Source organism: Caldimonas sp. KR1-144 (genome assembly GCF_049446155.1).
Taxonomy (GTDB): Bacteria; Pseudomonadota; Gammaproteobacteria; order Burkholderiales; family Burkholderiaceae_C; genus Rivibacter.
The window spans coordinates 5,244-114,262 of record NZ_JBMSEE010000008.1 but is presented as its reverse complement, the minus strand read 5'-3'; the positions used below and the strand labels follow the sequence as shown (position 1 = coordinate 114,262).

At 70.5% G+C, this 109,019-nt stretch carries 107 protein-coding genes and 1 riboswitch (1 of these 108 only partly in view); of the genes, 47 read left to right on the top strand and 60 right to left on the bottom strand.

From position 1 onward, the window contains the following. The 4 genes from ACO2TI_RS18200 to ACO2TI_RS18185 all read left to right on the top strand — a co-directional run. Positions 1 to 1,862 carry the 3' portion of an NADP-dependent malic enzyme gene (locus ACO2TI_RS18200; RefSeq protein WP_423286572.1) on the top strand. 436 nt of this gene lie to the left of the window's left edge, so the window shows 1,862 of its 2,298 coding nt (coding positions 437–2,298); its start codon lies beyond the left edge, outside the window; its stop codon occupies positions 1,860 to 1,862. A gap of 313 nt (positions 1,863 to 2,175) precedes the next feature. Further along, positions 2,176 to 2,514 (top strand): ribonuclease domain-containing protein, encoded by a 339-nt coding sequence (locus ACO2TI_RS18195; protein WP_423286738.1) that lies wholly within the window; start codon positions 2,176 to 2,178, stop codon positions 2,512 to 2,514. A gap of 38 nt (positions 2,515 to 2,552) precedes the next feature. After that, positions 2,553 to 2,948, top strand: coding sequence for a barstar family protein (locus ACO2TI_RS18190; protein WP_423286570.1), 396 nt, complete (start codon positions 2,553 to 2,555; stop codon positions 2,946 to 2,948). Between the two features lie 35 nt (positions 2,949 to 2,983). Further along, complete coding sequence (locus ACO2TI_RS18185) at positions 2,984 to 3,124, top strand: hypothetical protein (RefSeq protein ID WP_423286569.1); 141 nt, start codon at positions 2,984 to 2,986, stop codon at positions 3,122 to 3,124. 48 nt (positions 3,125 to 3,172) lie between these two features. Here the strand turns inward: ACO2TI_RS18185 and rsmA are convergent, their stop codons facing one another. The 3 genes from rsmA to ACO2TI_RS18170 are packed head-to-tail and all read right to left on the bottom strand — an operon-like array spanning position 3,173 to position 7,741. After that, a complete protein-coding gene (gene rsmA / locus ACO2TI_RS18180; protein WP_423286568.1) occupies positions 3,173 to 3,931 on the bottom strand; it encodes a 16S rRNA (adenine(1518)-N(6)/adenine(1519)-N(6))-dimethyltransferase RsmA in 759 nt (252 codons plus the stop codon). 13 nt (positions 3,932 to 3,944) lie between these two features. After that, positions 3,945 to 5,285: a peptidylprolyl isomerase gene (locus ACO2TI_RS18175; RefSeq protein WP_423286567.1), complete on the bottom strand. Its 1,341-nt coding sequence runs from the start codon at positions 5,283 to 5,285 to the stop codon at positions 3,945 to 3,947. Then, a complete protein-coding gene (locus ACO2TI_RS18170; protein ID WP_423286566.1) occupies positions 5,282 to 7,741 on the bottom strand; it encodes an LPS-assembly protein LptD in 2,460 nt (819 codons plus the stop codon). Before ACO2TI_RS18170 ends, ACO2TI_RS18175 begins: the two co-directional genes overlap by 4 nt. Positions 7,742 to 7,853: 112 nt before the next feature. Here ACO2TI_RS18170 and ACO2TI_RS18165 point away from each other — a divergent pair, with 112 nt between their 5' ends. Next, positions 7,854 to 8,894, top strand: coding sequence for an aminoglycoside phosphotransferase family protein (locus ACO2TI_RS18165; protein ID WP_423286565.1), 1,041 nt, complete (start codon positions 7,854 to 7,856; stop codon positions 8,892 to 8,894). Here the strand turns inward: ACO2TI_RS18165 and ACO2TI_RS18160 are convergent. Further along, positions 8,862 to 9,848, bottom strand: a complete 987-nt coding sequence (locus ACO2TI_RS18160; RefSeq protein ID WP_423286564.1) for a LysR family transcriptional regulator — start codon at positions 9,846 to 9,848, stop codon at positions 8,862 to 8,864. The genes ACO2TI_RS18165 and ACO2TI_RS18160 overlap by 33 nt on opposite strands. Positions 9,849 to 9,896: 48 nt before the next feature. On the opposite strand from ACO2TI_RS18160, the gene ACO2TI_RS18155 reads away from it, so the two are divergent. The 3 genes from ACO2TI_RS18155 (at position 9,897) to ACO2TI_RS18145 (ending at position 12,556) form a co-directional block, all read left to right on the top strand. Continuing rightward, positions 9,897 to 10,631 (top strand): 16S rRNA (uracil(1498)-N(3))-methyltransferase, encoded by a 735-nt coding sequence (locus ACO2TI_RS18155; protein ID WP_423286563.1) that lies wholly within the window; start codon positions 9,897 to 9,899, stop codon positions 10,629 to 10,631. A gap of 83 nt (positions 10,632 to 10,714) precedes the next feature. After that, complete coding sequence (locus ACO2TI_RS18150) at positions 10,715 to 11,143, top strand: YidB family protein (RefSeq protein WP_423286561.1); 429 nt, start codon at positions 10,715 to 10,717, stop codon at positions 11,141 to 11,143. Positions 11,144 to 11,173: 30 nt separating this feature from the next. Further along, positions 11,174 to 12,556 carry a sensor histidine kinase gene (locus ACO2TI_RS18145; protein WP_423286559.1) on the top strand — a complete coding sequence of 461 codons (1,383 nt, stop codon included), beginning with the start codon at positions 11,174 to 11,176 and terminating at the stop codon, positions 12,554 to 12,556. A gap of 90 nt (positions 12,557 to 12,646) precedes the next feature. On the opposite strand, the gene ACO2TI_RS18140 is transcribed toward ACO2TI_RS18145, so the two are convergent. From ACO2TI_RS18140 to ACO2TI_RS18065, 16 genes are all read right to left on the bottom strand, one after another. Then, positions 12,647 to 13,066 (bottom strand): F0F1 ATP synthase subunit epsilon, encoded by a 420-nt coding sequence (locus tag ACO2TI_RS18140; RefSeq protein WP_423286557.1) that lies wholly within the window; start codon positions 13,064 to 13,066, stop codon positions 12,647 to 12,649. Between the two features lie 123 nt (positions 13,067 to 13,189). Further along, positions 13,190 to 14,602: a F0F1 ATP synthase subunit beta gene (gene atpD / locus ACO2TI_RS18135; RefSeq protein WP_423286556.1), complete on the bottom strand. Its 1,413-nt coding sequence runs from the start codon at positions 14,600 to 14,602 to the stop codon at positions 13,190 to 13,192. A 34-nt stretch (positions 14,603 to 14,636) separates the two neighbouring features. Then, positions 14,637 to 15,515, bottom strand: coding sequence for a F0F1 ATP synthase subunit gamma (atpG, locus tag ACO2TI_RS18130; protein WP_423286555.1), 879 nt, complete (start codon positions 15,513 to 15,515; stop codon positions 14,637 to 14,639). A 66-nt stretch (positions 15,516 to 15,581) separates the two neighbouring features. Further along, entirely contained in the window at positions 15,582 to 17,135 is a 1,554-nt protein-coding gene (atpA, locus tag ACO2TI_RS18125; protein ID WP_423286553.1) for a F0F1 ATP synthase subunit alpha, read from the bottom strand. A gap of 76 nt (positions 17,136 to 17,211) precedes the next feature. Further along, positions 17,212 to 17,745, bottom strand: a complete 534-nt coding sequence (locus ACO2TI_RS18120; RefSeq protein ID WP_423286551.1) for a F0F1 ATP synthase subunit delta — start codon at positions 17,743 to 17,745, stop codon at positions 17,212 to 17,214. A 1-nt stretch (position 17,746) separates the two neighbouring features. Then, on the bottom strand, positions 17,747 to 18,217 hold the full coding sequence (locus tag ACO2TI_RS18115) for a F0F1 ATP synthase subunit B (protein WP_423286549.1): 471 nt from the start codon (positions 18,215 to 18,217) through the stop codon (positions 17,747 to 17,749). A gap of 38 nt (positions 18,218 to 18,255) precedes the next feature. Further along, complete coding sequence (gene atpE / locus ACO2TI_RS18110) at positions 18,256 to 18,504, bottom strand: F0F1 ATP synthase subunit C (RefSeq protein WP_035603606.1); 249 nt, start codon at positions 18,502 to 18,504, stop codon at positions 18,256 to 18,258. A 65-nt stretch (positions 18,505 to 18,569) separates the two neighbouring features. Then, complete coding sequence (atpB, locus tag ACO2TI_RS18105; protein WP_423286547.1) at positions 18,570 to 19,451, bottom strand: F0F1 ATP synthase subunit A; 882 nt, start codon at positions 19,449 to 19,451, stop codon at positions 18,570 to 18,572. Between the two features lie 18 nt (positions 19,452 to 19,469). Further along, positions 19,470 to 19,952, bottom strand: coding sequence for an ATP synthase subunit I (locus ACO2TI_RS18100; protein ID WP_423286546.1), 483 nt, complete (start codon positions 19,950 to 19,952; stop codon positions 19,470 to 19,472). Positions 19,953 to 20,098: 146 nt separating this feature from the next. Continuing rightward, a complete protein-coding gene (locus ACO2TI_RS18095) occupies positions 20,099 to 20,938 on the bottom strand; it encodes an HpcH/HpaI aldolase family protein (protein WP_423286545.1) in 840 nt (279 codons plus the stop codon). 40 nt (positions 20,939 to 20,978) lie between these two features. After that, positions 20,979 to 21,488 (bottom strand): GNAT family N-acetyltransferase, encoded by a 510-nt coding sequence (locus ACO2TI_RS18090; protein ID WP_423286544.1) that lies wholly within the window; start codon positions 21,486 to 21,488, stop codon positions 20,979 to 20,981. 40 nt (positions 21,489 to 21,528) lie between these two features. Further along, positions 21,529 to 22,278 (bottom strand): alanyl-tRNA editing protein, encoded by a 750-nt coding sequence (locus ACO2TI_RS18085; protein ID WP_423286542.1) that lies wholly within the window; start codon positions 22,276 to 22,278, stop codon positions 21,529 to 21,531. After that, positions 22,275 to 22,874 carry a VOC family protein gene (locus ACO2TI_RS18080; protein WP_423286541.1) on the bottom strand — a complete coding sequence of 200 codons (600 nt, stop codon included), beginning with the start codon at positions 22,872 to 22,874 and terminating at the stop codon, positions 22,275 to 22,277. Before ACO2TI_RS18080 ends, ACO2TI_RS18085 begins: the two co-directional genes overlap by 4 nt. A gap of 21 nt (positions 22,875 to 22,895) precedes the next feature. Further along, positions 22,896 to 23,741 carry a PhzF family phenazine biosynthesis protein gene (locus tag ACO2TI_RS18075; protein ID WP_423286539.1) on the bottom strand — a complete coding sequence of 282 codons (846 nt, stop codon included), beginning with the start codon at positions 23,739 to 23,741 and terminating at the stop codon, positions 22,896 to 22,898. Positions 23,742 to 23,757: 16 nt separating this feature from the next. Further along, complete coding sequence (locus ACO2TI_RS18070) at positions 23,758 to 24,945, bottom strand: PLP-dependent aminotransferase family protein (RefSeq protein WP_423286537.1); 1,188 nt, start codon at positions 24,943 to 24,945, stop codon at positions 23,758 to 23,760. A 125-nt stretch (positions 24,946 to 25,070) separates the two neighbouring features. Further along, positions 25,071 to 26,042, bottom strand: a complete 972-nt coding sequence (locus tag ACO2TI_RS18065; RefSeq protein WP_423286536.1) for a DMT family transporter — start codon at positions 26,040 to 26,042, stop codon at positions 25,071 to 25,073. Positions 26,043 to 26,142: 100 nt separating this feature from the next. Between ACO2TI_RS18065 and ACO2TI_RS18060 the strand changes: the two genes are divergently transcribed. Then, positions 26,143 to 27,582 (top strand): PLP-dependent aminotransferase family protein, encoded by a 1,440-nt coding sequence (locus ACO2TI_RS18060; RefSeq protein ID WP_423286534.1) that lies wholly within the window; start codon positions 26,143 to 26,145, stop codon positions 27,580 to 27,582. A 121-nt stretch (positions 27,583 to 27,703) separates the two neighbouring features. Beyond that, a complete protein-coding gene (locus ACO2TI_RS18055) occupies positions 27,704 to 28,459 on the top strand; it encodes a hypothetical protein (protein WP_423286533.1) in 756 nt (251 codons plus the stop codon). Between the two features lies 1 nt (position 28,460). Here the strand turns inward: ACO2TI_RS18055 and ACO2TI_RS18050 are convergent, their stop codons facing one another. From ACO2TI_RS18050 to ACO2TI_RS18010, 9 genes are all read right to left on the bottom strand, one after another. Next, positions 28,461 to 30,338, bottom strand: coding sequence for an ATP-binding cassette domain-containing protein (locus tag ACO2TI_RS18050; RefSeq protein ID WP_423286532.1), 1,878 nt, complete (start codon positions 30,336 to 30,338; stop codon positions 28,461 to 28,463). A 31-nt stretch (positions 30,339 to 30,369) separates the two neighbouring features. Then, positions 30,370 to 30,642 (bottom strand): DUF4242 domain-containing protein, encoded by a 273-nt coding sequence (locus ACO2TI_RS18045; RefSeq protein ID WP_423286531.1) that lies wholly within the window; start codon positions 30,640 to 30,642, stop codon positions 30,370 to 30,372. Positions 30,643 to 30,696: 54 nt separating this feature from the next. Continuing rightward, the gene (gshB, locus tag ACO2TI_RS18040) at positions 30,697 to 31,668 is read right to left on the bottom strand and encodes a glutathione synthase (protein ID WP_423286530.1); all 972 of its coding nucleotides are present in this window, start codon (positions 31,666 to 31,668) and stop codon (positions 30,697 to 30,699) included. After that, the gene (locus ACO2TI_RS18035; protein WP_423286529.1) at positions 31,665 to 32,849 is read right to left on the bottom strand and encodes a benzoate/H(+) symporter BenE family transporter; all 1,185 of its coding nucleotides are present in this window, start codon (positions 32,847 to 32,849) and stop codon (positions 31,665 to 31,667) included. Before ACO2TI_RS18035 ends, gshB begins: the two co-directional genes overlap by 4 nt. 61 nt (positions 32,850 to 32,910) lie before the next feature. Continuing rightward, positions 32,911 to 34,797, bottom strand: coding sequence for a potassium transporter Kup (locus tag ACO2TI_RS18030; RefSeq protein WP_423286527.1), 1,887 nt, complete (start codon positions 34,795 to 34,797; stop codon positions 32,911 to 32,913). A 155-nt stretch (positions 34,798 to 34,952) separates the two neighbouring features. Beyond that, on the bottom strand, positions 34,953 to 36,248 hold the full coding sequence (gene gshA, locus ACO2TI_RS18025) for a glutamate--cysteine ligase (protein ID WP_423286525.1): 1,296 nt from the start codon (positions 36,246 to 36,248) through the stop codon (positions 34,953 to 34,955). A gap of 153 nt (positions 36,249 to 36,401) precedes the next feature. Continuing rightward, positions 36,402 to 37,928 carry an ammonium transporter gene (locus ACO2TI_RS18020; protein WP_423286737.1) on the bottom strand — a complete coding sequence of 509 codons (1,527 nt, stop codon included), beginning with the start codon at positions 37,926 to 37,928 and terminating at the stop codon, positions 36,402 to 36,404. Between the two features lie 35 nt (positions 37,929 to 37,963). Next, the gene (locus ACO2TI_RS18015) at positions 37,964 to 38,302 is read right to left on the bottom strand and encodes a P-II family nitrogen regulator (RefSeq protein WP_423286523.1); all 339 of its coding nucleotides are present in this window, start codon (positions 38,300 to 38,302) and stop codon (positions 37,964 to 37,966) included. 29 nt (positions 38,303 to 38,331) lie between these two features. Next, complete coding sequence (locus ACO2TI_RS18010; RefSeq protein ID WP_423286521.1) at positions 38,332 to 39,087, bottom strand: TorF family putative porin; 756 nt, start codon at positions 39,085 to 39,087, stop codon at positions 38,332 to 38,334. Between the two features lie 226 nt (positions 39,088 to 39,313). Between ACO2TI_RS18010 and ACO2TI_RS18005 the strand changes: the two genes are divergently transcribed. Beyond that, positions 39,314 to 40,834, top strand: a complete 1,521-nt coding sequence (locus ACO2TI_RS18005; protein WP_423286519.1) for a YifB family Mg chelatase-like AAA ATPase — start codon at positions 39,314 to 39,316, stop codon at positions 40,832 to 40,834. Between the two features lie 7 nt (positions 40,835 to 40,841). Here ACO2TI_RS18005 and ACO2TI_RS18000 read toward each other — a convergent pair whose 3' ends face one another. Both ACO2TI_RS18000 and metH read right to left on the bottom strand, forming a co-directional pair. Next, the gene (locus ACO2TI_RS18000) at positions 40,842 to 41,453 is read right to left on the bottom strand and encodes a glycine zipper 2TM domain-containing protein (protein ID WP_423286517.1); all 612 of its coding nucleotides are present in this window, start codon (positions 41,451 to 41,453) and stop codon (positions 40,842 to 40,844) included. Between the two features lie 154 nt (positions 41,454 to 41,607). Beyond that, complete coding sequence (gene metH / locus ACO2TI_RS17995; protein ID WP_423286516.1) at positions 41,608 to 44,340, bottom strand: methionine synthase; 2,733 nt, start codon at positions 44,338 to 44,340, stop codon at positions 41,608 to 41,610. Between the two features lie 82 nt (positions 44,341 to 44,422). Further along, positions 44,423 to 44,512, bottom strand: a riboswitch (S-adenosyl-L-homocysteine riboswitch). A gap of 100 nt (positions 44,513 to 44,612) precedes the next feature. Here metH and ACO2TI_RS17990 point away from each other — a divergent pair. Beyond that, positions 44,613 to 45,155, top strand: a complete 543-nt coding sequence (locus tag ACO2TI_RS17990; protein WP_423286514.1) for a hypothetical protein — start codon at positions 44,613 to 44,615, stop codon at positions 45,153 to 45,155. Between the two features lies 1 nt (position 45,156). Here the strand turns inward: ACO2TI_RS17990 and ACO2TI_RS17985 are convergent, their stop codons facing one another. From ACO2TI_RS17985 to ACO2TI_RS17975, 3 genes are all read right to left on the bottom strand, one after another. Continuing rightward, positions 45,157 to 46,230, bottom strand: a complete 1,074-nt coding sequence (locus ACO2TI_RS17985; protein WP_423286512.1) for a homocysteine S-methyltransferase family protein — start codon at positions 46,228 to 46,230, stop codon at positions 45,157 to 45,159. Positions 46,231 to 46,289: 59 nt separating this feature from the next. Beyond that, entirely contained in the window at positions 46,290 to 46,571 is a 282-nt protein-coding gene (locus tag ACO2TI_RS17980; RefSeq protein ID WP_423286510.1) for a BTH_I0359 family protein, read from the bottom strand. Positions 46,572 to 46,657: 86 nt separating this feature from the next. Then, a complete protein-coding gene (locus ACO2TI_RS17975) occupies positions 46,658 to 47,776 on the bottom strand; it encodes a DUF3108 domain-containing protein (RefSeq protein ID WP_423286508.1) in 1,119 nt (372 codons plus the stop codon). Between the two features lie 124 nt (positions 47,777 to 47,900). Between ACO2TI_RS17975 and ACO2TI_RS17970 the strand changes: the two genes are divergently transcribed. From ACO2TI_RS17970 to ACO2TI_RS17910, 13 genes are all read left to right on the top strand, one after another. Further along, positions 47,901 to 48,887 (top strand): fumarylacetoacetate hydrolase family protein, encoded by a 987-nt coding sequence (locus tag ACO2TI_RS17970; RefSeq protein ID WP_423286506.1) that lies wholly within the window; start codon positions 47,901 to 47,903, stop codon positions 48,885 to 48,887. 46 nt (positions 48,888 to 48,933) lie between these two features. Beyond that, complete coding sequence (locus ACO2TI_RS17965) at positions 48,934 to 49,620, top strand: PhaM family polyhydroxyalkanoate granule multifunctional regulatory protein (protein ID WP_423286504.1); 687 nt, start codon at positions 48,934 to 48,936, stop codon at positions 49,618 to 49,620. Further along, a complete protein-coding gene (locus ACO2TI_RS17960; RefSeq protein ID WP_423286502.1) occupies positions 49,617 to 50,882 on the top strand; it encodes an FIST signal transduction protein in 1,266 nt (421 codons plus the stop codon). The genes ACO2TI_RS17965 and ACO2TI_RS17960 overlap by 4 nt, the downstream gene beginning before the upstream one ends. Before the next feature lie 103 nt (positions 50,883 to 50,985). Continuing rightward, the gene (locus tag ACO2TI_RS17955; protein WP_423286501.1) at positions 50,986 to 51,540 is read left to right on the top strand and encodes a hypothetical protein; all 555 of its coding nucleotides are present in this window, start codon (positions 50,986 to 50,988) and stop codon (positions 51,538 to 51,540) included. 141 nt (positions 51,541 to 51,681) lie between these two features. After that, on the top strand, positions 51,682 to 53,190 hold the full coding sequence (locus ACO2TI_RS17950) for an FAD-linked oxidase C-terminal domain-containing protein (RefSeq protein WP_423286499.1): 1,509 nt from the start codon (positions 51,682 to 51,684) through the stop codon (positions 53,188 to 53,190). A gap of 130 nt (positions 53,191 to 53,320) precedes the next feature. Beyond that, positions 53,321 to 54,469 carry a glycolate oxidase subunit GlcE gene (glcE, locus tag ACO2TI_RS17945; RefSeq protein ID WP_423286497.1) on the top strand — a complete coding sequence of 383 codons (1,149 nt, stop codon included), beginning with the start codon at positions 53,321 to 53,323 and terminating at the stop codon, positions 54,467 to 54,469. A 9-nt stretch (positions 54,470 to 54,478) separates the two neighbouring features. Further along, complete coding sequence (locus tag ACO2TI_RS17940) at positions 54,479 to 54,859, top strand: CidA/LrgA family protein (RefSeq protein WP_423286496.1); 381 nt, start codon at positions 54,479 to 54,481, stop codon at positions 54,857 to 54,859. After that, positions 54,852 to 55,580, top strand: a complete 729-nt coding sequence (locus tag ACO2TI_RS17935) for an LrgB family protein (RefSeq protein ID WP_423286495.1) — start codon at positions 54,852 to 54,854, stop codon at positions 55,578 to 55,580. Before ACO2TI_RS17940 ends, ACO2TI_RS17935 begins: the two co-directional genes overlap by 8 nt. 19 nt (positions 55,581 to 55,599) lie before the next feature. Further along, the gene (glcF, locus tag ACO2TI_RS17930; RefSeq protein WP_423286494.1) at positions 55,600 to 56,835 is read left to right on the top strand and encodes a glycolate oxidase subunit GlcF; all 1,236 of its coding nucleotides are present in this window, start codon (positions 55,600 to 55,602) and stop codon (positions 56,833 to 56,835) included. 46 nt (positions 56,836 to 56,881) lie between these two features. Continuing rightward, positions 56,882 to 57,049: a toxin-antitoxin system TumE family protein gene (locus ACO2TI_RS17925; RefSeq protein ID WP_423286493.1), complete on the top strand. Its 168-nt coding sequence runs from the start codon at positions 56,882 to 56,884 to the stop codon at positions 57,047 to 57,049. 22 nt (positions 57,050 to 57,071) lie between these two features. Next, the gene (locus ACO2TI_RS17920) at positions 57,072 to 57,377 is read left to right on the top strand and encodes a DNA-binding protein (RefSeq protein ID WP_423286492.1); all 306 of its coding nucleotides are present in this window, start codon (positions 57,072 to 57,074) and stop codon (positions 57,375 to 57,377) included. 22 nt (positions 57,378 to 57,399) lie between these two features. Then, on the top strand, positions 57,400 to 58,116 hold the full coding sequence (gene pyrF / locus ACO2TI_RS17915) for an orotidine-5'-phosphate decarboxylase (protein WP_423286490.1): 717 nt from the start codon (positions 57,400 to 57,402) through the stop codon (positions 58,114 to 58,116). 263 nt (positions 58,117 to 58,379) lie between these two features. Then, positions 58,380 to 58,832: a DUF2059 domain-containing protein gene (locus ACO2TI_RS17910; RefSeq protein WP_423286489.1), complete on the top strand. Its 453-nt coding sequence runs from the start codon at positions 58,380 to 58,382 to the stop codon at positions 58,830 to 58,832. Positions 58,833 to 58,875: 43 nt separating this feature from the next. On the opposite strand, the gene ACO2TI_RS17905 is transcribed toward ACO2TI_RS17910, so the two are convergent. Beyond that, positions 58,876 to 59,091, bottom strand: coding sequence for a hypothetical protein (locus ACO2TI_RS17905; RefSeq protein WP_423286488.1), 216 nt, complete (start codon positions 59,089 to 59,091; stop codon positions 58,876 to 58,878). On the opposite strand from ACO2TI_RS17905, the gene ACO2TI_RS17900 reads away from it, so the two are divergent. From ACO2TI_RS17900 to ACO2TI_RS17870, 7 genes are all read left to right on the top strand, one after another. Beyond that, positions 59,090 to 59,365, top strand: a complete 276-nt coding sequence (locus ACO2TI_RS17900) for a hypothetical protein (protein WP_423286487.1) — start codon at positions 59,090 to 59,092, stop codon at positions 59,363 to 59,365. The genes ACO2TI_RS17905 and ACO2TI_RS17900 overlap by 2 nt on opposite strands. Before the next feature lie 26 nt (positions 59,366 to 59,391). Further along, positions 59,392 to 59,781, top strand: a complete 390-nt coding sequence (locus ACO2TI_RS17895) for a hypothetical protein (RefSeq protein WP_423286485.1) — start codon at positions 59,392 to 59,394, stop codon at positions 59,779 to 59,781. 105 nt (positions 59,782 to 59,886) lie between these two features. Then, positions 59,887 to 60,279 (top strand): VOC family protein, encoded by a 393-nt coding sequence (locus ACO2TI_RS17890; protein ID WP_423286484.1) that lies wholly within the window; start codon positions 59,887 to 59,889, stop codon positions 60,277 to 60,279. Positions 60,280 to 60,355: 76 nt separating this feature from the next. Continuing rightward, on the top strand, positions 60,356 to 60,718 hold the full coding sequence (locus tag ACO2TI_RS17885) for a GFA family protein (RefSeq protein WP_423286483.1): 363 nt from the start codon (positions 60,356 to 60,358) through the stop codon (positions 60,716 to 60,718). A gap of 43 nt (positions 60,719 to 60,761) precedes the next feature. Continuing rightward, positions 60,762 to 61,328 carry a GNAT family N-acetyltransferase gene (locus ACO2TI_RS17880; RefSeq protein WP_423286481.1) on the top strand — a complete coding sequence of 189 codons (567 nt, stop codon included), beginning with the start codon at positions 60,762 to 60,764 and terminating at the stop codon, positions 61,326 to 61,328. Between the two features lie 87 nt (positions 61,329 to 61,415). Continuing rightward, positions 61,416 to 61,598, top strand: a complete 183-nt coding sequence (locus ACO2TI_RS17875; protein ID WP_423286480.1) for a hypothetical protein — start codon at positions 61,416 to 61,418, stop codon at positions 61,596 to 61,598. 174 nt (positions 61,599 to 61,772) lie between these two features. Further along, positions 61,773 to 62,723 carry a GNAT family N-acetyltransferase gene (locus ACO2TI_RS17870; protein ID WP_423286479.1) on the top strand — a complete coding sequence of 317 codons (951 nt, stop codon included), beginning with the start codon at positions 61,773 to 61,775 and terminating at the stop codon, positions 62,721 to 62,723. Positions 62,724 to 62,729: 6 nt separating this feature from the next. Here ACO2TI_RS17870 and ACO2TI_RS17865 read toward each other — a convergent pair whose 3' ends face one another. The 3 genes from ACO2TI_RS17865 to ACO2TI_RS17855 form a co-directional block, all read right to left on the bottom strand. Next, the gene (locus tag ACO2TI_RS17865; protein WP_423286478.1) at positions 62,730 to 63,188 is read right to left on the bottom strand and encodes a YciI family protein; all 459 of its coding nucleotides are present in this window, start codon (positions 63,186 to 63,188) and stop codon (positions 62,730 to 62,732) included. A 55-nt stretch (positions 63,189 to 63,243) separates the two neighbouring features. Then, the gene (locus tag ACO2TI_RS17860; protein ID WP_423286476.1) at positions 63,244 to 64,200 is read right to left on the bottom strand and encodes a DMT family transporter; all 957 of its coding nucleotides are present in this window, start codon (positions 64,198 to 64,200) and stop codon (positions 63,244 to 63,246) included. Between the two features lie 123 nt (positions 64,201 to 64,323). Continuing rightward, positions 64,324 to 65,175 carry an AraC family ligand binding domain-containing protein gene (locus ACO2TI_RS17855; RefSeq protein ID WP_423286475.1) on the bottom strand — a complete coding sequence of 284 codons (852 nt, stop codon included), beginning with the start codon at positions 65,173 to 65,175 and terminating at the stop codon, positions 64,324 to 64,326. 100 nt (positions 65,176 to 65,275) lie between these two features. On the opposite strand from ACO2TI_RS17855, the gene ACO2TI_RS17850 reads away from it, so the two are divergent. Next, positions 65,276 to 66,874, top strand: coding sequence for a hypothetical protein (locus ACO2TI_RS17850; protein WP_423286474.1), 1,599 nt, complete (start codon positions 65,276 to 65,278; stop codon positions 66,872 to 66,874). A gap of 187 nt (positions 66,875 to 67,061) precedes the next feature. On the opposite strand, the gene ACO2TI_RS17845 is transcribed toward ACO2TI_RS17850, so the two are convergent. The 12 genes from ACO2TI_RS17845 to glpD all read right to left on the bottom strand — a co-directional run bounded on the left by ACO2TI_RS17845 (position 67,062) and on the right by glpD (position 79,958). After that, on the bottom strand, positions 67,062 to 67,619 hold the full coding sequence (locus ACO2TI_RS17845) for a M23 family metallopeptidase (protein ID WP_423286473.1): 558 nt from the start codon (positions 67,617 to 67,619) through the stop codon (positions 67,062 to 67,064). Positions 67,620 to 67,638: 19 nt separating this feature from the next. After that, entirely contained in the window at positions 67,639 to 68,019 is a 381-nt protein-coding gene (locus ACO2TI_RS17840; protein WP_423286471.1) for a YciI family protein, read from the bottom strand. Positions 68,020 to 68,035: 16 nt separating this feature from the next. Beyond that, complete coding sequence (locus ACO2TI_RS17835; RefSeq protein ID WP_423286469.1) at positions 68,036 to 70,669, bottom strand: LuxR C-terminal-related transcriptional regulator; 2,634 nt, start codon at positions 70,667 to 70,669, stop codon at positions 68,036 to 68,038. Between the two features lie 15 nt (positions 70,670 to 70,684). Beyond that, entirely contained in the window at positions 70,685 to 71,074 is a 390-nt protein-coding gene (locus ACO2TI_RS17830) for a DUF1810 domain-containing protein (protein ID WP_423286467.1), read from the bottom strand. A 31-nt stretch (positions 71,075 to 71,105) separates the two neighbouring features. Continuing rightward, positions 71,106 to 71,492, bottom strand: a complete 387-nt coding sequence (locus ACO2TI_RS17825; protein ID WP_423286466.1) for a GFA family protein — start codon at positions 71,490 to 71,492, stop codon at positions 71,106 to 71,108. Positions 71,493 to 71,623: 131 nt separating this feature from the next. After that, entirely contained in the window at positions 71,624 to 73,357 is a 1,734-nt protein-coding gene (locus ACO2TI_RS17820; RefSeq protein ID WP_423286465.1) for an ABC transporter substrate-binding protein, read from the bottom strand. 82 nt (positions 73,358 to 73,439) lie between these two features. Continuing rightward, positions 73,440 to 73,748, bottom strand: coding sequence for a DUF2160 domain-containing protein (locus tag ACO2TI_RS17815; RefSeq protein ID WP_423286463.1), 309 nt, complete (start codon positions 73,746 to 73,748; stop codon positions 73,440 to 73,442). 121 nt (positions 73,749 to 73,869) lie between these two features. After that, a complete protein-coding gene (locus tag ACO2TI_RS17810) occupies positions 73,870 to 74,670 on the bottom strand; it encodes a carbohydrate ABC transporter permease (protein WP_423286462.1) in 801 nt (266 codons plus the stop codon). A gap of 97 nt (positions 74,671 to 74,767) precedes the next feature. After that, positions 74,768 to 75,658: a carbohydrate ABC transporter permease gene (locus ACO2TI_RS17805; RefSeq protein ID WP_423286460.1), complete on the bottom strand. Its 891-nt coding sequence runs from the start codon at positions 75,656 to 75,658 to the stop codon at positions 74,768 to 74,770. A 490-nt stretch (positions 75,659 to 76,148) separates the two neighbouring features. Then, positions 76,149 to 77,219: an ABC transporter ATP-binding protein gene (locus tag ACO2TI_RS17800; RefSeq protein ID WP_423286459.1), complete on the bottom strand. Its 1,071-nt coding sequence runs from the start codon at positions 77,217 to 77,219 to the stop codon at positions 76,149 to 76,151. Between the two features lies 1 nt (position 77,220). Beyond that, positions 77,221 to 78,300: an ABC transporter ATP-binding protein gene (locus ACO2TI_RS17795; protein WP_423286457.1), complete on the bottom strand. Its 1,080-nt coding sequence runs from the start codon at positions 78,298 to 78,300 to the stop codon at positions 77,221 to 77,223. Continuing rightward, on the bottom strand, positions 78,300 to 79,958 hold the full coding sequence (glpD, locus tag ACO2TI_RS17790) for a glycerol-3-phosphate dehydrogenase (RefSeq protein WP_423286736.1): 1,659 nt from the start codon (positions 79,956 to 79,958) through the stop codon (positions 78,300 to 78,302). Before glpD ends, ACO2TI_RS17795 begins: the two co-directional genes overlap by 1 nt. A gap of 71 nt (positions 79,959 to 80,029) precedes the next feature. On the opposite strand from glpD, the gene ACO2TI_RS17785 reads away from it, so the two are divergent. The 5 genes from ACO2TI_RS17785 (at position 80,030) to ACO2TI_RS17765 (ending at position 84,794) form a co-directional block, all read left to right on the top strand. Next, entirely contained in the window at positions 80,030 to 80,800 is a 771-nt protein-coding gene (locus tag ACO2TI_RS17785; protein WP_423286456.1) for a DeoR/GlpR family DNA-binding transcription regulator, read from the top strand. Continuing rightward, positions 80,800 to 82,293 carry a glycerol kinase GlpK gene (gene glpK / locus ACO2TI_RS17780; protein WP_423286455.1) on the top strand — a complete coding sequence of 498 codons (1,494 nt, stop codon included), beginning with the start codon at positions 80,800 to 80,802 and terminating at the stop codon, positions 82,291 to 82,293. The genes ACO2TI_RS17785 and glpK overlap by 1 nt, the downstream gene beginning before the upstream one ends. Positions 82,294 to 82,455: 162 nt before the next feature. Continuing rightward, a complete protein-coding gene (locus ACO2TI_RS17775) occupies positions 82,456 to 83,145 on the top strand; it encodes a helix-turn-helix transcriptional regulator (protein WP_423286454.1) in 690 nt (229 codons plus the stop codon). A 93-nt stretch (positions 83,146 to 83,238) separates the two neighbouring features. Then, positions 83,239 to 84,132, top strand: coding sequence for an EamA family transporter (locus ACO2TI_RS17770; protein WP_423286453.1), 894 nt, complete (start codon positions 83,239 to 83,241; stop codon positions 84,130 to 84,132). Then, positions 84,129 to 84,794: a glutathione S-transferase family protein gene (locus ACO2TI_RS17765; protein WP_423286452.1), complete on the top strand. Its 666-nt coding sequence runs from the start codon at positions 84,129 to 84,131 to the stop codon at positions 84,792 to 84,794. Before ACO2TI_RS17770 ends, ACO2TI_RS17765 begins: the two co-directional genes overlap by 4 nt. Before the next feature lie 8 nt (positions 84,795 to 84,802). Here ACO2TI_RS17765 and ACO2TI_RS17760 read toward each other — a convergent pair whose 3' ends face one another. Together ACO2TI_RS17760 and ACO2TI_RS17755 are read right to left on the bottom strand one after the other, a co-directional pair. Further along, positions 84,803 to 85,996 carry an aromatic amino acid transaminase gene (locus ACO2TI_RS17760; RefSeq protein WP_423286451.1) on the bottom strand — a complete coding sequence of 398 codons (1,194 nt, stop codon included), beginning with the start codon at positions 85,994 to 85,996 and terminating at the stop codon, positions 84,803 to 84,805. 10 nt (positions 85,997 to 86,006) lie between these two features. Next, on the bottom strand, positions 86,007 to 86,492 hold the full coding sequence (locus tag ACO2TI_RS17755; RefSeq protein ID WP_423286450.1) for a glutathione peroxidase: 486 nt from the start codon (positions 86,490 to 86,492) through the stop codon (positions 86,007 to 86,009). 140 nt (positions 86,493 to 86,632) lie between these two features. Between ACO2TI_RS17755 and ACO2TI_RS17750 the strand changes: the two genes are divergently transcribed. Next, entirely contained in the window at positions 86,633 to 87,427 is a 795-nt protein-coding gene (locus ACO2TI_RS17750; protein WP_423286449.1) for a response regulator, read from the top strand. Positions 87,428 to 87,430: 3 nt separating this feature from the next. Here ACO2TI_RS17750 and ACO2TI_RS17745 read toward each other — a convergent pair whose 3' ends face one another. From ACO2TI_RS17745 to ACO2TI_RS17735, 3 genes are read right to left on the bottom strand one after another with little or no spacing between them, the layout of a single operon-like run. Continuing rightward, positions 87,431 to 88,450, bottom strand: coding sequence for an ABC transporter substrate-binding protein (locus ACO2TI_RS17745; RefSeq protein WP_423286447.1), 1,020 nt, complete (start codon positions 88,448 to 88,450; stop codon positions 87,431 to 87,433). After that, positions 88,447 to 89,244: an ABC transporter permease gene (locus ACO2TI_RS17740; RefSeq protein WP_423286446.1), complete on the bottom strand. Its 798-nt coding sequence runs from the start codon at positions 89,242 to 89,244 to the stop codon at positions 88,447 to 88,449. The genes ACO2TI_RS17745 and ACO2TI_RS17740 overlap by 4 nt, the downstream gene beginning before the upstream one ends. Then, positions 89,234 to 90,028, bottom strand: coding sequence for an ABC transporter ATP-binding protein (locus ACO2TI_RS17735; protein ID WP_423286444.1), 795 nt, complete (start codon positions 90,026 to 90,028; stop codon positions 89,234 to 89,236). The genes ACO2TI_RS17740 and ACO2TI_RS17735 overlap by 11 nt, the downstream gene beginning before the upstream one ends. Positions 90,029 to 90,133: 105 nt before the next feature. Between ACO2TI_RS17735 and ACO2TI_RS17730 the strand changes: the two genes are divergently transcribed. Continuing rightward, the gene (locus ACO2TI_RS17730; RefSeq protein ID WP_423286443.1) at positions 90,134 to 91,969 is read left to right on the top strand and encodes an OPT/YSL family transporter; all 1,836 of its coding nucleotides are present in this window, start codon (positions 90,134 to 90,136) and stop codon (positions 91,967 to 91,969) included. 45 nt (positions 91,970 to 92,014) lie between these two features. Here the strand turns inward: ACO2TI_RS17730 and ACO2TI_RS17725 are convergent, their stop codons facing one another. After that, positions 92,015 to 92,863 carry an HDOD domain-containing protein gene (locus ACO2TI_RS17725; protein ID WP_423286442.1) on the bottom strand — a complete coding sequence of 283 codons (849 nt, stop codon included), beginning with the start codon at positions 92,861 to 92,863 and terminating at the stop codon, positions 92,015 to 92,017. 129 nt (positions 92,864 to 92,992) lie between these two features. On the opposite strand from ACO2TI_RS17725, the gene ACO2TI_RS17720 reads away from it, so the two are divergent. Continuing rightward, a complete protein-coding gene (locus ACO2TI_RS17720) occupies positions 92,993 to 94,108 on the top strand; it encodes an alkene reductase (RefSeq protein WP_423286440.1) in 1,116 nt (371 codons plus the stop codon). Positions 94,109 to 94,176: 68 nt separating this feature from the next. On the opposite strand, the gene ACO2TI_RS17715 is transcribed toward ACO2TI_RS17720, so the two are convergent. After that, positions 94,177 to 95,238 carry an ornithine cyclodeaminase gene (locus ACO2TI_RS17715; RefSeq protein ID WP_423286438.1) on the bottom strand — a complete coding sequence of 354 codons (1,062 nt, stop codon included), beginning with the start codon at positions 95,236 to 95,238 and terminating at the stop codon, positions 94,177 to 94,179. 161 nt (positions 95,239 to 95,399) lie between these two features. On the opposite strand from ACO2TI_RS17715, the gene ACO2TI_RS17710 reads away from it, so the two are divergent. The 4 genes from ACO2TI_RS17710 (at position 95,400) to ACO2TI_RS17695 (ending at position 100,777) form a co-directional block, all read left to right on the top strand. Further along, the gene (locus ACO2TI_RS17710; RefSeq protein WP_423286437.1) at positions 95,400 to 95,822 is read left to right on the top strand and encodes an Lrp/AsnC family transcriptional regulator; all 423 of its coding nucleotides are present in this window, start codon (positions 95,400 to 95,402) and stop codon (positions 95,820 to 95,822) included. 140 nt (positions 95,823 to 95,962) lie between these two features. Then, positions 95,963 to 97,837, top strand: coding sequence for a WD40 repeat domain-containing protein (locus ACO2TI_RS17705; protein ID WP_423286435.1), 1,875 nt, complete (start codon positions 95,963 to 95,965; stop codon positions 97,835 to 97,837). 8 nt (positions 97,838 to 97,845) lie between these two features. After that, entirely contained in the window at positions 97,846 to 99,738 is a 1,893-nt protein-coding gene (locus tag ACO2TI_RS17700; protein WP_423286433.1) for a WD40/YVTN/BNR-like repeat-containing protein, read from the top strand. A gap of 91 nt (positions 99,739 to 99,829) precedes the next feature. Further along, a complete protein-coding gene (locus tag ACO2TI_RS17695) occupies positions 99,830 to 100,777 on the top strand; it encodes a hypothetical protein (RefSeq protein ID WP_423286431.1) in 948 nt (315 codons plus the stop codon). Between the two features lie 4 nt (positions 100,778 to 100,781). Here ACO2TI_RS17695 and ACO2TI_RS17690 read toward each other — a convergent pair whose 3' ends face one another. Next, positions 100,782 to 101,771 carry a tripartite tricarboxylate transporter substrate binding protein gene (locus tag ACO2TI_RS17690; RefSeq protein WP_423286429.1) on the bottom strand — a complete coding sequence of 330 codons (990 nt, stop codon included), beginning with the start codon at positions 101,769 to 101,771 and terminating at the stop codon, positions 100,782 to 100,784. Between the two features lie 180 nt (positions 101,772 to 101,951). Between ACO2TI_RS17690 and ACO2TI_RS17685 the strand changes: the two genes are divergently transcribed. Both ACO2TI_RS17685 and ACO2TI_RS17680 read left to right on the top strand, forming a co-directional pair. Beyond that, positions 101,952 to 102,926, top strand: a complete 975-nt coding sequence (locus ACO2TI_RS17685) for a tripartite tricarboxylate transporter substrate binding protein (protein WP_423286735.1) — start codon at positions 101,952 to 101,954, stop codon at positions 102,924 to 102,926. A gap of 40 nt (positions 102,927 to 102,966) precedes the next feature. Further along, the gene (locus ACO2TI_RS17680; RefSeq protein WP_423286427.1) at positions 102,967 to 105,486 is read left to right on the top strand and encodes a PAS domain S-box protein; all 2,520 of its coding nucleotides are present in this window, start codon (positions 102,967 to 102,969) and stop codon (positions 105,484 to 105,486) included. A gap of 15 nt (positions 105,487 to 105,501) precedes the next feature. Here the strand turns inward: ACO2TI_RS17680 and ACO2TI_RS17675 are convergent, their stop codons facing one another. Next, complete coding sequence (locus ACO2TI_RS17675) at positions 105,502 to 107,550, bottom strand: diguanylate cyclase (protein ID WP_423286425.1); 2,049 nt, start codon at positions 107,548 to 107,550, stop codon at positions 105,502 to 105,504. Between the two features lie 55 nt (positions 107,551 to 107,605). Continuing rightward, positions 107,606 to 109,019: diguanylate cyclase (locus ACO2TI_RS17670; protein ID WP_423286423.1), on the bottom strand; the 1,414-nt coding region annotated here is incomplete at its 5' end.

Below are 109,019 nucleotides of genomic sequence, written 5' to 3'. Positions count from 1 at the left end.
AGGCCCCGGACTGCTTCTACGTCGAGCGCAAGCTGCGCGAGCGCATGAAGATCCCGGTCTTCCACGACGACCAGCACGGCACCGCCATCGTCGTCGGCGCGGCCCTGATCAACGGCCTCAAGGTCGTGGGCAAGGACATCGCCCGGGTCAAGCTGGTGACCTCGGGCGCCGGCGCCGCGGCGCTGGCCTGCCTGAACCTGCTGGTCAAGCTCGGCCTGCCGCGCGAGAACATCTGGGTCACCGACCTCGCCGGCGTGGTCTACCAGGGCCGCACCGAGCTGATGGATCCCGACAAGGCCGAGTTCGCACAGACCACGACGCAACGCACGCTGGCCGAGGTGATCGACGGCGCCGACGTGTTCCTCGGCCTGTCGGCCGGCGGCGTGCTCAAGAAGGACATGGTCGCCAAGATGGCCAAGAGTCCGCTGATCTTCGCGCTGGCGAACCCGAACCCGGAGATCTCCCCCGAGGACGTCAAGGCCGTGCGCGACGACGCGATCATGGCGACCGGCCGCACCGACTATCCGAACCAGGTCAACAACGTCCTGTGCTTCCCGTACATCTTCCGCGGCGCGCTCGATAGCGGCGCGACGACGATCACCGACGAGATGGAGGTCGCCGCGGTCCATGCGATCGCAGAGCTGGCCCAGGCAGAGCAAAGCGAGGTGGTCGCCGCCGCCTATGCCGGCGCCAACCTGAGCTTCGGGCCCGAGTACCTGATCCCCAAGCCCTTCGATCCGCGGCTGATGATCAAGATCGCGCCGGCCGTGGCGCAGGCCGCGGTCGACTCCGGCGTCGCGACGCGTCCTGTCAAGGACATGGACGCCTATCGCGAGAAGCTGCAGAGCTTCGTCTATGCCTCCGGCACGACGATGAAGCCGATCTTCACGCTGGCCAAGCGTGCCAGCGCCAAGCGCATCGCGTTCGCCGAGGGCGAGGAAGAGCGCATCCTGCGCGCCGCGCAGATCCTCGTGGACGAGTGCATCGCCCGCCCGACGCTGATCGGCCGGCCGGCGGTGATCGAGCAGCGCGTCGAGCGCTTCGGCCTGCGCCTGCAGCAAGGCCGCGACTACGACGTCGTCAACACCGACCACGACGAACGCTACCGCGACTACTGGCAGACCTACCACCGCATGATGGCGCGCAAGGGCGTCACGCAGCAGTTCGCCAAGATCGAGATGCGCCGCCGCCTCACGCTGATCGGCACGATGCTCCTTCACAAGGGCGAGGTCGACGGCATGATCTGCGGCACCTGGGGCCAGACCACGATGCACCTGTCGTTCATCGACCAGGTCATCGGCCGCCGCCCGGGCGTCAACACCTTCGCGTGCATGAACGGCCTGATCCTGCCGAACCGGCAAGTCTTCATCGTCGACACGCACGTCAATTACGACCCCAGCGCCGCGCAGCTCGCGGAGATCACGGTGATGGCGGCCGAGGAGATGCGCCGCTTCGGCGTCGTGCCCAAGGCGGCACTGCTGAGCCACTCGAACTTCGGCACCAGCCAGCAGCCGTCGGCCCTGAAGATGCGCGAGGCGCTGGAGCTGATCCGCCAGCGCGCACCCTGGCTGGAGGTCGACGGCGAGATGCACGGCGACGCCGCGCTCGACGCCCCCGGCCGCGCCGAGCTGATGCCGTTTTCCACCCTGACCGGCGAGGCCAACCTGCTGGTCATGCCCAACATCGACGCGGCCAACATCTCCTACAACCTGCTCAAGACGACCGCCGGCGGTGGCATCGCAATCGGGCCGGTGCTGCTGGGCGCGGCCAAGCCGGTGCACATCCTGACGCCGTCGGCGACCGTGCGACGCATCGTCAACATGACCGCGCTGACCGTCGCCGACGCCAACGCGGCGCGCTGAAGGCGCTAGGTTTCACAGAAGTGGGCAAAAGCTCACTTCTGTGAACAAATGGTCAGGAGGCCCGTTTGTCAGACATCCTTCAGACCCGAGACACCCCCGTCTCTTGACGCATTCATCAAAAGTTTGCACTCGCAAACTTGGTGAGCATAGCCCTCCGCTGCTGCCGCATTTTTGTGCAGCGGCTTGAGGTTTTCGCCCCGATTCGGTACCATGCCGGCTTCCTTGTAGGGAGAAACCCGTGCCGCCCATCGGTCGGCTCCTGCGATCGTTTCGGCTCGGAGGCTCAGCACGCGCCCTGCTCTTGGCAGCGGCCTTGTGCGGTGCCGGTGGCAGCCAGGCTTTGGTCCCGTCGCCGGTCGAGGCGCCCCAGGTGGCCCTCAGCCAGCTGCCTCCCGAAGCCCAGCGAACGCAGCGACTGATCAGGGCGGGTGGGCCGTTTCCCTACGCGAAGGACGGCACGGTGTTCGGCAACCGGGAGCGATTGCTTCCCCGGGCGCCGCGCGGCTACTACCGCGAATACACGGTGCCGACACCAGGGTCCCGCGATCGGGGGGCCAGGCGCATCGTCTGTGGCGGGAAACCTCCCACCGCACCGGTTGCGTGCTACTACACCGACGATCACTACGCGAGCTTCCGCCTCATCGCGCAGTGAGCCCTGATCATCAACAAGACGCGAGGGGGATCGTCACCATGCTGCTGCAGACCGTCCGTCCCAACATCGTGCAGGCCATCCGCGCATTCCGCGTGGAAGACCTGCAGCTGGCCGCGCAAGATCTTGGCCAACACTTTCTCTACGCCAACCTGGGCGCGGCCCAGTCGAAGCAGGAGGTCCTCGAGGGCATCGCCGAGGCTTTCCTGTTTCCGGCGCACTTCGGCAAGAACCTCGATGCGCTCTACGACTGCATGACCGACCTGGTCAACAAGTCGGGCTCGCAGCCGGGCTTCGTGGTCGTGCTCGAGCAGCTGCCTGACAACGCGCGCTTCGACCGCGAGGCCCGCGAGCAGTTGCTCGATGTCTTTCGCGACGCGGCCGACTTCTGGGCCGAGCGAAAGATTCCATTCAGGTGCTTCTATTCTTTTCAGTAGCCCGCTCCCCGGACATCGGGCAGGGAGAGCGGGCGATGGAAGCCCAAGCAGAAGCCGCCGCGCCGGCCAAGCCGGCCGCCAAATCGGCGGTCAAGAGCACCGCGCCGACCTTCAGCGCCAACATGCCGCTGATGAGCAGCGCCTTCGACACCGCCGGCTGGCTGGCCGCGGCCTGAGCGCAAGGCGACGACACACAACGGGCCCCGCGGGGCCCGTTGCCGTTTTCAGCGCTGCGCGGTCGCCAATGCCACGAACTCGGCCACCGGCACTTCCTCGGCACGCCGCTGCAGGTTGAACGCAGTGTCGATGCCTTGCTGCTCCAGCCAGCGCCCGAGCGTGTGGCGCAGCAGCTTGCGGCGCTGCGAGAACGCCACCGTCACCAGCTCCGACAAGCGCGCGGCATCGATCGCCGCCGGCTGCGCCAGCGGCGTCATGCGCACCACGGCCGATTCGACCCGCGGCGGAGGATCGAAAGCCTCGGGCGGCACGTCGAGCACCGACTCGATGTCGTAGCGCCACTGCAGCATCACCGACAAGCGCCCGTAGTCCTTGCTGCCGGGCGCGGCCGCCATGCGATCGACCACCTCCTTTTGCAGCATGAAGTGCTGGTCGATCACGTGGTCCACCGCGCCGAGCAGGTGGAACAGGATCGGCGTCGAGATGTTGTAGGGCAGGTTGCCGACGATGCGCAGCCGCTGGCCACGCGCGCGCGCCAATGCGGCGAAGTCGACCTCGAGCACGTCGGACTCGATCACTTCGAGCTCGGGGCGCTTGCGCAGCCGCGCCGCGAGATCGCGGTCGAGTTCCACCACCGTGAGCCGCTCGCAGCGCGCGACCAGCGGATCGGTCATCGCTCCGAGCCCGGGGCCGATCTCCACCAGCGCCTCGCCCGAGCGCGGATCGATCGCGTCCACGATCGCGTGCAGCACCGCCTCGTCGGCCAGGAAGTGCTGGCCGAAGCGCTTGCGCGGGATGTGCTTCACCGACGGGCGAGCCTCACTGCGGCGGCTCGCGCATCTCGATGTAGGCGCGCGCGCGCACCTCGCGCGCCCAGTCGTTGTAGGCCGACTCGAAGCGCTGCTCGCGCAGCACGTTGCGCGCGATGTCGCGCAACTGCTTGCGGTCGACCGGCACGCTGCGGCGCTCGAGCACCTCGATCAGATGCACGCCGAAGCGCGAGACCACCGGATCCGAGACCTGGTTGATCGCGAGCTTGTTCATCGCGTCCTCGAACTCCGGCACGAACTGGCCGGGCGACACCCAGCCGAGCTCGCCGCCGTTGGGGGCGGATCCGTCTTCGGAGATCTCGCGTGCGGCTTGCGCGAACGTCGGCCGGCCGGTGGCGATCTGCCGCTTCACGTCGGCCAGGCGCGCGATCGCCTGCTCCTGCGACAAGCCGGCGCTCGGGCGCAGCAGGATGTGGCGCGGGCGGCTTTGCTGGATCATCATGCCGCCGTCTTTGCGGTCGATCAGCTTGAGGACGTGGAAGCCCGCGCCCGAGCGCACCAGCTGCGACGCGAGTTCGCCGGCGCGCAGGTCGCGCACCGCCTCGACGAAGAGATCCGGCAGGCGGTCGGCCGAGCGCATGCCCAAGGCGCCACCTTGCTCCTTGCTGCCGTTGGAGACGTCGGCCACGATGCGCTCGAACGCCTCGCCGGACTTGGCGCGCGCAAGCGCCGCCTCGGCCTGCGCGCGACGCGCCGCGACCTCGGCCTCGGGCGCGCCCTCCGGCACCGCGACGAGCACCTGCGCGATGTTGTATTCGCTCGGCGCGACGCCCGCGCGGCGCGACTCGATGAAGGCATCGATCTCGGCGTCGGTGATCTTGATGCTCGAGTTCACCTCGCGCTCGCGCACGCGCTCGAGCAGGATCTGGTCGCGCAGGTTGGCGCGGAAGCGGTCGAAGTCGGTACCGTCGCGCGCCAGGCGTTCGCGCAGCTGGGCAACGGTGACGCGGTTCGCCGCGGCCACATTGTTGATCGCGCGGTCGAGCTCTGGATCGTCGACCTTGAGGCCGCTTTCGCGCGCATAGGCCAGTTGCGCGCGCTCGTCGATCAGCGTGTCGAGCAGCTGGCGGCGCAGTTCCGCCGGCGCCGGCACCGGCTGGCCGCCGCGCACCGATTCACGCTGCACCGCGGCGAGGCGCTGCTGCACCTCGGCGTTGGTCACCAGCTCCTGGCCGACCACCGCGACGATGTAGTCGGCCGCCCGAGGCGAGGTGCGTGCGTTGCCGGACGCGGTTTGCGCCAGGGCCGGCAACAGAGCGCACGCCAGCGGCAGCGTCACGGCGACGCGGCGCCACAGCACTCGATGGAACGGGTTCGACGGGAAGGTCATGGAAGGGTCAGCGAACTGGCCGCGGGCGCGGCGTCGTCGCGAAGCAGGCGGTAACCGGGAATATTGTCCCTCAGGGTCGACAGAGGGTTGGACCCTAGGCGCGACAGTCCGACCAGCTCGAGCTGGAACATCAGCCGCGTGGTCGCTTCGCTGCGACCCGTGGACAGCCGTTCGGCAACGATGCGCCCGATCCAGCAGCCGGCGTCGTACTCGAAGCCGACCAGCGCGTCGGTGATGCGCGAATCGCGCTTGCTGAAGTTGACGCGCCCGACCGTGTACCAGGCGCCGGCGCAGTTCGCGCTCGGCGTGATGCGCGCCGGCACGCTGCCGTCGCGCGCCGCCTGATCGCGCGCCAGCAGCTCGCTCGCGTACTGCCGGCCCTCGGCATTGAGCGGCCACTGCCAGCCGACCTCGATCTGCTCGGTCGAGTCGCGCGTGAAGCGGTAGCTGGCATTGATGGTGCGCAGCGGCCCGGGCGAGTAGCGCGCGCCGAGCACCGAGCGCACGGAGCGGTTGATCTCCGAGTTGTACTGCAAGGTGCCGTCGAGCCACCAGTTGGGCACCACATTGGTCGCGCCCAGCAGCAGCAGGTCGGACCAGCGCTGGGTGATCGGCTCGTCGTCGGGCGTGACGCGCTGGTCGCGCAGCAGCAGGCGCTGTGCGATGCCCAGGCGCAGCGCCTCCGCCCCGGTCTCGCGGTCGAGGTAGCGCGTCGTGACGCCGGCGGTGATCTGGTGCACGTCGGCGACGCGGTCGACGCCGGAAAACGGGTTCTCCGCAAACACCGAGGTGAAGTTGTAGTCGTTGGCCGCGGCATCGAAGTTCGGCAGGATGCTCTGGCTGCGATACGGCGTGTTGACGTACAGCAGGCGAGGCTCGAGCGTCTGCGTGATCTGCCGCCCGAACGCGCTGGTCTCGCGCTCGAACACCCAGCGGCTGTCGAGCGACACGGTCGGGATGAAGCGCGACGCGCGCGTGCGGCCGTCGGCCATCGGCTGGTCGACGTCGTAGGCGGCGGCGTTGAACGACGCGCGCGGCGTCACGACCCACGATGGCGTGCCCAGCGGATAGAGCGGATAGGCCAGTGAGCCCAGCGCGTGGACGCGCGAACCCTGCTGCAGGCTCGTGTCCTCGTTGCGGAAGCGGTTCGCCTCGGTTTCCCAGCGCCACTCCAAGCCGCCGGCCGAACCGATCTGGCGCAGGCCGACCTGCGGCTCGCGCTCATAGGGCGCGACGATGCGCGCGGAAAGGTCGGTCTCCTGCAGCACTTGCCAGCGCTGCACGCGCGCATAGGCCTGCGTCTCGCCCCAGTCGGTGCGGAAACGCCGCACGGCGCTGGCGTCGGTGGGCAATAGGCGCGGCGTCAGGCTGGGCAGGCCTTCGGAGAAGTCCTTCCAGTAATCCTTGTCCGAGGCGCGCTGCTGCATCCAGGCATAGCCGATCTCGCCGGCCGGGCCGGCCTGCCATTCGCCACGCTGGTCGAGGTTGAGCGACCAGCGGTCGCGATTCGCCTCGCGATCGTTCGGCAGCCCGAAGACCTGGACCGTGCCGCGCGCCCCGGGCTCGAGGAAGCGGAACTCGCCGGCCGCGCCGAAACCTCGGCGGGTCATCACGGTCGGCGTGATCGTCGCGTCGCGGTTGGGCGCGATGTTCCAGTAGTAGGGCACCGCCAGCTCGAAGCCGCTCTTGTTGTCGACGCCGACGTTCGGCGGCAGCCAGCCCGACTTGCGCTCGTCGGTCAACGGAAAGCTCAGCACCGGCGCGGCGAGGATCGGCACGCCCATGAAGCGCAGCACGCCGCCTTCGGCGCGGCCCTCGTTGGCGTCGATGTCGAGCGTGACCTTGTCGGTCGACAGGATCCACGCCGGGTCCTCGGCCGGGCAGCTGGTGTAGGTGGCGCGGATTGCCTCGCCGCGGTTCTCGCCGAGGAAGTTGAAGCGCTCGGCGTGGCCGCCGGCCTGCATGCGCGAGAAGAAGTAGGTCGGCTCGACGAAGTAGCCTTCGAAGCGCGTCAGGTTGAGCGCGAGCTCGGGGCCGCGAAAGACATTGCCCTGGCTCTCGATCACGACCGAGCCGCTGGCGCGCACGAGGTCCTCGGGCTGCCGGTAGGCGACGCGGTCGGCCTTGAGCTTGAGCAGGCCACGACGCATCTCGACATGGCCCTCGGCGACCGATTCGAGATCGGGCGTGCCGTACAACCGGTCGGCCTCGATGACGACCGGCAAGCCGGCGTCGCGCGCGCCGCTGCGCAGCGTCGGCGCGACGCTGGCACCCGATGGGCGCTCGGCAGGCGTGCTGGCGGCAGCGGGTTCGCTGGCAGGGGCGGTGGGCGCCGACTGCGCACCGGCATCGACGCACGCGATCAGCGCGGCGAACGCGACGGGCCGCCATCGCCGCGGCGCCGATGCGTGTCGCCGATCACGGTGCGGCGCGAGGACTGCGTGGGGACGTAGCAAGCGAGGGCGAGCCGGCGGCAGTCCGCGCCGCGCGCGGCCACCGCGCCGACGGGCAGGTGGTTCGTAGAATCCGATCGATTATTCCATGCGCCCTCGGCGCCCGAAGCTTGCGATGAGCCCCGTTCCCTGGTCCGATCCTGCGCGCGAGCAGGCCTTTGCGCAGTGGCTCGCCGACCAGGCCGCGCGGCACGGGCTGCGGCCCGCGTCGCTGCGCATCGCGAGCGCCGACGCGAGCTTTCGCCGCTACCTGCGCGTGGATGCCGCAGACGGCGGCACGCGCATCGTGATGGACGCGCCGCCGCCGCAGGAAGACTGCCGGCCCTTCGTGCACGTCGCCGGCCTGATGGCCGATGCCGGCCTGCATGTCCCGACCGTGATCGAAAGCGACCTCGCGCAGGGCTTCGTGCTGCTCGAGGACCTGGGCTCGCGGCTCTACCTCGACGCATTGCGCGAGGCCGACGACGCGCAGGCCGACGCGCTGATGCGCGAGGCGATCACCGCGCTCGTGCAGTTGCAGTCGCGCGGCGACGCGAGCAGCCTGGCGCCCTACGACGAGGCCCTGCTGACGCGCGAGCTCGAGCTGTTTCCGACCTGGTGCGTCGAGCGCGAGCACGGCATCGTGTGGAGCGACGCCGAGCGCGCGCAGTGGCAGGCGCTCAGCCGGCGCCTGATCGACAGCGCGCTCGCGCAACCCACGGTGCTGGTGCACCGCGACTGGATGCCGCGCAACCTGATGATCGCGGCGCCCAACCCCGGCGTGCTCGACTTCCAGGACGCGGTGCGCGGCCCGATCACCTACGACGTCGCCTCGCTACTGCGCGACGCGTTCTGGTCCTGGGACGAGGCGCGCGAGATCGACTGGGCGGTGCGCTACTGGCAGCAGGCGCGTTCGGACGGCCTGCCGGTCGATGCCGACTTCGGCGAGTTCTGGCGCCAGCTCGAATGGATGGGCCTGCAGCGCCACCTCAAGGTGCTGGGCATCTTCTGCCGCCTCAAGCACCGCGACGGCAAGCCGAGGTACGCGACCGACGTGCCGCGCTTCTTCGCCTATGCAATCAAGGTCGCGACGCGCTATGCGCCGCTGGCCCCACTGGTGCGGCTGATCGAGCCGATGAGCGGCTCACTCACGAGCAGCGCGTTCACGCTGCGCTGACACCGGCAAGGCCGTCTCGCAGCCGGCCGCAGCGAGCCAGGGGTCGCGATCCTCGCCGCCGAAGGTCTCGATCAGGAAGTCGACGAAGGCGCGCGTGCGCGCCGGGATGTGCTTGCGCGTGGGCAGGCCGGCGTAGATCGTCATCGTGAACATGCGCCACTCGCTGAGCACCCGCTCGAGCGCGTTCTCGAGCAGAGCATCCTCGATCACGAACGACGGCAGGCCCGCGATGCCCAGGCCTGCCAGCGCGGCGGCGTAGTGCGTGTCGACATGCAGCGTGCTGAGCGCCGGCTGCGACGGCGTCAGGCCGATGCGCTCGACCTGGCCGTTGACCTCGCGCTGGAAGAACACCTCGGACGCGCGGCCGCCGGAGCGGGGCACGAGCGAGTCGTGGCCGGCCAGCTCGCGCGGATGCTGCGGGCGCCCGCGCCGGTCCAGGTACTCGGGCGCGGCGCAGACCACGAACTCCGTGCGCGCCAGCCGGCGCACGATCACGTCGGCATCGCGCGGCGCTTCGCCCAGCATCAGGATGCTGACGTCGTAGGCCTCGTCGACCGCCTGCACCGCGCCGGGCACCGTGAGGTCGATGGTCACCTTGGGGTAGCGCGCGCGAAAGCGCGGCAGGTGCTTGGCCAGCTGGTGCACCGCGAACGCCGGCGGCGACAGCACGCGCACCTGGCCGCTCGGCTCGCGCGCGGCCTGCGTGGCGAGTGCCTCGGCCTCCTCGACCTCGGTGAGGATCTGGCGCGCGCGCTCCAGGTAGGCCTCGCCAATCTCGGTGAGCGCGAGCCGGCGCGTCGTGCGGTTGATGAGCCGCGCGCCGAGGTGGTCCTCCAGCTCGGCCACCAGGCGCGTCACGACGGCCGGTGACAGCTGCAGCGCCTGCGCGGCACCGACGAAGCTGCCCGATTCGATCACCGACGCGAACACGCGCATCGCACGCAATTGGTCCATGGACCGGATGATGCCAAGTACCGCGCTGAGGCACACTGCGGGCCGCCCATGCCCCGCCTACACGTCGACCTTGCGCTCGCTCCCGGCCTGGAAACGCCGCTGCCCGCCGGCGCCGCGCGCCACGTGCAGGTGCTGCGCCTGCAGCCCGGCCAGGCCGTGACGCTGTTCGACGGCCGCGGCTGCGACTGGCCGGCCGAGATCCTGCGCATGGGCCGCAGCGAGGTGCTGGTGCGCGTCGGCGAGCCGCAGTCCGTGGAGCGCGAACTGCCCGTCGCGGTGACGCTTGCGCTCGGCATGCCGGCCAACGACCGCATGGACTGGCTGGTCGAGAAGGCGACCGAACTCGGCGCTGCGGCGATCGAGCCGCTGGTGTGCGAGCGCTCGGTGCTGCGGCTGGCGGGCGAGCGCGCCGACAAGCGTGTGGCGCACTGGCGCGGGATCGCCGCAGCGGCGGCCGAGCAGTGCGGCCGCGCGCGGCTGCCGCGGATCGCCGCGCCGCGCGGCTTCGGCGAGTGGCTGCGCGAACGAGCGGCGGCCGATGGTGAAGCGCGGCTGGTGCTCAGTCTCGCCGACGGCACCACGGCGCTGGCCCAGGTGTTGCGGACCGATCCGCGCGCGCTGTGCCTGCTCAGCGGCCCCGAAGGTGGCTTGTCGCCGGCCGAGGATGCGGCCGCGCGCGCCGCCGGCTGGCAGCCCGTGACGCTGGGCGCGCGGGTGCTGCGTGCCGAGACCGCGCCGCTGGCCGCACTGGCCGCGGCTGGCGTGCTGGCGGCGGGCGGCTGAACCGAAGTGCTGTCATCGGCGCCGGGCTCGGCGCGGCGCAGAATCGCGCTCGCGAAGCGGTTTCGCGCCGACAGGAGGTTGCCATGGGTTTGCTGGACTCGATCCTCGGTTCACTCGCCGGCCAGGCGTCGCCGCAGGAGGGCTCGCGCGGCGGCGAGCTGTTGATGCAGGCGCTGGCGGCGTTGCTGGCGGGGCAAGGCGGGGGTGCTCCCGGCGGCCTGGGCGGCCTCGTGCAGCAGTTCGAGCGCGGAGGTCTCGGCGACCTTGTCGCGTCTTGGGTCGGGACCGGGCAGAACCTGCCGGTGTCGGGGCGCCAGCTCGAAGAAATCTTCGGCAGCGGCGTCATCGGGCGGTTCGCGCAGCAGCTCGGCTTGCCGCAAGGCCAGGCCGCCGACGAGCTTTCGCAGCTGCTGCCGCAGGTGGTTGACCGCATGACGCCCGAGGGCCGGTTGCCCGAAAGCGGCGGCGGCTTCGACGACATCGGCGCGATCCTCGGCAGCTTCCAGCGCTAGCGCGGCGGCTCGCGCAGCGCCACCGAGCCGATGACCAACGCCGCCTACGCCCAGGCCGGCGCCGTCATCTGCGGCCTGCTGGGCCTGATGTTCCTATGGATGCGGGCCTGCCATCGCGACCCCGGCTCCGGTTGGTTCGCGGCCGGCTTCACGCTCGTCTGCACGATCTTCTTCTTCGACCTGCGACTGCAACCGGGCGGCACCAGCGCGCACCGTGGCGCCTCGCTGGCTGGCGCGCTGGCGGTGATGCTGCTCGGCTTCGGGCTGATCGACTTTCTCGCACCGACGCTGCGCAGGCCGATGCGCTGGCGCGTCGCGCTCGCCGCACCGCTGCTGCTGGCGATCGGCTGGCTGCCGGTCGGCCCGCTGCCGCGCGTGCTGGCGCATGCGCTGGTGGCGATGTCGCTGATCGTGATGGCGATGGCCGCCGCGTGCGCGACGCGGCGCGAGCCGGGTGCGGGCTTTCGACTCATCACGGTCGCGCTGCTGCTGCACCCCGCCTGCCTGTTCGCCTTCGTGGTGGCCGGGGTCGACCCGTACCAGCTGCGCTATCTGCTGATCGTGCCGGTGGGCGTGCTCGGCGCGACGCTGTTCGCGGTCAACCTGACCCGCTCGCGTGCCCGGCTGGAAACCGAACTCGCCGCGCGCGTGGCCGCGCAGCGCGAACTGGCCGAGCTCAATGCCTCGCTCGAGCAGCAGGTCGAGCAGCGCACGGCCGCGCTGCACGAGATCATCGAAGGTCTCGAGAGCTTCAACCGCAGCGTCTCGCACGACCTGCGCGGACCGCTGGGCGGCATCGCGCTGGCCACGCGCATGGCGGTCGAAGCCGCCGATCGCGGCGACCTGGCCGCGGTGCGGCGACTGCTCGAGCCCGTCGCCGAGCAAGCCGAGGCGCTGACGCGCCTGGTGTCCGACCTGCTGGCGCTCGCAAGGGTGGACGACGTTCGGCTCTCGCTGGCGCGCGTCGACCTGCATGCCAGCGTCGAGGAGGCGCTCGCGCAGCTGCGGCTGGGCGGCGCCGAAGCGCACTGGGTGCGCGTCGGCGCGCTGCCGACGGTCGATGCCGATCCCGGGCTCGTGCGTCAGCTGTTCGTGAACCTGCTGGGCAACGCGCTCAAGTTCTCGCGCGGCAGTCAGCCGCGCCCCGAGGTCGAGGTCGGGCTGGGCGCGCATGAGGGGCAGACCGTTGTCTACGTGCGCGACAACGGCGTGGGCTTCGACGAGAGCCACGCCGAACGGCTGTTCAAGCCCTTCCAACGCCTGCACGGCCGCGCCTTCGAGGGTCACGGCATCGGCCTGTCGATCGTGCGTCGCATCGTCGAGCGCCACGGCGGGAAGCTGTGGGTGCGCGCAGCACCTGGCCGGGGGGCGACCTTCTTCTTCAGCCTCGGTCCCGGCTCGCACGCGAGGTAAGGCGCGCCGAAGCGGCGGCGGCGCTTCCCGCTCTCCGGCGCCGAAATGAAAACGCCCGCGCGAGGCGGGCGTCTTGCGGGGCGAGGCAGCTTACTTGCTGCGGCGAAACTTGCGCAGCGCGGCGATCTGCGCCGCCATCGCGGCGAACTCGCCTTGGGCCTTGGCGAAGTCGATGTCGCTCTTGGCGTTCTTCATCGCCTCCTCGGCGATCTTCTTCGCCTCGGCGGCCTTGGCTTCGTCGAGGTCCTTGCCGCGGATCGCGGTGTCGGCCAGCACGGTCACGCGGTCGGGCTGCACCTCGAGGATGCCGCCGGCCACGAACACGAACTCCTCTTCGCCGTTGTCGGCGCGCTCGATGCGCACCGCGCCCGGCTTGATGCGCGTGATCAGCGGCGTGTGCTTGGGCAGGATGCCCAGCTCGCCGCCTTCGCCGGGCAGCGCGACGAACTTCGCCTCGCCGGAGAAGATCTGCTCTTCGGCGGAAACGACGTCGACGTGAATGGTTGCCATATCAGTTCTCCGATCCGCCGCTCGAACGGCTCAACCCAGCGGACGCCGCGGATCCGGCTTCACCGGTCCGCTGACGGCGCCCCCCTTGGGGGGAGGCGCCGCAGGCGCTTCGGGGGGTGGCCATCACTGCAGCTTCTTCGCCTTCTCGAAGGCCTCGTCAATGGTGCCGACCATGTAGAAGGCCTGCTCCGGCAGCGAGTCGCACTCGCCGTTGACGATCATCTTGAAGCCGCGGATGGTTTCCTTCAGCGGCACGTACTTGCCCGGCGAGCCGGTGAAGACTTCGGCGACGTGGAAGGGCTGCGACAGGAAGCGCTGGATCTTGCGGGCGCGCGCGACGGTGAGCTTGTCTTCCGGCGCCAGTTCGTCCATGCCCAGGATCGCGATGATGTCGCGCAGTTCCTTGTAGCGCTGCAGGATGCCTTGCACTGCACGGGTCGTGTTGTAGTGCTCCTCGCCGATGACGTTGGGGTCGATCTGGCGCGAGGTCGAGTCGAGCGGATCGACCGCCGGGTAGATGCCCAGCGAGGCGATGTCACGCGACAGCACGACGGTGGCGTCGAGGTGGGCGAAGGTCGTGGCAGGCGACGGGTCGGTCAGGTCGTCCGCCGGCACGTAGACGGCCTGGATCGAGGTGATCGAGCCGACCTTGGTCGACGTGATGCGCTCCTGCAGGCGGCCCATTTCCTCGGCCAGCGTCGGCTGATAGCCCACGGCCGACGGCATGCGGCCCAGCAGCGCGGACACCTCGGTGCCGGCGAGCGTGTAGCGGTAGATGTTGTCGACGAAGAACAGCACGTCGCGGCCCTCGTCGCGGAACGACTCGGCGATCGTGAGGCCGGTCAGCGCGACGCGCAGACGGTTGCCCGGCGGCTCGTTCATCTGGCCGTAGACCATCGACACCTTGGACTCGCCCAGGTTCTCGAGGTTGACGACGCCCGAGTCGGCCATCTCGTGATAGAAGTCGTTGCCCTCGCGGGTACGCTCACCGACGCCGGCGAACACCGACAGGCCCGAGTGCGCCTTGGCGATGTTGTTGATGAGCTCCATCATGTTGACGGTCTTGCCGACGCCGGCGCCGCCGAACAGGCCCACCTTGCCGCCCTTGGCGAACGGGCAGATCAGGTCGATGACCTTGATGCCGGTTTCGAGCAGGTCCTGCGACGGGCTCAGCTCGTCGTAGGCCGGCGCCTTGCGGTGGATCGAGGCGGTCAGCGACTGGTCGACCGGACCGCGCTCGTCGATCGGATTGCCCAGCACGTCCATGATGCGGCCGAGCGTGGCGGGGCCGACCGGCACCGTGATCGGCGCACCGGTGTTCTTGACCTCGATGCCACGGCGCAGGCCTTCCGACGAGCCGAGCGCGATGGTGCGCACGACGCCGTCGCCGAGCTGCTGCTGGACTTCCAGCGTCAGGGCCGAGCCCTCCATCTTGAGGGCGTCGTAGACGTGCGGCATCTGGTCGCGCGGGAACTCCACGTCCACCACGGCGCCGATGCACTGAACGATCTTGCCCACGGCTTGAGTGTTCGACATCTTTCGTTCCTTCAGTATCTGTAATCGTTGCGCGTCAGCCGCCGATCGCGGCAGCGCCGCTGACGATCTCGGCCAGTTCCTTCGTGATGCCGGCCTGGCGGGTCTTGTTGTAGACCAGCTTGAGCTCGTTGATCACGTTGCCTGCGTTGTCGGTCGCGGCCTTCATCGCGACCATGCGCGCCGACTGCTCGGACGCCATGTTCTCGGCCACGGCCTGGTAGACCAGTGCCTCGACGTAGCGCACCAGCAGCTCGTCGATGACGGTCTTGGGGTCCGGCTCGTAGAGGTAGTCCCAGGCGTGCGCGCCGGCCTCGACTTGCATGCGTTCGGCGGACAGCGGCAGCAGCTGCTCGACCACCGGCTCCTGCTTCATCGTGTTGATGAAACGGGTGTAGCAGAGGTAGACGGCGCTGAGCTTGCCCTCCGAGTACGCGTCGAGCAGCACCTTGACCGGGCCGATCAGCTTCTCGAGATGCGGCGCGTCGCCCAGCTGCGTGACCTGCGAGACCACCTTGGCGCCCACGCGGTTCAGGAAGCCCAGGCCCTTGCTGCCGATCGCCACCGCCTGCGACTTCACGCCCTCGCCCTCGAGCTCCTTGAGCTTCTGGGTGACGGCGCGCAGCACGTTGGTGTTCAGGCCGCCGCACAGGCCCTTGTCCGTCGTGACGACCACGAAGCCGGCCACCTTGGCCGCTTCGGGGTCGGCCTTGATGAACGCGTGGGTGTACTCGGGATTCGCCTGCGCGAGGTGGCTGGTGATGGTGCGCACCTTCTCGGCGTAGGGCCGGGCCGAGCGCATGCGGTCCTGCGCCTTGCGCATCTTCGAAGCCGCGACCATTTCCATGGCCTTGGTGATCTTCTTGGTGTTCTCGACGCTCTTGATCTTGCCGCGGATTTCCTTGCCGGCTGCCATGCAGAGCTCCTTTCAGATGAGAGTCGCTACGGGGCCTCGCGCGTCCTGCGAAAGGCCCCAGGCAGATCAGGCGAAGGTCTTCTTGAACGCGGCGATCGCGCCCGACAGCTCTTCCTCGGCGGCCTTGTCCATCGCCTTGTCCTGCTCGAGCTTGGCGAGCAGCGCGGCGTGGCTGGTCTTGAGGAACTGATGCAGGCCCGATTCGAACGCGAGCACCTTCTTGACGTCGACGTCGTCGAGGAAGCCCTTGTTCACGGCGAACAGCGACGCGGCCATCAGGCTGATGGGCAGCGGCGAGTACTGCGGCTGCTTGAGCAGTTCGGTCACGCGCGCGCCGCGGTCCAGCTGCTTGCGGGTCGCGTCGTCGAGGTCGGAGGCGAACTGCGCGAACGCGGCCAGCTCGCGGTACTGCGCGAGGTCGGTGCGGATGCCGCCCGACAGGCTCTTGATCAGCTTGGTCTGCGCGGCACCGCCCACGCGCGACACCGAGATGCCGGCGTTGATCGCGGGACGCACGCCGGCGTTGAACAGGTTGGTCTCGAGGAAGATCTGGCCGTCGGTGATCGAGATCACGTTGGTCGGCACGAACGCGGACACGTCGCCGGCCTGCGTCTCGATGATCGGCAGCGCGGTCAGCGAGCCGGTCTTGCCCTTCACTTCACCCTTGGTGAACGCCTCGACGTACTCGGCGTTCACGCGCGCGGCGCGCTCGAGCAGGCGGCTGTGCAGGTAGAACACGTCGCCGGGATAGGCTTCGCGGCCCGGCGGGCGGCGCAGCAGCAGCGAGATCTGGCGGTAGGCGACGGCCTGCTTGGACAGGTCGTCATAGATGATCAGCGCGTCCTGGCCGCGGTCGCGGAAGTACTCGCCCATCGTGCAGCCGGAGTAGGCCGACACGTACTGCATCGCGGCCGACTCGGAAGCCGAGGCGGCGACGACGATGGTGTAGTCCATCGCGCCGTTGGCCTCGAGCGCACGCACCACGTTCTTGATCGACGACGCCTTCTGGCCGATGGCGACGTAGACGCAGAACATGTTCTGGCCCTTCTGGCTGATGATCGTGTCGACCGCCACCGCCGTCTTGCCGGTCTGGCGGTCGCCGATGATCAGCTCGCGCTGGCCGCGGCCCACGGGCACCATCGAGTCGATCGACTTCAGGCCGGTCTGCACCGGCTGGTCCACCGACTTGCGCGCGATCACGCCCGGCGCGACCTTCTCGATCACGTCGGTCATCTTGGCGTTGATCGGGCCCTTGCCGTCGATCGGCTGGCCCAGCGCGTTGACGACACGGCCGACCAGCTCGGGGCCGACCGGCACTTCCAGGATGCGGCCGGTGCACTTGACCGTGTCGCCTTCGGAGATGTGCTCGTATTCGCCCAGGATCACCGCGCCGACGGAGTCGCGCTCGAGGTTGAGCGCGAGGCCGAAGGTCGGCTGGCCGCTCTTGTCCGCGGGGAACTCGAGCATCTCGCCGGCCATCACGTCCGACAGGCCGTGGACGCGGCAGATGCCGTCGGTCACCGAGATCACGGTGCCTTGGTTGCGGATGTCCGCGCCGGCGCCGAGGCCCTCGATGCGGCTCTTGATCAGTTCGGAAATTTCAGCGGGATTCAGTTGCATCGCTTGCTCCCAGTCGCTCGGACCGTGCCGCGCACAGCGCAGCGGGATGATTCTTGGCTCGTCGTCGGCTTGGTCGTCAGGCCGTCAGCGCGACCTTCATGCGTTCGAGGCGGGCCTTGACCGAGGTGTCGAGCACCTCGTCGCCGACCACGACGCGCACGCCGCCGATCAGCGAAGGCTCGGTCTCGACCGTGATCGCGAGCTTGCGGCCGAAGCGCTTCTCGAGCGTGGCGCTCAGCTCGGCGAGCTGGGCGGCCTCGATCGGGAAGGCGCTGTAGACCGTGGCGTCGGCAACGCCCGAGCCGGCATTGACCAGCGCGTGCGCCTGCGCGGCGATCTCGGGCAGCGCCTCGAGGCGGCCGTTCTCGATCACGGCGTCGAGCAGATTGCGCACGCCGGCGGCCGGGCTCACCTTGGCCACCGAGACCAGCAGCTCGGCCACCTGGGCCGCCTGGGCCTTCGGGTGGTTGGCGAACTGCAGCAGCTGCGCGTCGGCGGCAACGGCGGCCAGCGCCTGCACCTGGGCGACCCAGGCAGCGGCTTCAGCCTTCGGGGCCGCCTCGACCAGCGCCTCGGCGTAGGGACGTGCGATCGTTGCCAGCTCGGCCATGTCAGAGCTCCGTCTTCAGGCGCGTCAGCAGCTCGGCGTGGACGCCGGCATTGACTTCCTTGCGCAGGATCTGCTCGGCGCCCTTCACGGCCAGCGCGGCGACTTGCTCGCGCAGCGCCTCGCGGGCCTGCACCGTCTGCTGCTCGGCTTCGGCCTTCGCGGCGGCGACGATCTTGGCCGCCTCGTCCTCGGCGCGCTTCTTGGCCTCGTCGATGATGGCCTGGGCGCGCTTCTCGGCGTCGGCGATGCGCTTGGCGTTCTCGTCGCGCGTGGCGGCGAGCTGCTCGTCGACACGCTTGTTCGCGTTCGCGAGTTCAGCCTTGGCGCGATCGGCGGCGGCCAGGCCGTCGGCGATCTTCTGAGCCCGCTCGTCCAGCGCCTTGGTGATCGGCGGCCAGATGAAGCGCATGGTGAACCACACGAGGACCGCGAAGACGATCGCCTGCAGGAACAGGGTTGAGTTGATGTTCACTTAGACGATCCTTTCGGTCGTGAAAGGGTCGAGGCGAATCAGGCCAGGACGAACGGGTTCGCGAAGGCGAACAGCAGCGCGATGGCCACGCCGATCAGGAACGCGGCGTCGATCAGACCGGCCAGGATGAACATCTTGGTCTGCAGCTCGTTCATCAGCTCCGGCTGGCGAGCCGACGACTCCAGGAACTTGCCGCCCATCAGCGCGATGCCGATCGACGCGCCGATGGCGCCCAGACCGACGATCAGACCGCAAGCCAGCGCGACGAGGCCGAGGATGTTTTCCATGTTTGCTCCTAGCAGGAAGAAAGGTTGGTTTGGGGAAAAGAAAACGAGGGAACGGGGTGCCGGGATCAGTGCGCGTCGTGCGCCTGGCCGGTGTAGATCAGCGTCAGCATCATGAAGATGAACGCCTGCAGCGTGATGATCAGGATGTGGAACAGCGTCCACACCGTGCCGGCCACCACGTGACCGAAGCCGAGCCAGAAGCCGCCCGACAGCGGATTGAAGTTCCAGGCCCAGATGCCGCCCATCAGGGCGATGAGCATGAACACGAGCTCGCCGGCGAACATGTTGCCGAACAGTCGCATGCCGTGAGAGACCGTCTTCGCGAGGAATTCGATCATCTGCATCAGGAAGTTGAACGGCCACAGCAGCGGGTGCGCGCCGAACGGAGCACTGATCAGTTCGTGGCCCCAGCCGCCCAGGCCCTTGATCTTGATGTTGTAGAACAGGCACAGCACCAGCACCGAGCACGACAGGCCCAGCGTGGTCGACAGGTCGGCCGTCGGCACGACGCGCATGTAGTCCTTGAAGCCCAGCGCGGGGCCGGCCGCATGCCAGATGCCCGGCAGCAGGTCCACCGGCAGCATGTCCATGAAGTTCATCAGGAAGATCCAGACGAACACGGTCAGCGCCAGCGGCGAAACGAGCTTGCGGCTCTTGGCGTTGTGGATCACGCCCTTGGCCTGGTTCTCGACCATCTCGGCGAGGATCTCCACCGCGGCCTGGAAACGGCCCGGCACGCCGGAGGTGGCGCGGCGCGCGGCGCGCCACATCAGGAAGCAGCCCAGGGCGCCGAGGATGATCGAATAGAACAGCGAGTCCAGGTTGAACACGCCGAAGTCGACGATCGAATGCTGCGTGACGCTCTGGAAGGAGAAGTCCTTCTGGAGGTGATGCAGGTGGTGCTGGATGTACTCGCTGGCGGTCGGGGCGTGTGCGTCGGCGGCCATGTTCGGGTCTCGTTCGTCTCAACCGTTGTTTTTCACGCGGCCCTGCCAGCGCAGAGCCCACCAATTCACTTGCAGGCACGCGATCAGCGTGGCCAGCATCGCCGGCCAGTGCAGCCCCCGCGCACCCAGCGCCAACCCCAGCAACAGGGTCAGCGCCAAGAAGATCTTCACAGCCTCCCAGACCCAGAAGCCGGCGAGGATCGCGCCGGCCGAGGCCCCGGACAGCCGGGCCATGCCGCGAGCCATCAAGGCTCCCGGCAGCACCACGACGGCCGCGCCCGCAAGCGCCGACCAGGCTGCCTCGCCACGCCCCACCAGCAGCCACGCGAGCGCAGCGCCGATCAGGCCGACCACGGCTTGCGCCGCGACCACCCGCCAGGGCGAGACCTGCGGGTTCGCCGCCCGCCAAGCCTGCGCCTCGTGGGCAGTCAGGGGCTTGAAAGGCAGCTCGCTGTCCGCAGCTTCATCATCCTCGCGTGGCGCTCTCGGTTGGGCGGGCATCGCGAATCAGGTCCGGCGGCGGCAAAGCCTCGGGATTGTACGTGATTACCCGCAGCGCCCAGCCAGGGCCGCCGCGGGTGCTGTTGCGCGCCTCAGCCAGTTGACTCGCGTCGGCATTGACGCCGGACGCGTTCGCTATGTAGACGTCAATAGGCGTGCGTGCCGGCCGCGAGCGAATGCACCAGAGCGGGGTCGGTGCCCTGCAAGGCCGCGAGCGCCTTCTGTGCAGCGTTGACGAGCAGGCCCAGATCGGAGCCGAGGCCGACGAAGTCAAAGCCCGCCGCGCGTGCCTGCGCGGCCAGCTCGGCCGTCGCGGCCAGCGTGCCGATCGGCTTGCCGATCGCCCGCGCGCGGGCCGCCGCATCGCCCAGCGCCGCGCGCACGTCGGCATGCGAGCTCTCGCCCAGATGGCCCATGCTGGCCGCCAGGTCGGCCGGGCCGATGAACAGCGCGTCGATGCCGTCGACGTCGGCGATCTCCTCGAGCCGGGTCAGCGCCAGCGCCGATTCGAGCTGGACGATCAGCGCGATGCCCGCATCGGCTTCCTTGATCCGCTCGTGCTGGGTGCCGAAGCGCGTCGCGCGGCTCATGCCGGAGACGCCGCGCACGCCGGCTGGCGGATAGCGTGTCGCAGCCACCGCGCGCCGCGCCTCGGCGGCGTCCTGCACGAAGGGAACCATCACCGTGGTCGCCCCGGCGTCGAGCACGCGCTTGAAGTCGACCGGCTCGTTCCACGGCACGCGCACGATCGGCACCGTCTTGGTCGAGGCCATTGCCTGCAGCACCGCGACGACGCCCGGCAGCTCGAGCGGCGAGTGCTCCATGTCGATCACTGCCCAGTCGAAGCCGGCACAGCCGATGGCCTCGGCGACCATCGGGCTGGCCGACATGATCCAGGTGCCCAGCGGAACGCGCTGGTGCGGCACGCGATGGACCTCGCTGACGCGGTGGGTCAGCGGGTGCAGCAGCTGGCGGAATGCGTTCATCGTCGCGGCTCCTCGATACAGGCGCGACGCGATCGGCCTTTCAGTACTTGGTCGTCGGGCCGTCCAGCGACACGCGCAGGTAGTGTGCGCCCGGAATCGGGTTGAAGTAATAGGGCTCGGTCTCCTCGAAGCCGAGCGAGGCGTAGAGCTCGCGCGCCGCTTCCATGTCGTCGAGCGTGTCGAGCAGCATGTGCGAGTAGCCGGCCTGGCGCGCCAGGTCGATCAGCGTCTCGGCCAGCTGGCGCCCGAGGCCGAAGCGGCGAAACGCCCGGCGCACGTAAAGGCGCTTCATCTCGCAGGCATTGGGCAGGTCGGCATCGGGCAGTGGGCGCATCGCGCCGCAGCCGGCCAGCGCGCCGTCGCACCAGGCCAGCAGCAGCGCGCCGCGCGGTGCGGCATAGGCACCGGGCAGCTCGGCCAGTTCGGTCTCGAAACCCTGGAAGCACAGGTCGACGCCCAGCGCGTCGGCGTACTCGCGAAACAGCTCGCGCGCCGCATCGAGGTCGGCAGGATCTTCGGGAGCGCGAAGGAGGATCTCGGGGGTGTCCATGCAGGGGCACGACGCTGCGTGCAGGCGGCCGCAGCCGCCTTTATACCGGCGATGCGAACCCGAGCACGACGCGCCGCGTCATCGCCGACTTCTTCTCGATCTTGGTCACCACGACGTCGCCGACCTCGCTGGTGTTGCCGACATGCGTGCCGCCGCAGGGCTGGAGGTCGACGCCTTCGACCTCCAGCAGCCGCACGCGGCCGCTGCCGCGCGGCGGCTGCACGCTCATGCTGCGCACCAGCTGCGGGTTGGCATCCAGTTCGGCGTCGCTGATCCAGCGATGTCGCACCGCGTGCGCCTCGGCGACCAGGCGCGCGATGCCGGCGCTCAGCGCCTCCTTGTCGAGCGGCTCGGCGGTGTGGAAGTCCAGCCGCGCGTAGCCGGCGGTGATCGAGCAGCCGTCGACGGGATGCGGCACCAGCGCGCACAGCAGGTGCGTCGCGGTGTGGAAGCGCATGTGCGCGCGACGGCGCTCGGCATCGATCTCGGCGCTCAACGCGAGCGGCAGCGCCGCGGCCAGTTCGGCAAGCAGCGCCTCCTGGCCGGCAGCCGGCACATGCAGCAGCCGCGGCGGGTTCGCTTCGTCGCCGCGCGACTTGCGCGTGTCGGCGATCGCGATCGCGCGGCCGTCGGCCAGCAGCAGGCGGCCGCCATCGCCGGCCTGGCCGCCGCCTTGCGGATAGAACACCGTGCGGTCGAGCACCAGCCCCTCGGGCAGGATCTCGACCAGGCGGGCCTCGCAGCGCAGCAGCGTCGCATCCTCGCGAAACAGTTCTTCGGTAGCGCTCATGATAGGCAGCGTAGCGTGACGAGGCCGGCAGGGCACTGCAACGACGCGACCAGCCCCTCGGCGCCGGCCTCGAAGCCGACGAGCGCGACGCCGGCGGCCGGCAGCGCATCCCAGGGATGGACCGCGCCCCATTCGATCAGCGTCGGCAGCGGCAGGTCGCGCGCGCCGTCGTGGCGCACCGCGATGCGCCAGCGCAGCAGGCCGTTCGGCGTCTCGCGCGACGCCGCGAGGATGCGCCCGCCATCGTGGCCGGCGCGCGCCCGTTCGGCCAGCGCCGCCTCGAGGTCCGGCGTGCGCGCGACCCAGTGCACGAGCTGCGGCCCGTACTCGCGCAGGCGCGACTGCAGGCACTCGTCGTCGAGATCGAACCAGCGCGCCCGCCCCGGCGGCGGCGCCTCGGGGTCGATCGCGATGATCTCCAGGTAGGCGCGCGGCCAGGTCTCGCCGTCGAGCCGCAGCAGGCGGTTGTGCGTGCTCATCAGGGCGTGTCGGCCGCCGGCGGCAGGCGTCACGCCCAGCACCGCCTCGCACCACGCCACGCCGTCGGCCAGCGTGGGCGCGGCGACGACGAGGTGGTCGAGCTCGAGCATCGGCATCACGGCGGCGTCACAGCAGCATCACAGCGTCAGCGTGCCCTCGATGCAGCGCACGCAATCGCCGCCGATCCAGAGGTCCTCGCCGTCGCGGTCCACGTGCACGCGCCCCGCGCGGCCCATCGCCGTGCCCTGGCTCGCGACATAGCTCGACGGCGCGCGCCCGCTGCCGACCAGCCACTGCGCCAGGCCGGCGTTGAGGCTGCCGGTCACCGGATCCTCCGGGATGCCGAGCGACGGCACGAAGGCGCGCACCTCGAAGGCGCAGCGCTCGCCGTTCACGCCCTCGGCCGGCCACGGCGCGACGACGCCGACCTCGAGCGGCTTCATCGCCTCGAAGTCGGGCGCCAGCGCGAGCACCTCGTCGCGCGAGCCGAGCATCACCGCGAGCCAGCCCGGGCCGTTGTCGACCCAGGCCGCCGCGCGGATCGCCTGCGGCTCGATGCACAGCGCGCGCGCCACCTTGGCCAGCGTTTCGGCATCGATGTCACCGCTGCGCTTGAGCGGCGGCGCGGCGAACGCGAGCCGCGCGCCGTCGCGTCGCACGCGCACCAGGCCGACGCCGCACTCCTGAACGACCACCTCGCCCTTCGGCTGGCCGCCCGCGGCCAGCCATGCGTGGCAGCTGCCCAGCGTCGGGTGGCCGGCGAACGGAAGTTCGCGCTCGGGCGTGAAGATACGCAGCCGGTAGTCGGCCTTCGGGTCGGTCGGCGGCAGCAGGAAGGTCGTCTCGCTGAGGTTGGTCCAGCGCGCGTAGGCGGCCATCTGCGCGTCGCTCAGGCCCTGGGCGTCGTGCACGACGGCGACCGGATTGCCGGTCAGCGCGGTCGCGGTGAAGACGTCGACGACAGTGGTGCGGTGTTGGCTCATGGCTTTGGGGTCTCGATCAGGCGGCGCGCTTGACCACATCGCCCAGCGTCTGCGCCAGCGCGGCGATGCCGGCCTCGATCTGCTGCGGCGACACGGTCACGAACGACAGGCGCAGCGTGTTCGCGCGCGCAGCGCCCGGGAAGAACGGCGCGCCGGGCACGAAGGCCACGCCGCGCTCGACGGCCTTGGGCAGCAGCGCCATCGCGTCGATGTCGGCCGGCAGCTCGAGCCAGAAGAACATGCCGCCGCGCGGCTGCGTCCACTGCGCCAGGCCGCCGAGGTGCTTGCCGAGCGCGGCCTGCATCGCGTCGCGCTGGAGCTTGTAGCGCGCGCGGATGGTCGGGATGTGGCGCTCGAGGAAGCCGTTCTCGATCACCGCATGCACCACGCGCTGGTTGAACGACGGCGTGTGCAGGTCGGCCGCCTGCTTGGCCTGCAGCAGCTTGGCATACAGCGCCTGCGGCGCGAGCACGAAGCCCAGACGCAGACCGGGCGCCAACACCTTGGAGAAGCTGCCGAGGTAGACCGCGGCATCGGCCGCGGCGCGCGCGGCCAGCGGTGCCGGCGGCGGCGCGTCGTACCAGAGCTCCCCGTAGGGGTTGTCTTCGACCAGCGGCACGCCGGCTTCGGCCGCGGCGGCGACGATGGCATCGCGCCGCGCATCGCCGACGCAGCGGCCGCTCGGGTTCTGGAAGTTGGGCAGCAGGTAGGCGAAGCGCGCACCGCGCGCGGCCGCGAAGGCCTCCGGACGCGCGCCCTCGTCGTCGCCGGCCAGCGCCTCGACCGCCGGCTCGTAGGGCGCGAAGGCCTGCAGCGCACCGAGGTAGGTGGGCGATTCGACCGCGACGCGCGAGCCGGCGTCGATCATCACCTTGCCGACCAGATCGAGCCCTTGCTGCGAGCCGGTGGTGATCAGCACGCGCTGCGCGTCGGCGTGCGCGATGCCTTGCGCCTGGAGCTGTTGCGCCACCCACTCGCGCAGCGGGCCGAAGCCTTCGCTGGCGGCGTACTGCAGCGCCTCGCGCGGCGTGTCGCGCAGCACGCGCGCGCTGGCGTCGCGCAGCACCTCGATCGGAAAGGTGTCGGGCGAGGGCAGGCCGCCGGCCAGCGAGATCACGCCGGGCTGTTCGGTCAGCTTGAGGATCTCGCGGATCACCGAGGGGTTCATCCGCTGCGCACGCTGCGCGAGGGTCCAGTTCGTCATGGCATTCACTTCACGTCAGAGGTCTTTTGAACCGCCGTCCTTGCCTGCGCGTGTGCGCAGGGCCGAAAGCCGGCGGCGGCAGTTTCGCAGGATCCCGCGGGCGCGGGCACGGGCACGGGCCGACGTCAGCGCCGCGCGGCGCCGACCGGCATGCGCCGGCCGATCCACACGACGAGGCCGACCGCCAGCGCGAAGCCCAGCGTCGCACCGTCGATCGACTCGCCCAGCAGCGGCACCGCGACCAGCATCGAGATGAAGGGCTGCAGCGCCTGCACCTGGCTCACGCGCAGCGTGCCGCCGAGCGCCAGCGCGCGGTACCAGGCGAAGAAGCCCAGCCACATCGAGACGACGGCCACGTAGGCGAAGCCGGCCCAGGCCAACGCGCGCACCTCGGCCCAGGCGATCGGCGAGTGCCACGCCGCCCAGGCCGCCAGCGGCAGCGTGACGGGCAGCGCCATCACCAGCACCCAGCCGATCACGCGCTCGGGCGACATCTGCTGCGACAGCCGCGCGCCCTGCACATAGCCGATCGCCGCGCTGGCCATCGCGAACAGCAGCCAGCCGTCCGCCGCGCGCCAGTGGCCGCCGCCGCGCACGACCGCGTAGGCCACGACCAGCGCCGCCGCCAGCGCACCGCAAGCCCAGAAGCCGCGCGACGCACGCTGGCGCAGCAGCAGCGCGCCGACCACCGCGGTCGCCAGCGGCAGCACGCCGGTGACCACCGAGGCATGCACCGCTTCGACCTCGCGCAGCGCCAGCGCGAGGCCGAGCGGGAAGCCGAACACCACGCCCGCCAGCGTCACCATCAGCGCACCGCGCGCCTCGCGCGGCGGGCGCGGCGCCCGCGTGAGCAGGAGCGTCAGCGCGGCCAGCAGGCCGGCCACCGCGGCGCGGCCGGCGGTCACGAACAGCGGCGACAGCTGCGGCGCGGCGGCGTCGCCGACCGCCAGCCGGGTCGCGACCGGCGTCACCGCAAACAGCGCGACGCCGAGCAGGCCGAGCGCCAGGCCGCGGCGCACCCGCGCGCGCTCCTTTGCGGCCGCATCGGCCCGGCCAATCGGGGAATCGGCAGCAGCGGGGAAGGGAAGCGTCGACATGCGGCCCAGTCTAGGAGCGATGACCGATACAGATGCAGTACAGTTCACCGGCTCAGCCAACATGCTGTACCGGTCGCCCCGCCGGTACAGCCCGACCGCCATGCAGCCCACCCCCGCTCCGCTGACCCGCGACGCCGGACGCACGCTGACCGAGCAGCTGGCGCTGCGCTATGCCGATCGCATCCGCCAGCGGCTGCTCGCGCCGGGCGCGCGCCTGCCGTCGGTGCGCGAGTGCGCCCGCCACCACGGCGTGAGCCCGCACACGGTGGTGGCCGCCTACGACCAGCTGCTGGCGCAGGGCCTGATCGAGGCGCGCCAGCAGCGCGGCTACTTCGTGCGCACACCGGCCGCGGCGGCCGCGCCGCGGCCGGGCGCGGTGGCCGATGTCTCGCCGGCCGAGCGCCTGGCGGCGCCGCTGAACGCCGCGGCGCTGATCCGCGGCATGTTCCATCGCGAGAGCGCGCGCCCGGCGCCCGGACTCGGCGCCTTGCCACCCGACTGGCTCGACCTGCCGGCGCTCGCCGCCGCGCTGCGCCGCGTGAGCCTGGGCGACCGGCTCGCGCCGCTGGCGCTGCAGTACGGCGAGCCGGCCGGCGACATGCGCCTGCGCGCGGCGCTGTCGGTTCGGCTGGCCGAGGTCGGCATCGCCGCGCCGCCGGCGCAGATCGTCACGACGGTCGGCGCGACGCACGCGGTCGACGTGGTCTCGCGCACCCTGCTCGCGCCGGGCGACGCGGTGCTGGTCGACGAGCCCGGCTGGGCGGTCGAGTTCGCGCGGCTCGAGCGCATGGGCATGCGCATCCTGCCGGTGCCGCGCGGCATCGACGGCCCCGATCTCGAGGCGATGCGCGCGCTGGTGGCGGCGCACCGTCCGCGCCTTTACATCACAGTCTCGGTGCTGCACAACCCGACCGGTCTGAGCCTCGCGGCCGCGCATGCGCACCAGGTGTTGCGCCTGGCCGAGCAGGCCGACTTCCACATCGTCGAGGACGACACCTACACCTGGCTCGCCAGCGCGCATTCGCCGCGCCTGTCGGCGCTCGACGGACTGGGGCGCACGATCTACGTCTCGGGCTTCTCGAAGATCCTCGCGCCCAACTGGCGCATCGGCTTCATCGCCGCATCGCCGGCGCTGGTCGACCGCTTCATCGACACCAAGCTGTTGTCGACGCTGACGACGCCGGCCCTGCTGGAGCAGGCGATCGGCGTGACGCTCGAGCAAGGCTTGCTGCGCCGCCACGTCGAGCGCGTGCGCACGCGGCTCGACGCGGCACGCGCACGCAGCGTCGCGCTCGCCGAAGCCGCCGGTTGCGCGCCCGTCACGCCGCCGCGCGGCCTGTTCGCGTGGGTCGACACCGGGGTCGACACCGACCGGCTCGCGCAGTCGCTGCTCGACGCCGGCTGGCTGATCGCGCCGGGCTCGCTGTTCCACGCCAGCCACCGGCCGAGCACGCTGATGCGCATCAACGTCGCGACGTCGCAGGACGCGGCGTTCTGGAAGGCGCTGGACGCGGCGCGCAGGGGGCTGCGGCGACGGTAAGCCGCGCGGCTGGCGCAATCGCACGCCAGCGGCGACACTGAATGCGCCAGCCCCCGTGCGTCGGGGGCCCGGCCGAGCCCCCGCGCCGCCTAGAGTCCCGAGAGCAGTCATCAGGGAGAGCATGGACGAGCCGACCCAGCCGATGGGTGCGCCCGAGTTGTGGCGCGTCAGTACCTATTTGCGGGCGCAGCGCGAAACCGACGCGCAGCGCGGCGCGGGCGCGCCGGTGCGCGACTCGCGCTTCGCCTCGCTGACGCCCTCGCTGCTGGCCGACCTCGATCGTTTCGTCGACGAGCCCGGCGGCCCCGAGCTGCTGGAGGTGATGGCCGCGTGCCTGCGCCACTCCCAGAACCTGGCGCTGCACGTCAAGCGCGGCGAGCACGTGCTGCCGCTGACGGTGTTTCCGCGCGAGCGCGTGTTCCACTGCCCGATCCCGCTGTCGGATCTGCTCGAGTCGCGCTTCGACGAGCTGCACCTGCTGCAGTGCGAGGCCGCGGTGATGCGTCCGCCCGGTGACGAGAACCAGGCCTTGGCCGCGCCGGCAGCGAACTGCCATCCGGTCGGGCCGCTTTTGTGGCAGCTGGCCTTGCGCGGCCCGCGCATGGTGCCGCTGCCCGAGATCGCCGGTCCTGCGGTCTACCGCGTGACGCCGGACCTGGCGCTGCCGGCCACGCTGCGCGGCGCGCTCGGTCCGGCGGTGCAACGGCTGCGCGAGGAGCCGGTGTCGCTGCGCGCGCTGTCGAACTGGCCCGGCATGGACCGCGAGCGCGCGACGCGGCTGCTCAACGCGCTGTACCTGCAGTCGGGCCTGATCGTGAGCCGCGCCCATCCGGCCGCGGGCCACGACTCGTGGTTCGGCATGCTGACCGATTGGTAGCTCAGGTGAGCACCGACAGCGCTTCCCAGCGCTCGAGCAGCTCCATCAGCTCGCGCTCGATCGCCTCGTAGCGCGCCTGCACCTCGGCCACGCGCTGCGGCGTGTCGGTGTACAGCGCGCTGCCCGAAAGCATCTCGCCGAGATCGCGCTGCTCGGCTTCGAGCGCCTCGATGCGCGCGGGCAGCGCCTCGAGTTCGCGCTGTTCCTTGAAGCTGAGCTTGCCGCGCCTGGCCGGCGCCGCGGGTGCCGGCGCAGGCGCACGCTTGGCCGGCGGCGCCTGGGCCGCGTCGCGCTGCGCCTGAAGCGCACGGGCGCGCTCGGACTGCACGAGCCAGTCCTCGACCGTGCCTTCGTATTCGCGCCAGCGGCCCTCGCCCTCGCTGACGATGGTGCTGGTGACCACGTTGTCGACGAAGCGGCGGTCGTGGCTGACGAGGAAGACGGTGCCGGCGTAGGTCTGCAGCAGCTCCTCGAGCAGCTCGAGCGTCTCGATGTCGAGGTCGTTGGTCGGCTCGTCGAGCACCAGCACGTTGGCCGGCTTGGCGAACAGGCGCGCGAGCAGCAGGCGGTTGCGCTCGCCGCCGGAGAGGCTTCGCACCGGCGAGTTCGCGCGCGCCGGCGCGAACAGGAAGTCGCCGAGGTAGCTCATCACATGCTTGCGTTGGCCAGCGATCTCGACCCATTCGCTGCCCGGGCTGATGGTGTCGGCCAGCGTGGCGTCGAGGTTGAGCGCCTCGCGCATCTGGTCGAAGTAGGCGACTTGCAGGTTGGTGCCGGTGCGCACGGTGCCCGCGTCGGGCGCGAGCGTGCCGAGAATGAGTTTCAGCAGCGTGGTCTTGCCGGCGCCGTTGGGCCCGAGGATGCCGACCTTGTCGCCGCGCAGGATCGTCGCGCTGAAGTCGCGCACGATCGGGCGCCCGCCATAGGCCTTGGACACGTTCTCCAGCTCGGCGACGATCTTGCCGCTGCGCGCGCCGGCGTCGACCTCGAGCCGGGCGCGGCCGAGCGTCTCGCGCCGCGCCGCGCGCGCCTCGCGCAAGGCCTCGAGCCGCTTGACGCGCGCGACGCTGCGCGTGCGCCGCGCCTCCACGCCCTGGCGCACCCAGACCTCTTCCTGCGCCAGCAGCTTGTCGGCGCGCGCGAAGGCCAGCGCCTCGTCGGCCAGCTCGCGCTGCTTGGTAGCCTCGTAGGCACTGAAGCTGCCGGGGTAGCTGCGCAGCACGCCGCGGTCGAGCTCGATGATGCGCGTGGCCACCGCGTCGAGGAAGGCGCGGTCGTGGGTGATCAGCAGCACGCTGCCGCGAAAGGCCTTGAGCAGTTCCTCGAGCCAGCGGATCGCGTCGAGGTCGAGGTGGTTGGTCGGCTCGTCGAGCAGCAGCACGTCGGGCGCGGCGACCAGGGCCTGGGCGAGCGCGACGCGCTTCTTCATGCCGCCGGACAGCGGGCCGACCTTGGCGTCGGCGGCCAGGCCCAGCCGCGCCAGGGTCTCGGTGACGCGCTGCTCCCAGGTCCAGCCGTCGAGCGCCTCGATGCGCGTTTGCAGCGCGTCGAGGTCGTCGCCGGGCGCATGGGCCTCGTAGCGCGCGCGCAGCGCCTTGGCCTCGGCGAGGCCGACGCTGACGGCGTCGAACACCGTCGCTTCGGCGTCGAGCTGCGGCTCTTGCGCCACCAGCGCGAGCCTCAGGCCCTGTTGCAGCTGCAGCGTGCCATCGTCGGGCTTCTCGAGCCCGGCAATGATCTTCAGCAGCGACGACTTGCCGGTGCCGTTGCGGCCGATCAGGCCGACGCGCTCGCCGGCTTCGAGGGAGAAGGATGCGCCGTCGAGCAGCGCGACGTGGCCGAACGCGAGATGCGCGTCGGAAAGGGTCAGCAGGGCCATGGGCGCGATTGTCCCGCGCCCTGGCGTGCCGCTACTCGGCCGTGGTCGGATCGATCGTCGCGCGCACGCGCGAGATGCGGCTGGCCGGAAAGCCGCTGAGCTCGGCATGGCGCTGCACGGTGGCCTCGTCCGGCGCGATGTACAGGCAGTACAGGCGATCGGCGGTCACGTAGCTGTGCAGCCACTGGATCTCCGAACCCATTTCGCGCAGCACCTCGGCCGACTTGCGCGAAGCCTCGCGCAGCTCGACAGCGTTCAGGGCACCGGCGCCCGGCATGTCGCGCTCGATCAGGTACTTGGGCATGGCAAGCCTCCTGCGCATCAGCAAGAAGCCGGCACAGTACGCCGATCGCGCAGATCAGGCCAGCGCCTGCTCCAGCGCGTCGATGAAGCGGTGCGCGACGTCCCAGCCGGTCTGCTGCGTGATCTCCTGGAAGCAGGTCGGGCTGGTGACGTTGATCTCGGTCAGGCAGTCGCCAATGACATCGAGCCCCACCAGCAGCAGGCCGCGCGCGGCGAGCACGGGGCCGAGCGCCTCGGCGATCTCGCGGTCGCGCCTGGTGAGCGGCTGCGCGACGCCGCGGCCGCCCGCCGCGAGGTTGCCGCGCACCTCGCCGCCTTGCGGAATGCGCGCCAGCGAATACGGCACCGGCTCGCCGCCGATCACGAGGATGCGCTTGTCGCCCTTGTCGATCTCAGGCAGGAAGCGCTGCACCATCAGGGTACTGCTGCCGAAGCGGTTGAGCGTCTCGATGATGGAGCCGAGGTTGAGGCCGTCTTCGCGCACGCGGAAGATGCCCATGCCGCCCATGCCGTCGAGCGGCTTGAGGATCACGTCGCGATGCTCGGCATGGAAGGCGCGCACGTCGGCGGCGTCGCGCGTGACGAGCGTCGGCGAGATGAACTCGGGAAACTCCAGGATCGCGAGCTTCTCGGGATGGTCGCGCAGCGCTCGCGCGCGGTTGAACACGCGCGCGCCCTCGCGCTCGGCCTGCTCGAGCAGGTGGGTCGCGTAGAAGTACTCGCTGTCGAAGGGCGGGTCCTTGCGCATCAGCACCGCGTCGACGTCTGCCAGCGCCACCGCCTGCGGCTCGCCGGCGCGGTACCAGTCGTGCACGTCATGGCCGGGGCGGCCGGTGTGGCCGGTCAGCACGATCTCGCGCGCGGTCGCGCTGACGCGCCCGCCGCGCAGCCAGCGCAGGTCGCGCTGCTCGCAGGCGAGCAGCGCGTGGCCGCGCGCGGCGGCCTCGCGCATCATCGCGAAGGTCGAGTCCTTGTAGGTCTTGAAGCCGTCCAGCGGATCGGCGACGAACAGCAGTTTCTTGCTCATGCGCGTGCACCCCATCGAGGCCGCCACTGTTGCACAACCAGCGCGATCGCGCCGGCGACCACACCCCAGAACGCCGCGCCGATGCCGGCGATCGTCACGCCCGACAGCGTGACGAGAAAGGTGATCAGTGCGCTCTCGCGGTGTGCGTCGTCCTTGAGCGCCATCGCGAGCGCGGCGCCGATCGTGCCCAGCAGCGCCAGCCCGGCGATCGCCACCACCAGCTCGCGCGGAAAGGCGCTCAGCACGCCGGTGACCGCGGCACCGAACAGGCCGATCACGCAGTAGATCGCGCCGCACACCGCGGCAGCGGTGTAGCGCCGCGCCGGGTCGGCGTGCGCCTCGCGGCCCATGCAGATCGCCGCGGTGATCGCCGACAGGTTGAGCGCAAACGCGCCGAACGGTGCGAGCACCAGCGTCGCGAGCCCGGTGATCGTGATGAGGCGCGAGACGGGCATCTCGTAGCCCGAGCCGCGGATTGCCGCGACGCCGGGCAGGTTCTGCGAGGCCATCGTCACGACGAACAGCGGCAGCGAAAGGCTCACGACCGCGGCGAACGAGAAGCGCGGCATCGTGAACACCGGCTCGGCGAGCTTCCACTCGATCACCTCGGTGCGCAGCTGGCCCTGCGAGGCGACGAAGGCGATCGCCAGCAGCAGCACCACCGGCACCGCATAGCGCGGCCAGAGGCGCCGGCCGACGAGGTAGGCCGCGAGCATGCCGGTGACCAGCGGCAGCGCGCTCTTGGCAGCGCCGAACGCGTCGATGCCGAAGCGCGCGAGCACGCCGGCCAGCAGCGCCGAGGCGATCGCCATGGGGATGCGGTTCATCACGCGCTCGAACCAGCCGGTGGCGCCGGCCAGCGTGATCAGCGCGCCGCAGACGAGGAAGGCCCCCACGGCATCGGCCATCGTGTAGCCGGCGCCCGCGGTCGCCAGCACCGCGGCGCCCGGCGTCGACCAGGCCACCATCACCGGTTTGCGCCACCACAGCGCTGGCAGCAATGTGCACAAGCCCATGCCCAGGCCCAGCGCCCACATCCACGAGCTGATCTGCGCGGGCGTCGCGCCGAAGGCCTGCGCGGCCTGGAACACGATGGCCACCGAACTGGTGAAACCCACCAGCACGGCGACGAAGCCGGCGGTGGCGGCGGGCAGGGAGAGGTCGGCGAGGAAGCGGCGCATGGGCCGCGAGTATCGGCGCGCGGCCTCGGCGCAGCGATCGCGGGGGATTGCCCCGCCGGTCTCAGATTTCGACCTTGGAGCCGAGCTCCACCACCCGGTTGGTCGGCAGGCTCAGGAAGTCCGCCGCCGCGGTTGCGTTGCGGTGCATGCTCGCGAACAGCTTCTCGCGCCACGGCGCCATGCCCGACCCGAAGGTCGGGATCACGATGTCGCGCGAGAGGAAGTAGCTGGTCTCCATGTCGTCGAGGTTGATGCCGCTGGTGGTGAGCAGCTGCAGCGCCTCGGGCACGTCGGGTTCGTTCTTGAAGCCGAAGTGCAGCGTGACCTGCCAGCAGTCGTTGCCCAGCGACTCGACCTCGACGCGCTTGCCGAAGCCGATCCAGGGCACCTCGTGGTGCTTGACCGTGATGAACAGGTTCTGCTCGTGCAGCACCTTGTTGTGCTTGAGGTTGTGCAGCAGCGCATTGGGCGTCGAACCCTTCTCGGCCGACAGGAACACCGCCGTGCCCGGCACGCGCGTGGGCGGGCTGATGAACACCGAGTCGAGGAAAGTCTGCAGGTCGATCGACTCGTCGCGCAGGCGCACGCTCATCAGCCTGCGGCCTTGCTTCCAGGTCATCATCAGCGTGAACATCGCCGCGCCGATGAGCAGCGGGAACCAGCCGCCGTCGAAGATCTTGACCGCGTTGGCGGCAAAGAACAGGGCATCGACGAGGAAGAAGAAGCCGGTCGCCGCCACGCACAGCAGCCACGGGAATTTCCACGCGTAGCGGATCACGAAGAAGGTCATCGTCGTCGTGATCAGCATGTCGACCGTGACCGCGATGCCGTAGGCCGACGCCAGCTTGGTGCTCGAGCCGAAGAACACCACCGCGAGCACGATGCACACGTACAGGCCCCAGTTCACGAACGGCACGTAGATCTGGCCGGTGTCCTTGACCGAGGTGTGCGTGATGCGCAGGCGCGGCAGGTAGCCGAGCTGGATGGCCTGCTTTGTGACCGAGAACGCCGCCGAGATCAGCGCCTGCGAGGCGATCACCGTCGCCGCAGTGGCCAGGCCGATCAGCGGAAACAGCGCCCACGGCGGGGCCATCTCGTAGAACGGGTTCTTCAGGTTCTCGGGATGCTCGAGCAGCATCGCGCCCTGGCCGAAGTAGTTCAGCAGCAGCGCCGGCATCGCCAGCCCGAACCAGGCCAGGCGGATCGGACGCTTGCCGAAGTGGCCCAGGTCGGCATAGAGCGCCTCGGCGCCGGTGACGCACAGCACCACCGCACCGAGCGCCACGAAGGCCACGCCTGGGTGGCCCCAGATGAACGCCAGCGCGTGGTGCGGGCTCAGCGCCTCGAGCACCGCCGGGTTATGGACGATGTGCGGCAACCCCAGCAGGGCCAGCACGACGAACCAGACCGCGGTGATCGGGCCGAACAGACGGCCGATGCCGCCGGTGCCGAAGCGCTGCGCCGCGAACAGCAGCGTCAGCACGACCAGGGTGACCGGCACGACGTAGCGATGCAGGCCGGGCGCCGCGACCTCCAGGCCTTCGACCGCCGAGAGCACCGAGATCGCCGGCGTGATGACGCCGTCGCCGAAAAAGATGGCGGTGCCGAAGATGCCGACCATCAGCAGCCAGCGCCGCAGCCGCGGCTTGTGGCGCACCGCGCTCGAGGCCAGCGCCAGCATCGCGATCAGGCCGCCCTCGCCGTTGTTGTCGGCGCGCAGGATCAGCACCACGTACTTGATCGAGACGATGACCGTGAGCGTCCAGGTCACCAGCGACAGGATGCCGAAGATGTTGTCCGGCGTGATCGCCAGCTGGCCGTGGGTGAAGACTTCCTTCAGCGCGTACAGCGGGCTGGTGCCGATGTCGCCATAGACGACGCCGATGGCGCCGAGGGTCAGCGCGGCCAGCTTGGCGCCGCTCGGCGGTTGGGCTTGGGAAACGGTCACGACCGGGGGAGGGGCTTTCGCAAAGGGCGCCATTGTGCGCCCGCCTTTCGGCCGCCGGTCAGCCCCCGCCTGGCGCCGATGTTGCGGCGCAGCAACTCACCATCCTCCCGTCGCAAGCCCTCGGGGGCAGCGAGCGAAGCGAGCGTGGGGCCCGTCTACTCGTAGATCTCGGCGTCCGGGTCGTGCGCCTCGAGCTCGTAGCTCGCCGCCAGCATCGCCAGCCGGCCGATCACGCCGTACATGTAGAAGCGGTTCGGCGCGCTGACGCCGGGCTTCTCGCCCGGCTTGGGCAGGTGATACGCCTCGGCGAAGGCCAGCGGCACGAAGCTCGCGCCCGGCGCATTGAGGTTCTCGTCGATGCCGCGCTCGGCATGCACGCGGTAGAAGCCGCCGACCACGTAGCGGTCGAGCATGTAGACCACTGGCTCGGCCACGGCGTCGTTGACGCGCTCGTAGGTCGGCACGCCTTCCTGGATGATGACCTCGGTGACCTCCTGGCCGTCCTTGATCACGCTCATCTTGTTGCGCGTGCGGCGGTTGAGTTCGTCGAGGTCTTTCGCATCGCGCACGGTCATGATGCCCATGCCATACGTGCCGTTGTCGGCCTTCACGACGACGAAAGGCTTCTCCTGGATGCCGTATTCCTTGTACTTGCGGCGGATCTTGCCGAGCAGCGCATCGGCATTGCTCTGCACGCACTCGATGCCCGAACCCTCGCTGAAGTTGACCTTGCCGCAGCTGGCGAACATCGGGTTGATCAGCCAGGGGTCCATGCCCAGCAGCTTGGCGAACTTCTTGGCGACTTCCTCGTAGGCCTCGAAGTGCTGGCTCTTGCGCCGCACCGCCCATCCCGCATGCAACGGCGGCAGCAGGTACTGCTCGTGCAGGTTCTCCAGCACCTTGGGAATGCCGGCCGAGAGGTCGTTGTTGAGCAGGATCGTGCAGGGATCGAAATCCTTAAGCCCCAGGCGGCGCTTGTCGCGCACCAGCGGCTCGACGGTGACCGTGCTGCCGTCGGCCAGCGTCAGCGGCGTCGGCTCGGTGATGCTCTCGTCGAGCGTGCCCAGGCGCACATTGAGGCCGGCCAGCGAGAAGATCTGCATCAGCTGCTTCACGTTCGCCAGGTAGAACGTGTTGCGCGTGTGCTTCTCGGGAATGAGCAGCAGGTTCTTGGCCTCGGGACAGATCTTCTCGATCGCCGCCATCGCCGCCTGCACCGCCAGCGGCAGCATCTCGGGCGTGAGGTTGTTCCAGCCGCCGGGGAACAGGTTCGTGTCGACCGGCGCGAGCTTGAAGCCGGCGTTGCGCACGTCGACCGAGGTGTAGAACGGCGGCGTGTGCTCCATCCATTCGAGCCGGAACCAGCGTTCGATCGCCGGCATGGACTCCAGGATGCGCTGCTCGAGCTCGTTGATCGGACCGTTCAGCGCGGTGATGAGATGCGGAACCATGGAGACACTCCGGCACAGCTTGGGACAAGGATTCTAGGCAGCCGACGTTCCCAGGTGAGGGCGTGGGGCCGCTTTCCAAGCGCGCATGAAAAAAGGCCGCCCCGGAGGGCGGCCTCGTTGCGCCGAGAAGCGGCGGCTTACTTGCGAGCTTGCTTACTTGCTGTACGCGGTCTCGCCGTGCGAGCTGATGTCCAGGCCCTCGCGCTCTTCTTCCTCGGTGACGCGCAGGCCGATCACCAGGTCGGTGATCTTGTACGACACCGCCGCGACCACGCCCGACCACACGATGGTCAGCAGCACGGCCTTGAGCTGGATCCAGAACTGGCCGGCGATCGAGTAGTCGGCAGCGCTGATCACGGTGGCCGTGACCCAGTCGCTGACGAAGCCCGGGCCGCCGAGCGAGGGCGAGTTGAACACGCCGGTCAGCAGCGCGCCGACGATGCCGCCGACGCCGTGCACGCCGAACACGTCGAGCGAGTCGTCCGCGCCGAGCAGCTTCTTCAGGCCGCTCACGCCCCACAGGCAGGCGAAGCCGGCGATGAGGCCGATGACCAGGCCGCCGACGATGCCGACGTTGCCCGCGGCCGGCGTGATCGCGACGAGGCCGGCGACGGCGCCCGAAGCAGCACCCAGCATCGAGGCCTTGCCCTTGATCAGCGCCTCACCCACGCACCAGGCCAGCACCGCGGCCGCCGTGGCGCCGAAGGTGTTGACGAAGGCCAGCGCGGCGCTGTTGCCGGCTTCGAGCGCCGAGCCGGCATTGAAGCCGAACCAGCCCACCCACAGCAGCGAGGCACCGACCATCGTCAGCGTCAGCGAGTGCGGCGTGAAGGCTTCCTTGCCGTAGCCCACGCGCTTGCCGACCATGTAGGCACCAACCAGGCCCGCGACCGCGGCGTTGATGTGCACCACGGTGCCGCCCGCGAAGTCGAGCGCGCCCCATTGCCAGATCAGGCCGGCCTTGCCCGTGAGGGACTCGACCTGGTCAGCCGCGGTGTAGGCGTCCGGACCCATCCAGAACCAGACCATGTGCGCGATCGGCAGGTAGCTGAAGGTGAACCACAGCACCATGAACAGCAGCACGGCCGAGAACTTGATGCGCTCGGCGAACGCGCCGACGATCAGGCCGCAGGTGATGGCCGCGAACGTGGCCTGGAAGGCGACGAACACGATCTCCGGGATCACCACGCCCTTGCTGAAGGTCGCGGCCATCGAGAACGCGCCGGTCGAGGCGTCGAAGGTGCCCTTGAGGAACAGCCGGTCGAGGCCGCCGATGTAGGCGTTGCCCTCGGTGAACGCGAGGCTGTAGCCGTACACGAACCACAGCACCGTGATCAGCGAGAACACGACGAAGACCTGCATCAGCACCGACAGCATGTTCTTGCTGCGCACCAGGCCACCGTAGAACAGCGCCAGGCCGGGGATCGACATCATGATCACCAGCAGGGTCGACACGAGCATCCACGCGACGTCGCCCTTGTTGGCGGTCGGCGCGGGCGCCGCGGCGGCGGCTTCGGAAGCTGCGGCCGCAGGAGCCGATGCGGCTTCAGCGACAGCCGCGACCGAAGCCGCGGCGGCGGGCGCCGAGGCGGCGTCCTGGGCGAACGCGGCCCCGGCGAAGCCGAGCGCCGCCACGCCGAACGCCACCGAGGCGGCGAGGGAGGCAATGAGTTTTCTCATCATGGTTGTCTCTTGGCTTTGATGGTGGTGCCGCTTCAGAGCGCGTCCTTGCCGGTCTCGCCGGTGCGGATGCGGATCACCTGCTCGAGGCCGGTGACGAAGATCTTGCCGTCGCCGATCTTGCCGGTGCGTGCCGAGCCTTCGATGGCCTCGATCACGCGCTCGACGATCGCGTCGTCGACGGCCGCTTCGATCTTGACCTTGGGCAGGAAGTCGACCACGTACTCCGCGCCGCGGTACAGCTCGGTGTGGCCCTTCTGACGACCGAAGCCCTTGACTTCGGTCACCGTGATGCCCTGGACGCCGATGGCGCTCAGAGCTTCACGCACTTCGTCGAGCTTGAACGGCTTGACGATGGCGGTCACCATCTTCATGGAGGTTCTCCTGAGGGAAAAGCGGGGGGTTAGAAGCTCTTGCCGATCGACACCACGACCGTGCCGTCGCTGATGTTGCGGGCGTTGAGGCTGGCGATGCCGCCGGTGAGGTCGCGGTTGGTGCCGATGTAGCTGGCGCCCAGCGCCCAGCCGCTGAGGTCGTAGGTCACGCCGACCTTCCAGTCGACGATCGAGTCGTGCGGACCGCTGCCGTCGATCTCGACCACGCGGGCGTTCTTCTTCAGGCCTTGGTAGCCGACGTGGCCGACGAAGTTGAAGCCCTCGGCCAGCGGCCAGGTGAAGCCGGCGTCGAGGTAGTAGCTGTTCTTGGAATCGTCGATGCCGAAGAAGTCGCTGACGGCATGCGAGTACTTCAGCGAGAACGGGCCGTAGCTGCCGCCGACGTAGATCTCGGTGTTGTCGATCTTGAACGTGCCGCCCGCGCCGCTGCCCGGGTAGTAGTAGTACAGCACGCCGACGTCGTAGGCGAAGTCCCCGACGGCACCCTTGTAGCCGCCGTAGAAGTCCATCTCGAGGTTGGCGCCGTTGAAGAAGCCGGCGTCGATGTTCGAGTTCCAGTTGCCGGCGTAGAAGCCCGAGCTGTGCGCGACGTCGAAGCCGCCCTGGAAGGCCGGCTTCTTGTTGGTCTGCGAGACGCCGCGGAAGCGGTAGTCCGAGAACAGGCCGGCGTTGCCGGTGATGGTCCAGTCGGCCGCATGCGCGAGGGTGGGCAGTGAAGCGGCCAGGGCCGCGGCCAGCGCCACTTTCTTCAGCGGGAACGTCATCGGTCGATCTCCAGAAGTGGTGTGTAGGTTGGACGGACAGGAGGGCGAGGGCGCTTTGCATGATCCGTGCCACTGCGCCACAACGGGGAGCCGCGTCCCTTCGCGGGGCATTCGGAGCCGTTTGGCGCCCCATTTGCGTGTGCGCGCGCCCGCTCTTGCACCAAGTCGGCGCACCCACCCCGAAGCGGGATGCGGCGCGCGCCGCCGGCGGCCAGGATCACGCCCCATGTCGCTCGCCATCGTTCACAGTCGCGCCCTCGACGGGCTTGCCGCGGCGCCCGTCACCGTCGAGGTGCACCTGGCCAACGGGCTGCCCAGCTTCACGCTGGTCGGCCTGGCCGACACCGAGGTCAAGGAAGCCCGCGAACGCGTACGCGCGGCGCTCGCCACCAGCGGCCTCGAGTTCCCGCACAACAAGCGCATCACGGTCAATCTCGCGCCGGCCGACCTGCCCAAGGAAGGCGGGCGCTTCGACCTGCCGATCGCGCTCGGCATCCTGGCGGCCAGCGGCCAGGTCGAAGCGTCTCGGCTCGACGCCTTCGAATTCGCCGGCGAGCTGTCGCTGGCCGGCGACCTGCGCCCGGTGCGTGGCGCGCTGGCGATGGCGCTCGCGCTGCGGCACGGCCGCCCCAGCCAACGGGAGCTCGTGCTGCCGGCGACCAATGCCGGCGAGGCCGCGCTGGTGCCGGGCCTCGCGCCGCGCAGCGCGGCGCACCTGCTCGACGTGGTGCGCGCGCTGCTGCCGGGCGACGCCGCCCAGCCGCTGCCGGTCGCCCGGCCGCCGGAACACGCGGCGCCCGACGCGCCGGCCGACCTGATCGAGGTGCGCGGCCAGGCGGTGGCCAAGCGCGCGCTCGAGATGGCCGCGGCCGGTGGCCACAGCCTGTTGTTCATCGGGCCGCCGGGCAGCGGCAAGTCGATGCTCGCGCAGCGCCTGGCCGGCCTGCTGCCACCGCTCGACGAGCCCGCCGCGCTCGAGTCGGCCGCGGTACTCGGCATCGCCGGGGCGTTCGATGCGCGGCGCTGGCGCCAGCGCGTCGTGCGCTCACCGCATCACAGCGCCTCGGCCGTCGCGCTGGTGGGTGGCGGCTCGCCACCGCGACCGGGCGAGATCTCGCTCGCCCACCACGGCGTGCTGTTCCTCGACGAGCTGCCCGAGTTCGCGCGCGCGGCGCTGGAGGCCTTGCGCGAACCGCTCGAGACCGGTCGCATCACGATCTCGCGCGCCGCCCGGCGGGCCGAGTACCCGGCGCGCTTCCAGCTCGTCGCGGCGATGAATCCCTGCCCCTGCGGCCATGCCGGCAGCGCGCTGCGCGCATGCCGCTGCTCGCCGGACCAGATCGCGCGCTACCAGTCGCGGCTGTCGGGCCCGCTGCTCGACCGGCTGGACCTGCAGGTCGAGGTGCCCGCGCTGGCGCCGGCCTCGCTTGCGCAGGCGCCCGACGGCGAGCCCAGCGCGGCGGTTGCCGCGCGCGTGGCGCAGGCGCGCGAGCGGCAGCTGACGCGGCAAGGGCGGCTCAACGGCGCGCTGAGCGCGGCATCGCTCGACGATCACGCCCGCGCGGATGCCGCGGCGATCCGCTTCCTGCAGTCGTCGGCGCAGCGCCTGGGATGGTCGGCGCGCAGCTATCACCGCGTGCTGCGCGTGGCCCGCACGGCGGCCGACCTGGCCGGCCGCACGGAGGTGTCGGCGAGCGACGTCGCCGAGGCGGTTCAGCTGCGCCGCGGCTTGGCGCAGTCGGCATGAACGCGGATCAGACCGCGCTCAGCGAGTTGCCTTCCACCCGCACGCGCGAGCCGACCGACACCGGTTCCTTGCGCGTGAGCGTGCGGAGCGTGCCGTCGTCCATGCGCACCTTCACGGTGTAGACCGTCTCGGCGCGCACGTTCTTCTCGATCTCGTGGCCCGCGACGGCGCCACCCACCGCGCCCAGCACCGTCAGCGCATCCTTGCCGCGGCCGCCGCCCATCTGGTGGCCGACCACGCCGCCGACCACCGCGCCGCCGACCGCGCCGACGCCGGTGCCCTCGCCCTTTTGCTTGACGGCCTGCACCGACTCCACCGTGCCGCACACCGCGCACACCGGCGCCTGCGCCACCGACTTGGCCGCCGGCGCCGGACGCGGCGAGGCATTGCTGCTGCGCGGCTTCTCGTCCTGGCCCTGGATCAGCTTCTCGTTCGACGCCAGCGAGGCCTTGGCCTCGACCGGCTCGCCTTGCGGCGCGTTCGCGCGCTGCAGCGCCACGGCACCGGCCACGCCGGCGATCGCCAGCACGGCGGCGCCGGCGATCCAGGCCAGCATGCTCGTGCCACGCGTCGGCACGACGGCGCCAGGGGCGGAAGACGGGTTCGGCAGCGTGTTCATGAGCGGCTCCTTGTTGTCGGGTTCATGTTCAGTCGAGATTGCACCTGACATCACGCACGAGCCCGAGGCGCGGCTCACCGCAGCGGTAACCAGCGGTCAATGCGGCCGGCGGCCCGTTACCAGCCGACACCAAGCGGTGATGTCGTGACCGCGCTCAGAGCACGGGCGAGAGCGCGCGGCGCGCGTCATCGAGCGCCAGCGCCTGGCGCCGGGCCCAGTCTTCGAGCTGGTCCTCGCCGACCTTGCCGACGTTGAAGTAGGCCGCCTCGGGATGGCCGATGTAGAAGCCGCTGACGGCCGCGGCAGGCGTCATCGCGAGGTGCTCCGTCAAGGCCATGCCGATCTCGTCGGCGGCGAGCGTGTCGAACAGCGCGCGCTTGACCGTGTGGTCGGGACAGGCCGGATAGCCCGGTGCCGGCCGGATGCCCTGGTACTTCTCGGCGATCAGGTCCTCGTTGCTCAGCGCTTCGTCCGGCGCATAGCCCCAGAACTCGGTACGCACGCGCTGGTGCAGGCGCTCGGCAAAGGCCTCGGCGAGGCGATCGGCGATGGCCTTGATCATGATCGCGCCGTAGTCGTCGAGATCGGCCTCGAACTGCTTGGCCTTCGCTTCGGCACCGTGGATGCTGACCGCGAACATGCCGGCGTGGTCGGCCACGCCGCGCGGCCCGACGAAGTCCGACAGGCAGCGGTTCGGTCGCTTCACGCCATCGACCACCGGACGCTCGCTCTGCATGCGCAGGCCGTGCCAGGTCATCAGCGGCTCGGTGCGCGATTCGTCGGCGTAGAACGCAATGTCATCGTCGTCGACCTGGTTCGCCGCGTACAGGCCGATCACGCCGTGCGCCTGCAGCCAGCGGCCCTCGATCGCGCGCTGCAGCATGCGCTTGCCGTCGCTGAACACGCGTTGCGCCTCGGCACCCACGATCTCGTCCTTGAGGATCTGCGGGAACGCACCGGCAAGGTCCCAGGTCTGGAAGAACGGGCCCCAGTCGATGCAGGCCGCGAGCTCGGCAAGGTCGTAGTTGCGGAACACGCGTCGGCCGAGGAACTTGGGCGCGACCGGGCGGTACGCGGACCAGTCGATCGGCGTCTTGTTCGCCCGCGCGGCCGCCAGCGTGACCAGCGGCGTGGCCTTCTTGTTCGCATGCTGCTCGCGCACGCGCACGTAGTCGGCGGTGAGCTCGTCGATGAACTTGGCCGCGCGGTCGTCCGACAGCAGCTCCGAGCACACGCCCACGCTGCGCGAGGCATCGGGCACGTAGACCACCGGGCCTTCGTAGTGCGGCGCGATCTTCACCGCGGTGTGCACGCGGCTGGTGGTGGCGCCGCCGATGAGCAGCGGGATCTTCTTGATGCGGAAGTAGTCGTCGCGCTGCATCTCGGCCGCGACGTGCTGCATCTCCTCGAGGCTGGGCGTGATCAGGCCCGACAGGCCGACGATGTCCGCGCCTTCCACCTTCGCCTTGGCGAGGATGTCCTGGCACGGGACCATCACGCCCATGTTCACGACCTCGTAGTTGTTGCACTGGAGCACGACGGTGACGATGTTCTTGCCGATGTCGTGCACGTCGCCCTTGACGGTCGCGATGACGATCTTGCCCTTGCTGCGCACGTCGTCGCCGGCGGCGGCCATCTGACGCTTCTCTTCCTCGATGTAGGGCACGAGGTGAGCCACGGCCTGCTTCATCACGCGCGCCGACTTCACCACCTGCGGCAGGAACATCTTGCCGGCGCCGAACAGGTCGCCGACGATGTTCATGCCGCTCATCAGCGGCCCTTCGATCACGTGCAGCGGGCGTCCGCCGCCGGCCTTGATGGCCTGCCAGCACTCCTCGGTGTCCTCGACGATGAAGTCGGTGATGCCGTGCACCAGGGCGTGCGAGAGGCGCTCCTGCACCGTGCCGGCGCGCCACGCAAGGCGCGCGCTGTCGTCCTTGGCCGCGCCCTTCACGGCCTCGGCGACTTCGAGCAGGCGCTCGGTGGCGTCGGGCCGCCGGTTGAGCACGACGTCTTCCACGCGCTCGCGCAGCTCGGCGTCGAGATCGTCGTAGACGCCGATCATCCCGGCATTGACGATGCCCATGTCCATGCCGGCCTGGATCGCGTGGTACAGGAACACGGTGTGGATCGCCTCGCGCACCGGCTCGTTGCCGCGGAAGCTGAAGCTCACGTTCGAGACGCCGCCCGAGACCTTGGCGCCCGGCAGGTTCTTCTTGATCCAGCGGGTCGCCTCGATGAAGTCGACCGCGTAGTTCGCGTGCTCCTCGATGCCGGTGGCGATCGCGAAGATGTTGGGGTCGAAGATGATGTCCTCGGGCGGAAAGCCGACCTCGTCGACGAGGATGCGGTAGGCGCGCTCGCAGATCTCGGTCTTGCGCGCGAAGGTGTCGGCCTGGCCCTGCTCGTCGAAGGCCATCACCACGGTGGCCGCGCCGTAGCGGCGGATCAGCTTGGCCTGGCGCTTGAATTCCTCGACGCCCTCCTTCATGGAGATCGAGTTGACGATGCCCTTGCCCTGGATGCACTTCAGGCCCGCCTCGATCACCGACCACTTCGACGAGTCGATCATGATCGGCACGCGCGCGATCTCGGGCTCGGAGGCGATCAGGTTCAGGAAGCGCACCATCGCCGCCTGTGAATCCAGCATCGCCTCGTCCATGTTGACGTCGATGACCTGCGCGCCGTTTTCCACTTGCTGGCGCGCGACCGCCAGCGCATCCTCGTAGCGACCTTCGAGGATCATGCGCGCGAAGGCCTTGGAGCCGGTGACGTTGGTGCGCTCGCCGATGTTGACGAACAGCGTGCCCTCGCCGATGGCCACGGGCTCGAGCCCGGAAAGGCGCATCGGTGGCACTTGGGTGAGAACGGAATCGGCAGCGCTCATATCGGCATTCGGCCATTCGGCCGTTCGGCAATGGGCCCGACATCGGCGGCTGCGGCCCACCCGCAGCCCGTCGCGACGACGGCAGGGGTGAGCGCCGTTGCGTCGGCCGCGGGCGGGCCGCGGCCGTCTCGAGCCTGGCGGGCACGCGCCCGTCGCAACGCTCCTCGAGGGATACGGGATTGTACGGGGGCACGGTTTACAAAGAATTGCCTCCCACGCCTTGCGTGGCGGGCCTCGCGCGGTTGCAATGCCCGCCGCAACCTGCTCGTCCCATGAACAAGAACCGACTCGCCCTTGTCACCGTCTCGGCCCTGTGGCTCGCGGCCTGCGCCACCGCCCCGTCGCCGAAGCCCGGCACGCCGGGCGCGCCGGCGCCCACGCCATCGACCTCGCCGTTCGGCGGCCTGTTCGGCTACGGCCTGTCGCCAGCGCTCGAGGCCCAGCGCAAGCGCCTGAAGGACGCGCTGGGCGGCACGCCGGTGGTGATCGAGGCGATGAGCGACAAGACGCTGCGCGTCGAGGTGCCGATGAAGTTCTCGTTCGATGCCGGCCGCGCGAGCGTCAAGCCCGCGCTCGCCGCCGCGCTCGACCAGCTGGCGATCGGCTTCAAACCCTATGCCGCCAGCACCGAGCTGCGCATCGGCGCACCGGCGGACGAGACCGGCCCCGCGGCGCTGGGCGACCAGCGCGCGGCCGCGGTGAAGCAGCACCTGCTGGTCAAGGGCATCGTCGGCTCGCGCATCGTCAGCGCGGCGCGCGGCACGGCGTTCGGCGTCGAGATCGTGATCTCGGACCGCCCCGCCGGCTCGAACTGACTCAGGCCGCCTGCGCCAATCCGCTCAGCCAGCGCTCCTCGCGCACCCGCGGCCGGTAGGCGCTCACGCGCTTGGCGATCTCGGCGATGTGCTCCGGCGTCGTGCCGCAGCAGCCGCCGGCGATGTTGAGCATGCCGCTCTTCGCGAACTCCTCGACCAGCGCGCCGGTCACCGGCGGCGTCTCGTCGAAGCCGGTGTCGCTCATCGGGTTGGGCAGGCCGGCGTTCGGGTAGCAGGAGATCCAGGTGTCGCCCGCGGCCTTGTGCAGCTCCTCGAGATAGGGCCGCATCAGCGCGGCGCCCAGCGCGCAGTTCAGGCCCACCGCGATCGGCTGCGCGTGGCGCACGGAGTGCCAGAACGCGGTCACCGTCTGGCCGCTGAGGATGCGTCCCGACGCGTCGGTCACGGTACCCGAGATGATGATCGGGAGGCGCTCGCCGGTCTCTTCGAACAGCTCGTCGATCGCGACGATCGCCGCCTTGGCGTTGAGCGTGTCGAAGATCGTCTCGACCAGGAACAGGTCGCAGCCGCCGTCGAGCAGGCCGCGGCCCTGCTCCTTGTAGGCCTCGCGCAAGGTGTCGAAGTCGACATTGCGCGCGCCGGGGTCGTTGACGTCCGGGCTGATGCTCGCGGTGCGCGGCGTCGGTCCGAACGCGCCGGCGACGAAGCGCGGCTTGTCGGGCGTGGAGAATTTGTCGCAGGCCGCGCGCGCGATCTTGGCGGCCTCGACGTTCATCTCGTAGGCCAGCGATTCGAGGCCGTAGTCCTCCTGCGCGACCGAGGTCGCGCCGAAGGTGTTGGTCTCGATGATGTCGGCGCCGGCCGCCAGGTAGTGCTCGTGGATCTCGCGGATCACGTCCGGGCGCGTGAACTGCAGGAGCTCGTTGTTGCCCTTGAGGTCCTTGGGGTGGTCCTTGAAGCGCTCGCCGCGGTAGTCGGCCTCGCCGAGCTTGTAGCGCTGGATCATCGTGCCCATCGCGCCGTCGAGCACGAGGATGCGCTGCGCAAGCAGCTCGGGCAGGCGCGCAGCGCGCGTGAACGGGGCCGATTTGGCGGCAATGGGGCGGGCAGTCATGCCCGGATTGTAGAAAGCGGCCCTTGGGCCGCTTTCGGTTCGGGACATTCAGCCAAGCGTCAGTGCAGCACCACCGGCTGGGTCGCCAGCGTCGTGAAGCGCGCCAGGAAGGCGTCGATGTCGTCTTCGCTCGGCTCGGTCTCGATGAGCTTCTCGACACCGAGCTTGAACTGCTCGGCCATCGCTCCTTCGAGGAACAGCTCCTTGCGAGCGTGCTTGTCGACGATTTCGTAGCCGCCGCGCGTGAGCGCGGGCACGCCCTCGGCCGGCGCGATCTCGCCTTCGGCGGCGATCTCGATCTGCACGACCGCGAAATGGTCCGAGTTGTAGAGCATCAGCATTCGGTGGAACTCCTGTTGCTGGGAGTTGAGGGCCCCGCAGCAAGTTTCAAGCCCATGGTCGAACGGTGCCGCGGTCCGGGGGGTCGTCAGGAGGCCCCGGCGTCGCGCAGCAGCTCCAGGGCGTCGCCAGAGCCGTCGGTCAGGCGCGCGCGCACCGGCAGGAAGCCGCTGCCCGGGTCGAGCCAGAACTCGGCGCGCGTGCCGTGCGGCGAGGTGGGCTCGCGCAGGAACTTGAGCGAATCGACGATCCGCCCGTCGGCCGTGCGCACCGCTTCGCGCCCGAGGTAGCGGATGGTCCACACGTCGCCGTCGCCGCGCGCGCCGACCACGTAGGCCTGCACTTGCTCGCCGGTGGCCGGCGCGCGCGTCCAGGCGCCGGCCACCGCGGCGAGCTGCACCATGACGCTCAGGCGGTCCTGCGTGCCGGCCAGGATGGGCAACTCCCACGACGGCCCGGAGAAGCTGATCTGGCCGCGCCCGCGCTGGAAGTTGGCGGCCTGTTCCGACTTGCTGATGCGCTTGTCGGTGAAGCGCAGCGGCGCCAGCCCGGCGCGGTCGAAACCGCCGCGGCTGACCTGCGTGATCAGCGTGCCGAGCAGCGGCAGCTTGCCTTCGAGGCGCAGCGTGTAGCTGCCTCCGTCGGGCTTCCAGTCCAGCGTGCCAGTGCCGGTGAAACCGGAGCGCGTGAGCCGATAGGTCAGCTTCGCGGCCGGCGGAATGCGCGTGCGGTAGACCGGCGGCGGCGACGCCAGCGCTTCGGCCAGCGCAGCCGAAGCCTGCGGGCTCATCGCGCCGCCGGCCACCGGGAGCAGGCGCGCCGGCGGCGCGTCGTCGGCTGCGGCAGTCTCGACGGGCAAGTCGGCGGCGAGCGTCGGACGTGCGGCATCGTCGGATACGGGCTCGATGGGGGCGACCGGGGGATCGTCCCGCACCGGCGCCGGTGCCTCGCGCGGCATGGGCGGCGCGGGCGACTGCGCCGGCGCGCGGCGCGGCACCGGCTTCGGCTGCACGGCCGGCATCGCGGCGGGAGCGGCGGCCGCGGGCGGTGCGGGTTCGACGGGCACCGCCGCCAGCACCACCGGCGCTGCGACCGTCGGCTGAGGTGCAGCGCGCTCGCCGCCCAAGCCCAGCAGCCCCAGGTGGGCCAGCGCCACGCCCAGGGCCAGCAGGGCAAGAGTCCAGCGCAAGCGGCGGCGTGTCGTCATCGGGGCAGGTCCATCGATCGGGGCAGGGCGCGAGCGGCATCGTCGCATGCCGCCCGGCGTCCCTGCTTCAACGCAGGGCTTGCCGATCGGGCCGACCGCCGCGCACGCTGCCTACACTCCCGGCATGAAACTCGCCACCTACAAGGACGGCTCGCGCGACGGCCAGCTCGTCGTCGTCTCGCGCGACCTCACGACCGCCCATTACGCCAACGGCATCGCCAGCCGATTGCAGCAGGTGCTCGACGACTGGGGCTTTCTGAGCCCGCAGCTGGAGGACCTGTACCGCACGCTCAACCAGGGCAAGGCGCGCCATGCCTTCCCGTTCGATCCCGCGCTGTGCATGGCGCCGCTGCCGCGCGCCTACCAGTGGGCCGACGGCTCGGCCTACATCAATCACGTGGAGCTGGTGCGCAAGGCGCGCAACGCCGAGGTGCCCGAGAGCTTCTACAGCGACCCGCTGATGTACCAGGGCGCGAGCGACGATTTCCTCGGCGCCTGCGACGACGCGCGCTTCGCGAGCGAGGAGTGGGGCATCGACTTCGAGGCCGAGGTCGCGGTGATCACCGGCGATGTGCCGATCGGCGCCACGCCCGACGAGGCGCTCGAGAGCGTGCGCCTGCTGATGCTCGCCAACGACTGGTCGCTGCGCAACCTGATCCCGGCCGAGCTGGCCAAGGGCTTCGGCTTCTTCCAGAGCAAGCCGGCGACCGCGTTCAGCCCCGTCGCCGCCACGCCCGACGAGCTCGGCGAGGCCTGGAGCGGCGGGCGCGTGCACCTGACGCTGCAAAGCGTCTGGAACGCCCGCAAGGTCGGCCACTGCGACGCCGGCCCCGAGATGACGTTCCACTTCGGCCAGCTCATTGCGCACATCGCGAAAACGCGCAACGTGCGCGCCGGCTCGATCGTCGGTTCGGGCACCGTCAGCAACAAGGACTGGTCCAAGGGCTACAGCTGCATCGCCGAAAAGCGCGCGATCGAGACCATCGAATCGGGCGAGCCCAAGACCCCGTTCATGGCCTTCGGCGACACGATCCGCATCGAGATGAACGGCCGGGATGGCCAGAGCGTGTTCGGCGCGATCGAGCAGAGCGTGGCCTCGCTCGTCGAATGAACCGCCGGAGCACAATCGACTCACACCCACTGCCGCGGAGACAACGATGGCCGCTACCGTGCCCGATTTCGCCAAGCTCGTGCCCGGCTTCGACTTCCTTCAAGGACTGGTCAAGAACGCCGGCTCGGTGCTGCCCAACATCGGCCAGTGGGTCGCACCGACCCTCAATCCCGAGGAGCTCGAGAAGCGCATCGACGAGTTGCGCACGGTGCAGTTTTGGCTCGAGCAGAACGCGCGCATGCTCGGCGCCACCATCCAGGCGCTCGAGGTGCAGCGCATGACGCTGTCGACGCTGCAGTCGATGAACGTGCCGGTCGCCGAGCTGCGCGATGCGGTCAAGGTCAAGCTGCCCGAGGAGCCGGCCGCGGACAAGCCCGCCAACGGCGCGGCCAAACGAAGCGCGCCCAAGAAGAAGGCGAGCAAGGCCGACACCGCGTCTTCCGGCGTCGTCGACCCGATGCAGTGGTGGGGCGCGCTGACCCAGCAGTTCACGACGCTGGCGACGCAGGCGATGAAGGATGCCGCGGGCGACTCGGCCAAGAACCTCGCCGCCGGCCTCGTCAAACAAGGCGTCAGCGCCGCCGAGAAGACGCTCAAGGCCGGCGTGAATGCCGGCATCAACGCCGGCATGGCGCCGGCGCGCAAGGCCGCCGAGGTGGCCGGCACGGTGGCGCGCAAGGCCGCGCAGACCAAGGCCAAGGCCGCGCCGCGCCGAAGAGCGGGGCCGAGATGAGCCGGTTCGCCGCGGCGCATGCCACGCACCCCGACTGGCGCTCGGCGCTGTCGCTGGTGCTGGCGCAGCTCGACGCCACGGCGCCCGCGCAACCGACGATCGGCTGGTGCTACCTGGCCGACCACCATGCGCCGCATGCCGAGCACCTGCTCGACGCGCTGCGCCAGCGCTGGCCGGGCTGCGCGTGGGTCGGCGCGGTCGGCGTCGGCGTGTGCGCGAGCGGCGTCGAGTACATCGACGAGCCGGCCATCGTGGTGATGGTCGGCGACCTGCCGCGCGAGCAGTTTCGCGTCTGGTCGGGCCTGCGCCCGCTGGCCGACGACGAGGGCTTCGTCGCGCACACCGCGCAGGTCCATGCCGATCCCGCCACGCCCGAGCTGGCTGGCCTGCTCGGCGAGCTGAGCGAGCGCGTCGCCAGCGGCTACCTGTTCGGCGGCCTGGCCTCGTCGCGCACGCGCACGCTGACGCTGGCCTGCGACGAGCACGAGCACGGCCCGGGCGAGGGCATCTGGGAAGGCGGCCTGTCGGGCGTGGCCTTTGCGCGTGGCGCGGCGCTGATCTCGCGCGTCAGCCAGGGCTGCCAGCCGATCGGCCCGTCGCGCCACATCACGGAGTCCGAGCGCAACGTCGCGTTCGCGCTCGACGGCCAGCCGGCGCTCGACTGCCTGCTCGCCGACCTGGGCACCGACGAAACGCATCCGCGCGAGGCGCTGTCGATGATGCGCCAGACCCTGGTCGGCCTGAGCGAGCCGGGCGACACCGCGCTCGAGCGTCCGGGCCAGTTCGGCCGCGACGTGCGCGTGCGCCATCTGGTCGGCATCGACCCCGGCCGGCGCGGCGTCGCGATCGCGGACATTGCCGAGCCCGGCTGGCAGCTCGCGTTCTGCCGCCGCGACGCTGACGCCGCGCGGCGCGACCTGATGCGCATCGCCGCCGAGATCCGCAGCGAGCTCGAGCCCGAGGAGCTGCCCTATGCCGTCGCCGCCGCGTCCAGCCCTGCGCGCGCCGCGGCCGCGCGCACGCCGGCCGAGCACGAGGTCGCGCCCACCTGGCCCGGCGCGCGCCGCATCGTCGGCGCGCTGTACGCGAGCTGCACCGGGCGCGGCGGTCCGCACTTCGGCGCGCCGTCGGCCGAGCTGCAGATCCTGCGCCACGCGCTGGGCGACGTCCCGCTGGCCGGCTTCTTCGCGGCCGGCGAGATCGGCCACCGCCATCTCTATGGCTACACCGGCGTGCTGACGGTGTTCACTGAGGCGGCCTGAAATGGACCACCCCCGAAGCGCCTTCGGCGCCTCCCCCTCAAGGGGGCGGCGCGAGTGGACCGGCAAAGCCGGATCCACCGCGCCCGCTGGGTTGTACAGCGACATGAGAGGAGCCCGCCTGCTGCGCGCGCTTGTCGCCAGCGCCGCGGCGCTGGCCGGCGGGCTCGCGCAGGCCCAGGAGCCCGCGCGCGCGATCGTTCAGCAGCGCCTGCCCGACGGCAGCATCCTGCTGACCGACCGGCCGCAGGCCAACGCGACGACGACGCGCCGCTGGGACGTGCCGGCCGCCCCGCCGGCCGACGCCGCCTCGGCCGCCGAGCGGCGCGCCAAGGCCGAGGCCGATGCCGCCACGGTCAACGAGCGCTTCGCGCGCCAGCTCGAGCAGCAGCGCGAGCGCGACGCCGCGCTCGAGATCGAGCGCCAGCGCGCCGCCGCCGCGGCGGCCGAACGCGAAGCCGCGCAGGCGCGGCTGCGTGAAGCCCCCGCGCCGGACGTCGTGGTCGGCTGGCCGGTGCTGCCGCCGCAGCACGTGCGCCCGCCCAAGCCGCCCAAGCCTTTCCCGGTGCCGCAAGGCTTCAAGCCCTACGAGCCGCCCAAGCCGCAGCTGCCGGTCATCAAGCCGCGCAAGCCCTACGAGAGTGCCCCGGCGCAGCCGTGAATCGAGCCCCCGTGCGCACTTCGTTCACCGTCCTTCCAGGGGGCTTGGCCGCCTAGCGGCGGCCGATTCCCTCCACGCGAGTCACAGCCGCTTCGCGTCGGCCGGCGTTGCGGGCGGCCTGCGGGCGCGTAAGCTCGCCCCATGAACGACCTGACCGCACAGGAGCGGCTCACGCCGCCCGCGATCGACCGCGCCGCGCGCCAGTCGCAGGTGCTGCACGCGCTCGGCAGCGTGCTGCCCGCGCATGCGCTGCTGTGGCAGCGCGAGGACACCGTCCCGTATGAATGCGACGGCCTCACCGCCTATCGCGAGACGCCGCTCGCGGTGGCGCTGCCCGAGACCGAGGCGCAGGTCGCCGGCGTGCTCAAGGCCTGTCACGCGCTCGGCGTGCCGGTGGTCGCGCGCGGCGCGGGCACCGGGCTTTCGGGCGGCGCGATGCCCAACGCGCTGGGGGTGACGCTGTCGCTTGCCAAGTTCAACAAGATCTTGTCTGTCGATCCGGCGAGCCGCACGGCCGTGGTCCAAAGCGGCGTGCGCAACCTCGCGATCAGCGAGGCCGCCGCGCCGCACGGCCTCTATTACGCGCCCGACCCGAGCAGCCAGATCGCCTGCACGATCGGCGGCAACGTGGCCGAGAACTCGGGCGGCGTGCACTGCCTGAAGTACGGCCTCACGGTGCACAACGTGCTCAAGGTGCGCGGCTTCACGATCGAAGGCGAGCCGATCACGCTGGGCGCCGACGCGCTCGACGTGGCCGGGCTCGACCTGCTGGCCGTGTTCATCGGCAGCGAGGGCATGCTCGGCGTGGTGACCGAGGTCACCGTCAAGCTGGTGCCCAAGCCGCTGCTCGCACGCTGCATCATGGCCAGCTTCGCCGACGTGCAAAGCGCCGGCGAGGCGGTGGCCAGCGTGATCGGCGCGGGGATCATCCCCGCCGGCCTGGAGATGATGGACAGGCCGATGACCGCTGCGGTCGAGGATTTCGTCCACGCCGGCTACGACCTCGACGCCGCCGCCATCCTCTTGTGCGAGAGCGACGGCACGCCCGAGGAGGTGGAAGAAGAGATCGCGCGCATGGTCGAGGTCATGCGCGCCAGCGGCGCGACGCGCATCGAGGTGAGCGAAGACGAAGCCCAGCGCCTGAAGTTCTGGTCCGGCCGCAAGAACGCCTTTCCCGCGAGCGGGCGCATCAGCCCCGACTACATGTGCATGGACTCGACCATCCCGCGCAAGCGGCTGGCCGACATCCTGCTCGCGATCGCCGAGATGGAGCGCAAGTACGACCTGCGCTGCGCCAACGTCTTTCACGCCGGCGACGGCAACCTGCATCCGCTGATCCTGTTCGACGCCAACGATCCCGACCAGCTGCATCGGGCCGAACTCTTCGGCGCCGACATTCTGGAAACCAGCGTCGAGATGGGTGGCACCGTGACCGGCGAGCACGGCGTGGGCGTCGAGAAGCTCAACTCAATGTGCGTGCAGTTCTCGCCCGAGGAGCGCACGCAGATGCTCGCGCTCAAGGCGGCATTCGATCCGCAGGGCCTGCTCAACCCGGGCAAGGTGATCCCCAGCCATGCGCGCTGTGCCGAGTACGGAAAGATGCATGTGCGGCGCGGGCTGCTGCCGTTTCCTGACCTGCCGCGGTTCTGATGCGAGGCTGCACCGAGCCCTCACCCCAACCCTCTCCCGCACGCGGGAGAGGGAGTGTCCTGCTCCCTCGCCACCGGCACGGGGGAGAGGGCGGGGGTGAGGGGGCACCGCAGCAGCCCAACTCCCTGACATGACGCTCCAACACGACCCCGAACTCCAGCGCATCGTCGATCGCGTGCGCGCCGCGCAGGCCGATGCCGCGCCGCTTTCGATCGCCGGCCATGGCTCCAAGGCCTTCTACGGCGCGAGCCTCGACGCGCCCGCGGCCGATGCGCTCAACCTCACCGCGCTGGCCGGCATCTCGAGCTACGAGCCGACCGAGCTCGTCGTCACCGTGCGCGCCGGCACGCCCCTGGCCGAACTGGAAGCCGCGCTCGCCGAGAAGGGCCAGTGCCTGCCGTTCGAGCCGCCGCGCTTTGTCGGCGCGGCCGGCGGGCGCGGCACCGTCGGCGGCATGGTGGCCGCGGGCCTGTCGGGCCCGGCGCGCGCGAGCGTGGGCGCGGTGCGCGACTACGTGCTCGGCGCGACGCTGCTCAACGGCCGCGCCGAGGTGCTGAGCTTCGGCGGCCAGGTGATGAAGAACGTGGCGGGCTACGACGTCGCGCGGCTGCTCGCCGGCTCGATGGGCGTGCTCGGCGTGATCTGCGAGGTCTCGCTGAAGGTGCTGCCCACCGCGCCGGCCGAGGCGACGCTGCGCTTCGAGATGGACGAAGCCGCTGCACTCGCGCAGCTCAACGCGTGGGGCGGCCAGCCGCTGCCGATCAACGCCAGCGCATGGTGGGCCGGCACGCTGCTCGTGCGCCTGCGCGGCGCGCGCGCGGCGGTGGACTCGGCGGTGCGCAGGCTCGGCGGCGAGCCCATCGACGACGCGATGGCCAAGCCGTTCTGGGACGGCCTGCGCGACCAGCGCGACGAGTTCTTCGTGCGCGCGCACCGCGCGATCGAGCACGGCCACGGCGAAGGCGCCGCGCCGTCGAGCGGCGGCACGCTGTGGCGCGTGTCGGTCGCGCCCACGGCGCCGGTGATGCCGCTGCCCGGTGAGCAGCTCGTCGAATGGGGCGGCGCGCAGCGCTGGTGGGTCACCTCGGCGCCGGCCAGCGTGGTGCGCGAGATGGCGCGCGAGCGCGGCGGCCACGCGACACGCTGGTACGGCGCCGACGCGCAGTCGCCCGCCTTCACGCCGCTGGCCGAGCCGCTGGCGCGCATCCACCGCGCGCTCAAGCAGGCCTTCGATCCCGCGGGCATCTTCAACCCCGGCCGGCTGGTGCCGGGGCTCTGACGGCCGTCGATGCAAGCGCTGCGCGGCCTCGCGATCCTCTTGCTGCTGCAGGCCGCCGGCGAGGCGCTGGTGCGGCTGTTCGGCCTGCCGTTCCCGGGCCCGGTGGTCGGCATGTTGCTGTTGCTCGCGGCGGTGAACGTCGATGCGATCCGCGCGCCGGTGCAGGCCGCGGCCGAGCTGCTGCTCGCGCACCTGTCGCTGCTGTTCGTGCCGGTCGGCGTGGGCGCGATCACGCACCTGCACGTGATCTCGCAGTACGGTGGCCGGCTCGCGGTGGTGATCGTCGTCTCCACGCTCGCGGGCCTGGTGGTCACGGTTCTGGTCGCGCGCGCCCTGATGCCGAAGGAGGAGCCGCAGGACGCCGCGGCTCGGGAGGCTCCGCATGGCTGACTTCGTGCAGCTGTGGGTCTACCTCTCGTCGACGCCGCTGTTCGGCCTGACGGCCACGCTCGCGACCTATGTGCTCGCGCAAGGCGCCTACGAGAAGCTCGGCCATGCGCCCTGGGCCAACCCGGTGCTGTGGTCGGTGGTGATGATCGGCGCGGTCCTGCTCGCGACGCGCACGCCCTACCCGACCTACTTTTCCGGCGCGCAGTTCGTGCACGTGCTGCTCGGTCCCGCGGTGGTGGCGCTCGGCTGGCCGCTGTGGCAGCGGCGCGTCGAGCTGCGCCGGCGCGGCATGGCGGTGGTGATCGGCGGCCTGGCCGGCGGCGCCGCGGCCGCGGCCAGCGCCGTGGCCACGGGCTGGGCGCTCGGCTTGCCGAGCGACGTGCTGCGCTCGCTGGCGCCGAAGTCGGTGACCGCGCCGGTGGCGATGGGCATTGCCGACCGGCTGGGCGGCGTGCCCGCGCTGGCGGCGCTGTTCGCGGTGCTCACCGGCATCGTCGGCGCGCTGTGCGGCAAGTATCTGTTCGACGCGCTCGGCGTCCGCGGCCGCCCGGCCGACTGGTCGGTGCGCGGCTTCGCGCTCGGCACCACCTCGCACGGCATCGGCGCGGCGCGCGCGATGCAGGTTCACCCCGACGCCGGCGCCTACGCCGGCCTCGCCCTCGGCCTCCAGGCGCTGCTGGCCTCCTTGTGGATGCCGCTCGCGGCGCGCCTGTTGCCCTGACTGAGACACGACGCCCAACATGCAGACCGCCCTCGCTCCCGAGTACCAGCACACGCAAGACGGCCAGGCCGCCGAGGCCATCTTGCGCAAGTGCGTGCACTGCGGCTTTTGCACCGCCACCTGCCCGACCTACCAGCTGCTCGGCGACGAGCTCGACGGCCCGCGCGGACGCATCTACCTGATCAAGCAGGTGCTCGAAGGCGCGCAGCCCACGCGCAAGACCCAGCTCCACCTCGATCGCTGCCTGACCTGCCGCAACTGCGAGAGCACCTGTCCCTCGGGCGTGCAGTACGGCGCGCTGGTCGAGATCGGCCGGCGCGTCGTCGACGCCAAGGTCGAGCGCCCCGGCGCCGAGCGCGCGGCGCGCTGGGCGCTGAAGGAGGGCATGACCTCCTCGCTGTTCGAACCCGCGCTCAAGCTCGGCCAGGCGTTTCGCGCCTTCGTGCCCGCGGCGCTGAAGAGCAAGGTGCCGCCCAAGGCCGGCCCGCGCGCGCACGACTGGCCCACGCGCACGCACCCGCGCAAGGTGCTGATGCTGATGGGCTGCGTGCAACCCGCGCTCGCGCCCAACATCAACAGCGCCACCGCGCGCGTGCTCGACGCGGCCGGCATCCAGTGCGTGGTGGCCGACGGCGCCGGCTGCTGCGGTGCGATCCGAGCGCACCTGAACGACCACGAAGGCGGCCTGGCCGACATGCGCCGCAACGTCGACGCGTGGTGGCCGCTGGTCGAGCGCGGCGAGGTCGAGGCCATCGTCATCAACGCCTCGGGCTGCGGCGTCACGGTCAAGGAGTACGCGCAGCACCTGGCGCACGACCCCGCCTACGCCGAACGCGCCGCGCGCGTGAGCGCGCTCGCGAAAGACTTGTCAGAACTGCTGCCCGACCTCGTGCCCAAGCTCAAGAGCCGCGTCGACGCGCGACGCGCGCGCCACGTGGCCTACCACCCGCCGTGCACGCTGCAGCACGGCATGCAGCTGCGCGGCGGCGTCGAGGCCGGCCTGCGCGAACTGGGCTTCCAGGTCGAGCTGGCTGCTGGCGAACGCCATCTGTGCTGCGGCTCGGCGGGCACGTACTCGGTGCTGCAGCCCGAGCTGAGCAAGCAGCTGCGCGACCGCAAGCTCAACGCGCTGGCGCCGATCGGCGCCCAGGCGATCGTGTCGGCGAACGTGGGCTGCATCCAGCATCTGCAGACGGGGACGGCGACGCCGGTGAGGCATTGGGTGGAGGTGGTGGACGAGGCGTTGGTCGCGTAAGCGCGGCGCAGGATCGGGGCACGGGTACAAGTACCGACTGGCTTACGTGGTGGACGGCGTTTGCGTCGTGCGCTACGACGACGAGGTCGGCAAGGGGGATCATCGTCACTTCGGCGAACAGGAATCCAAGGTCTCCTTCACCACGCCCGAAGCACTGCTCGCAGCCTTCGAGCGAGACATTGCGAGGTGGAACCGTGAAAACAGTGACTCTTGACGTTCGCACGCCAGGCGAATCCATGGCCGGCTTTGCGAGCGCATGGCGGACCGGCAAGTTCGGCAAGTCGGCGCGCATCAGCTTTGCCACCCCCGAGCTGCTTTGGAAGGTTCTGACCGCAAAGCGCTGGGAGCTTTTGAAGGCCCTGTGCGGAGCGGGACCGGTTTCCATCCGGGAGGCGGCGCGACGAGTCAACCGCGATGTGAAGGCGGTGCACAGCGACGTCACGGCCCTCCTCGATGCCGGCGTCCTCGATCGTGCCGAAGGCGGCGGCATCGTCTTCCCGTACGACGCCGTCAAGGTCGAGTTCCTGCTTCAGGCCGCATAGCGGGCATTGGAGGGCTAACGCGATGAGCGAGGCCGCCGACCGCGTCATCGTCGCGCTGGACTTCGAGGAGGCCGCGTCGGCCTTTCGACTGGTCGACACCCTCGGCACCGACGCGCGGCACTACAAGGTCGGCCTGCAGCTGCTGACCGCCGAAGGCCCGGCCGTCGTGCGGCGGCTCGTGGAGCAGGGCAAGCGCGTCTTCCTCGACCTGAAGCTGCACGAAATTCCCAACTCGGTGGCCGGCGCGGTGACGGCCGCGGGGCGGTTGGGCGTGTCGATGGTGACCGTGCACGCCTCGGCCGGCTCGGCGGTGCTGCGCGCGGCGGTGGAAGCCGCGCGACCGTTTGCCGGACTGCAGGTGCTGGCGCTCACCGTGATCACCAGCCTGCGCGACGCAGACCTGCGCGAGATCGGCGTCGAAGGCGGCGTGCGCGACCAGGTGCTGCGCCTCGCCGGGCTCGCGGTGGCAGCGGGCTGCCATGGCGTCGTGGCCTCGCCGCAGGAAGTGGCGCTGCTGCGCGAGGCCTTGCCGCCCGGCAGCCTGATCGTCACGCCGGGCACGCAGCTGCAAGGCGACGGCGCGCATGACCATGCGCGCGTGGCAACGCCGTTGGAGGCGGTGCGCGACGGGGCGTCACATGTGGTGATCGGGCGATCGATCTATCGCGCGGCGGATCCGTTGGCGGCTTGGCGGCGAGCGTGCGATGAAGTGGCCGAGGGGTTGGGCGGCGGCTACTGATGATGCGGGCCGCGAGCGATTGGGCGGGAACTGGAGCCGGTCAATGAATGCGCCATGACCGGCGTGTTCATGAACCGATTCGCGCAACAGAATTTGGGCAACCCAAGCGCGGTACGCGCAGGCCCGAGATCGAGCTCGAAGCCTCGTCTGCATTGGGGAATCGGGGGACGGGCGGGATCGGGAGAATTCTGATCAGGCCGAACGGCGAATGGATCGTCGTTCCCCCTAAACGTCGCTGGGCGTCACCATCACTACGACCTCGAATGCGCATCACCTTTCACTTGCTCCTGCTCGCAGCTCTGTGCGGTTGCGCCGTTGTGCCGACCTCCACGGATAGCGTCGATCGCATCGCTCAAGCTATCGGTGTAGATGCCATGCACTCAGAAGGTGAGGAGGCTCGCACACGCCAAGGTGTGTTGCTCGCAATCGATGAGCTAGCCAAGAGCGGTGTGTCTCAGTTGCCACCACGTGAGGGTCCGGGGTTTGAGGCATTGGTCCGCCAGAACATCGAGAGCAACCAACGCATTCGTCGTGATCCGCGAGTTGCCGAAGCTTACCGTTCAACGCTTGTTCGGATGCTCACACCTGCAGAGTTGGCGAGCGCAGCGGCGTTCTATGGTTCGCCATTAGGTCGCAAAGCGCATATCGCAGTCATTGAAGCGGAGAAGGCGGTGGCTGTAGAAATTGACCGGCTGTCACAACAGGCATCCAACTGACGCCAGACCCGTCACGCGGCGGTAGACCTGGGTTCTGTTCGGTTCATGCCCGCCCCGCTTCATTCACCGCGTGGAAGGTGAACACGTTTTGGGCGAGATCGATGCCGACGTTCAGAATTGGCCATGAACTTCCCCATCCGAACCTGTTGATGAGAGTTCGCACTCCCCATCGTGGCACCGCGTTGCCGGCCACCGTTTCATCGCGGCGCATTTGGGACAGGAAAGTCCCCCTTTTTCTTTCGTTAGAGCGCAGCACCATGCAAGCGGTCCACTGCGTCATCGGCTTCGCAATGCGAGTTCTTGGTTCTGTCTTCCTTGCCGGCGCAGCGCTTTTGTTTTCACTGTGGGCCATGCGCCCGTATGACCCGCCCTCGGCCGTGCTTCAGGTCACCTATCCAGAGTTTCTGTTTTCCTTGTGTGTCGCCGCACTTGTATTCGCCGTGGCAATGTGGCGGCTACTTCGGGGCAGCTCCGTCGGCGCAGAGGTGGGCAAGCTCACCAATGCAGCGCTTGGCGACGATCACCTTGGGTGAGGCACCGTTGAATAGTGCGGCCTAACATGTCGGTCAAACGAATACCGAGTCAGAGCATCATGCTTGGCCAACGCAAGGCCATGATCCTGGTCGCTGCTGTGATCGCGGCGGTCTACTGCTTTCTCTACACGACGGACTCGTACACCACCGCGGCACGAACTGTCTCCCGATGCGAGACCACCCCACATGCATTCGCAATCATCAATCCGCTTGGCACCAGCGTGCAGCTGCGCGGTTCACGCGGCGAGGCGGAATACAAGCTCCTGATCTTCGGCACGAGGTTCTATCCATGGTCCAGTACGGTGGGGTTGACGCGTAAAGACGGGGTATGGGTCGCCAAGTACATGATCGTCCGGGGTACTTCAGTGAATCCGGACAGTTGTCTTGTCGCGCATGCACGCCAAGAACGTGCCTGATTCGCGACGGCGACATCGCCGCATATCGTCCATTGAAGTCTTGTCGCACGCTGTCGATTGACCTCGCGCAAGTCCTCGCTTCTCACCACCCAGCAGGAGCCCGACATGATTCACCACATCGAGATCTACGTCGGCGATCTGGAGCGCTCCATTTCCTTCTGGACCCCGTTCTGCGGCATGCTCGGCTACGAGCCGCAACGTTGGTCAGGCGGCATGAACTATGTGCCGGCGTCGGGCGCCTACGTGTGCCTGTTGCAGTCGCCCCAGCCGCACTCCCGTGCCGGTTATCACCGCAAGCGCATCGGGCTGAACCATCTGGCGTTTCGCGCCGAATCGCGGCAACACGTCGATGAGATCCGCGCGTGGCTCAAGGGCGCGGGTCACGCGCTGCTCTACGACGACGAATATCCGTTTGCCTCGGGCCCGGGCTATTACGCCCTGTATTGCGAGGACCCGGACCGGATCAAGCTGGAAGTGGTGGCGCCTGACGAAGCCTGAGAAGGCTCGCACTGTCGCGGCATTCCCGTCCGCCATACTCCGCGCAGGCCAGCCCGAAGACCAGCGAGGTGATCGAGTGTCGGAGCGACAGCTGAAGAAGTACGCGGGGAGTTGCCACTGCGGCGCGGTCCGGTTCGAGATCGAGACCGATTTCCCCGAGCTGACCATGTGCGATTGCTCGATCTGCCGGCGCAAGAACGCGTTGATGGTCAAGGTCCACGAGTCGAGGTTCACGCTGCTCGCCGGCGCCGAGAGCCTGACCGAGTACCAGTTCCACACCAAGACGGCCAGGCACTTCTTCTGCAAGACCTGCGGCATCTACCCGTTCCATCGCAAGCGGGTGACGCCGGACCACTTCGGCATCAACGTGCACTGCCTCGATGGCTTCGATCCGACGGGCATTCCGGTTCGTCAGGCCGTCGGCGCCAACATGGCCTGACGCGGCCGCCCCGCGCCAAACCGAACGAGCCTCGCAGCCCTGCATGCCAGACTTTCCCCGCCTGGAGACCGCCCGCCTGATCCTGCGCGAGATCACCGAAGCCGACGCGCCTGATCTCCTGCGCATTCACGGCAACGCCGAGCACATGGCGTTCTTCGGTGCCGATCCCTTGAGCACCTTGGCGCAGGCCCAGCAGCTCGTGGCCACGTTCGCCGGCTGGAGAACCCAGGCCAACCCTGGAACGCGCTGGGCATTGGAGCTGAAGGAAAGGCCGGGCCTCGTCGGCACCTGCGGCCTCTTCGCCTGGAACCGCAACTGGAAGAAGTGCGCCACCGGCTACGAACTGGCGCCCGAGGCGACGGGCATGGGCCTCATGCGCGAGGCTCTCGCGGCCGTCTTTGCATGGGGCTTCGAGACCATGGGTCTGAACCGCATCGAAGCGCAGGTTCACGAGGACAACGCGGCCTCGCGCCGGCTCCTGGCTCGGCTGGGCTTCGCCGAAGAGGGCCGCCTGCGACAGGTGGCGTTCTGGGCGGGGCGCCACCACGATCTGTTGCAGTACGCGCTGCTGGCGTGCGATTGGCCCATGCACGAGCGCGCGACGCGCTAGCCCGAGCGGCCCGCCCCCACGCCGCGCAAGGTGACGCGAAAGGCCTCTGCGCTATCGTCACGTATCGAGAGCCCCCAGGAGAACCCCATGGCCAAGCCGAACTACGCGTTCGAGAGACGTCAGCGCGAGCTGGAAAGCAAGCGCAAGAAGGCAGAAAAGGCCGAGCGCAAGGCCGCATCCGCACGCAGCAACGAGACAGCCGCCAACGAGCCCACCGCGGCTCAGGAGGCGCCGCCCAAGCCAGCCCAGCCCGAGGGTCAGGCGCATTGACGCGCCACGCGCGCCACTGACGCAACACCCCCTGCCATCGCCCGGCTGACGCCCTGCCCGCCCGCTGAAAGTCACGGGGTCAGGCAGCTTCGGCCGGCGATCGCACGCATTGCGGCGAAGGCCTGCTTTGCCGCGCCGGCTGATAGCGCTGCCTGGCCGTCGGCTCGCCGCCCCATGCACCTCAACCCCGACCACTTCCTCCAGACCGAGTCCGGCCGCGTGCTCACGCCGCAGCGCAACCGCGCAGCCTGGACACGCTGCCATGCCGCGCTCGAAACGGCGCTCGGCGCGGCGCGACCGCCCAGTGCGATCTACCTGCTCATCGGCCCTCAAGGCAGCGGCAAGAGCACCTGGGTCAGGGCGCATGGGCAGGCCGAAAGCCCGGACGCGGTGTTCTTCGATGCCATCCTCGTCAAGCGGTCCGAGCGCGCCGAGGTGCTCGCGCGCGTCAAGCCGTTTGGCGTTGCGGCCATCGCGGTGTGGCTGCGCACGCCGCTCGCGACCTGTCTTGCGCGCAATGCTCGGCGCCCTGCCGACGAGGTCGTAAGCGAGCAGGCGATCCGCAATGTCTTCGCGGCGCTCGAGCCGCCGAGCTTGTCCGAAGGTTTCGACCGGATCATCGAGATCGCCTGCGACACAGGCGCGCCCACCGCCCGCGCCTGCCCCGAAGCCATGCTCTCGACCGACCTGGACCTGTCCTTCCACCTCACCTCGCCGGCCGACGTCGATGCCCTGGTCGCCGTTCGCATCGACGCCATGCGAGAAAGCCTCGAGCGCATCGGCCGCTTCGATCCGCTGCGGGCCCGGGAACGCTTTCTTTCCGGCTTCGAGCCCGGGCACACGCGACACATCGTCGTGGCCGGGCAGCGCGTCGGCTTCTTCGTCGTCAAGCCGCGCGAGGATCACCTGCTGCTCGATCACCTCTACGTCGTGCCCGCCTGGCAGGGCCGGGGCATCGGGGCGGCGGTGCTGCGCGCCGTGTTCGACGAGGCGGATGCGCTGGGCGCGCCCGTTCGCGTCGGCGCGCTGAAGCACAGCGCGTCGAACCGCTTCTACCTGCGGCACGGCTTCCGGCTCGTGAAGACCGGCGAGTACGACAACTACTACGTGCGCGGCGCCCGTTAGAGCCTGTTAGCGCCGCGTCGCGTCGACGCGCCGGTGCCCCTCGTTGACCATCATCAGCGCGGCGCTGCCGTAGTACTGGTGGAACTCCGCCACCATCTCGCCGTTCGCGATCACCGGGTCGGTCGCGACGATGCGCTTGGCTTCGTCGATGTCCGCCACCGCGAGCACGAACATGCCGCGCCAGCCGTCGACGCCGTCGAACGGGCCGGCCTGCACGAGCTTGCCTTCGGCGGACAGGCGCTCAATGTTGGCGAAGTGGCCCTTGAACATCTCGTCGCGCGCCGGGCCGGCGGGCACCTTGTGCGGCCCGGTCTTCAGCAGCACGAACACGTAGCGGCGCATGCCGCGCTCGTCGGCGCCGAGGCGCTGGGCGAGCTCGGCGTCATAGCCCGATGCCGCCGCCAGGCCTGCGCTTGCGCAAAGGCAAGACACCGCCAGCCATCGAGCCCAGAACGTCCTGATCATGGCAACCCCCTTGCTTGCGCATCAGGGGTGCGATCCTAGCCAAGCGCGGCGCCGCTCAGGCCTGCGCCGCCTTGACCGGCTTGGCGCGCAGCGCCCACACGACGCCGGCGACCAGCAGTGCGATGCCGGCCACGGTCAGCGGCTCGGGCGCGCGGCCGCGCAGCATGAAGGCATAGGCCAGCGCCGACAGCGTCTCGAACACGATCAGCTGGCCGACCAGGGTGGTCGGCAGGCGCTGGCTCGCCTCGTTCCAGCACAGCGTGCCCAGCCACGACGCGAACAGGCCGATCGCGAGCATCAGCCCGATGAAGGCGCCGGGGCGCGGGCCGAAGGGCATCGCGAAGTCGCTGCCGGTGGCGGCGAGCACGGCCCACAGGATGGCGTAGCCGGCCAGTGCGAGCGGCAGCGTCGCGAGGCCTTGCGCCGTGGTCCAGGTGCGCGGGTCGCGGTCGGGGTGGGCGCGCAGCCAGTCGGCATTGCGCAAGGGATACCAGGTCCAGCACGCGACCGCGACGATGGCCAGCGCCGCGCCGCTCGCGTAGCGGCCGAGGTCGGCGTTGGCGTCGGCGCGCAGCGCCTTGAGCTCGACGTGGTTGACCAGCGCGATGCCGCAGCCGATCAGCAGCAGCGAGGGTGCGAGGCGCGCCCACGGCAGCTTGCCGTCGCGCTGCGCATCACGCAGGTTGGAGCTGACCGCGATCACCACCGGCAGCGTGCCGATGATCATCGTCGGCAGCGGTCCGCCGGCGCGCTGGATCGCGCTCGACAGGCACAGGTAATACAGCAGGTTGCCGACCGCGGCGAGCTTGAGCGCCTCGATCCAGTCGCTGCGCGTAAGCTGCGCCAGCCGCACGCGATCAAACCACGCGAGCGGCAGCGCGATCAGGCCGAAGGCGAGGTAGCGGCCCACGGTGTGCAGCGCGGCCGGCGCCTCGGGCACCATCAGAGGGCCGACGAACACCAGGCCCCACATCAGGCCGGCGGCAAGGGCGTAGAGAGTTCCGATCCACATGAGACCGGCAAGGCTACGCGTTCGCGCGCGGCCGGTCTTGTAGCAGCTTGCTCAGTGGCGGCTTCCTCTCCCAGGGGGAGAGGGTCGGGGTGAGGGGCTCGTGCAAGCCGCGGGCTTCGGCCCTCACCCCAACCCTCTCCCGCGAGCGGGAGAGGGAGCATTCGTGACTTGTCGCTGGTAGCGCGCCGGCGTGACGCCATAGCGGTTGGCAAACGCGCGCGTCAGGTGCGCCTGGTCCGCAAGCCCCACCGCCGCCGCGACCTGCGCGGCCGGCTCGCCGCGTGCGAGCCGCTGCTTGGCCTCGAACAGGCGCAGCGCCATCAGCATCTGCTGCGGCGTCGCGTGGTACTGCGCCTTGAAGCGGCGCAGGAAATGGAACGGGCTCAGCCCCGCGACGGCGGCCAGCTCGTCCAGCGTGAGGCGCCGGTCGAGGTTCGCGCGCAGGTAGTCGACCACCGGCGCGAAGCGCAAGGCGCCTTCGGCCGGCGCGGGCTTGGCGGTGCGCGCATGGGTGCGGAACTCCGCCAGCAGCGCGAACAGCAGGCTGTCGAATGCGAGCGGCTCATCCTCGTGCCACAGCCGGTCGAGCAGCGCGCCGACGCGGCGTGCGCGCGGCGCGTCGTGGCCCACCGCCTGGCCGAACCACCAGCCGCGCTCGCCGCTGACGCGCTCGACCACCGCGGGGTCGAGGTAGATCATGCGGTAGCGCCAGCCGCCGTCGGTCTCGGCGCGGCCGGTGTGCAACTCGTCGGGGTTCATCAGCACCAGCGAGTCGGGCGGGGCCAGATGGTCCGCGCCGCGGTAGCGAAAGCGCTCGACGCCGGACTCGATCGCGCCCAGGCCGAAGGCCTCGTGCGTGTGCGGCTCGAAGGCGTGGCGCACGATGTGCGCGCGGTACAGCTCGACGCCCGCGGCCGGGCGCCGGAACTGCGCCTCGTCCTCGGGGTGGTCGAACTGCTGCGGCACGCCTTCCATCGTGCGGGAATGATGTCACGCGGGCGGCGACTGCGGATTGACGCGCCGCGCCGCGAAGGCACGATCGGCCGGTCGCGATCCGCCGAACCGGGAGGTCTTGATGTCGATGCTGCAGCGCTCGCGTTTCATCCGACGTGCAGGCGCCGCGGGCCTCGTGCTCGCGGCGGCGGCCTCGCTGCTGGTCGCCTGCGGCGGCGGCGGTGGTGGCAGCGGCGGCTCCGTCGCCTGCACCGCGGCGCCCGCGGTCGACGGCCCGGTGTGGTGGCTGTTCGGGCGCGACGCGCAGCACGCGGCCGTCGCCGCGGTGGAGACCCAGCCGCTCGAGCGGCTGGTGTGGCGCACCGCGGTCGACCTCGCGCCGCAGTACACCAGCAGTGGCGCGCTGCTAATCCACTACGGCTCACCGCTCGTCACCGCGCGCAACACGGTGATCGTGCCGGTCAAGACGGGCACTGCGGGTGGCTTTCGCGTCGAGGCGCGGCAGGGCCACGACGGCTGCCTGCTGTGGTCGCAGGCCAGCGACTACCTGCTGCCGCCGCACCGCTGGGTGCCGAGCTTCAACCCGGCGCTCGCGCCCTCGGGCGAGCGGCTTTTCGTGCCGACCTCGGGAGGCCGCGTGATCATCCGCGACGACCCGGATTCGGCCACCGGCACGACGCGCACCGTCGCGTTCTACGGCAATGCCGCCTACGACGCCGCGCCGGCCACCTACGACGCCAACGTCGTCATCAACACGCCGCTGACGGTCGACGCGAACGGCACGGTGTTCTTCGGCTTCACCGTGCTGGGCGCAAACCCCGCCGGCCTGGTCGGCGGCATCGCACGCATCGCGTCCGACGGCACGGGCGCCTGGGTTTCGGCGGCCACGGCGGCGGGCGATGCGGCGATCGTCAAGACCGCGACCAACAGCGCGCCGGCGCTGTCGGCCGACGGCGCGACGCTGTACGTCGCGGTCAACACCGTCGGCGGCACCGGCCTGCGCCCGAGCGGCTACCTGCTCGCACTCGACAGCGCCACGCTCGCCACGCGCGCGGCGGCACCGCTGCTCGATCCCGCGCTCGGCACGGCCGCGTGGGTGAGCGACGACGCGACCTCGTCGCCGACCGTGGGCCCGGACGGCGACGTCTTCCTCGGCGTGCTCGAAGCCAGCGTGCCGTCGCACAACTACCGCGGCTGGCTGCTGCACTTCGACGCCGCGCTCGGCACGAGCAAGACGCCCGGCGCCTTCGGCTGGGACACGACGGCCTCGATCGTGCCGGCGAGCATGGTCCCCTCGTACACCGGGCCGTCGAGCTACCTGCTGGCGACCAAGTACAACAACTACGGCGGCGCGGGCACCGGCGACGGCAAGAACCGCCTCGCCGTGCTCGACCCTGCTCAGACCCAGGCCGATGCGATCTCGGGCGAGCCGGTGATGCTGGAGGTGCTGACGATGCTCGGTCCCACGCCGGACCCCAACTACCCCGGCGGCGTGCTGGAGTGGTGCATCAACACGATGGCGGTCGACCCGCTGACGAGCTCGATCCTCGTCAACAACGAGGACGGCAAGCTCTACCGCTGGGACCTGCGAACCAACAGCTTCACGCAGCAGATCGCGCTGACCAGCGGCCTCGCGGCGGCCTACACGCCAACGGCGATCGGGCCGGATGGGCGGGTCTATGCGATCAACAACGCGACGTTGTTTTCGGTGGGGCGGTAGTCGCTGCGGAGGCAGCGCGTTCGTCGTTCTCGCGCGCCAATGCGTTGACCCCTCACCCCAACCCTCTCCCCCTGGCGGGGGCGAGGGAGCTGAGCGCGGGGAGCCGGGGAACCGCTCCCTCTCCCGCGTGCGGGAGAGGGCTGGGGTGAGGGATCGGCAGGAACCGCCCGCAGCGCCGACCCACCCCTCAGCGCAGCCGCGCGATCTCCCGTTCCGCCAGCGCCCTCATCGCTACTTGGTCAAAGCGGATCTGCAGCGGCTGCTTGTCCTTCCAGGCCCCGACGTGGATGTGCGGATGTCGCGACATGCCGTTGTTGCCGACCTGCGCGAAGACCTGGCCGCGCGCGAGCAGGTCGCCTTCCTTCACGCTGACCGCCGCCACGTGCGCAAGCATGACATGCACGCCGTCATCGCGGCGCAGCACGACGGAGCTCGCCGGCGGCGTTCCGAGCACGCCGGGCTCGTTGACGGTGTTGTTCTCATGAACGCCGATGACCCGGCAGTCGCAAGGCGACAGCACGTCCTCGCCCCAACCGAACCAGTCTTCGTTGCGACGGCCGTCGCCGGCATGCGCACGCATCCAGAGGCGGCCTTCCTCGTCAACAAAGTGCTGGATGACGCAATCCGTGCCCAGCGCATCGCGCAGCAACTTGAACCGGCCGGCCCAGTGCTCGGCGCAGGCGTAGAAGCGGGCGAAGACCGGGTGGGCGAGCACCGATTCGATCGGCACATCGGTGGCGGCCACCGGCTGTGCAGCCACCGACTCATCGCGGCGTCTCGTTGGTCTGCACGTACGCGCTCGCGCGCTCCAGCTCCACCGGCCTGACTTCCATGCTCAGCCCGCACGCCAGGCAGGGGTTGCGGGCGATGATCGCGCACGCCGCGTCCAGGCTTTCGGCGACGACGAACCAGTAGCCGCCCACCACTTCCTTGGCTTCGGTGAAGGGCCCGTCGATCACGCGCTCGCGCGTGACGAGCCGGCTCTCGCGCGCCAGGCGCTGGCCGGGTTTGAACACGCCTTCGGCGAGCATGCGCTCGTACCAGACGTAGAACGCGTCGATGGCACGCTGGATCGTCTCCGGCGAAAGGCCGCGGTCCCAGTGGCCGCGCGAAAGCACGAGGTAGTCGTGGCGTGGAAGGCTCATCACAGGCTCCCGTGGTTCATCCTCGTTCGCGCAGCCAGGCGCTCGCCTGCCCGCGTGAACTGAGGCCCAGTTTTTCGAGGATGTTCGCGACGTGGCGCTTGACGGTGTGCGGGCTGATGTCGAGCGCGCGCGCGATCAGCTTGTTGCTGTCGCCGGCGGCGATGCGCTCGAGCACCGCGCGCTCGCGCGCCGTGAGCGGCTCGTCGTCCAGGCGCGTCTCGACCGGCCGCGCACCGTGCAAGGATTCGGCAAGCTGCGCTGCGGCCTGCAGCTCGGCACGTTGATCGGCCGACAGCAGGCTGCCCCAGCGCGCGTCGGCCAGCGTGCGCAGCACGACCGGACCGCACAGCAGGGCCTGGGCGCGCACGCCTTCGGCGATCAGGCGGTCGAGCACCGGCGCGATCACGGCTGCGGCTTCGCTCAGGCGCTGGTCGCGCAGCAGCGCATGGCCAGCGCGCAGCGTGAGGTCGCTGCGCTGGCCCATCACGTCCATCTCGTGCAACTTGGGCAGGATCAGCGCGAACTGTGCGCAGGCCTCGGCCCAGCGGCCCTGCGCGCAGGCGTAGCGCGCGCGCACCGCGACCGCGCGCGGATTGCGCGCGGTGACCGCATCCTCGATCGGGTTCTCCTTCAGCTCGGCGGCCCAGCGGCGCAGCGCCTCGGGGCCCAGGCCCAGCGTGTCGGACAAGCGCACGCCGTAGACCGCGATCTGGTGGCGCCACAGCAGGCGGCGCGCGGGCGGCGCGTGCTCCTCGATCAGCAGCAGGCGCTCGAGGCGCTGCCGCACCGCGTCGGCGCGGCCGTGCATCGCGTCGAACAGGTTGCGAAACAGCTCGACGCCGATCTGCATCTCGCCGGAGACGGCGAGCCACTTCATGTCGTCTTCGGCAACGCGCAGTTCGGCCATCGCCTCGTCGAAGCGCGCGCGCCACAGCAGGCCGAAGGCGCGCAGCAGGCGCAGCTCTCCGCGCATCGGCAGCGGCCGGTCGCCGAGGCGCCGCTGCGCGCCGGCGACGTAGCGCTCGATCACGGGCGGCATGCCGGCGATCGTGCTGATGTTGATCGGCAGCGCGCATTCCCACCAGCGCAGCAGCGACTCGTCTTCCAGCCGCGCGATCAGCTCGCCGTAGATCGCCGGCAGCGCGAGATGCTCGCCGCGGCGAAAGTGCTGCGACGCGTCGGCCAGCAGCATCAGCACGCGCGCACTGTTGCCGAGGTCCGGCATCTCACGCAGCCGCGCGATCAGCTGCTCGGCCTCGGCATTGCGATCGACCGGGTAGAGCGCGTTGGCCAGGTAGGCCTGCACGAGCAGCACCTCGGCGTGCTGGTTGGCCGCTCGGCCGGCGACGATGGCGGCCTCGAACCAGCGCACCGCGTCCACCCACTGCGAGCGCACCACGCTGGCCGCACCGGCCAGGCGCGCGAGTTGCGCGCTGCGCTGCGCCTGCGGGAACTGCTCGACCAGCCGCAGCACCTCGCCCGCGCCGCCTTGCAGGAACAGCTCGGGCGCGGCCTCGGCGAGCGCGCCCTCGGCGGCGCGCCAGTCCTCGGCGCGCAGCAGGAAGCCGACCTTGCGCAGCGCGTCGCCCTCTTCCTGCGCGGCGCGGCGCAGCAGCTCGGGCAGCTCGCCCGGCAGGTGCAGGCGCGCGCGCGCCTGCAGCGCGTCGCGAAACAGGTCATGCAGCACCAGGGTGCGCTCCTGCGCGTCGAGCGCGGTCGCGAACAGGCCGCGGCGCTCGATCTCGTCCATCCACTCGGGCGCGCGCGCGTCACCGCTCACCGCCGCGGCGCGGCGCTCGGTGAGCTCGGGCAGCACGGCGCAGCGCAGCAGGAAGTCGTGCAGCGGCGCGGGCAGGTCGTCGAGCACCTCCGCACAGAGGTAGTCGAACAGGTGGCGGTCGATCAGCTGTGCGCCGCCGACCGCGCCGCGGCGCGTGCGCAGCGCCGCCAGCGCAAGGCGCAGCCCGGCCGGCCAGCCGGCGGTGCGCTCGAAGAGATCGCGCGCGCGCTCGTCGGGCTGCGGCAGCGCCTCGGCGTCGAGCAGGGCGCGCGCCTCGTCGGGCGAGAAGCGCAGCGCCTCTTGGCCGAACTCGGCCAGCTCGCCGCTGGCGCGCAGCCGCGCGAGCGCGAGGGCCGGCGGCGTGCGCGTGCCGATCACCAGCGTCCAGCCCAGCGGCAGGCCGAGGATCAGCGCGTCGAGCAACGCGAGCGCGTCGGGCCGGGTCACGCGGTGCAGGTCGTCGAGCGCGATCAGGCCCGGCGCATCGCCGGCCGCGGCCAGCGCGTCGATCAGCTCGTCGAGCGCGCGGCGACGCTCGGCGGCATCGCCGCCGGCCAGACGCGTGAGCGCGTCGGGCGCGCTGCGCCACGGCAGGTCGTGCGGCTCGAGCGCGGCCACCAGGCAGGCAAACAGGCGCTCGGCATCGTCGTCCTCGTCGAGCGAGATCCAGGCGCTGCGCGCGGCATGGCGTTCGACCAAGGCGGCCAGCGTCGAGGTCTTGCCGAAGCCGGCCGGCGCCTGCAGCAGCAGCACGCGGCTCGCGGGCAGGGCTTCATCGATCGCGGCGTCGAGCTGCGGGCGGGCCAGCCGCTTCGCGCGCACGCGCGGCGGCTGGATCTTGGTGGCAGCGAAGCGCAGCAGCTGTTCCATCGGAGGCCGCAAAGCCTAGCCGAACTGCCGCGATTTCGCCTCCTCGAACAGCGGGTCGCCCGGCACCGCCTGCGCGAACAGCGACATCGACGAGCGGAACTTGAGATCGTCGGGCGGCGGCAGGATCTGATCGAGCCGCCGCCCGCGCACCGCGAGCACGAGGCGCGTGCATTCACGCAGCCGCGGCCCGAGCAGCGGATGGGCCAGGTAGGCGCGCGCCTCGGCCAGCGAGCCGATCCCGTAGCGCTCGGACATCGCGCTGCGCCCGAGTCCGCGCAGCTGCGGGAACACGAACCACATCCAGTGGCTGGCCTTGGCGCCCGCGGCCAGCTCGGCGAGCACGCGCTCGATCACCGGCGCCTGGGCGTCGACGAAGCGCTGCAGGTCGAAGGGGTCGTCGTCCATGCGCCAAGCGTCGTCGGCCGGGGGCGCCGCGTCAACCGTAACGAAGCGCGCCCGCAAGCGGCCGTTTCGCGATGCGCGCCCACGCCGCCGCGAGCAGCGCCGGATCGACCTCGTCGAGGCAGGCCAGGTTGACCGCGACGACCTCGCCGTCGACGGCCTCCAGCCGGCCGCGCCCGAACGGGCGCACGCCGCAGTGATCGCAGAACAGGTGGCGCAGCGTCGCGCTGCCCGCCGTGTGGTCGCACAGGTGCTGCTCTCCGCCGAGCAGGCGAAAGTCCTGCGGCTCGACGATCACGCTCCAGGCGCGCGTCTTGACGCAGGCGGCGCAGCTGCAACGGCGTGCGCCGGCGTCGAGGTCGATGCCGGCGGTGAACCGCACCTTGCCGCAGTGGCAGCTGCCACGGAATGTCTGTTTCATCGTCTTCTCCCCATTCGAGAGACGAGTCTGCGACGGGGCTGCTGCCAGCGCGGTGGCAGCAGCGGCAAGAAGCAAAAAGGGCCGCGCGGCGCCCTTGCGCCTGCGCGGCCCAGCCCTTCAGGAACGCGGGATCAGCGCACCTTGCCGGCCTTCCAGGCCGCCAGCAGCTTGTCGTAGTCGATCGTCTCGCCCTTGGGCTTTTCGTTGGCGAGCTTCTTCCACGGCGCGTGCTGGTCCGAGAGCCACTTGTTCGGGTCGCTCTTGGGATTGAGCTTGGGCGCGCACTTGGCCATGCCGGCGCGCTCCAGGCGCGCGAGCACCTGGTCCATCTCGTCGGCCAGCGTGTCCATCGCGCCTTGCGGCGTCTTCTCGCCGGTGACCGCCTGCGCCACGTTCTTCCACCACAGCTGCGCGAGCTTGGGGTAGTCGGGCACGTTGGTGCCGGTCGGGCTCCAGGCCACGCGCGCCGGGCTGCGGTAGAACTCGACCAGACCGCCGAGCTTGGGCGCGAGGTCGGTCATCGCCTTGCTCTGGATGTCCGACTCGCGGATCGGCGTGAGGCCGACGATGGTCTTCTTCAGCGAGGTGGTCTTGGCGGTGATGAACTGCGCATACAGCCACGCGGCCGCGGTGCGGTTGGCGTCGTGGTTGGCGAAGAAGGTCCAGGAGCCGACATCCTGGTAGCCGTTTTGCATGCCCTGCTTCCAGTACGGGCCGTTGGGGCCGGGCGCCATGCGCCACTTCGGCGTGCCGTCGTCGTTGACCACGGGCAGGCCCTTCTTGGTCATGTCGGCGGTGAAGGCCGTGTACCAGAAGATCTGCTGCGCGATCTGGCCCTGCGCGGGCACCGGGCCGGCCTCGCCGAAGGTCATGCCGGTGGCTTCCTTGGGCGCGTACTTCTTCATCCAGTCGACGTACTTCGTCAGCGCGTAGACCGCCGCCGGCGAGTTGGTGCCGCCGCCGCGCGCGACCGAGGCGCCCACCGGCGTGCACTTGTCGTCGGCAACGCGGATGCCCCATTCGTCGACCGGCAGGCCGTTGGGGTTGCCGATGTCGGCTTCGCCGGCCATCGAGAGCCAGGCGTCGGTGAAGCGCCAGCCGAGCGACGGATCCTTCTTGCCGTAGTCCATGTGGCCGTAGATCGGCTTGCCGTCGATGGTCTTCACGTCGTTGGTGAAGAACTCGGCGATGTCCTCGTAGGCGCTCCAGTTCAGCGGCACGCCGAGCTCGTAGCCGTACTTGGCCTTGAACTTGTCCTTCAGCTCCTTGCGCGCGAAGAGATCGGCGCGGAACCAGTACAGGTTGGCGAACTGCTGGTCGGGCAGCTGGTAGAGCTTGCCGTCCGGCGCGGTCGTGAACTTGGTGCCGATGAAGTCCTTGAGATCGAGCCCCGGGTTGGTGAACTCCTTGCCCGCACCGGCCATGTAGTCGGTGAGGTTCATGATCTTGCCGTAGCGGTAGTGCGTGCCGATGAGATCGGAGTCGGAGATCCAGCCGTCGTAGATCGACTTGCCGGACTGCATGCTGGTCTGCAGCTTCTCGACGACGTCGCCCTCCTGGATGAGGTCGTGCTTGACCTTGATGCCGGTGATCTCCTCGAAGGCCTTGGCGAGCGTCTTCGACTCGTACTCGTGCGTCGTGATCGTCTCGGAGACGACCGAGATCTCCTTGACGCCCTTGGCCTGCAGCTTCTTGGCCGCCTCGATGAACCACTTCATCTCGGCCATCTGCTGGTCCTTGGACAGCGTGGACGGCTGGAACTCGCTGTCGACCCATTTCTTGGCCTCGGCCTCGCCGGCCCAGGCGCCGTGGCCCGCCACGAGAGCCGCCGCCGCAAACGCCAGGGCGGTGAACTTCATCTTCATCGTTGTCTCCTCATGTCGGCTCCCCCGTTGTGCATCGAGACGCATCGGCCCCGGGGGAACACCGGGCCGCATCCCTGTCGATTCATCCCTTGCGCATGATCAGTGCGAGCACGAGCATCGAGATCACGAAACTGATCCACACGCTGGGTTCCTGCTCGAGCGAAAGCCATTCGGTGAGCTTGCCGGAAATGCCGACGAAGCCGAGGTTGATGTAGGCCGCGGTCAGCAAGCCGATGAACAGCCGGTCGCCGCGCGTCGTGGCGATCGGCAGGAAACCCTTGCGCATGACCGTGGGTGACTTGAGCTCCCATGCCGTCATGCCGATCAGCATCAGCACCACGCAGCCGAAGAACACGGCCACGGGCAGGGTCCAGACCATCCAATCCAACATCACGAACTCTCCTGACAGCTCCCTCTCCCGCTTGCGGGAGAGGGTTGGGGTGAGGGCGAGGCGCTCGGCCTGCACGAGCCCCTCACCCCCGCCCTCTCCCCAAGGGAGAGGGAGTCAAAACCTAAACGCGGCCCATCGCGAAGCCCTTCGCGATGTAGTGCCGCACAAACCAGATCACGATCGCGCCCGGCACGATCGTCAGCGTGCCCGCTGCGGCGAGCACCGCCCAGTCCATGCCCGAAGCGCTGACGGTGCGCGTCATCGTCGCGACGATGGGCTTGGCGTTCACGCTGGTCAGCGTGCGCGCGAGCAGCAGCTCGACCCAGCTGAACATGAAGCAGAAAAAGGCCGCGACGCCGACGCCGGCCTTGATGAGCGGAATGAAGATCGTGAGGAAGAAGCGCGGGAAGGAGTAGCCGTCGATGTAGGCCGTCTCGTCGATCTCGCGCGGCACGCCGCTCATGAAGCCTTCGAGGATCCACACCGCCAGCGGCACGTTGAACACCAGGTGCGCCAGCGCCACCGCGAGGTGCGTGTCCATCAACCCAAGCGTCGTGTAGAGCTGGAAGAAGGGCAGCAGGAACACCGCCGGCGGCGTCATGCGGTTGGTCAGCAGCCAGAAGAAGACGTGCTTGTCGCCGAGGAACTGGTAGCGCGAGAACGCGTAGGCCGCCGGCAGCGCCACCGAGATCGAGATCACGGTGTTGATCGCAACGTAGATCAGCGAGTTGATGTAGCCCGAGTACCAGGACGCATCGGTGAAGATGGTCCGGTAGTTGTCCCAGGTGAAGTGCTGCGGCAGCAGCGAGAAGCTCGACAGGATCTCCTCGTTGGTCTTGAAGCTCATGTTGACCATCCAGTAGATGGGCAGCACGGCAAAGACCAGATAGGCGATCAGGAACAGCGTGCGTTTCTGCATCATGACGACCCCTCGTTCGCGGAGTACCGCGACCGATCCCCCGAGGGGATCGAGCCCGCCTTGGGGCGGCCCGGCGCCGGGCTCGTGAAGTTTGGTGGGTTCATTCGACGCCCTCCTTCTCATGCGTTCCCACGCGCTGCATCCAGTTGTAGAGGATGAAGCACAGCAGCAGGATGATCAGGAAGTAGATCAGCGAGAACGCCGCCGCCGGACCGAGGTCGAACTGGCCCACGGCCTTTTGCGTCAGGTACTGCGACAGAAAGGTCGTCGCGTTGCCGGGCCCGCCGCCGGTCAGCACGAAGGGCTCGGTGTAGATCATGAAGCTGTCCATGAAGCGCAGCAGCACCGCGATCATCAGCACGCCGCGCAGCTTGGGCAGCTGGATGAAGCGAAACACCGCCCACTTGCTCGCGCCGTCGATGCGCGCGGCCTGGTAGTAGGCATCGGGGATCGCGCGCAGGCCGGCATAGCAGAGCAGCGCGACCAGCGGCGTCCAGTGCCACACGTCCATCACCAGCACGGTAAGCCAGGCGTCGCGGGCATTGCCGGTGTAGCTGTAGTCGATGCCAAGCTTGTCGAGCGCGGCGCCGAGCAGGCCGATGTCGGCGCGGCCGTAGATCTGCCAGATCGTGCCCACCACGTTCCACGGGATCAGCAGCGACAGCGCGACGATCACCAGCACGGCAGAGGCTTTCCAGCCCGACGCTGGCATCGACAGCGCGAGCACGATGCCCAGCGGGATCTCGACCGCCAGCACCGCGAGCGAATAGCCGAGCTGTCTGAGCAATGCGCCGTGGAGTTCTTCGTCGCGCATCACGTTGACGAACCACTCGGTGCCGACGAAGACGCGGCGCTCGGGCGAGATGATGTCTTGCACCGAGTAGTTCACCACCGTCATCAGCGGGAGGATGGCGGAGAAGGCGACGCAGATCAGCACTGGCAGGATGAGGAGCCAGGCTTTCTGATTGACGGGTTTGGTTGGGGCGCTCATGTCGGTTGGGGCGTCATGGCTTGGCGGGTTGATGCCGCCCTGCGAGGGGGCCGCGCGCCTACTTGAGGCTGAAGCTGCCCCTGCGGGGCAGAGCCGGGATTTCGCCCCGGCGGGCGACCTACTTTCTTTGCTTCGCCAAAGAAAGTAGGCAAAGAAAGGCGACCCCCGCTCAGGCGCCCGGCTGCGCCGGGTCCCCTGCGGTGCTCGCGAAGCGGGCGCGCCGCATAACTCGCTGCGTTCGCTGCGCTCACTGCGCTCGAACAAAGCGGCGAGTCAGAGGTTGATGCGCGCTGGCGCGCGCCGCCCGCTTCGCTGTGCTCCTCGGCGCCTTCGAGGGGGCCCAACGGCGACTGCAACGGCAACACACCCCCGAGCGGGGTTGCGACGGTCTGGCAAAAGTAGGTCGCCCGCCGGGGCGAAATCCCGGCACCAGCGCCGCAGGCGCGCAGCCGCCCGCAGGGCGGCCTCCCGGCAGAGGCCATCAACGACCTCATGCCACCAACTCCTCATCCCGATAAAAGCACGTATGCACCCCCATCACCTGCAGCCACGCCGTGCTGCCCACAGCGGGCAGCGCCGTCTCGGGAGACAACCGCGCCTTCAGAGTGTGCTCGCCGATGCGCCCGGTCAGCAGCACGTGGGTGCCGATGTCCTGCGCCTGCGCCACCGTCACCGGCAACGCGCCCGGCGTGTCGGGCACGGCGAGCGAGACGTACTCCGGCCGAACGCCGAGCTTGAGTTCGCCCTCGCCGAGCGGGCGGGGGGTCGGTACGCGATGGCCGGCCACGTCGATCGCGTCGTCGCTCGCGCGCACCGGCAGGAAGTTCATGCCGGGCGAACCGATGAAGTGGCCGACGAAGGTGTGCGCCGGACGCTCGAACAGCTCGCTCGCGGTACCCACCTGCACCGCGCGGCCGCGCGTCATCACGACCACGCGGTCGGCGAAGGTCAGCGCCTCGACCTGGTCGTGCGTCACGTAGACCAGCGTCAGCTTGAGCTCGTGATGGATCTGCTTGAGCTTGCGGCGCAGCTGCCACTTGAGGTGCGGGTCGATCACCGTCAGCGGCTCGTCGAACAGCACCGCCGAGACATCCGGGCGCACGAGGCCGCGGCCGAGCGAGATCTTCTGCTTCGCATCGGCAGCGAGGCCGGCGGCGCGCTGGTCGAGCTGGGCGGAAAGCTCCAGCATCTCGGCGATCTGGCCGACGCGCTGCTTGATCTGCGCCTCGGGCACCTTGCGATTGCGCAGCGGGAAGGCCAGGTTCTCGGCGACCGTCATCGTGTCGTAGATGACCGGGAACTGGAATACCTGGGCGATGTTGCGCTGCTGCGGCGTCTCGCGCGTGACGTCGCGGCCGTCGAAGCGCACGCTGCCGTGCGAGGGCGCGAGCAGGCCCGAGATGATGTTGAGCATCGTCGTCTTGCCGCAGCCCGAAGGGCCGAGCAGCGCATAGGCGCCGCCGTCCTCGAAGCTCATCTTCAGGGGCAAGAGCGCGTAGTCGCTGTCCTCCCGCGGGTTGGGGCGGTAGGCGTGCGCGAGGTCGAGGTCGATGCGTGCCATGTCAGCCGTTCCTGCGTTGGGGCGCGACGAGCAGTGCGCCGGCGGAATCGAACACGTGCACCTGCGCCGGATGCAGGTAGAGCGTGATCGCCTCGCCGAGCGCGAAACGGTGCACGCCGGTCAGCTGCGCAACCAGCTCGCCCACCGGCGTCTCGGCATGCACGAAGGTGTCGGAGCCCGAGATCTCGGCCAGCTCGACCACGCCCGGCAGCGCGACATCGCCCGGGCGCGGGCGGATGCCGAGCGCGCTCGCGCGCACGCCGATCGTCAGCGCCTTGCTCGCCGCCGACGGCAAGGGAATGTGCAGCGACGGACCCGCGTTGAGCTGCACGCCCAGCGTCGCCGCCTCGGCGGCGATCAGGTTCATCGGTGGATCGCTGAACGCGCGCGCGACGCGCAGCGACTTGGGCGCGTGGAAGACCTCGGCGGTCGGGCCGTACTGCAGCAGCTCGCCGGCATCCATCACCGCGGTGTAGCCGCCCAGCAGCAGCGCCTCGCCGGGCTCGGTGGTCGCGTAGACCACGGTCGATTCGCCGGCCGCGAACAGCTGCGTGAGCTCCTCGCGCAGTTCCTCGCGAAGCTTGTAGTCGAGGTTCACCAGCGGCTCGTCGAGCAGCATCAGCGGGGCGTTCTTCGCGAGCGCGCGCGCCAGCGCAACGCGCTGCTGCTGGCCGCCCGAGAGCTCGGCCGGCAACCGCGCGAGGAAGGGCTCGATGTGCAGCTTCTTCGCCAGCTCGACGACGCGCGCACCGATCGCGGTCTTGTCCATGCCGCCGCGCAACCGCAGCGGCGAGGCGATGTTGTCGGCCACCGTCAGCGACGGGTAGTTGATGAACTGCTGGTAGACCATCGCGACGTTGCGCTCGCGCACCGGCATGCCGGTGACGTCGGCGCCGTCGACGCGCACCGCGCCCTGCGTGGGCTTGTCGAGCCCCGCCATCACGCGCATCAGCGAGGTCTTGCCGGCCTGGGTCGCGCCCAGCAGCACGGTGACCGCGTTGGGCTTGAGCGCCAGGTCGAGCGGATACAGGTGCGTGCTCGCACCGACCTTCTTGCTGATCTGCTCCAGCACGAGCTGCATCAGGCAACCTCTCTTCGTTGTTCTCTGGACGGCGCGGCACCGAACGCCGCCGCCACGTGCGCGCGCTCGTCGGCGCTGTAGTGCAGGCCGAGCTTGGAGCGGCGCCACAGCACGTCATCGGGGTGCCGCGCCCATTCCTCGCGGCACAGGTAGTCGAGTTCGGCCGCGTACAGACCCGGTGCGATCTCCTCGCCCAGTTCGGCGAGCGACTGCGCGCGGCCGAGCACGCGCTCGATGCGGCTGCCGTAGGCGCGCGCGAGGCGGCGCGCAAGCGCACCGGGCAGCCAGGGCGCGCGGCGACGCAGTTCGGACACGAAGCGCTCGAAGTCGAGGTCGGGCCGGCGCTCGCTGCCGATCCAGCCGCGCAGGTCGCCGCCGGGCAGGTGGGCGCGCTCGGTCCACGTGGCGCGACGCTCGCCGAGCATGCGGCCGATCTCGTCGGCGGCGTCTTCGGCGAGCTTGCGGAAGGTGGTGATCTTGCCGCCCCAGATGCTCAGCAGCGGCGCGGCTTCGGTGTTGGCTTCGAGCAGGTAGTCGCGCGTCACCGCGCTCGGATCGCCCGAGGCGTCGTCGAGCAGCGGACGCACGCCCGAGTAGCTCCACACCACGTCGGAGGGCCGCACCGGCGCGCGGAAGTAGCGGCTGGCCTGTTCGCACAGGTAGGCGCACTCGTTCGCGTCGATGTGCGCGCTGCCCGGCTCGCCCTCGATCTCGACATCGGTGGTGCCGATCAACGTGAACTCGCCCTCGTAGGGGATCGCGAAGATGATGCGCTTGTCGGGGTTCTGGAAGATGTAGGCGTGGTCGTGCTCGAAGCACTTGGGCACGACGATGTGGCTGCCCTTGACGAGGCGCAGGCTTCGCGTAGCCAGCGCCTCGCCGGCGGCGGGGCGCGCGATGCCGCGCAGAAAGCTCTCGGCCCACGGGCCGGCGGCGTTCACCAGCGCCCGCGCGCGCACAAGCGTCGATGAGCCGTCCTCGCCGGCCAGCGCCGCGGTCCAGCCGCGCGCATCGCGCACCGCGGAAACGCAGGCGGTGCGCGTGAAGAGGGTTGCGCCGCGCTCGGCGGCATCGAGCGCGTTGAGCACCACCAGGCGCGCGTCGTCGACCCAGCCGTCGCTGTAGACGAAGCCGCGCGTGAACTCGGGCTTGAGCGGCGCGCCGGCCGCGTGGCGGCGCAGGTCCACGCCGCGCGAGCCGGGCAGCACCTCGCGTTGCGCGAGATGGTCGTAGAGGAACAGGCCCATGCGCACCATCCAGGCCGGGCGCATCGCCGCGTCGTGCGGCATCACGAAGCGCAGCGGCCACATGATGTGCGGGGCGCTCTTGAGCAGCACCTCGCGCTCGGCCAGCGCCTTGCGAACAAGCGAGAACTCGTAGTACTCGAGGTAGCGCAGGCCGCCGTGGATCAGCTTGGTCGACGACGACGAGGTGTGCGAGGCCAGGTCGTCGCGCTCGCACAGCACGACACGCCAGCCGCGCCCGGCGAGGTCGCGCGCGATGCCACAGCCATTGATGCCGCCGCCGACGATGAGCACGTCGGCGTCGAGCGAATCGGCAGGGGCGGCGGGGTTCAAGGGCTTACTTCCAGGCAAGGCGGCACCGTTCGGTCCGGCGCCGCAGGCCGTGTTTTTAGGCGCGTTCATGCGCGGTTGCATCATCGTTTTCCCGCGATTATTTTCGTTTCTTTTCGTTTTAGGCTCCGCCCGCCGTCCAGAATGGCCACTCGATGACCCCGAATCCCCGCCAGGCCCAGCTGCTCGAAGAGGTGCGCGCGCACGGCACGCGCTCGGTTGAGGCGCTGGCCGAGCGCTTCGGCGTCACGCTGCAGACGGTGCGCCGCGACGTGCAGCGCCTGGCCGAGGCCGGCCTGGTGGCGCGCTTTCACGGCGGCGTGCGCGTGCCGAGCTCGACCACCGAGAACATCGCCTATCGCCAGCGCCAGGCGCTGCAGGCCGAGGGCAAGGCGCGCATCGCGCGCGCGGTGGCCAAGCGCGTGCCCGAGGGCTGCTCGCTGATCCTCAACATCGGCACCACCACCGAGGCGATCGCGCGCGAGCTGCTGCGCCACCGCGGGCTGCGCGTGATCACCAACAACCTGAACGTCGCGGCCATCCTCAGCGACAACCCCGACTGCGAGGTCATCGTCGCCGGCGGCGTGGTGCGCTCGCGCGACCGCGGCATCGTCGGCGAGGCGACCGTCGACTTCATCCGCCAGTTCAAGGTCGACATCGGCCTGATCGGCATCTCGGGCATCGAGGCCGACGGCACGCTGCGCGACTACGATTACCGCGAGGTCACGGTCGCACGAGCGATCGTCGAACGCTCGCGCGAGGTATGGCTGGCGGCCGACCACAGCAAGTTCAACCGGCCGGCGATGGTGGAGCTGGCGCCCTTTGCGCAGATCGACATGCTGTTCACCGATCTCGCGCCGCCCGAGCCCTTCCCGCAGCTGCTGGCCGAGGCCGGCGTGGAATGCGTGGTGGCGGAGGAGTCCTGATGACCTACCTGCTGGCCCTCGACCAGGGCACATCTTCTTCGCGCAGCATCGTGTTCGACCGCGGCGGCCGCATCGTCGCGATGGCGCAGCGCGAGTTTCGCCAGATCTATCCGCAGCCCGGCTGGGTCGAGCATGATCCGCTGGAGATCTGGGCCTCGCAGCTCGAGACCGCGCGCGAGGCGCTGGCCAAGGCCGGGCTCGCCGCAGGCGACATTGCCTCGATCGGCATCACCAACCAGCGCGAGACCACCGTGGTGTGGAACCGCGCGACCGGCGAGCCGATCCACAACGCCATCGTCTGGCAGGACCGCCGCGCCGAACCCACCTGCGCCGCGCTGCGCGAGCGCGGCCTCGAGCCGCTGGTGCGCGAGAAGACCGGGCTGATCATCGACGCCTATTTCTCCGGCACCAAGCTCAAGTGGATCCTCGACCACGTGAGCGGCGCGCGCGAGGCCGCCAGGCGCGGCGAGCTGGCCTTCGGCACCGTCGACAGCTGGCTGCTGTGGCACCTCACCAAGGGCCGCGTGCACGCCACCGACGTCAGCAACGCCGCCCGCACGATGCTCTTGAACGTGCGCACCAACGACTGGGACGAGGAGCTGCTGTCGATGCTCGACATCCCGCGCGAGCTGCTACCGCGCGTGCAGCCCTCGGCCAGCGAATTCGGCAACTGCGAGGCCGATTGGCTGGGCGCGCCGCTCGCGATCGGCGGCATCGCCGGCGACCAGCAAAGCGCCCTGTTCGGCCAGGCCTGCTTCAGCGCCGGGCTCGCGAAGAACACCTACGGCACCGGCTGCTTCATGCTGATGCACACCGGCGCGCAGTTCCAAACCAGCGCCAACGGCCTCATTACCACCAGCGCGGCTCAGCCCACCGCGACACCCGAATTCGCGCTCGAAGGCAGCGTCTTCATCGGCGGCGCGGTCGTGCAGTGGCTGCGCGACGGGCTGCGCGCCATTCAAGGCAGCCACCAGGTGCAGTCGCTCGCCGAGAGCGTGCCCGACGCCGGCGGCGTGGTCTTCGTGCCGGCCTTCACCGGCCTGGGCGCACCGTACTGGCAGCCGCAGGCCACCGGCGCGATCGTCGGGCTGACGCGCGGCACCACGGTCGCGCACATCGCGCGCGCGGCGCTCGAGAGCATCGCGTTCCAGAGCGCGGCACTGCTCGAGGCGATGAGCCGCGACGCGGTCGCCGCGGGCGGATCGCCGGTGAGCGAGCTGCGCGTCGACGGCGGCGCTTGCGTCAACGACCTACTGATGCAGTTCCAGGCCGACCTGCTGGGCATCCCGGTCGTGCGACCCAAGGTGATCGAGACCACCGCGCTTGGCGCGGCCTACCTCGCGGGCCTGTCGAGCGGCGTCTACGGCGGGCTCGACGAGCTCTCCCGGCAATGGCAGGTCGAGCGGCGCTTCATGCCGACGATGCCGCGCGAGCGCGCGGCCGAGCTGATGGCGCGCTGGGAACGCGCGGTGCGACAGACCATCGCGGCCTGAAGCCCAGGCCCGCGCCGGCCGCGGCACTGCGGCCAACACATTCCTGCCATGGCGCTGTCAGCAGCGGCAGCGCAGCATGCGCGTCCGCATCGAACGACGTCCGAGCCCCGCTGGCCGTTCGACCGACGACGCGGATTTCGCAAGCGAGGCATCATTTCCCCCATGCGCCGTGCCGACCGTCTGTTCCAGATCGTGCAGATCGTGCGCGGTCGACGCCTGTCGACCGCCGAGTTCCTGGCCGAACGGCTGGAGATCTCGGTACGAACCGTCTACCGCGACATCGCCGCGCTGCAGGCGCAGGGCGTGCCGATCGACGGCGAAGCGGGCGTCGGCTACCGCATGCGGGTCGGCTTCGACCTGCCGCCGCTGATGTTCACGACCGACGAGGCCAAGGCCCTGGTCGCCGCCGTGCGGCTGGCCCAGCCGCGCCTCGACGCCGAGCTGGCCGCGCAGGCCGAGAACGCGCTGTCCAAGATCATCGGCGTGCTGCCGCCCGCCGCGCGCGCCGCCGCCGACAGCGTGGTGCTCTACGCGCCGCCGGTGGCGCTGACCGACACCACGCGCGAGCGCCTGCTCGAGCTGCGCCACGCGATCGAGTCGCGCCGCAAGCTGCACCTGCGCTATCTCGATTTGAAGGACGCCCCGAGCGAACGCGTCGTGCGCCCGCTGGGCTGCTTCTTCTGGGCCTCGACCTGGACGCTGGCCGGCTGGTGCGAGCTGCGCGAGGACTTCCGCAATTTCCGCGTCGACCGCATCGAGGCCGCGACACCCACCGGCGAGGGATTCCGCGACGAGCCGGGCAAGACGCTGGCCGACCTGTTCCGGCTCGAGGAGATGCGCGCCGCATCGTGAGGCCGACACCGCGCCGCCGGCGCTGAGCGTCCCTCGTCTGCAGGCCGGCCGGGCGCTGGCTACACTGCGCCGCCGTTTCGACAGGATCGCGCGATGCCCGCCTCGCACCTGCTGCTCGCCCTGGCCGTGGTCGCGGTCTGGGGCACGAACTTCGTGGTCATCAAGCTCGGCCTCGCCGAGCTGCCGCCCTTCCTGTTCGCGACGCTGCGCTTCGCGCTGTCGGCGTTCCCGTTCCTGCTGTTCATCCGCCGGCCGCCGGTCGCGCTGCACCGGCTCGCGCTGTTTGGCGTGCTGCTCGGCGCCGGTCAGTTCGGCCTCCTGTTCTACGCGATGCGCGCCGACATCTCGCCGGCGCTGGCCTCGCTGGTGATCCAGACGCAGGTGTTCTTCACGATCGCGCTGTCGGCCACGCTGCACCGCGAGCGGCTCGCGCCGCTGCAGTTCGCGGCACTCGCGCTCGCGGTGGCCGGCATGGGCGTCATCGCCGCGCATCTGGAAGCCAGCGTCACCGCGCTCGGCCTGGGCCTCGTGCTGCTGGCCGCGCTGTGCTGGGCCTTCGCCAACCTGGTGGTGCGCAGCGCCGGCAAGGTCGACATGCTGGGTTTCATGGTCTGGTCCAGCATCTTCGCGGTGCCGCCGCTGCTGGCGCTGTCGGTCGCGTTCGACGGCGTGGCCGCCATGCGTGCCGGCCTGTCGCATGCCGGCGTCGCTGCCTGGGCCGCGGTCGCTTGGCAGGCGGTGGGCAACACGCTGTTCGGCTATGGCGCCTGGGGCTGGCTGCAGACACGTCATCCGGCCGCGACGATCACGCCCGCGGCGCTGCTGGTGCCGGTGTTCGGCTTCGCCGCGTCGGCCTGGTGGCTCGACGAATCGCTGCCGGGCTGGAAGCTCGGCGCCGCCGCGCTGGTGATCGCCGGCCTGGTGCTCAACCTGATCGCCGCGCGCCGCCGCACGGCGGCTGCCATTCCCACGAGGAGACCCGCATGAGCCTGCAACTGCATTTCGCTCCCAGCAGCGCCGCGATGGCGCCCCATATCCTGCTCGAGGAACTGGGCGTGCCTTACGAACGCGTGCTGGTCGACACCGACGCCCGGGCGCACAAGACGCCGGCCTACCTGAAGCTCAATCCGAATGGCCTGGTGCCGGTGCTGGTCGACAGCGCCGCGCCCGGCGGCGAACTCGTGCTCTACGAGAGCGCGGCGATCTGCCTGCACCTGGCCGACACGCATCCGCACGCGAAGCTGATGCCCGCGCTCGGCACGCCCGAGCGCGCCCATGCCTACAAGTGGCTGATGTGGCTGACCAACACGCTGCAGGCGACGCTGATCGTCTACTTCTATCCGCACCGCTGGGTCGACGAGGGCAATGCGAGCGGCGTCGAGCGGCTCAAGCTGCACGCGCGCGATCGCGTCGACGGCCTCATCGACCAGCTCGAAGCCGAACTGGCGCGCCACGGCGGACCGTGGCTGCTCGGCGCCGAGTGGTCGGCGGTCGACGCCTATGCCTTCATGCTGTGCCGCTGGACGCGCAACTTCCCGCGACCGGCGCGCGCATTGCCGCACATCAACGCGTGGCAAAAGCGCGTGCTGGCCAGGCCGGCGGTTCAGCGCATGTTCGCGAACGAGGGGCTCAAAGAGCCCTGGTTCTGAGCTGCAGGTCAGGCCAGCACCGCCGCCATCGCGTCCGCCACGCGACGCACATTGCCTCGGTTCAGCCCCGCCACGCACATGCGGCCCGAACGCACGAGATAGACGCCGTGCTGTTCGCGCAGCGTGTCGACCTGCGCCGGCGACAAGCCGGTGTAGCTGAACATGCCGCGCTGCGTGAGGAAGTAGCCGAAGTCGCGCCCCGGCAGCTTGGCGTGCAGTTCGTCGTGCAGGGCGCGGCGCATCGCGACGATGCGCTCGCGCATCGCGGCCAGCTCGGCTTCCCACGCGGCGCGCAGCGCCGCATCGGCCAGCACGGTCGCGACCAGCTGGCCGCCGTGGATCGGCGGACTCGAGTAGTTGCGGCGCACCGTGGCCTTGAGCTGGCCGAGCACGCGCTCGGCCTCGTCGCGGTCCTTGCAGACGAAGCTCAGGCCCCCGCAGCGTTCGCCGTAGACGCTCATGCTCTTGGAGAACGAGTTCGCGACGACGAAGCGCAGGTCCGATGCCGCGAGCGCGCGCACCGCATGCGCGTCCTCGGCGATGCCGTCGCCGAAGCCCTGGTAGGCGAGATCGATGAAGGGCAGCAGCTCGCGCTCGCGCAGCACCGGGATCAGCTGCTCCCACTGCGCGGCCGTGAGGTCGACGCCGGTCGGGTTGTGGCAGCACGCGTGCAGCAGCACGACGGCATGCCTGGGCACCTGGCGCAACGCCGCGAGCATCGCGTCGAAGGCCACGCCGCCGGTGGCCGCGTCGTAGTACGGATAGGTGTGCACGCGGATGCCGGCGCCTTCGAACATCGCGCGGTGGTTGTCCCAGGTCGGGTCGCTGACCCAGACCTCGCTGTCGGGCAGCCAGCGCTTGAGGAAATCGGCGCCGACCTTCAGGCCGCCGCTGGAACCCACCGACTGGATCGTCGCGACGCGCCCCGCGCGCAGCACCTCGGCATCGGCGCCGAACAGCAGCTTGCCGACCTCGGTGCGGAAGTTCGCCGCGCCTTCGATCGGGAGGTAGGGCTTGGCGCCGCCGGCCTCGGCCAGGCGGGCCTCGGCGCGGCGCACGGAGTCGAGCACCGGGATGCGCCCGGCGTCGTCGAAGTAGATGCCGATGCTCAAGTTGACCTTGTCGGCGCGCGGATCGCGGCCGAAGTCCTCGTTGAGCGACAGGATGGGATCGCCCGGATAGGGCTCGACGTGTTCGAACATGTGTGCAACCTCAGGCGGCAAGCGCCTTTTCGATGACTTTCTTGAGCGATTCCGGCGTGTCGGTCGGCGCGTAGCGCGCGATCACCGCGCCGTCCTTGCCGACCAGGAACTTGGTGAAGTTCCACTTGATCGCCTGCGTGCCGAGGAGGCCCTTGGCTTCCTTCGTGAGCCACTGGTACAGCGGGTGCGCGCCGGCGCCGTTGACCTCGATCTTGGCCATCATCGGGAAGCTCACGCCGTAGTTGGCCTGGCAGAAGCTCGCGATCTCGTCGTTGCCCTTGGGATCCTGGCCGCCGAACTGGTTGCAGGGAAAGCCGATCACGGTGAGGCCGCGATCGCCGTAGTCCTTCCACAGCTGCTCGAGGCCGGCGAACTGGGGCGTGAAGCCGCAGGCGCTGGCGGTGTTGACGATCAGCAGCACGCGGCCGCGGTGGTCGGACAGCCTCACCGGCTTGCCGCCGATGTCCTGGGCTTCGAAGTCGTAGACGGTGGTCATGGTGCGTCCTCGGGCAATGACCGAGATGCTACCCGTCGCCATCGACCGGCCCGCGCCTGCGTGCACAGGTTCACGCGAACGGCCTTCACGCCCCCCTGAGAGGGATGGAAATCACGCCCCTCGCCGCCGAGCATGGATGCATGAACGCCCCGACCTCGCCGCCGTCACGATTTCGCGTTGCCCTGCTGGGCTTCGGTGCCTTCGAGCGCCAGGGGCTTGAAGCCTGCTTCCGGCTGCTGTCGCGGCGCGAGCCGGGTTTCGTGCTCGCCGCCGCCGACGCGCCGCTGGCCGAGGCCGACTGGGCGGTCATCAACGGCGACCAGCCCGAAGCGGTGCAGGCGGTCTGGGCCAGCGGCCAGCTCGCGACTGCAGTGATCATCGGCGCGCAGTCGCTGCCGGGCGCGGCCTTGCACCTGCCGCGCCCGATCGATCCGCTCGCGCTGCAGCGCGGTCTGGAATCGCTCGCGGGCATCGAGCCGGCGCCGGTCGCACCGCCGGTTTCGCGGCCTGCCACCACCGAACCGCTCGCAACGGGCCGCCGATTCGAACGACCGATGCTGGTGGTCGACGACAGCGAGGTCGCTCGCCAGTACCTGCGCGTGCAGCTCGAGCGACTGGGTTGCGCCGTGCACACGGCCGCCACGGCCGACGAGGCGCGCGCCCAGCTGGCACGCGAGGCCTACGCCGCTGTGTTCGTCGACCTCGCGCTCGACCCGAGCGACGCGAGCGAACTCGAAGGCCTGGTGCTGTGCCACGAACTGCAGCACGCCGGTGCGCAACGCCCGCGCGTGGTGGTCGTGACGGCGCGCGGCAGCGGCACCGACCGCGTGCGCGCCACCCTGGCCGGCTGCGACAGTTTTCGCGTCAAGCCGGTCAATGCCGCAACGCTCGAAGAGGAGCTGCAGCAAGTCGAGATCGCCGCGGCCGCGCAATGACCGCTAAGGCTGGCGCACGGCCTGCAGCCGGCGCGCGAGCTCGACGCCGACGCCGCGGTTGACGAACTGCGTCGTCGCGACCTTCGACAGATCCACCTCGCCCGGCTTGTACAAGCCGGCCTTGACCATCTTGGCGTGGAAGTCGGCGATGCGCTCGGGCTTCATCGCGCCGATGCCCAGCTCTTTCGCATCGCCCGAGTCGACGATGCCGAGCCGCTTCATCAGCGCGACCGACGCGTCGATCGTCGCCTGCGTCATCTCCGGGTTGTCGCGCAGGATCAGCGCATCGGCGGCGCGGCGGTCGCCGTAGAGGTAGTTGACCCAGCCGGTGATCGACGCGTCGACGAAGCGCTGCACCAGCTGCGGGTTCTGGCGCACCGTCTCGACGCGCGCCTCGATCGTCGTCGAGTAGGTGCTGTAGCCGTGGTCGGCGAGCAGAAAGGTCTTCGGATCGAAGCCGCCCTTGGCGCGGATCGCGATCGGCTCCTCGACCGCGTAGCCCTGCTGGATGCTCTGCTTGTTGGCGAGGAAAGGCCCGAGGTTGTAGGTGTAGGGCTTGAGCTGCTCGTCGCGAAAGCCGTGCTCGGCCTTGAGCCAGGCCCACCACGAGAACTGCGCGTCCTTGGCGATCCACGCGACCGGCGCGCGCTTCAGGTCCGCAAAGCTCGCGTAGCCGGCGTCCGGGTGCGCGAACAGCGCCTGCGGGTCCTTCTGGAACATCGAGGCCACCACGATCACCGGCACGCCGTTCTTCGCGTTGTCGAAGCTGTGCAGCAGGTTGCCGGTCATCAGGAAGTCGATCTTGCCGGCCGGCAGCAGCGGTCGGTTGTTGACCTGCGGGCCGCCGGGGCGGATCGTGACCTCGAGGCCGGCCTTGGCGTAGGTGCCGTCGGCCAGCGCCTGGTAGAAGCCGCCGTGCGCGGCCTGGGCCTTCCAGTTGGTCGCGAACACGAGCTTGTCGGCGGCGTGCACCGCCGATGCGGCAGCGAGGATCAAGGCGGCGGCGAACCAGTGCTTGGTCATGTCGTGGGGTCCTGGTACTGCGCGTGCCAGCGCCCGAGCACGAGCCGCGCCAGGGTCTGCATCGCCAGGTGGATCGCGATGCCGGTCACCGACACCAGCACCAGCGCGGCGAACATCTTCGGGATCTCGGTGCGAAAGCTGGCTTCGAGGATGCGCGAGGCGAGACCCGTCTCGCGCCCGGCCGCGCCGGCGGTGAACTCGGCCACCACCGCGCCGATCAGCGCCAGCCCGCCGGCCACCTTGAGCCCGGCGATGAAGTAGGGCAGCGCCGACGGCACGAGCAGGTAGCGCAGCATCTGCCAGCGGCTCGCGCGGTACAGGCGCATCAGGTCGCGCAGGTTCGCATCGGCGCTGCGCAGGCCTTGCACGGTGTTCGAAAGGATCGGAAAGAACGCGACGATCCACGCGCAGATCAGGAGTGCCGCGGTCGTGCTGTCGACCAGGATCAGGATCAGGGGCGCGATCGCGATGATCGGCGTGACCTGCAGCACCACCGCGAACGGCGTCAACGCCGACTCGATGCGGCGCGACAGCGCGAACAGCAGCGCCAGCGCGACGCCGCCGGCCACCGCCAGCGCCAGCGCGACGAGCGTGATCTTCACCGTGAACCACCAGCTGGGTGCCAGCGACGCGAAGTTCTCCGCCAGCGTTCGGGCCACCAGCCACGGACCCGGCAGGAGGTAGGGCGGGATGTCCCACCAGCGCACCGCGGCTTCCCAGCCGACGAGCGCCGCCGCGCACGCGAGCACCGGCGCCAGCCAGCGCCTCGGCGCGCGCGGCGCTTCAGCCGCCATGCACCGCCTCGGCCGCACGCTGCGGCTCGCCCGATGCGCGCGCCAGCGCCTGCGAGACGCGCGCGCACAGCACCGCGAACTCCGGCGTCTGGCGCAGCGCCGCGTCGCGCGCGCCGGGCAGCTTGACGTCGATCACCTCGGCCACGCGGCCGGGGCGCGGCGACATCACGACGATGCGCTCGCTCAGGAACACCGCCTCGTAGACGCTGTGCGTGACGAACACCGCGGTGAAGCGCTCGCCGGCCCACAGTTCGCGCAAGTCCTGCGCGAGGCGAAAGCGCGTGATCTCGTCGAGCGCGGCGAAGGGCTCGTCGAGCAGCAGCAGCTGCGGCCGCGTGATCAGCGCTCGCGCGATCGCCGCGCGCATCTGCATGCCGCCCGAGAGCTCGCGCGGAAAGGCCTGCGCGAATTCGCTCAGGCCCACCGCGTCGAGCGCAGGCCCGACCGCGGCGGCGATCTCGGCGGCCGGGCGGCGCTGCAGCCGCATCGGCAGCGAGACGTTGTCGGCCACGCGCGCCCACGGCATCAGCGTGGGATGCTGGAACACGAAGCCGATCTCGCCCGGCGTCTCGAGCGCCTGGTCGCGCAGCAACTGGCCGCCGGTGGGCCGCTCCAGGCCTGCCAGCAGGCGCAGCACCGTGCTCTTGCCGCAGCCCGAGGCGCCCAGCAAGCTGACGAATCCGTGACGCTCGATCGTCAGGTTGGCACCGCGCAGCGCCTCGGTGCCGGTGGGATAGCGTTTGTCGATGCCTTGCAGGGCCAGGAGCGGGGTCGGGGAGGTCATGAAATCCAGCGTGTGCGAAACCCCGCGACTCTAGCCGCAGCGAGGCCGGGCGCTGGGGCGAGTCCGCCTACCGACGGCCCGGCCGATCGGGTACCGTGCCGGCCCATGAATTCGACCACCACCCTCTCGCCCTCGCACGGCAACAGCGCCACGCACGCCACAAGCGTGCGCTGGACCTGGCTTCCGGCGATCGGCTCGTGGCGCTATCACCTGATGCTGGCCCTGCTGGGCATCTTCGTGCTGGGCCCGCTCGGCGGCGTGACCGCCTCGTACATGAACTTCTCGATCGGCTTCTTCGTCGGCGGTCAGGTGCTCGCGGGCATCCTGGGCTCGACGGTGACGCTTGGCTACGGCCCCGAGGGCAAGCACGGCGCGAACTACATGCAGACCGCGGCCGCCTCGGTGGCCGGCATGAGCGCGATGGGCGTGCTCGTGCAGGCCATGATCTGGATGGGCCTGCCGCAGCCGCCGCTGTGGCAGCTGATGCTGTTCATGGGCGCGATCGGCATGTTCGGCGCCGGCGTCGGCATGCTCTACACGCCGATCCTGGTCGACCGGCTGCAGCTCACCTTCCCGTCGGGCCTCGCGGTCGCCAACATCCTGCGCGCGCTGACCGATCCGGTGCTGCTGCGCCGCTCGATCGCGCGGCTCGCCTCGGGCACGGCATTGGGCGTCGGCGGCGGACTGGCCGCGGCCAAGGTCGGCGCGCTGGCGGTGATCGAGCTGTCGACCTCGACGCTCGGCGCGGGCCTGCTGGTCGGCGCACGCATCGCGATTCCCGCGCTGCTGGCCGGTGCGCTCGGCACGCTGCTGATCCCGTACTTCGTCTCGATCGGCTGGCTGAAGGCTGGCGATCCGTTTCGCAAGATCACCTTCCTGATCGGCCTGGGCATGATCATGGGCGCGGCGATCATCGACCTCGCGCAGATCGGCCACGAGGCCTGGCGGCGCTGGCGCCATCCGTCCGCCTTTGCGGCCGCCGAGCCCGAGGAAGCGTGGAAGAAGACGAACACCGGCCGCCTCGTGGCCTGGGTGCTGTTCTTCGGCGCCGCGATCGTGTGGCTCGGCTCGAGCCTGCTGCACCAGCCGGTGTTCTTCATGGCCTTTGCCGTCGCGCTGGTGTTCGTGATGGCGGTGGTCAACGGCATCTCGCTGGGCATCAGCGACTCGAACCCGATCTCGTCGGCCTTCGTGATGAGCGTGGTGCTGATGGCCGCCTTGGGCCTGAAGGATCCGGCGGTGGGCCTGATGGCCGGCTCGATCCTCTTGATCTCCTGCTCGGTGGCAGGCGACATGCAGCAGGACCGCTCGACCGGCTGGCGCCTGGGCACGCCGCGCACGACGCAGTTCCGCTACCAGGTGCTGGGCCTGGTGGTGGGTGCGGTGCTGTCGGTCGGCTTCGCGCAACTCTTCATGACCGCCTACCCGGTGCTCAAGCTCGACCAGACCGTCATGTCGGCCGGCGAGCAGCCCGCGCAGTGGTCGGCGGCGATGACCTACAAGTTCGTCGGCGCGCTGCGCAGCCTGACCGACGACCAGCCGCACCAGCGCACCGCGATCTGGCTCGGCGTGCTGCTCGGCTTCGTGTTCCAGTCGGCGCGCAAGTGGCTCTTCTCCCGCGCGGCCTACCGGCGCTGGAAGGATCAAGGCAGCGCGAACAAGGCGGTCGACTTCACGCTCGACGCGCTGCTGCTGCCTTCGCCCTACGCGTTCTCGTTCGGTGCCTTCCTGAGCCTCGCGACCTCGGTGTGGTTCGCAATCGGGGGCGTGATCTCGAGCGTGGTGAACCACTTCGCGGCGAAGTGGCGGCGCGCCGATGACGACGTCCTGCCGAGCGACATGAACTCGACCTCACTGGTCGGCGGGGGACTGATCGCGGGCGACGCGCTGGCCGCGCTGGGCCTGGGCGTCTACGGCTTGGTCACGACCTTGGCCGGCTGACCGGATCGCGCCCTCTCCCGCTTGCGGGCGAGGGCGTCGAAGCGTTCAGCCGCCGACGCGCGCCACACCCGCCGCGGCGGCTTGCTGCAGCAAGCCGGCATCCACGCCGGCCGGCCGGGCCAGCTCCGCGCAGGCGCGCGCGAGCACCGCCGCATCGGCTGCGGCCAGCGCCAGATCGATCGCGGCCATCAACGCCATCAGCTTGCGCACCATCGGCGGCTCGTGCTGCCAGTCGTCGGCCGGCGGGTTCAGCGGCGTCGCGGTCGGCACCACCATGGTCGCCAGCGCCAGTGGCCGCTGGCGCACCGTCTCCGAGATCTCGCCGGCCATGCCCCAGGCCTGGCACAGCGCGCCGCCGAGCGCGGCGTGGCTCACGCCGTAGTGCGCGATCTCGGTGTCGATGCGCGCCAGCGCATCGGGCTGGCGCTTGACCATCGCGTCGTAGCCGTCGGCGTCGTGCGCGACCAGCGCGGCCTGCCCGCATTCGGCGAACAGGCCGGCGGAATGCGCGAGCCATGGATCGATGTCGAGCACGCCCGCGGCGCGGCCCATCGCGAGGCCGCGGCGACTGGCGCGCTCCCACAGCGCGTCGAGCAGCGGCATCGGCGGGAAGGCGCCGCGCAGACCGATCTCGTAGGTCAGCATCGCGACTTCGCGCGTGCCGAGGTAGCGCACCGCCTCGGTCACCGACTCGACGCGGCGCATCAGCCCGAACAGCGCCGAGTTGACGCTGCGCACCACGGCGGCGGCCAACGCCATGTCGGCCTCGATCAGCGCGCCGATGCGGTTCGTGTTGGCGCCCTCGTCGTGCAGCAGCAAGGACAGGTCGACCAGCACCTGCGGGCAGGCCGGCAGGTCGATCTCGAGCGAACGAAGCGGAGGGGCGACAGGCATGAGACGCACTCGGGGCAGGTATCGCGGTCGATCCTAGGTGCAAGCACAGAACGAGAAGGCGTGCAGCAGCGGGTCAATCGCCCCGCTTTTAGGATGACCCGATCCCATGCTTCCCCTTTCGTCCCCGCGATGAGCCACTCCCTGTTCGACCCCGTCCGCCTCGGCGACATCGAGCTCGCCAACCGCGTCGTGATGGCGCCGCTGACGCGCAACCGCGCCGGCGCCGGCCGCGTGCCCACGCCGCTCACGGTGACCTACTACACGCAGCGCGCCCATCCGCGCAACGGCGCCGGCCTGATCGTCACCGAGGCCAGCCCGATCTCGCCGATGGGCCACGGCTACCTCGACACGCCGGGCATCCACAGCGCCGAGCAGGTCGCGGGCTGGCGCGCGGTCACCAAGGCGGTGCACGACGTGGGCGGCAAGATCGTGCTGCAGCTGTGGCACGTGGGCCGCATCTCGCACAGCTCCCTGCTGCCCGACGGCCAGCCGCCCGAGGCGCCGAGCGCGGTGACGGCGCGCAGCAAGACCTTCACGACCCAGGGCTTCGAGGCAGTGTCCTCGCCACGCGCGCTGCGCGCCGAGGAGATCCCGGCGATCGTGCAGGACTACCGGCTCGCGGCCGGCCGCGCGATCGAAGCCGGCTTCGACGGCGTCGAGATCCACGGCGCCAACGGCTACCTGATCGACCAGTTCCTGCGCTCGGGCACCAACCTGCGCGACGACGAGTACGGCGGCTCGATCGCCAACCGGACGCGCTTCCTGCTCGAGGTCGTGCGCGCGGTCACCGGCGAGATCGGCGCGGGGCGCACCGGCTTGCGGCTGTCGCCCGGCGCGCCGGTCAACGACGCGCAGGAGAGCGATCCGCAGCCGCTGTTCGACCACGTGGCCGAGCAGCTCGCGCCGTTCGCACTGGCCTATCTGCACGTGATCGAGGGCATGACCGGCGGCGCGCGCGAGTTCGACATCGGCGGCGGCGCGACCTTCGACTACGCGGCGATGCGCCGGCGCGCGCGCACGCCCTGGATGGTCAACAACGGCTACAGCCGCGAGATGGCGCTCGACGCGGTGGCCTCGGGCCGCGCCGATGCCGTGGCCTTCGGGCGCGCGTTCATCAGCAACCCCGATCTGACGCGCCGGCTGCGCGAGGACGCGGCACTGGTGAAGGCCGATTCGTCGACCTTCTACGGCGGCGGCGCGAAGGGCTACACCGACTACCCGGCACTGGCCGACGCCACCGCGTAAGCGCGGCGTTCACGCGAAAGAGCAACGGGGCCCGCGGGCCCCGTTGCTTCGTGAGACGGCGTTGCCGGTCAGGCGACGCGGCGCAGCGCCCCGGCACGCCCGCGCACCAGGCCGAACAAGTCCTTCGGATCGTCGAGCGTGGGCACCAGGTCGATCTGCCGCGCCGCGCCCTTGCGCTCGCGCACCAGCGTGTGCAGGAAGCGCAGCGCCGAGTAATCCTCGAGCGCGAAGCCGACCGAGTCGAACACCGTCACGTCGCGCTCGCTCGTGCGCCCCGGCGCCTCGCCGCGCAGCACCTGGGCGAATTCGGTGACCGGGAAGTCGGCCTCGAGCTGCTGGATCTCGCCTTCGATGCGCGACTGCGGCGCGAACTCGACGATCACGCGCGCATCGGCGCGGCGCAGCACGTCGGCGTGCAGCTCGGTCTTGCCTGGGCAGTCGCCGCCGACAGCGTTGAGGTGCATGCCGGGCTCGATCATCTCGGGCGTGAGGATCACTGCATTGCGCTTGTCGGCGGTGACCGTGGTCACGATGTCCGCACCACGCACCGCTTCCGCGGTCGACGCGCAGCGCACGACCTTGAGGTCGGCCAGACCCGGCTGCGCCGCGAGGTTGGCCTCGAGCTTGGCGCTCGCCAGCGGGTCGACATCGAACAGGCGCAGCTCGCGCACGCCGCACATCGCATGGAAGGCGATCGCCTGGAACTCGCTTTGCGCGCCGTTGCCGATCAGGGCCATCACGCGGCTGTCGCGCCGCGCCAGCGTGCGCGCGGCCAGCGCGGAGGTCGCAGCGGTGCGCAACGCGGTGGTCACGGTCAACTCGGACAGCAGCAGCGGGTAGCCGGTGTCGACGTCGGCCAGCACGCCGAAGGCCGTGACGGTCAGCAGCCCCGCCGCGGTGTTCTTCGGGTGGCCGTTGACGTACTTGAAGGAATAGAGCCGGCCGTCGGAGGTCGGCATCAGCTCGATCACGCCGACGTCGGAATGGCTGGCCAGCCGCGCCGACTTCTCGAACTCGCCCCAGCGCCGGAAATCGTCCTCGATCTCATCGGCCAGCCGGGTCATGAAACTTGCGGGTCCGATCTCGCGCACCAAGCGCTGAATGTCGGCCACGCCGATGTAGTCCACCATGTCGTCGTCTCCAAATCGAAAGGGCCCGGCCTCCCGGCGAAGCCCTTCGTAACGATTCTGAAGACCGGCCGCGCCAAAGAAAAGACAGCAAAGCGACCAGAAGTTGCAGGGTAAAAGTCAAAGTGCCAACATGCTCTGGCACTTTGCCCAGAATCGCGGCCATGGACGACATCGACCAGCAACTGCTTTCGCTGCTGCGCGCGAACGCGCGTGCCTCGGTCGCCTCGCTCGCCAAGAGCCTGCGCGTCGCGCGCGGCACGGTGCAAAACCGCCTCGCCAAGCTCGAGGCCGGCGGCGTGATCGTTGGCTACACGGTGCGGCTCAAGCCGCAGGCCGAGGGCCATCGCATCCGCGCGTTCACGACCATCGCGGTCGAGGGCAACCGCGCCGACGCGGTGCTGCAGGCCCTGCGCGGCGATCCGGCGGTGGAGGCGCTGCACACCACCAACGGGCGCTGGGACATCGTGGCCGAGCTGCGCGCCGAGTCGCTCGAGGCTTTCGACCAGGTGCTCAGCCGCATCCGGCTGGTGGACGGCATCGCCAACACCGAGACCAGCCTGCTGCTGTCGACGCACAAGCTGTGACGGCACGGCGCCGCCATCGGGCGTGAAGCACGCCTCGCCGGCCCGCCGAGTCTCGGTCGAGGCAATCTCCGATCCGGAACCAGGCAAGCGCCCGAGGGGCATGGGCCCTAGCCTTCGTGGCTTTCCGCGCAGGAGCGCCCATGCACACGAAGTTCCCGACGCATTGCGCCCTTGCTGCGCTTCTGGCGCTGCTGTGTGCCTGCGGCGGCGGCAGTTCCATCGGTTCCGATGAGTTCCTGCCGACCCGGCCTGACGGTTCGAGCACCGGCGGCTTCGATGCCTTGATGGCGGTGAGCGCCGAAGCCCCGGGCGGGCATTGCCCGGCAGGCGGCAGCCGCATCGACGCCGGCCTCGACCTCGACCGCGACGGCAGCCTCTCGTCCAACGAAGTCGGCAGCACCCAGTACGTCTGCAACGGCCTCGCCGGCAGCGCCGGCGGCGCCGGCCTGAACGCGCTGGCGCGCCTGCGCGACGAGCCGGCCGGCGCGCACTGCGCTGCCGGCGGCAAGGCGATCGATGTCGGCCAGGACCGCAATGCCGATGGCGTGCTCAACGCCGACGAGGCCGACAGCACCGGCTACCTGTGCAACGCGAGCGCCGGCACCGACGGCGCCAACGGCAGCCCGGGCGCCGGCGGCGCAAATGGCGCCAACGGCCTGAACACCTTGCTCGCCAGCCTCGACGAACCGCCTGGCGCCCACTGCCCCTACGGCGGCCGCCGCATCGACACCGGCGTCGACCTCGACAGCGACGGCGCGCTCGGCGCCACGGAGGTCGACGCCACCAGCTACCTCTGCAACGGCGCGCCGGGCGCATCGTTCGGCTGGATCACGCTCACCGACGCAACGCAGCCGGTGCTCGCGCAAGCCCACACGGGCTACCTCGCGACCAGCGACGCCGGACAGATCGTCGTGCGTCTGCCCGCGCAGCCAAGCGTCGGCGACGTCGTGCGCGTCAGCGGCATCGGCACCGGCGGCTGGCGCATCGAGCAAAACGATGGCCAGGCGGTCTACACCGCCCCACTCGGGGGCGTGGCCGGCCGCCATTGGACGCTGCGCAACGCGCCGGCGCAGAGAGTGCAGGACGTGGCCTCGTCGGCCAATGGCCGCATCCTGGCGACGGCGCACTACGACGCGTCGGTGTACCGGTCCACCGACGGCGGGATCACCTGGAGCCAGATCCGCGCCAGCCGCGGGCTGCCAGACTTTGACGGTTGCGCCATGGTGTCGTCGGCCGATGGGCGCAAGCTGGCGGTCGCGTCGTCGATAGGCGTCTTCACGTGGACCGAAGGCGACCCTGACTGGACACTCAGCCTCCCGGGCGGCGCGAAGGCCATTGGCGCTTCGGCCGATGCGCGCACCCTCGTGATCCTGGACTTCAACGGCGACCTCCACCTGTCGTTCGACGGCGGCAGCGGCTGGGCATCGCCTGTGAGCTTCGGCGCCATGGGTCCCGCATCGATCGCCTGTTCGAGCGACTGCCGCGCGATCGTCGTGGCCGCGTCCGGCAGTCCGATCTGGCAGTCGCCGGACTACGGCCAGACGTGGCAGGCCACGGGTCCCACACGGTGGTGGACCGACGTGGCCTCGTCGGCCGACGGCCAGCGGCTGGTCGCCACGGCTCACATGGGCGGGGGCATCTACGGGTCGTTCGACGGCGGCGCGCAGTGGTCGCTGCTGCGCTCGCAGCCGCAGGCGTTCGCCGCCGCCATGTCCGCCGATGGCCGCAAGCTGATGGCATTGGGGCGCGACCGGCACGACGTCTCGATCGACGGCGCTGCCACCTGGACGAGCTTGACGTTCGATTTCCAAGGCTACCCACAGCTCGCCTGGTCGGCCGACGGCAGCCGCGCCATCGTCGGGAGCGAGCAAGGCACCTACACCTCGATCGCCTCGACCACCCCGGGTCCCGCCGGCTCGATCTCGGGCCAGCAGTTCGACGCGATCACGCTGCAGTACGTCGGCAACGGCATGTTCAACGTGCTGAGCCACGAAGGCAGCCTGAAGACCGAGTGAGGTTTGCGATGCCGTTCATGCACAACATGCCCATCCTGCGCAGCACGCCATCGTGGGCTGCGACCCTGCTCGTCGCCTTGCTTGCCGCCTGCGGCGGCGGTGACGGCGGCTCGCGCGAGTCAAACGCTGGTACTGGCGACACCTTCAAGGCGCTGATCGCGGTGAACGCTGAAGCCGCGGGCAGCACGCAGTGCCCGAGCGGCGGCAGCCGCATCGATGCCGGCCTTGACCTCGACCGCAACGGCAGCCTCTCGCCCAACGAAGTCGGCAGCACGCAGTTCGTCTGCCATGGCTCGCCGGGCGCCACCGGCACTGCGGGCCATGACGGCCTGGGGTCACTGGTGCAGATGCAAGACGAGCCCGCCGGCAGCCATTGCGCCACCGGCGGCAAGGCGATCCAGGTCGGCGTCGACGCCAACGCCAACGGCGTGCTCGACGCCAGTGAGATCGGCAGCACCGGCTACGTGTGCAACGGCGCGAGCGGCGCGAACGGCGCCGACGGCAGCAACGGAACCAACGGCAGCGACGGCGCCAACGGCCTTTCCACGCTGATGAGCATCGTCGACGAAGCCGCCGGCGCGAACTGCGGCTACGGCGGCCGCAAGATCAGCAGCGGGCTGGATCGCGATGCCGATGGCCAGCTCGATGCCGACGAGGTCGACAGCACGAGCTACGTCTGCCATGGCGCGCCCGCTGACGCCTTGAACTGGGTCGACGTGACCGGCACCGCCGTTCAGGCCGAGCCGAACACCGGCTACGTGGCACGCAACGACACGCAGCAAGTCCTCATTGCCTTGCCCGCGAACCCGGCCATCGGCGACGTGGTGCGCATCACCGGAGCCGGGCTCGGGGGCTGGAAGCTGGTGCAAAGCGACGCGCAGGGGGCGAACGCGGCGCAGAGCGTATACACGAAGAACCTCGGTGGGATGGCCGGCGTCGTGTGGACTGCGCGCGAGACCAATCGGCCCTGGCGTTCCGTGGCCTCTTCGGCCGACGGCAGCAAGCTGGTCGCGGTGGCCGACGACGGCGCCATCTCGTCCGGCGACCAGATCTACACCTCGACCGACGGCGGCCTGAGCTGGACGCCGCGCGCGCCCGTGCTGTCATGGCACTCGGTGGCCTCGTCGGCCGACGGCAGCAAGCTGGTGGCGGTGGCCGCCGGAGGCGAGCTCTACACCTCAGCAGACAGCGGCGTGAACTGGACGATGCGCCAGTCCGGTCTCGACGGAGACGTGGCCTCCTCGGCCGACGGCAGCAAGCTGGTGGTGGCGGCCGACCAGATCTACACGTCAACGGACAGCGGCGTGAACTGGACGCCGCGCGAGCCCAGCCGATCGTGGTCCGCGGTGGCTTCCTCGGCCGACGGCAACAGGCTCGTCGCGCTGGTGGGCGCCGGGCAGATCTACACATCGGTCGACAGCGGCGAAAGCTGGACCGCGCGCGAATCCAATCGGTTCTGGGTGGCCGTGGCGTCCTCGGCCGACGGCAGCAGGCTGCTGGCGGCGGCCTCGGGCGGGCAGCTCTACACCTCGAGTGACGGCGGCCTGAACTGGACGGCACGCGACGCCGACCGGATGTGGTCCGCGGTGGCCTCGTCGGCCGACGGCAGCAAGCTGGCGGCGGTGGTCGCAGGCGGGCAGATCTACACCTCGAGCGACGGCGGCGAGACCTGGACCGCGCACGAATGGAACCGCTGGTGGCGATCGGTCGCCTCCTCGGCCGACGCCAGCAAGCTGGTGGCGGTGGACTACCACGGCCAGATCTACACCTCCGTGGCCACGACCCTGCCGGGCGCGGCCGGCTCGATCAGCGGCGGTCCGTCCGATGCCATCGAGCTGCAGTACATCGGCAACGGCATGTTCAACGTACTGAGCCACGAAGGCGCGCCGAGCTTTCGCTGAGCGCGCTGCCGCGGCCGATCACGACGCGTGCATTTGGGCACAGCCCGGCCCGCTCGTCGTCAGGGGCAAGCTGCGGGCGCTACGCTGAAGCATGAGCGATGCACTGCCCGGTCTTCTCGACGACGCCCTGCGCTACGCGCCCGAGTACCGCGGCGGCTTGAGCAACCACCTGCCGATGGCCTTGGCCGCGCTCGACGCGCTGGGCGCGTCATCCCAGCGCCTGTGCAGTTTCGCCAGCGAGCATGCGCGCCGGCTCGAGCCGCGCCAGCCGGGTCGCGCGCTCGATGCCGCGTTCGATTCGGCGTTCGAGCGCCATCTGCACGCCATCGAACACCGCGGCATCGACGCTGCGCTGCGCGAAGTGCTGCCGCGGCTGATGCCGGGCGTCGGCGCGGCGGCGTTCCATGGTCTGATCCGCACCGCCTACGGCGTGCAGGCACGCCACGCCAGCGAGATCGCCGCCGGCCTCGCCTACTGGGACGCGCGCTTCCTGCCGCTGCTGCCCGCACTGCCCGCGGCCCCCGGCGACCGCGGCATCGCCGCGTGGCTGGGCGCGCTGGCGGCGGCGCTGCCCGGCTGGTCATCGCCCCACTCGCTGATCTTCGAACGCATGGCGGCCGTCGCCGAGACGCCGGCCTTTCGCGAGCACGCAGCCCGGCTGGCGATCGATGACCAGATGCCGCGCGCGATCGCCGCGCTGGCACTGGACCGCTATCTCGCGAGCGGCAACTTCACCGTGCTGCACGTCATCACGAGCTGCCATGCACTGCGCACGCTGGGGCCATGGCTGGAGCGGCCCGCCGAGGCCTGGCGCTGGTATTCGGTGGCGGTCGCGGCCGGCGTCGTGTCCAGCGGCGTCGATCTCGCGGCCCGGGTGCAGCGGCCCGAGCCACCGCCGTGGCCCGCGCTGATCGAGCGCGCCATCGCATCGTCGAACGACCACGCGATCAAGCTCGCCCACAGCGCCCACGCCGAGGCGCAGGCCTGGGGCGAGGACGAGCGCTATCGGCAGGCGGTCGCCCTCGTGCTCGGCGACTGAAGACTCAGTCCACCTTCGCGCCCGAGACCTTCACCACCTGCGCCCACTTCTTCGTCTCGCTGTCGATCAGCCTGGCGAACTCGGCGCTGGTGTTGCCGCTCGGGATCGCGCCTTGCGACTGCAGGCGCTCCTTCAGCGCCGGGCTGGCAAGCGCCTTGGCGGTCTCCTGCTGCACGCGGTTGACGATCTCCATCGGTGTGCCGGCCGGCGCCAGCAGGCCGAACCAGCTGCTCGCCTCGTAGCCCTTGACCGGCCCGGCTTCGGCGATGGTCGGCACCTCGGGCAGGGCCTGCGAGCGCACGCCGCTGGTCACCGCCAGCGCCTTGAGCTTGCCGGCCTTGATGTGCTGCATCGACGAGGGCAGGTTGTCGAACATCAGGTCCATGCTGCCGCCGAGCAGGTCGATCAGCGCCGGCCCCGAGCCGCGGTACGGGAAATGGACCATGTAGGTGCCGGTCATGCTCTTGAACAGCTCGCCCGAGAGGTGGATCGAGGTGCCGTTGCCCGAGCTCGCCATGTTGAGCTTGCCGGGGTTGGCGCGGGCGTACCTGATGAGGTCGGCGACGTTCTTGATGCCCAGCTGCTCGGCCTTGGCCGGGTTGAACACCAGCACGTTCGGTACGCCAGCGACCAGCGTCACCGGCACGAAGTCCTTGACCGGGTCGTAGGGCAGCTTGGGATAGAGCGCGGCATTGATGCCATGCGTGCCGACCGTGCCCATCAGCAGCGTGTAGCCGTCGGCCGGGCTTTTGGCGACTTCGGCGGCGCCGAGGTTGCCGCCCGCGCCCGGCTTGTTGTCCACGACCACCGGCTGGCCCAGTGCCTTCTGCAGTTCCGGCGCGAGTGCGCGCGCGAGGATGTCGGTCGTGCCGCCGGCCGCGAACGGCACGACGATGCGGATCGGCTTGGCCGGCCAGGCCTGGGCCTGGGCCCAGGCGGCGGGCAGGGCGAGCGCCAGCGCGCAAATCAGCTGGCGGCGGGTCGGGCGGGTCATCGCGGTCTCCTGGGTTGTTCGAAGGGTGGGACGTTGTGCCCCGGACGTTGTGCCCGAGTGTGCCGCGCGGGCCGCGTCGCGTGCGCGACAGGCCATGAGGCCATTCCCCGATGCCTGGCCGCGGCGCGCGGTGCAATGCTGCCCGCCACGATTGACGATTCCGACGAGGAGGTTCCGATGATCCAACGACGCCCGCTGCTGGCGATGCTTGCGGGCAGTGCCGCGAGCCTGGCCGCACCCGCGCTGCGCGCGCAGGGCCAGCCGGCCTGGCCCACGCAGACGGTCAAGCTGATGGTCGCTTTCCCGGCCGGCGGCCCGACCGACATCACGATGCGCGTGCTGGCCGACAACGCCAGCAAGCTGATCGGCCAGCAGGTCATCGTGGAGAACCGGCCGGGCGCCGGCGGCACGCTGCCCGCGCAGCAGCTGCAACTCGCCCAGCCCGACGGCCACACGCTGGCGCAGATTCCGCTCGGCGTGTTCCGCCTGCCCTACACGCAGAAGATCGCCTGGGATCCGCTCAAGGACATCAGCTACGTCCTCGGCGTGACCGGCTACGCGTTCGGCGTCGTCGTGCCGGCGGATTCGCCGCTCAAGAGCTGGACGCACTTCGTCGGCTGGGCCAAGGCCAATCCGGGCAAGCTCAGCTACGGCTCGACCGGCGTGCTGACCAGCCCGCACCTGACGATGGAAGACATCGCGCAGCGCCTGGGCCTGCAGCTGAACCACATCCCGTACAAGGGCAGCGCCGACCTGATGCAGTCCATCCTCGGCGGCCAGATCATGGCCGCGGCCGATTCCACCGGCTTCGCGCCGCACGTCGCCTCGGGCAAGCTGCGCGTGCTGTGCACCTGGGGCGAGGAGCGCCTGGCCAAGTTCCCCGACGTGCCCACGCTCAAGGAGCTGGGCCTGCCGATCGTGCAGGCCTCGCCCTACGGCCTGGGCGGCCCGCGCGGCATGAATCCCAAGCTGGTGGCGAAGATCCACGACGCGTTCAAGCGCGCGATGGAGATGCCCAACCACGTCGAGGCGCTCGCCAAGTACGACCAGCAGCTCATGTACATGAGCCCGCAGGGCTACGCGAAGTTCGCCGCCGAGACGATGACGCGTGAGAAGCAGCTGATCGACAAGCTCGGCCTCGCCCGCCCAGCCTGAAGCGCGCGCGGCCGCTGGCGTCTGCGCCACACTCGCAACCATGGACGCCACCCCGCCAGCACCCGCGCCCGGCAGCCGCGATGCCGAGGTGACGGCGCTGGTGGGGCGGCTGCAGTCGCACTACCTGCGCGGCGCGCCGCCCAAGCAGGTGCTCGATGCGCTGCTGCCCGAGCTGCTCGCGTTCAGCGGCGGGGCCTACGGCTTCATCGCCGAGACCTGGCGCGACGAGATCGGCCGGCCGTACCTCAAGATCTTCACGCTGACCGACATCGCCTGGGACGACGCGACGCGCGAGATGCTCTCGCGCGAGCTGCCCCGCGGCATCGAGTTCCGCAACCTCGACACGCTGTTCGGCGCGCCGCTGGTCAGCGGCGCGCCGATCATCGCCAACGACGCGCGCAACGATCCGCGCGCGAGCGGGCGCCTGCCGCCGGGTCATCCCGGGCTCGACAGCTTCCTCGGCCTGCCCTTGTTTCACGGCGGCGAGCTGGTCGGCGAGATCGGCCTGGCGAACCGGCCGGGCGGCTTCGACGACGCGCTCGTCGCAGCGCTCGAGCCGCTGACCGCGACGGTCGCGGCCATCATCGGCTCGCTGCGGCTCGAGCGCGAACGCCAGGACGCGCAGCGGGCGCTGCGAGAGCGCGAGGCGCGCTGGCGCGAGACCTTCGAGCTGGCCGACACGGGGCTCGCGCTGGTCTCGCCCGATGGCCACTTCATCGACGTCAACCTGTGCATGTGCCAGATCACCGGCCGCTCGCGCCAAGAGCTGCTGACGCTGCGCTTCCAGGACATCACCCACCCGGACGACCTCGCCCACGACGACCGTCTGCGCACTGAGATGCTGGCCGGGCGCGGCCAGCACTACCAGATGGAGAAGCGCTACCTGCGCCCCGACGGCAGCGCGGTGTGGGTGCAACTGACGGTCGCGGCGGTGCCCAACGCGCAAGGCACCGTCGACCATTTCGTCTCGGTGGTCCACGACATCACCGAGCGCAAGCGCGTCGAGCTGCTGCTGCGCGAACGCGATGCGCTGCTCGCCAAGCTGACGCAGCAGGTGCCGGGCATGATCTGCCGCTTCGAGCTGCTGCCCGACGGCCGCACGCGCGTGCCCTTCGCCAGCGACGCGGTGCGCCAGCTCTTCGAGCTCGAGCCCGAAGACCTGTGCGACGACGGCCGGCCGATGATCTGGCGCGTGCCCAAGGACGAACGGGCGCGCATCTGGGACGGCGTCGTCGACAGCGCGACCGAGCTCAAGCCCTGGCGCACCGAGTTCCCGGTCGACCTGCCGCGCGGCGGACGGCGCTGGATCGAAGGCCACGCCATGCCCGAGCCGCGCCCCGGTGGCGGCACGCTGTGGCACGGCTACATGACCGACATCACCGAGCGCAAGCGCGTCGAGGCGGCACTGGTGAGCGCGCGCGCCGCGGCGCGCGCCAACGAGGCCAAGACCGAATTCCTCTCGCGCATGAGCCACGAGCTGCGAACGCCGCTCAACGCGGTGCTCGGCTTCGCGCAGCTGCTGGGCAGCGACCGCAGCCATCCGCTCGACCCGCTGCAGCGCGAGCGCATCGGCCACATCGAGCGCGCCGGCCAGCACCTGCTGTCGATGATCGGCGACGTGCTCGACTTCTCGCAGATCGACGCCGGCACCCTGGCGCTCGAACCGGCGGCGGTGCCGGTGCGCGTCGCGGTCGAAGAGGCGATGGCGCTGGTCGCGCCGCTCGCGCGGCGGCTCGACGTGGCGATGCAGCGCCCGCAGATCGATGCCGGGCTGCATGTGCGCGCCGATGCGCTGCGCCTGCGCCAGGCGCTCGTGAACCTGCTGTCCAACGCCGTCAAGTACAACCGGCGCGGCGGCTCGGTGCGCGTCGAGGCGCGCCGGTGCGCGCCGGCGCGCATCGGCATCGAGGTGCACGACACCGGCATCGGCCTCAACGACGCCCAGCTCGGCCAGCTGTTCCAGCCCTTCAACCGGCTCGGCGCCGAGCGCAGCGCGATCGAGGGCACCGGCCTCGGGCTGGCGATCACGCGCAAGCTGGTGCGCCTGATGGGCGGCGACATCCACGTGCGCAGCGCGGCGGGCGCCGGCTCCTGCTTCACCGCCGAGCTGCCGCAGGCCGAGAGCGAGGCACACGCGGCAGCGGGCGACGCCGCGTCACCGCCGGCGCCGCCCGGGCCGCGCCGCCACATCGTGCTCTACGCCGAGGACCACGAGGTCAACGTCGAGCTGGTGCGCCAGGTGCTCGCGCTGCGCGAGGGCTGCGAGCTGCGCGTCGCGCGCACCGGGCGCGACGCGATCGAGCAGGCGCGCGCCGAACCGCCCGACCTGCTCCTGCTCGACATGCACCTGGGCGACCTCAGCGGCCTCGATGTGCTGCACGCGCTGAGCAGCGAGCCGGCGCTCGCCGGCGTGCCGCGCGTGGCCTTGTCGGCCGACGCGCTGCCCGGCCAGGTGGAGGCCGCACTGGCCGGCGGCTGCAGCGACTACCTCACCAAGCCGCTCGACGTCGCGGCGCTGCTCGAGATCCTGGCGCGCCACCTCGACGGGCCGTCGTCCTAGGCGTCTGCGCGAGGCTCAGTGCGTGGGACCCGCGTGCACGCGCAGCTGCAGCCGCCCGGCGGCGCGCGCCGCATCGAGGTCGTCTTCCAGCGCCGCGAGCATCGCCTCGTCGTCGGCGCGCAGCATCGCCACGCCGACCGCCTGGTTGCGCCCGCCATGCTTGGCGGCGTAGAGCGCGCGGTCGACGAGGCCGAGCGCGCGCTCCCAGCCCAGGGCCGGCACGGTGCCGGCCAGCGGCAGCTCGACATAGCCGATCGACACCGTCAGCGGCCACGGTGAGCCGTCCGGCAGCGTGACCGGCTTACCGGCCAGCGCCTGCAGCAGGCGCTCGGCCAGCACGCCGGCCTGGCCGGCCGGCAGCCCGGGCGCGGCGACCAGGAACTCCTCGCCGCCCCAGCGCACCGCGAGATCGCTCTCGCGCACCGTCTGCGTCATGCGCTGCGCCGCCTCCACCAGCACCTGGTCGCCGGCGGCGTGGCCATGGCTGTCGTTGATGCGCTTGAAGTGGTCGACGTCGATCAGGCACAGCGCGCCCTCGTAGCCGCCGCGGCCCAGCACCGCCTGGCAATGGCGGCGATTGGCCAGGCCGGTCAGCGGGTCGCGCTCGCTGAGGTCGCGCAGGCGCGCCTGGCGCGCGGCGAGCTGGCGCTGCACGCCGCGCACGCGGCGGTACAGCAGGGCCAGCGCCGCCAGGCCGAGCGCCACGGCCAGCGCCGCGAACACCATGCCGCGCTGCTTGAGCTGCGCCGCCTCCAGCTCGCGCGCCTGCAGCGCGTTGCGTCGCTCGAGCAGCTCGAGCTCGCTTTGCTGGCGCACGCGCTCGTAGCGTGTCTCGAGTTCGCTGGTGACCGCGGCGCGCTCGCGCGCCATGCGCTGCTCGACCAGCGCGCGCTCGCGGTGATAGGCCTCGAGCGCTGCGGGCGCGTCGCCGGCGGCGCGCAGCGCCACGCCCAGTTCGCGCAGCAGCTGCTCGGCCAGCGCATCGGCCGCGGCGGCGGGCTGTCCCTGCGGCGCGATCGCCGCCTCCACTTCGGCGCGGCCGCTGGCCTGCTGGCCGAGCGCGATCGCCGCCAGACCCGCCTCGGCGCGCACCGTGCGCGCGAGCGCGGTGCGCGGCGCGATCCCGGCGGCGCCGAGCTGCCGCTCGGCCGCCTGCGCGGCCTGCTTTGCCTCGCCGGCCCGGCCGAGGTGGCGCAGCGCGTGCGAGCGCAGCGCCTGGGCCTGCGCGGCCAGCACCGGCGCATCGGCCGCCAGCGCGAGCGCGGCGTCGGCGGCCGACAAGGCACGCGCGGCGCCGTCGTGGCCGCGGCCATGAGGCAGCCACAGCAGGGCCTCGCCCAGGCGCAGCTGGGCCTGCAGCGCCGGCTGCGGCAGGCTGCCCGCGGCGCGACGCGCCTCGGCCTGCGTCTCGACGGCAATGTCGGCTTGGCCGTAGGCGGCCTGCAGCTGCGCCTGATCGGCCAGCGCAAGCGCCTCGCGCGCGGCGTCGCCGCGCGCCTGCGCCAGGCGACGCGCGGTCTGCAGCTCGCGCATCGCGCCTTCGAAGTCGTTGCCGCTCGCTACCAGGTTGCCCACCAGCCGATGCGCGTCGGCGAGCAGGGCGTCGTCGAGCGCGTTGCTCGGCGCGCCGGCCAGCGCGGCGTGCAGCGACTTCAGTGCGGCCTGGCCATCGCGCAGCGCGAGGTCCGGTGCGCTGGCGTCGCGCGCACGGCGTGCGCGCAGCAGCCCGGCCACCGCGCGCTGCAGCGGCGCACCACGCTCGAGGCGGTCGATCAGCGCGCGCGACGCCTCGCCGTCGCCGCGGCGCGCGTACAGCGCATCGAGCTGCCAGGCGGCCAGCACCTGCTGCGCCAGCTCGCCCTCGACGGCCAGCCCGCGCAGGCGCACTTCGGCCAGCTCGGGCTGCTGCCAGCCCTGGGCGGCCGCCGCGTCGATCGCGGCCACGACGGCGGACCCGCCCGGGCCGCCGGACGACGGCGCCTGCTGCGAGACGACGACGCCGGTCCCCAGCACGAGGCCGAGAGCCAGCGCGCCGGCGACGAAGCCGCGCATCAGGCGGCTCATTGCGCGTCCTCCGTGCTTCGCACTTCGGAATTCGCCTTGGGAGCGGCCCTTCGGCTCATGCGGCCGCCTCCGGCACGCGGCCCGCGACGCTGGCGGCACGCGGCGGCAGCGGCGGGCCTTCGCTCCAGGCCAGCGCGTCCTCGTCGCGCTCGAACAGGCTGTCGCCGGCCTCGACGGCCTCGGCGCCGGGCCAGCGCAGCACGCCGCAGGCTCGGTTGCGCCCGCGCGCCTTGGCGCGGTAGAGCGCGCGGTCGACCAGCGCCAGCGCGCGTTCCCAGCCGAGGCCGTCGGGCGCGCCGGCGAGCGGGAAGCTCGCATAGCCGATCGACACCGAGACGCGCACCGAGGCCTCCGCGCCGAGCTCGATCGGCTGACCGCCGATGTCGGCGAGCAGGCGGTTGGCCAGTTCCTGGGCGCGCTGCACACCGAGCGACGGCGTGACGACGAGGAACTCCTCGCCGCCCCAGCGCGCGACCAGGTCGCTGTCGCGCAGCGCCTCGCGCAAGCGATCGGCGACGGCCACCAGCACGCGATCGCCGCCGGCGTGGCCGTGGCGATCGTTGATGCGCTTGAAGTGGTCGAGGTCGATCAGGAACAGCGCGCCGTGGAAGGCCGGCGGCTGTCCGACGCGGTCTTGCACGTGGCGCCGGTTGGCCAGGCCGGTCAGCGCGTCGAGCTCGCCTTCGGCACGCAGGCGCTCGTTGACATCGGCCATCGCGCGGTTGGCACGGCGCTGCTGCTGCAGCAGCAGCGCGACGACGCCCAGCGCCAGCGCGCCGGCCACGGTACCGAGCAGCCAGACCTGGCGGCGCAGCGCGTCGCTGCGCAAGGTGGCTTCCTGCAGCTGCGCCTCGCGCGCGCGCAGCGCAAGCTCCCGGTCGCGCTGCTCGCGCTCGTAGCGCGCCTGCAGGTCCAGCACCGCGCGCTGGTGGATGCGCACCAGCATGCTGTCTTGCAGCTCGCGGTAGCGGTGGTAGGCGTCGACCGCGGCGGTGGTGGCACCGGCGCGCTCGAGCGCGCGGCCCAGCTCCTTGAGGATCTGCGCCTCCTCGGCATGCGCGTTGCGGCGCCGCTCGACCGCCAGCGCCGCCTCGACGTGCTCGGCGCCGGCCGCGATGCGCCCCAGGCCCAATTCGGCGAGGCCGAGGTTGGTGAGCGCGAGCGATTCGGTCCTCGCGACGCCGGCCGCGCGAGCCAGCTCCAGCGCCTCGCTCGCGCGCTCGATCGCGAGCTCGAACTCACCGGCGTTGAGATGGCTGTCGGCCAGGTTGCCCAGCACGATCATGCGCTGGCGCTGCCAGCCCGCGGCGTCGGCCAGGCGCAGCGCCTCGAGCAACGACTCGCGCTCGCCCGGCTGGCCCAGTTCGCTGAGGATGTAAGCCTCGACGTTGCGCGAGCGCGAGGCCTCGACCAGGTCGCCGGCCAGCTCGGCCGCGCGCTGCGCCTGGATGTTGTACTCGCGTGCGCGC

Excerpts from the sequence above, each read along its gene's own strand:
- ACO2TI_RS17800 (WP_423286459.1), bottom strand. The coding sequence starts at position 77,219 with ATGGCACGCATCGACCTCGACCTCGCGCACGCCTACCGCCCCAACCCG.
- ACO2TI_RS17935 (WP_423286495.1), top strand. The coding sequence starts at position 54,852 with ATGGCTGACTTCGTGCAGCTGTGGGTCTACCTCTCGTCGACGCCGCTG.
- pyrF (WP_423286490.1), top strand. The coding sequence starts at position 57,400 with ATGAGCGAGGCCGCCGACCGCGTCATCGTCGCGCTGGACTTCGAGGAG.
- ACO2TI_RS17970 (WP_423286506.1), top strand. The coding sequence starts at position 47,901 with ATGAAACTCGCCACCTACAAGGACGGCTCGCGCGACGGCCAGCTCGTC.
- ACO2TI_RS18145 (WP_423286559.1), top strand. The coding sequence starts at position 11,174 with ATGACCAACGCCGCCTACGCCCAGGCCGGCGCCGTCATCTGCGGCCTG.
- ACO2TI_RS17940 (WP_423286496.1), top strand. The coding sequence starts at position 54,479 with ATGCAAGCGCTGCGCGGCCTCGCGATCCTCTTGCTGCTGCAGGCCGCC.
- ACO2TI_RS17795 (WP_423286457.1), bottom strand. The coding sequence starts at position 78,300 with ATGCAGCTCGTGCTGGAGCAGATCAGCAAGAAGGTCGGTGCGAGCACG.
- ACO2TI_RS18060 (WP_423286534.1), top strand. The coding sequence starts at position 26,143 with ATGCAGCCCACCCCCGCTCCGCTGACCCGCGACGCCGGACGCACGCTG.
- atpE (WP_035603606.1), bottom strand. The coding sequence starts at position 18,504 with ATGGAAAACATCCTCGGCCTCGTCGCGCTGGCTTGCGGTCTGATCGTC.
- ACO2TI_RS17675 (WP_423286425.1), bottom strand. The coding sequence starts at position 107,550 with ATGAGCCGCCTGATGCGCGGCTTCGTCGCCGGCGCGCTGGCTCTCGGC.
- metH (WP_423286516.1), bottom strand. The coding sequence starts at position 44,340 with ATGAGCGCTGCCGATTCCGTTCTCACCCAAGTGCCACCGATGCGCCTT.
- ACO2TI_RS17910 (WP_423286489.1), top strand. The coding sequence starts at position 58,380 with ATGCGCATCACCTTTCACTTGCTCCTGCTCGCAGCTCTGTGCGGTTGC.
- ACO2TI_RS18075 (WP_423286539.1), bottom strand. The coding sequence starts at position 23,741 with ATGAGCCAACACCGCACCACTGTCGTCGACGTCTTCACCGCGACCGCG.
- ACO2TI_RS17980 (WP_423286510.1), bottom strand. The coding sequence starts at position 46,571 with ATGCTGATGCTCTACAACTCGGACCATTTCGCGGTCGTGCAGATCGAG.
- ACO2TI_RS17700 (WP_423286433.1), top strand. The coding sequence starts at position 97,846 with ATGCCGTTCATGCACAACATGCCCATCCTGCGCAGCACGCCATCGTGG.
- ACO2TI_RS17720 (WP_423286440.1), top strand. The coding sequence starts at position 92,993 with ATGAGCCACTCCCTGTTCGACCCCGTCCGCCTCGGCGACATCGAGCTC.
- ACO2TI_RS17890 (WP_423286484.1), top strand. The coding sequence starts at position 59,887 with ATGATTCACCACATCGAGATCTACGTCGGCGATCTGGAGCGCTCCATT.
- ACO2TI_RS18095 (WP_423286545.1), bottom strand. The coding sequence starts at position 20,938 with ATGAACGCATTCCGCCAGCTGCTGCACCCGCTGACCCACCGCGTCAGC.
- ACO2TI_RS17735 (WP_423286444.1), bottom strand. The coding sequence starts at position 90,028 with ATGACCTCCCCGACCCCGCTCCTGGCCCTGCAAGGCATCGACAAACGC.
- ACO2TI_RS17860 (WP_423286476.1), bottom strand. The coding sequence starts at position 64,200 with ATGTGGATCGGAACTCTCTACGCCCTTGCCGCCGGCCTGATGTGGGGC.
- ACO2TI_RS17785 (WP_423286456.1), top strand. The coding sequence starts at position 80,030 with ATGACCCCGAATCCCCGCCAGGCCCAGCTGCTCGAAGAGGTGCGCGCG.
- ACO2TI_RS18070 (WP_423286537.1), bottom strand. The coding sequence starts at position 24,945 with ATGACGAACTGGACCCTCGCGCAGCGTGCGCAGCGGATGAACCCCTCG.
- ACO2TI_RS17900 (WP_423286487.1), top strand. The coding sequence starts at position 59,090 with ATGCAAGCGGTCCACTGCGTCATCGGCTTCGCAATGCGAGTTCTTGGT.
- ACO2TI_RS17750 (WP_423286449.1), top strand. The coding sequence starts at position 86,633 with ATGAACGCCCCGACCTCGCCGCCGTCACGATTTCGCGTTGCCCTGCTG.
- ACO2TI_RS18090 (WP_423286544.1), bottom strand. The coding sequence starts at position 21,488 with ATGGACACCCCCGAGATCCTCCTTCGCGCTCCCGAAGATCCTGCCGAC.
- ACO2TI_RS17865 (WP_423286478.1), bottom strand. The coding sequence starts at position 63,188 with ATGATCAGGACGTTCTGGGCTCGATGGCTGGCGGTGTCTTGCCTTTGC.
- ACO2TI_RS18010 (WP_423286521.1), bottom strand. The coding sequence starts at position 39,087 with ATGACGTTCCCGCTGAAGAAAGTGGCGCTGGCCGCGGCCCTGGCCGCT.
- ACO2TI_RS17690 (WP_423286429.1), bottom strand. The coding sequence starts at position 101,771 with ATGACCCGCCCGACCCGCCGCCAGCTGATTTGCGCGCTGGCGCTCGCC.
- ACO2TI_RS17695 (WP_423286431.1), top strand. The coding sequence starts at position 99,830 with ATGAGCGATGCACTGCCCGGTCTTCTCGACGACGCCCTGCGCTACGCG.
- ACO2TI_RS17725 (WP_423286442.1), bottom strand. The coding sequence starts at position 92,863 with ATGCCTGTCGCCCCTCCGCTTCGTTCGCTCGAGATCGACCTGCCGGCC.
- ACO2TI_RS17850 (WP_423286474.1), top strand. The coding sequence starts at position 65,276 with ATGTCGATGCTGCAGCGCTCGCGTTTCATCCGACGTGCAGGCGCCGCG.
- ACO2TI_RS18050 (WP_423286532.1), bottom strand. The coding sequence starts at position 30,338 with ATGGCCCTGCTGACCCTTTCCGACGCGCATCTCGCGTTCGGCCACGTC.
- ACO2TI_RS17855 (WP_423286475.1), bottom strand. The coding sequence starts at position 65,175 with ATGGAAGGCGTGCCGCAGCAGTTCGACCACCCCGAGGACGAGGCGCAG.
- glpD (WP_423286736.1), bottom strand. The coding sequence starts at position 79,958 with ATGCAACCGCGCATGAACGCGCCTAAAAACACGGCCTGCGGCGCCGGA.
- ACO2TI_RS17715 (WP_423286438.1), bottom strand. The coding sequence starts at position 95,238 with ATGGTGGACTACATCGGCGTGGCCGACATTCAGCGCTTGGTGCGCGAG.
- ACO2TI_RS18155 (WP_423286563.1), top strand. The coding sequence starts at position 9,897 with ATGCCCCGCCTACACGTCGACCTTGCGCTCGCTCCCGGCCTGGAAACG.
- ACO2TI_RS17805 (WP_423286460.1), bottom strand. The coding sequence starts at position 75,658 with ATGAGCGCCCCAACCAAACCCGTCAATCAGAAAGCCTGGCTCCTCATC.
- ACO2TI_RS17745 (WP_423286447.1), bottom strand. The coding sequence starts at position 88,450 with ATGACCAAGCACTGGTTCGCCGCCGCCTTGATCCTCGCTGCCGCATCG.
- ACO2TI_RS17835 (WP_423286469.1), bottom strand. The coding sequence starts at position 70,669 with ATGGAACAGCTGCTGCGCTTCGCTGCCACCAAGATCCAGCCGCCGCGC.
- ACO2TI_RS17710 (WP_423286437.1), top strand. The coding sequence starts at position 95,400 with ATGGACGACATCGACCAGCAACTGCTTTCGCTGCTGCGCGCGAACGCG.
- gshB (WP_423286530.1), bottom strand. The coding sequence starts at position 31,668 with ATGAGCAAGAAACTGCTGTTCGTCGCCGATCCGCTGGACGGCTTCAAG.
- ACO2TI_RS17830 (WP_423286467.1), bottom strand. The coding sequence starts at position 71,074 with ATGGACGACGACCCCTTCGACCTGCAGCGCTTCGTCGACGCCCAGGCG.
- ACO2TI_RS17960 (WP_423286502.1), top strand. The coding sequence starts at position 49,617 with ATGAGCCGGTTCGCCGCGGCGCATGCCACGCACCCCGACTGGCGCTCG.
- ACO2TI_RS17950 (WP_423286499.1), top strand. The coding sequence starts at position 51,682 with ATGAACGACCTGACCGCACAGGAGCGGCTCACGCCGCCCGCGATCGAC.
- ACO2TI_RS17825 (WP_423286466.1), bottom strand. The coding sequence starts at position 71,492 with ATGAAACAGACATTCCGTGGCAGCTGCCACTGCGGCAAGGTGCGGTTC.
- ACO2TI_RS17820 (WP_423286465.1), bottom strand. The coding sequence starts at position 73,357 with ATGAAGATGAAGTTCACCGCCCTGGCGTTTGCGGCGGCGGCTCTCGTG.
- ACO2TI_RS18120 (WP_423286551.1), bottom strand. The coding sequence starts at position 17,745 with ATGGCCGAGCTGGCAACGATCGCACGTCCCTACGCCGAGGCGCTGGTC.
- ACO2TI_RS18000 (WP_423286517.1), bottom strand. The coding sequence starts at position 41,453 with ATGAACACGCTGCCGAACCCGTCTTCCGCCCCTGGCGCCGTCGTGCCG.
- ACO2TI_RS17975 (WP_423286508.1), bottom strand. The coding sequence starts at position 47,776 with ATGACGACACGCCGCCGCTTGCGCTGGACTCTTGCCCTGCTGGCCCTG.
- atpA (WP_423286553.1), bottom strand. The coding sequence starts at position 17,135 with ATGCAACTGAATCCCGCTGAAATTTCCGAACTGATCAAGAGCCGCATC.
- ACO2TI_RS17765 (WP_423286452.1), top strand. The coding sequence starts at position 84,129 with ATGAGCCTGCAACTGCATTTCGCTCCCAGCAGCGCCGCGATGGCGCCC.
- ACO2TI_RS17985 (WP_423286512.1), bottom strand. The coding sequence starts at position 46,230 with ATGACTGCCCGCCCCATTGCCGCCAAATCGGCCCCGTTCACGCGCGCT.
- ACO2TI_RS18015 (WP_423286523.1), bottom strand. The coding sequence starts at position 38,302 with ATGAAGATGGTGACCGCCATCGTCAAGCCGTTCAAGCTCGACGAAGTG.
- atpG (WP_423286555.1), bottom strand. The coding sequence starts at position 15,515 with ATGGCAGCCGGCAAGGAAATCCGCGGCAAGATCAAGAGCGTCGAGAAC.
- ACO2TI_RS17870 (WP_423286479.1), top strand. The coding sequence starts at position 61,773 with ATGCACCTCAACCCCGACCACTTCCTCCAGACCGAGTCCGGCCGCGTG.
- ACO2TI_RS17755 (WP_423286450.1), bottom strand. The coding sequence starts at position 86,492 with ATGACCACCGTCTACGACTTCGAAGCCCAGGACATCGGCGGCAAGCCG.
- ACO2TI_RS18160 (WP_423286564.1), bottom strand. The coding sequence starts at position 9,848 with ATGGACCAATTGCGTGCGATGCGCGTGTTCGCGTCGGTGATCGAATCG.
- atpB (WP_423286547.1), bottom strand. The coding sequence starts at position 19,451 with ATGGCCGCCGACGCACACGCCCCGACCGCCAGCGAGTACATCCAGCAC.
- ACO2TI_RS18190 (WP_423286570.1), top strand. The coding sequence starts at position 2,553 with ATGCTGCTGCAGACCGTCCGTCCCAACATCGTGCAGGCCATCCGCGCA.
- ACO2TI_RS17895 (WP_423286485.1), top strand. The coding sequence starts at position 59,392 with ATGTCGGTCAAACGAATACCGAGTCAGAGCATCATGCTTGGCCAACGC.
- ACO2TI_RS18150 (WP_423286561.1), top strand. The coding sequence starts at position 10,715 with ATGGGTTTGCTGGACTCGATCCTCGGTTCACTCGCCGGCCAGGCGTCG.
- ACO2TI_RS18140 (WP_423286557.1), bottom strand. The coding sequence starts at position 13,066 with ATGGCAACCATTCACGTCGACGTCGTTTCCGCCGAAGAGCAGATCTTC.
- ACO2TI_RS17810 (WP_423286462.1), bottom strand. The coding sequence starts at position 74,670 with ATGATGCAGAAACGCACGCTGTTCCTGATCGCCTATCTGGTCTTTGCC.
- ACO2TI_RS17840 (WP_423286471.1), bottom strand. The coding sequence starts at position 68,019 with ATGAGCCTTCCACGCCACGACTACCTCGTGCTTTCGCGCGGCCACTGG.
- ACO2TI_RS18005 (WP_423286519.1), top strand. The coding sequence starts at position 39,314 with ATGTCGCTCGCCATCGTTCACAGTCGCGCCCTCGACGGGCTTGCCGCG.
- ACO2TI_RS17775 (WP_423286454.1), top strand. The coding sequence starts at position 82,456 with ATGCGCCGTGCCGACCGTCTGTTCCAGATCGTGCAGATCGTGCGCGGT.
- ACO2TI_RS17955 (WP_423286501.1), top strand. The coding sequence starts at position 50,986 with ATGAGAGGAGCCCGCCTGCTGCGCGCGCTTGTCGCCAGCGCCGCGGCG.
- ACO2TI_RS17920 (WP_423286492.1), top strand. The coding sequence starts at position 57,072 with ATGGCCGGCTTTGCGAGCGCATGGCGGACCGGCAAGTTCGGCAAGTCG.
- glpK (WP_423286455.1), top strand. The coding sequence starts at position 80,800 with ATGACCTACCTGCTGGCCCTCGACCAGGGCACATCTTCTTCGCGCAGC.
- ACO2TI_RS18080 (WP_423286541.1), bottom strand. The coding sequence starts at position 22,874 with ATGCCGATGCTCGAGCTCGACCACCTCGTCGTCGCCGCGCCCACGCTG.
- ACO2TI_RS17740 (WP_423286446.1), bottom strand. The coding sequence starts at position 89,244 with ATGGCGGCTGAAGCGCCGCGCGCGCCGAGGCGCTGGCTGGCGCCGGTG.
- ACO2TI_RS17905 (WP_423286488.1), bottom strand. The coding sequence starts at position 59,091 with ATGGTGCTGCGCTCTAACGAAAGAAAAAGGGGGACTTTCCTGTCCCAA.
- ACO2TI_RS17770 (WP_423286453.1), top strand. The coding sequence starts at position 83,239 with ATGCCCGCCTCGCACCTGCTGCTCGCCCTGGCCGTGGTCGCGGTCTGG.
- ACO2TI_RS17815 (WP_423286463.1), bottom strand. The coding sequence starts at position 73,748 with ATGTTGGATTGGATGGTCTGGACCCTGCCCGTGGCCGTGTTCTTCGGC.
- ACO2TI_RS17880 (WP_423286481.1), top strand. The coding sequence starts at position 60,762 with ATGCCAGACTTTCCCCGCCTGGAGACCGCCCGCCTGATCCTGCGCGAG.
- ACO2TI_RS17965 (WP_423286504.1), top strand. The coding sequence starts at position 48,934 with ATGGCCGCTACCGTGCCCGATTTCGCCAAGCTCGTGCCCGGCTTCGAC.
- ACO2TI_RS17760 (WP_423286451.1), bottom strand. The coding sequence starts at position 85,996 with ATGTTCGAACACGTCGAGCCCTATCCGGGCGATCCCATCCTGTCGCTC.
- ACO2TI_RS17705 (WP_423286435.1), top strand. The coding sequence starts at position 95,963 with ATGCACACGAAGTTCCCGACGCATTGCGCCCTTGCTGCGCTTCTGGCG.
- ACO2TI_RS18045 (WP_423286531.1), bottom strand. The coding sequence starts at position 30,642 with ATGCCCAAGTACCTGATCGAGCGCGACATGCCGGGCGCCGGTGCCCTG.
- ACO2TI_RS17680 (WP_423286427.1), top strand. The coding sequence starts at position 102,967 with ATGGACGCCACCCCGCCAGCACCCGCGCCCGGCAGCCGCGATGCCGAG.
- atpD (WP_423286556.1), bottom strand. The coding sequence starts at position 14,602 with ATGTCGAACACTCAAGCCGTGGGCAAGATCGTTCAGTGCATCGGCGCC.
- ACO2TI_RS17875 (WP_423286480.1), top strand. The coding sequence starts at position 61,416 with ATGGCCAAGCCGAACTACGCGTTCGAGAGACGTCAGCGCGAGCTGGAA.
- ACO2TI_RS18165 (WP_423286565.1), top strand. The coding sequence starts at position 7,854 with ATGAGCCCCGTTCCCTGGTCCGATCCTGCGCGCGAGCAGGCCTTTGCG.
- gshA (WP_423286525.1), bottom strand. The coding sequence starts at position 36,248 with ATGGTTCCGCATCTCATCACCGCGCTGAACGGTCCGATCAACGAGCTC.
- ACO2TI_RS17990 (WP_423286514.1), top strand. The coding sequence starts at position 44,613 with ATGAACAAGAACCGACTCGCCCTTGTCACCGTCTCGGCCCTGTGGCTC.
- ACO2TI_RS18085 (WP_423286542.1), bottom strand. The coding sequence starts at position 22,278 with ATGAGCGCTACCGAAGAACTGTTTCGCGAGGATGCGACGCTGCTGCGC.
- ACO2TI_RS18100 (WP_423286546.1), bottom strand. The coding sequence starts at position 19,952 with ATGCCCGCCCAACCGAGAGCGCCACGCGAGGATGATGAAGCTGCGGAC.
- glcF (WP_423286494.1), top strand. The coding sequence starts at position 55,600 with ATGCAGACCGCCCTCGCTCCCGAGTACCAGCACACGCAAGACGGCCAG.
- ACO2TI_RS18065 (WP_423286536.1), bottom strand. The coding sequence starts at position 26,042 with ATGTCGACGCTTCCCTTCCCCGCTGCTGCCGATTCCCCGATTGGCCGG.
- ACO2TI_RS17730 (WP_423286443.1), top strand. The coding sequence starts at position 90,134 with ATGAATTCGACCACCACCCTCTCGCCCTCGCACGGCAACAGCGCCACG.
- ACO2TI_RS18035 (WP_423286529.1), bottom strand. The coding sequence starts at position 32,849 with ATGCGCCGCTTCCTCGCCGACCTCTCCCTGCCCGCCGCCACCGCCGGC.
- ACO2TI_RS18185 (WP_423286569.1), top strand. The coding sequence starts at position 2,984 with ATGGAAGCCCAAGCAGAAGCCGCCGCGCCGGCCAAGCCGGCCGCCAAA.
- ACO2TI_RS18055 (WP_423286533.1), top strand. The coding sequence starts at position 27,704 with ATGGACGAGCCGACCCAGCCGATGGGTGCGCCCGAGTTGTGGCGCGTC.
- ACO2TI_RS18020 (WP_423286737.1), bottom strand. The coding sequence starts at position 37,928 with ATGAGAAAACTCATTGCCTCCCTCGCCGCCTCGGTGGCGTTCGGCGTG.
- ACO2TI_RS18175 (WP_423286567.1), bottom strand. The coding sequence starts at position 5,285 with ATGACCTTCCCGTCGAACCCGTTCCATCGAGTGCTGTGGCGCCGCGTC.
- glcE (WP_423286497.1), top strand. The coding sequence starts at position 53,321 with ATGACGCTCCAACACGACCCCGAACTCCAGCGCATCGTCGATCGCGTG.